A 111612-nucleotide genomic window follows, 5' to 3' on the forward strand; every position below is an offset into this window, starting at 1 on the left:
ACGGTGATGCCGAGCTGGCGCAACCAGCCGCGCGCGCTCTCGCCGTTTCGCCGGCCCACATGCAGCACGCCCGGCGTGGTGGCATCGGGGAACATGTTGGCGCCTCCGAAAATCTTGGCCTGGCACTGCTTGGCCTGCACGCCGACTGCCGCCAACTCACGCAGCATGAGCGTCAGCGCCTCTTCACCGTAGCGCGCGTCCAGCGCCTCCCCTGGGCTCGAGCCGCGATCGGCCAACAAGAAGTGCGACATCGCGCCGACCCGGCGCTGCGGCTCCCACAGCGTGATCGACACGCACGAGCCGAGCACCGTGCGCATGCGGCAGCTCGCATCGCCCACGGCGTATTCGCCGGGGTTGAGCAGCAGCTCGCGAATTGCGGATTTGAGCGGCATGGCGTCGCGCCCGCTCAAGGCTTGCGGTAGATCGACGGCGCCACGGTCAACAGCCCGGGGTTGATGTCGTTCAGGCTTTCCGAGTGGCCAATGCACAAGTGCCCGCCCGGCTTGAGCGTGGAGACGATGCGCGCCACCACCTGGCGCTTGGTCTCGCCGTTGAAATAGATCATCACGTTGCGCAAGAAGACCATGTCGAACGGCGCGAGCCTCGGCAGGTCGGTGTTGAGGTTGATCTGCGCAAAGCTCACGCGGCTTCGCAGCGCGCGGTCCACCAGCAAGGTGCCCTGCTGATCATCGATGCCGCGTAGGCAGAAGCGCTTCAGGTAGGCCGCAGGAACGTGGCGCGTACGCTCCATCGGGTAGTGGCCGGTGCGTGCGCGCTCCAGCACCCGGGTGCTGATGTCCGAGCCCATCACGTCCCACGGGCCATCGCCGAGAACGTCGGCCAGAACCATCGCCATGCTGTAAGCCTCTTCACCGCTCGAACTGGCCGCGCTCCAGATGCGAAAGGGCTGGTGCCTGGCCGCGTTGCGCTGCGCCACCTGGCGCAGCAGATCGAAGTGCTTGGGCTCGCGAAAGAAGTAGGTCTCGTTGGTGGTCAGCAGATCGACCGCCGTCTGCACCTCGCCAGGCGCGCTGCCGCTGCTCAGCAACCGGAAGTAGTCGTTGTAGCTGTTGACGTTGCAGACCTGCAGGCGCTTCGCGAGCCGGCCGGTGACCAGCGCTTTTTTGGCCGACGACAGCGTGATGCCCGCCGCGTCGAAGATGAAGCGCTGGAAATGTCCGAACTCGACGTCGCTGATCCCGTTCATGGATGCCCTGCTCTACTTCTATTCAAAAGCGCGAGAACTTGCTCTCGTCGATGCCGGCAGGGTTGAGCGCAAAGCCGTTGGAGTGCCCCGTCTCACCGCCTCTTCCATTGAGCTTGCGCGACACCACCGGCCTGCCAATTGCCGAGCCCGGCGCCGGCTTGCGCGCCGACACCTTGCCCTGCGGCGCGTTGACCGCCGCCAGCTTGAAGAAGCTCATGGTCTGCTGCAGCTGCTCGGCCTGGCTGCTCATCTCTTCAGCCGTGGCGGCCAGCTCTTCGGAGCTGCTCGCGTTCTGCTGTGTCGTTTCGCTTAGCTGGCTCACGGCCGTGTTGATCTGGCTCACACCCGAGCTTTGCTCTTCCGATGCGGCCGTGATCTCTTGCACCAGGTCCGAAGTCTTCTTGATGTTGGGCACCATCTGGTCGAGCAGGCGACCGGCCTTTTCGGCCAGCTCCACGCTGCTGCCTGCCACAGTGCCGATCTCTTGCGCGGCCACCTGGCTGCGCTCGGCCAGCTTGCGCACTTCGGCCGCCACCACCGCAAAGCCCTTGCCGTGTTCGCCGGCACGGGCCGCTTCGATCGCGGCGTTCAGTGCCAACAGATTGGTCTGGTAGGCGATGTCGTCAATGATGCCGATCTTCTGGGCGATCTGCTTCATCGCGGCCACCGTGGCGCGCACGGCTTCACCACCTTCTGCGGAGTCGCTCGCGGCCTTGGTGGCCATGCCGTCGGTGACCTTGGCGTTCTCGGTGTTCTGCGTGATCGAGGCCGTCATCTGTTCGATCGATGCGCTGGTCTCTTCAACGCCTGCGGCTTGTTCGCTGCTGGCTTGCGACAGCGCCTGCGCTGTCGCGCTCACTTCTTCAGACGCGCCGGCCAAAGCCTCGGCACCGGTGTTCACCTCGCCGACCACCTCGGACAGTTTGTCCACCATGGCGTTCACATAGGTCTGCATGTCGGCAAAGGTACCTTCGTAGCGCCCTTGCACCTTTCGGGTCAGGTCGCCCTCGGACATGGCGCCCATCACCTCGACCACGTCGACCACGCTGCGCAGGTTGCGGCGCACTTGCTCGATGGTGTCGTTGATGAAGGCCTTCTTGCCCGGCAGCTGTTGCAGCGGTGCCTCGAAGTTGCCGCGGCCGAACTCGGCCACCACGCCCATCGCCAGCTTCTTTACGCCGATGTGGGCCGTGACCATTTCATTGACGCCCGAAGCCATGGTGCGGAAGTCGCCTTCGAAACGCTGCGCATCGATCATCACGTCGATGTCGCCCTTGTCGTGCTCGTCCGACATGTGGTTCATCTCGGCGATCAAGCCCTTCAGGTTGCCGCGCACCTTCTCGATGGTGTCGTTGATGAAGGCCTTCTTGCCAGGCAATTGCTGCAGTGGCGCTTCGAAGTTGCCGCGGCCGAATTCGGCGATCACGCCCATCGCCAGTTTCTTGACCGCAATGTGCGCACCAACCATGCCGTTCACACCGGAGGCCATCGCGCGGAAGTCGCCCTCGAAGCGCTGGGTGTCGATCACCACATCGATGTCGCCCTTCTCGTGCTCGACCGACATGCGGTTCATCTCGGAGATCAGGCCCTTCAGGTTGCCACGCACCTTCTCGATGGTGTCGTTGATGAAGGCCTTCTTGCCCGGCAGCGGCTGCAGCGGCGCTTCGAAGTTGCCACGGCCGAATTCGGCGATCACGCCCATCGCCAGTTTCTTCACCGCGATGTGCGCGCCGACCATCGTGTTGATGCCGTTGGCCATGTCGCGGAAGTCGCCGTTGTAGCGCTGCGCGTCGATCACCACGTCGATGTCGCCACGTTCATGCTCGGCGCTCATTCGCGCCATGTCGGCACGCAGTGCCTGCACGGTGTCGAGCAACTTGTTGACGGCATCGGCTGACGGGCGCAGCGACATCGGAAGACTGTCGGCGCCAACGCGCAGCGACAGGTCTCCGTTGCTCGCGGCCGCCAGCACGCGCGTGAACTGCCGTTCAATGGTGTCGGCGAGTGCAGCTTCGTCTCGCTGTACTTGCCCGGTCGTTTTGATTGTTAGCATGACATGTCCCTGGGTGTTGTAGTGAACTCTGCAAAGAGTGATCCGGTGCGTGTCAGAAGCGCACGATGTGCGCTTCGTTGACCGCACCGGTGTTGCGTACGAAGCGCTATGCGGCGTGAGCAGCCTGCTCGGCAGCGCCTGCAGCGGCTTGAATCTCGTCGAGCGAGAGCACGTGGTTCACGTTGAGCAGGATCACGAACTTGCCGCGCACCTTGCCCATGCCCTGGATGAAGTCGGTGCGAATGCGCGCACCGAAAGCCGGTGCCGGCTCGATGTCGGTACCCGCGATGTCGAGCACTTCGTTCACGGCATCGACCACCACGCCGATCACCTGGCGCTCGGGTTCGCCATCGACCTCGGCTTCGACCTCCACGATCACGATGCAGGTGCGCTTGGTCACCTCGCTCGGCTTGCGGCCGAAGCGCACCAGCAGGTCCATCACCGGCACCACGGCACCGCGCAGGTTGATCACGCCGCGCACGCTGGCGGGCATCATCGGCACCTCGGTCAGGCTGTGGTATTCGATGATCTCCTTGATCGACAGGATGTTGATCGCGAAGGCTTCGCCGGCCAGCTGAAACGTGAGGTACTGCGCCGGCTCCAGCGCAGCAGCGGTTGGCAATGCAGCCACGGCCTGTGGGGCTCTGGTCTGAACAACGGCATTCATGTGGGACTCCTTCGATTCAGAATTTGGCGAACTGCGCTTCGTCGGGCGCATCGCCCGTCGCGAAGGCCATGCCGGGGTTCAAGCTGAAGCCACCGGAACGCGAAGACGTCTTGGGCTTGGTCGACTTGGTGAATTTCTGCGGCGCGGCGCGGCGCGGCTCACTCGTTGCGTGCGTCGCGACACGGTCGCCGGAGAGCTTGAAGAAGCCCATGGTCTGCTGCAGCTGCTCGGCCTGGCTGCTCATCTCTTCGGCCGTGGCCGCCAGCTCTTCGGATGACGAGGCGTTCTGCTGCGTCGTCTGGCTCAGCTGGCTCACCGCTGCGTTGATCTGGCCCACACCGGAGGATTGCTCTTCAGATGCGGCCGTGATCTCTTGAACCAGGTCCGAGGTCTTCTTGATGTTGGGCACCATCTGGTCGAGCAGCCTGCCAGCCTTTTCGGCCAGTTCCACGCTGCTGCCGGCCACGGTGCCGATCTCTTGCGCGGCCACCTGGCTGCGCTCGGCCAGCTTGCGCACTTCGGCCGCCACGACCGCGAAGCCCTTGCCGTGCTCGCCGGCACGGGCTGCTTCGATCGCTGCGTTCAGCGCCAGCAGGTTGGTCTGGTAGGCGATGTCGTCGATGATCCCGATCTTCTGGGCAATCTGCTTCATCGCTGCCACCGTGGCGCGTACCGCTTCACCACCTTCGGCGGAGTCGCTTGCGGCCTTGGTGGCCATGCCATCGGTGACCTTGGCGTTCTCGGTGTTCTGCGTGATCGAAGCCGTCATCTGCTCGATCGATGCGCTGGTCTCTTCGACGCCTGCGGCTTGTTCGCTCGACGCTTGCGACAGCGATTGCGCTGTGGCACTGACTTCTTCGGACGCACCGGCCAAAGCCTCGGCGCTGCCGTTCACCTCAGTCACCACCTGCGAGAGCTTGACGATGGTGGTGTTCACATGCGCCTTGATCTCGGCGAACTGGCCCTTGTAGTCGCCCGTGATGGACTGCGTCAGGTCGCCTTGCGCCACACCGCTGAGCACCGTGCCGACTTCGGCAATCACGCCCTTGAGCTGGCCCACCGTCTGCTTGACGGCGTACAGCATGCTCTCGTCATCGCCGGCCCGGGTGACGACGTCGACCGACAGGTCGCCCGCAGCCACGCTGGACAGCACCCGCGCCGCATAGTCGGGCTCGCCACCCAGTTGGCGGGTGATGACTCGGGTGATCCAGTAGCCGGCGCCAGCCGCGATGCCGAGCGCCAGGGCAACGAGCCCGAGCGTCGTGTTGCGTGCCGAGATGTACTGAGCGGCCGCCTCATTGCCGGCCGCCACCATCAGCTCGCCCTGGAAGTCGGAGAGTTCGTCCGTCTTCTGCGTGTAGTCGCGCAGCACAGGTTGCAGCTCGCCCAGCAGCAACTGGCCGGCTTCCTCGCGCTTGCCATTGGTCACCAGCGCAATCACACGGTCCTGTCCCGCCACGAACTTGACGCGGTTCTCCTTGATCTGCTTCAAAAGGACCATGCCTTTTTCGATCTTCACCAGCGCGTCCAGCTTCTCGATTCGCTCTCCGATGCTCTTGCGAGCTGCGTAGATGCGTTCGATGTCTTCCTTCGCGCGGCTCGCGTCGCCCGTGAGAATGGCATTGCGCATGTAGCGGCCGATGTTGTTCACCTCGACGCCCACCTCATTGGCAAGCACGACCTTGTTGTAGCGATCCTTCACGATCAGGTCGATGCTGTCGTTCATGCTCGACAAGCGCACCATGCCGAGCACAGCAACCACCAACAACAGCACGCTGACCAAGCCAAAACCCAGGCCCAGTCGCGTCGCCACCTTCATGTTCTTGAACATCTGAAACTCCAAACTGATTAAAAAGAAGGCGTCGGACTCGTGCACTTCGGCGGCAGGGACCAGCACCACCAGGTCGTCGATCGACCGTTGGATTTCTTAGAACTTGGCGAACTGCGCTTCGTCCGGCGCATCCGCCGTGGCGTACGCCATGCCGGGGTTCAGGCTGAAGCCGCCACTGGCGCGGCCAGAGGCCTTGGCGCGGGTTGGCTTGGCAGGCTTGTTCACCGCCGGGCGGCGCGGCGGCTCGCTCGACACCGCCACGTTGCCACCGGCCAGCTTGAAGAAGCTCATGGTCTGCTGCAGCTGCTCGGCCTGGCTGCTCATCTCTTCGGCCGTGGCCGCCAGCTCTTCGGAGGACGAGGCGTTCTGCTGCGTCGTCTGGCTCAGCTGGCTGACTGCTGCGTTGATCTGGCTGACGCCGGAAGACTGTTCTTCAGACGCGGCCGTGATCTCCTGCACCAGGTCCGAGGTCTTCTTGATGTTGGGCACCATCTGGTCCAGCAAGCGGCCAGCCTTCTCGGCCAGCTCCACGCTGCTGCCAGCCACGGCGCCGATCTCTTGGGCGGCCACCTGGCTGCGTTCTGCCAGCTTGCGCACTTCGGCCGCCACGACCGCGAAGCCCTTGCCGTGCTCGCCGGCACGGGCTGCTTCGATCGCTGCGTTCAGCGCCAGCAGGTTGGTCTGGTAGGCGATGTCGTCGATGATCCCGATCTTCTGCGCGATCTGCTTCATCGCGGCGACAGTGGCGCGCACGGCTTCACCACCTTCTGCGGAGTCGCTCGCGGCCTTGGTGGCCATGCCATCGGTGACCTTGGCGTTCTCGGTGTTCTGTGTGATCGAGGCCGTCATCTGCTCGATCGATGCGCTGGTCTCTTCGACACCGGCGGCTTGTTCGCTGCTGGCTTGCGACAGCGATTGAGCTGTGGCGCTCACTTCTTCGGATGCACCGGCCAGCGCCTCGGCGCCGCCGTTCACATCGGTCACCACCTGCGACAGCTTCGTGACCATGTTTTGCATGGCTTGCAGCAGCTGCGCGGTTTCGTCTTTCCCGGAGACCTCCAGCTTGACGGTCAAGTCACCGCTGGCCAGGCTGTCGGCAGCGGCCACGGCGCGCTCCAGCGGGCGGGTCACGCTGCGGCTGATGACAAAGCCCAACCCCACACCGAGAAGCACGCCGCCGACCATGGCGCCGATCATCAAGCTGCGGCTGTGCTCATAGAGCGCGGTGGAATCGTCCGACGCCTTCTTGGCCATGTCTTCCTTGAGCTTGGTGATGCCAGTGAGCGAGTCGTCGAGCACGTTGGCTTTCTGGCGCATGGAATCGAGGACTGCCACCAGGGTCTCGTCACGCTCTTGCAGCTTCTTTGCCGAGGCCAAGGTGATGACCTTCTGCAGCTCACGCTGGTATTCCTCCCATTGCGCGGCGAAGGTCACAAACGCCTGCTTGCCGCGCTCGGTGATGAAGAGAGGGCGGGCCTTCTCCATGTTCTCGAGTACGCCGGCAGACGACTTCACCATGTCGGCCTTGTGCTTCTCGCGCTCTTCCTGCGAGGTGGCCATGAGAAAGTTTCCGCGGGCCCGGCCGATGTAGATCAGGTTGATGTTGGCTTCCTTCACGTACGACAGGCCGAGCAGCTCGCGGTCGTACATGCGGTCGTTCATCTCGTCGAGCTGGGCGGCGTTGTTGATGCCGATCGCGCCGACGACCGCGCTGATGGCAGCCACGAGCAAGAAGCCCGCAATGAGCCGCACACCGATCTTGAAGTTCGAAAACATGGCTGGGTCTTTCAGGTAGAACGTGCAAGGGCCGATCAGGCCGGCTGAACCACGCCAGGGATCATCCCGGCGTGGGTGGGTGTGCCGGCACGCTGCATGAGCGCTGGCACGTCGAGAATGAGAGCAACTTCGCCGTTGCCGAGGATGCTGGAGCCACTGATGCCCTGCACTTGGCCGAACATCTTGGACAGTGGCTTGATCACGGTCTGCGCTTCGCCGAGCAGCGTGTCGACCGCGAGGCCGAACTTCTGGCCTGCGTGCTTGACGACCACGATGTTCGGGCGCGGGCTCACCGGGCCGGCGATGTCGAACAACTCGCGCAAGCGGATGAAAGGCAGCACCTCGCCGCGCAGGTCGATGTAGTCGTGGCCGGCTTCGGCCGAGAACTCCACGCACTCGTCGACCATGTCGAGCGGCACCACGAACACGGCCTTGCCGATGCCGATCTGGAAGCCGTTGATGATGGCCAGCGTGAGCGGCAACCGCACCGTGACGGTAGTGCCCTGCTCGGCGACGCTCGAAATGGCCACGCTGCCGCGCAGCGCGACGATGTTGCGCTTGACCACGTCCATGCCGACGCCGCGGCCCGACAGGTTGGTGACCTTCTCGGCCGTCGAGAAACCCGGCTCGAAGATCAGCCCGTAGATCTCTGAATCGCTCAGCACCTTGCCCGGCTCGGCGAGACCGCGCTCGACGGCCTTGGCAAGAATCTTCTCGCGGTTGAGGCCACCGCCGTCGTCGCCGACTTCGATAACGATGCTGCCGGAGTCGTGGTACGCGTTGAGCCGCACCGTGCCCGTGGGTGGCTTGCCGCGCTGTGCGCGCACGTCGGGTGAATCGATGCCGTGGTCGATCGCATTGCGGACCAGGTGCATCAGCGGGTCGCCGATTTTCTCGACCACGGTCTTGTCGAGCTCGGTGTCTTCACCGCTGACAACCAGGACGATGTCTTTGCCCAGTTCGCGCGAGACGTCGTGCACCACGCGCTGGAAGCGGCTGAAGGTGGCGCCGATCTTGACCATGCGCAACTGCAAGGCGCTGTCGCGAACCTCTTCAACCAGGGCCGAGAGCACCGAGTTGGCTTCCTGCAGTTCGACGTTGCGCGCCTTGCGGGCGATGAGGTTGGCGCCGGCCGTGGCGATGATGAGTTCGCCCACGAGATTGATCAGCCGGTCGAGCTTGTCGGCGTCGACGCGGACCGACTGGTTCTCCTGCGCCTTGACGTCCTTCACGCGTTTTTGCTTCTCGAGCGCGGCAGCCACCACCGGTGCGGCCACGCTGGCCTGCTCGACCAGCACCGCGCCGATCAAGGGTGCGGCCTGCTCGGGGCTGGTCTGCGCAACGGCCTGCACTTGCAGGGCAGACTGCAGCTCATGGGCCGTGACGATGCCGCAGCGCACCAGCATCTCGCCCAGGCGCGACGCTTCTTCGGGCAGGCTGTTGATGATGGCGATGTACTCGTCGATGCGGCTGTTGGGCGGCACGATGCGCAGCACGCAGTCGTCGAGCACGAAGTCGAACACGCCTTCGATGGCGGCCTTGTTGGCCTGGCTCTTGAAAGCGATCTCGAAGCCGAGGTAGCACGACTCGGGGTCCATCTCGGCCGCAGCGGGCAGGGCGTCGGGCAGTGTGACGATGCCGGTGATCGTGCCAAGCGTGCCGAGGTAGCGGATGAAGGACAGCGGGTCCATGCCATTGCGCAGCACGTCGCGGCCGAAGCGCACGGAGATGTGCCACAGGTCGGCGTCGCCAGAGGTGCTGGCAATGCGCTCGAATGCGGCGTCTTCGTCGGTGGCGACCAGTGCATGGCCGGGGGCAGGAGCCGCGGTTGGCGCGAGGTGCTTGCGCAACTGCACCAGCAGCGGCTCGCCACGTTGCGCGAGGGCGGCATCGAGATGGTCGGGGTCGGCCTCGACGGCATCGACCAAGGCGCGGATGTGGTCGCCGCATGACAGCAGCAGCGCGACCAGCTCGTCGTCGACCGGCACGCGGCCTTCGCGAACCTCATCGAGAACGCTCTCCACCACATGGGTGAAGGCCACCACCGGATCGAGGCCGAACAGGCCAGCCGATCCCTTGATGGTGTGAGCGGCGCGGAAGATCGCATTGACCGTCTCGGAGTCGCTCTCCTGGCTCAGGGTCAGCAGCGCCGACTCCATGTCGTCCAGCAGTTCGCGGCTTTCGACGAAGAATGTTTGCAGGGCCTGGTCGAGGTTCATGAAGGTGTTCCGGTTGAAGCCGCGCTGCTCAGGTTGAAGACACGACCAGCGGGTCGCCGAAGAAGGCAGCCAGGTCGAAGAGCTGGAACACTTCCAGCACGGCCGGGCTGTGGCCCACGAGGCGCAGCTCGCGCTTGGCGGCCTGTGCGGCACGCTTGGCCAGCATCAGCAGCTGCAGGCCCGCGGTGTCGATCTCGGTGATGGCCGACAGGTCGAGCTCGACCTTCGACTGAGCCTCGACGGCCTCGAGCAAGGTCTGCTTGAGTTCGAGTGCACGGTAGATCGTCATCTCGCCCTCGATGCGCAGGGCGTGCACGGCAGCAGCCGGCTTGCTTTTCTTGGCCATGGTTCAGCTCCGCAGGGTCAGGGTCAAGGCAGCACGAGCTTTTGCACGACGGCAAGCAGCTGGTCGGGCTTGAACGGCTTGACGACCCAGGCCTTGGCGCCGGCAGCCTGGCCCTGGCGCTTCTTTTCTTCTTGCGACTCGGTGGTCAGCATCACGATGGGCGTGAACTTGTAGGCCGGCATTTCTTTCACGGCCTTGACCATGCTGATGCCGTCCATGTTGGGCATGTTCACGTCGCTGATGATCAGGTGGACCTTCTGGCCCTTCAGCTTGGTGAGCGCGTCCTTGCCGTCAACGCCCTCGATCACCTCGTAGCCCGCTTGCCGCAGGGAAATGCCCACCACCTGCCGCACGGAGGCGGAGTCGTCGACGATCAGAATGCTTTTGGCCATGGTGTTCTCTCGTGTGCGTGATTCGTGTGCTTAAAAGAAGGTGATCTCTTCGTTCTTGGGTGCGGCGGCCGCCCCTCCACCGCCGTGCGTCTCGCGCTCTTCGGCCATGGCATAGGTCTTCTCGAGTTCGGCGAGCAGGGCGCGCGCGTCCACTGCCGCCAGCACGCCATCGCGCTCGTAGCCGATGCGGCTCTGCGCGAGCTGCTCGGGCAGCATGGCCATGTTCTGGCGCACATGCGTCATCACCTGGCTCACGCGGTCCTGGAACTGCAGTTGAACCAGCGCTTCGCCCACTTCGGCCTGGATGCCCAGGCTCTCGCGCTTGAGCACGTCGGCTGATTCGGAGAGTGCTTCGGTCACACCGCGAAAGCCATCGAGCACACCGGTGATGGATGCCTCGCAGCCGGTGATCGACGCCGCTTCACGCGTGGCCGAGGTCTCGGCGCTGCGGCGGGCGTTGGCAATCGCCTCGGCAACCAGTGCGACCTTGTCGGCCATGCGCTTGCCGGTTTCGCCCGACATCGCCGACAGCTTGCGAACCTCTTGCGCGAGCACGGAGAAGCCGCGGCCGGTTTCGCCGGCGTGGGCGGCTTCAATGGCGGCGTTGATCGCCAGCAGGTTGGTTTGCGCGGCGATGTTGGCCACCTCGGCCGCCATCTGCTGCAGTTCGTCGACGAAGTGGTGCAGGTTCAGCACTTCTTCGCGCATCAGGCCGTTGCTCGCCATGGCCTGGCGCAGTGAGTCGAGCACGGCATTGAGTTCGCGGCTGCTGTTCGAGAACACGGCCACGAGGCCCTGGTCCTGACCCTGCATCGAGCTGCCGGCCATGTCGGAGGCGCGCATGGCCTCGTCGAGCTTGTTGACGATGCCGGCGAAGCGCTCGCTCAGCGATGCGATGGCGGTTTCCATCTGCACGCGCGAGGTTTCGATGTGGCCGCTCCAGACGGGCAGCACGTCCTTGCCGACGCCTTCGGCGGCTAATAAATAGTCGGTGGTGGCGCGCTTCAGGCTGCGCTTGAGCGCGGCATGGCGGCGGTCGACCAGCACGCCCGCAGCCAACAGGCCCGCGGCAGCGACCCAGCTCCAGAGGCCACCGCCACTGGCTGCGCAGGTCGAGATCCCTCCGGCAGCACCCAGGGCGCTGCATTGCCAGGCGGCGAAATCCGGGCGCCAACGGCCGGTCCCTTGGGCAGGTGGCAGGCTCGCGTCGACGACTGAATTCATGGTGGATAAACCGGTGCTGAACATGGTCTGTTCTCTTCGGCAATGTTCCGCCGCCGGTTGAGCCACGAATCGCACGGTGTGAGCTGGTTTTGGGGCCCTTCTTTCGTTTCTTTGTAAGAGAGTGCATACATGCCTCCTCAAAAGACGTCAAAAGACGTGATGCGGCGCAGCAAGGTGACGCCGCACGTCAATCCAGCGCGATCCCTGCGAGGCGCAACTCACTCACACTGTTTCATCGAGGACAGAGATGGAGACATGGCAACGCAAGGAGCGCAGCAACGGCCGCCCAGGCGAGCTTCGTCAACGCGGTGCAAAAGACCACGTTCGACTGCTTCCGGATCTATCCAGCCGGCCGAGGACGGCCGGCGTGCCTCAACCGAGCTGGACGGCGCTGACGTCTGCCTGCTTCTGTGCGTCGATGGCCAGCAGCACGCGCTGCAAGGCGTCGACAGCCGCATCGACCTGCTCACGCTCGATCACCAGCGGCGGAGCCAAGCGCACCACGGTGTGATGCGTGTCCTTGGTGAGCACACCTTCGCCCATCAGGCGTTCGCAGACCTCGCGCGCGCTGGCGAACGACGGGTCGATCTGCACGCCAACCAGCAGGCCGCGGCCACGCACGTCGGTGATCGCAGGGTGCTTCAGGCCACGCAGCCGCGCCATCAGGTGCTCGCCCTGCTCGTGCGCGCGCTGCGAGAGCTGCTCGCTCTCCAGCAGCTCCAGCGCCGCACGGCCGACAGCGGCAGCCAGCGGGTTGCCGCCGAAGGTGCTGCCGTGGTCGCCCGGCGTGAACTGCGCCATCACGTCTTCGCGTGAGAGGAATGCGCTCACCGGCAGCAGGCCACCACCCAGCGCCTTGCCGAGCATCAGGCCGTCGGGCTTCACGCCTTCGAGGTCGCACGCCAGCAGCGCGCCGGTGCGGCCGAGGCCGGTCTGCACCTCGTCGCAGATCATCAGCACGTTGCGGCGCGTGCAGATCTCGCGCACTGCCTTCAGGTAGCCGGCCGGCGGCACCACGATGCCGGCCTCGCCCTGGATCGGCTCGACGATGAAGGCGGCGGTGTCGGGCGTGATGGCGGCTTCGAGTGCCTTCGCGTCGCCGAAAGGCACGGCCGAGAAGCCCGGCGCGAAGGGGCCGAAGCCGTCGCGGTACTGCGCTTCGGTCGAGAAGCCGACGATGGTGGTCGTGCGCCCGGCGAAGTTGCCTTCGGCCACGATGATGTGCGCGCGGCCCTCGGCCACGCCCTTGACCTTGTAGGCCCACTTGCGCGCGGCCTTGATCGCGGTCTCGACGGCTTCGGCTCCGCTGTTCATCGGCAGCGCACGCGCCATGCCGGTCAGGCGGCACAGCGTCTGCAGGAAGGCGCCGAGCTGGTCGGTGTGGAACGCGCGGCTGGTGACGGCGAGCTTCTGCGCCTGCTCGGTGAGCGCGTTCACCAGCACTGGGTGACTGTGGCCGAAGCTAACGGCCGAGTAGGCCGACATCATGTCGAGGTAGCGGCGCCCGCTGTCGTCGAACAGGTAAACGCCTGCGCCGCGGGTGAGCACCACTGGCAGCGGGTGGTAGTTGTGGGCGCCATGCAGCGCCTCGAGCTCGATGGGTGACTGGGCGGTGGCTTGTGCGCGTTGGCGCAGCGCAGCAGCGCGGGCGGCGGTGGTCATGGTTGTTTTCCTCTGAGCGACCCTGCCAGTCTAGGCAAGGGCGCACGAAATTTGTATTCCATTTCTTGCGCTTATAGACTGTGACTCACAAGATTCTTGTATTTGGAGTGGATATCTCGTGGAATCAAAGGAAATCGATGCCCTGGATCGCAAGATCCTCAACGCGTTGCAAGCTGATGGCCGGGCCAGCAACGTGGAGCTGTCGGCGCAGGTGCACCTGTCGGCGCCGCAATGCTTTCGCCGTGTACGCGCACTTGAAGAGCGCGGCGTGATCCGCGGCTACCGGGCCGAGGTGCAGCCGCAGTCGCTGGGCCTGGGTGTGATGGCGTATGTGAGCTTGAACATCGACGGCGGCCAGTTCGGCCGTGTGCGCGAAGTGGAGGCTGACATTCGCGCTTTCCCTCAAATTCTCGAGTGCCACACGGTCTCGGGCGACAGCGACTACCTGCTCAAGGTGGTGGCTCGCGACCTCAAGAGCCTGAGCCAGTTCCTGACCGACCGGTTGATGCAGGTGCCAGGCGTGGACGACGTGCGCTCGATGATCTGCATGGAGGAGATCAAGGCGCCGGCACCGTTGCCCGTCGATCTTTGAAAGTCCGCCAATCGCCCAATTGCGGCGATTAGCAATAGATTTGGTGATGACAAATAACTACATTGGGCTGGCCGACCACGAACCGCCAGCCCATGAATGCCCTTGCCCGACTTGATGCGCCGACGACCAACGACGAGTTAGCAGAGTCCGACCCCGCCGCGGCGGTCGACGACGGCCCCAACAAGCGCGACCTGATCGCCGGCCTGGAAAAGGGCCTGGCCGTGATCGAGGCCTTCGACCAGGACCGGCCGCGCCTGACGATCAGCGAAGTGGCAGCCCGCTGCAACCTGACCCGCGCCGCCGCACGCCGCTACCTCATCACGCTCGAGTACCTGGGCTACGTGAGCAGCGATCGCAAGATGTACTCGCTCAGCCCCAAGGTGCTGCGCCTCGGCCAGAGCTACATGCACTCGGCCCGCCTGCCGCGCATCGTGCAGCCCGAGCTGCACAAGCTGGCCTATGCGCTGAAAGAAGCCTCGTCGGCCGGGGTGCTCGACGGCGACGACGTGATCTGCATCGCCGCCACCGAGGCCGGACGCCTGGTGTCGTCGACGCTGCAGCCGGGCACCCGCGTGCCGGCCTATTGCACCGCCAACGGCCGCGTGCTGCTCAGCACCAAGACGCCCGAAGAGGTCGACGCGTGGCTTGCTCGGCAGACGCCGGAGCCGCGTACGCCGCACACCCTCACCGACAGCGACGAGCTGCGCGCCGAGATTGCGCGCGTGCGCTCGCAGGGCTATGCCACCGTCGACCAGGAGTTCGAGCTCGGCCTGCGGACCATCTCGGTGCCGCTGAAGAACTACCGCGGCGAGGTGCTGGCCGCCATGAACATCAGCGCACAGGCTTCGCGCGTGAGCCTCGAACAGCTCATCTCCGACTGCCTGCCGGCCCTGCTGCAGGCCCAGGCGCGTTTGCGCAGCACCCTCTGAAAGCCCCCATGACAACACGAGTTCAAGTCGCCATCATCGGTGCGGGCCCGTCCGGCCTGCTGCTCGGCGCACTGCTTCACCAAGCGGGGGTCGACGCCATCGTGATCGAGCAGCGCAGCGCCGATTACGTGCTCGGCCGCATCCGCGCCGGCGTGCTCGAACAGGGCACGGTCGACCTGATGGACCAGCTCGGCCTCGGCGCGCGCATGCATGCCGAAGGCCTTGTGCACGACGGCTTCAACCTCGGCTACCGCAACACGCAGCACCGCATCGACCTGCATGGGCTGAGCGGCGGCAAGCACGTCATGGTCTACGGCCAGACCGAAGTGACACGCGACCTGATGGACGCGCGCGCCTCGGCCGGCGCCAAGACGGTCTACGAAGCCGAGAACGTCCGCTTGCATGGCTTCGACAGCAACTCTCCACGCGTCACCTACGAGAAAGAAGGCGCCACGCACGAAGTGCAGTGCGACTACATCGCTGGCTGCGACGGCTACCACGGCGTCAGCCGCGCCAGCGTGCCGCCCGAGGCGATGCGCACCTATGAACGCGTCTACCCTTTCGGTTGGCTCGGCGTGCTGTCTGACACCAAGCCGGTGGCTCATGAGTTGATCTACTCCAACCACGAGCGCGGCTTCGCGCTGTGCAGCATGCGCTCCCTCACGCGCAGCCGCTACTACATCCAGTGCTCGCTCGACGACAAGGTGGAGAACTGGTCCGATCAGGCGTTCTGGGACGAATTGCGTTTGCGGCTCGCTCCCGAAGCGGCCGAGAGCATGGTCACCGGCCCGTCGATCGAGAAAAGCATTGCGCCACTGCGCAGCTTCGTTGCCGAGCCGATGCGCTTCGGCCGCCTGTTCCTCGCCGGCGATGCCGCTCACATCGTGCCGCCGACGGGAGCGAAGGGCCTGAACCTGGCGGCGTCTGATGTGCGGTATTTGTCACGCGGCTTGATCGAGTTCTATCGCGACAAGAGCTCCGCCGGCATCGATGCGTATTCAGATCGTTGCCTGCGCCGCGTGTGGAACGCGGTGCGGTTCTCGTGGTGGTTCACGTCGCTGATGCACAAGTTCCCCGATGGCGGGGCGTTCGGCCAGAAGATCCAGGAGGCCGAGATCGGCTACCTGCTCGGCTCCACCGCGGCATCGACCGCGCTGGCCGAGAACTACGTGGGCTTGCCGCTGGAAGTCTGATCCGGCCGACATGGCTGCCGGCGAAATGCAGCAGCCAGACCATGACAGATTCCCGCTCTATCGATGACCAAGTTGTGACGCCGATGTTTCGGCGTTCGGCGTGTGAGAAGTTCCCTCGTCAGGAATCGCGCGGTCCCCGGAAACTGTTCAGACCAAAACAGACCGACGGAGACAACGCCATGCTGAACATCCACACGTTCACGCAACGGATCGCACTGATCGGGCTTTGCGCCCTGGCCTCCGTGGGCCAGGCGTACGCCGCTGACGTTGCCGCTCCTGCGACCGTTCTCGTGGCGCCCTCCGCGGACCCGACACAGCGCATTCGAATCGGCGTGAATTGCCCGTTCACTGGCGGCTCCGCCGACATGGGTGTCAGCATGCGCGCGGCCTTGCGCCTGATCACCCGCGAGATCAACGGCGTGGGCGGCATCCTCGGTCGCCCAATCGAATTGGTGGAGATGGACGACCAGGCCAACCCCGAGGTCGGCAAGAAAGTGGCTGAAGAACTGGTGCGCAGCAACGTGTTGCTGACCATCGGCTACTGCAACTCGGGCGTGGCAGCGGCGTCGATCGACGTCTACCAGAACGCCAAGGTGCCGCTGATCATTCCCGTGGCCACCGGCACCATGCTGACCAATAAGTTCGCCGCCGGCCCGGGCCCGAACTACATCTTCCGCACTGCCGTGCCCGACGTGCAGCAGGTCGGTTTCATGGTCGACGAAATCCTCAAGCGCGGGCTGAACAAGGTGGCGATCCTGGCCGACAACAGCGGCTACGGCGAAGGCGGCCGCAAGGACGTCGAAGCCGAACTCGCGCGCCGCGACCTGAAGCCGGTGGCCGTGGAGCGTTTCGACGTGGGTGTGAAAGACCTCAAGGAAGCACTGCAGCGCGCACGTGCCGCCGGTGCGAACGTGATCTTCGCCTACACGGTGGGCCCGGAAAACGCGGTGATTTCGAAGAGCCGCGCCGAACTCAAATGGAACGTGCCGCATGTCGGACCCTGGACCGTGGGTTTCGGCAACCACCTGGCCGCCGCTGGCCCGGCTGCCGAAGGCGCCATGATGGCGGAGACCTTCATCCAGGAAGCGCCGCACAACGCCGATCGCAAGACCTTCATCCGCAACGTGAGCAAGGAAATCGGCAAGCCGCTCATCCCCTGCGCGATGTGTGCAGCGCAGGCGTATGACGCGATGCAGATCGCCATGCGCGTGATTGCCCAGGCGCGTGCCCACTCTCGCGCGGTCACGCCGGAATCGATCCGCAACGAGCTCGAAGCGCTGGAGCGCAACATCACCGGCGTGGTCACCTCGTACGAGCAACCCTTCTCATCCAAGGATCACGACGCCATCAGCCGCAACATGCTGGTGCTGGGTGTCGTGCGCAACGGCATCGTGCAATACGCCAATACTGAAGATGAGCAACGCGCAATGATCCTGCGGCGCAAGGAGAAGTAGGCCTCGTGCCGGAGCGCCGAGAGCTCAGGTGCCGCGATCAGCCGATCTACGCTGACGCAACGACCAGCGAGAAGTGCTCCACCACCGGTGGCGCCGCAAAGAACGGCCCCACGATCGCGCGCCACTGTGGGAACAGCGGCCCCTCGCGAAAGTCCACCGTGTGATTCTCGAGCGTTGCCCAGCGAATCATCAGCACATACCGCTCGGGCGACTCCATTCCCTTGCGCACGTCATAACCCAGAAAGCCCTTGGCCTGCGAGATCACGGTCTCGAGGCCGCGCTGGATGGCGGCGTCAAATTCGGCGTTCTTGCCTGGCGCGATGCGGATGTCGGCGATTTCGAGAATCATGGTGGGCCTTTGGTTGAAATCGGGTGTGAAAGCGGAAAAACCGCAGCCTACACGCCCAGCCAGCGGGCCAGCGCGCCAAGGTCTTGCGCGAGTTCGGCCGAGCTGCCATGGGCAACCACTCGGCCCTTTTCGAGCACCACGGCGCGGTCGGTGTGCGCAAGCACGGCGCGGTAGTTGCGGTCGACGATCAGCGTGCTGATGCCGGTTGCGCGGATCTCGCTCACCACGCGCCAGATCTCGGCCACGATCAGCGGGGCCAGGCCTTCGGTGGCTTCGTCGAGGATCAGCAAGCGCGGGTTGGTCATCAGTGCTCGGCCGATGGCGAGCATCTGCTGCTCGCCGCCCGAGAGCTGCTGGCCGCCATGTGCCAGGCGCTGCGACAGACGGGGGAACGTGGCCAGCACGCGGTCCAGCGTCCACACGCGCTGGCGGTCGACACCGGCGCGCGCCGCCATCACCAGGTTCTCGCGCACGCTCAGGTTGCCGAAGATGCCGCGGCCTTCGGGCACGTAGCCGATGCCGAGGCGCGACATGCGCTCGGGAGCCCAGCCGGTGACCTCGCGCCCATCCCACAGCACCTGGCCTTGCGTCGCGCGCACATAGCCCATCAGCGTGCGGATGAGCGTGGTCTTGCCCATGCCGTTGCGGCCGAGCAGGCCGAGCGCGGTGCCGGTGGCCAGCGTGAGGTCAACGCCGCGCAGCACGTGGCTGTCACCGTAGTGCGCGTTCAGTGCGGTGACGGCTAGCATCAGGCGGTCGGTCACAAGAACGCCTCGCCGAGGTAGGCCCGCAGCACTTCAGGGTGGGTGCGGATTCGGCCCGGCACGTCGCTCGCGATCACCTGGCCGTCGACCATCACGGTGATGCGGTCGGCCACGCGGAACACCGCGTCCATGTCGTGTTCGATCAGCAGCACCGCATGCGTGGGCTTCAGGCTTTGCAGCAAGGCCAGCATGCGCTCGGTTTCTTCGGCACCCATGCCGGCCAGCGGCTCGTCGAGCAGCAACACCTGCGGGCGCGTCGCCAGGCACATCGCCACTTCGAGCTGACGCTTCTGTCCATGGCTCAGCGTGCCGGCGATGCTTGAGGCCACGTCTGCTAGCCCGGTGGTGGCGAGAACCTCTTGCGCAGTCGCAAGGCTCTGGTCGCAACGAAGGGCGGGCTGCCACACATGCCATGGCCGCTGCAAGGCGGCTTGCGCGCTGAGCCGGCAGTTCTCGAGCACGCTGAACTCACCGAAGAGGGTGCTGCGCTGGTAGCTGCGGCCGATGCCCGCGCGGGCGCGTTGGTGCTGGGGCCACTGCGTCACGTCGTGCGCACCGAGCATCACGCGGCCCTCGTCGGTCGGCAGCTCACCCGACAGCAGGTTCACGAGCGTCGACTTGCCCGCGCCGTTGGTGCCGATCACTGCGTGCAGCTCACCGACGTGCAGGCTCAGCGACACCGCGTTCACGGCCGTGAGGCCGCCGAAGCGCCGCGTCAGCGCGGTGGCTTGCAAGGCGGGGGCGTCAGCCACGTGGCCTCCACAAGGACTTCAAGCCCATCAACCCACGCGGCAACGCAGCCACCAGCACGATGATGCTCAGGCCCAGGCTCAGCTGCCAATGCGGCGCGAGCGGGCCGACCAGGCTTTCGCTCGCGAAGAACTCCTTCAGCAGCGTGAACGCCACCGCACCAATCACCGCGCCGCGCAGGTGGCCGAGCCCGCCGAGGATCAGCATCAGCAGCACCGCGCCCGACTCGTGCCACGACAGCAGCTCCGGGTTCACCACACCGTCTTTCACGGCCAGCAGGCAGCCGGCCAACCCGGCGAGCGCGCCGGCGATCACGAAGGCCGCGAGCTTGTAGTGCTGCGTGCGGTAGCCGGCCGCGCGCATGCGCTGCTCGTTGACGCGGATGCCGGCCAGCGCATGGCCGAAGCGCGAGCGGGTGAGCATGGCGAGCAGTGCGTAGGTGGCCACCAGCACCGCCCACACCAGCAGGTACAGCTGCCTGCCTTCGGCCGGGTCGAGCAGCGTGGTGCTGCCGAGGCCGAGCACCGGCCGCACGTATAGATAGAGCCCGTCGCTGCCGCCAGCGAGCTTGGTGTCGTGGAAGACGAAGTAGGCCATCTGCGCGAAGGCCAGCGTCACCATGATGAAGTACACGCCCTGCGTGCGCAGGCTCAGCAGACCGACGGCGACGGCGTACAGCGCAGCGGCAACCATGGCCAATGGCATCAGCCAGAGCAGCGCATTGCCGCCGCTTTCCGGCGCGGCCAGCACGGTGACGTAGGCGCCGATGCCGAGGAATGCGGCGTGACCGAGGCTCACCAGTCCGGTGGTGCCAACGAGCAGTTCGAGACTCAAGGCGAACACCGCATAGACCATGATCTTCGCGACCAGGCCTTGCGCGTACGGCGACAGCACGCCTGGCAGGACCAGCAGCACCAACGCCGCGATCACCGGCACGAGCGAGGAAAACCGACGCCCGGCCATCAATACCCCCGCCTCATCAAACCCTGCGGCCGCCACACCAGCACCACCGCCATCAGCAGGTACACACCCACGCCGCTGTACTCGGCGAAGAACACCTTGCCGAAGGTATCAACGAAGCCCACCAGCAACGAAGCGATCAGCGCGCCGGTGATGGAGCCGATGCCGCCGATCACCACCACCACGAAGCAGATGATCAGCACGCTGCCACCCATGCCCGGGTACACGGACGACATGGGCGCGGCGATCATGCCGGCCAATGCCGCGAGGGCCACGCCGGCAGCAAACACGCCGCGGTACAACAGCTTGATGTTGATGCCCAGGCCGCGCACCATGTCGCGGTTGCTCGCACCGGCGCGCACCATCATGCCGAGCCGCGTGTGATTCACCAGCGCGTAGAGGCCGATGGCGATCACGAGGCAGGCGGCCGAAGCGAAGAGCCGGTACACCGGGTAGCTCATCAGCTCGCCGAGCGCGATGCTGCCGGCGAGCCATGCCGGCGCCTGCACGCCATGCACGTCGTTGCCGGCGAGCAGGCTGCGCAACTCTTCGAACACCAGGATCAGCGCATAGGTCATCAGCACCTGCTGCAGGTGCTCGCGCTGGTACAGGTAGCTGAAGAACAGCCACTCCAGCACGTAGCCGAAGACCGCAGCGAGCAGCACACCCACCACCAGCATGCCGAGGAAGTTGCCACCGAAGAAGGGTGCGAGGCCGAAGGCCATGTAGGCGCCCAGCATGTAGAAGCTGCCGTGCGCAAGGTTGATCACGCCCATGATCCCGAAGATCAGCGTGAGCCCGCTCGCCAGCAGGAACAGCAGCAGGCCGTACTGGACGGCGTTGAGGCACTGGACGAGAAAGGTGGCGAGATCCATGCGGGGTCAGCGGAGGAAGGAGCCCGCGGGCGCGGCGCGGGCAGCTTATCAGGCGACCGGCGTTTCGGGGCGCTGAATGCCGAGGGTTGTCTCTACTTGCTGCACCCGCTCGGTCAAGGGTCCATGCACGCGCAGCAAAGGCAGCTGGCGTTCGCCGATCTCGCGCAGGTACCACGCGTGCTGGTGCTCGCGGAATGCTTCGCCGCGCCGAGTGCCGTCCTGCACGAAAGGGAAGTCAGGCTCGCACAGCACGTTCAGGTGGTAGGGCCGGCGTGCGCGTTCGACCAGCTCGGGGTCGGCATGGCCGTACCCATCGAGCGCATAGAACAGCGTGGTCAGCGCCGAGGTGTCACAGAAGACGATGCTTGGTGCCGTGGCGGCGACCTCGGCCTCGCGCGCCTGCTGCACTTGCGCGATGTGCAGGAGGTCGGTCTCGAGCAGTTCGCCGCCGCGCTGCACCCACAGCTCGCGGCCGTACTCTGCGACCGGCACGGTGCCATGGCGCGCTGCCAGCGCGGCGGCGAGTGTGCTTTTGCCGGTGGATTCGCCGCCGAGAAAGCACACCCGCGGCACCCAATCGGCCCACACCGCGTCGGGCAAGAAGTGACGCAGGGACTCGGGCGACTGGCGAATGCGGGTCGCACTCACCGGCACTGCCTGACGTGATGGGTCGACCAGCACGGGCGTGATCGCATGGCCCAGGCGCGCTGCCAGCACGTCGGCACATGGCTGCACATAGGGCTCGCTCGCGAACATGGCATCGGGCGAGCGCTGCAGCACCTCGGCGAGCAGCCACGCGAGGAAGTGCTGCTGCGTCGCATCGTCGCTCGCGTCCGGCGGCAACGTGCGTGAGGCCAGGCCGCGATCGGTGCAGGCCTGGGCGAGCGCGGCATCGTCGAGCACCACGCACTCGTGCTGCGAGCAGCACGCCGCAAGCCAGCGCCTGCGTGACGCGGCATCGCAGTTCGCCGGCTCCGGCTGGCACCAGCTGACGATCAACAGCCGTTCGCAATGCGCGGCCGCGTGCCCGATCAGGTGCAGATGGCCCGCGTGCAGCGGCGCGAACTTGCCGACCACCAGCCCCAGCTGGAACGTGCGACTCATGCTGCGGCCAAGGCAAGCCGCTGGCGCTGCCAATGCCACCACCCGTACCACGCGTTGCACCAGTAGACCGTGTACAGACAAGCGGTGAGCGTCAACCCGCGCGAGGCGAACAAGGGCACCGAGAGCGTGTTGACCAGCAGCCAGGTGGGCCAGGTTTCCAGCCGGCGCTGCATCAGCAGCAGCTGTGCCACCACGCTGAAGGCGAGCACGGCCGAGTCGACGAACGGGGCGTAGGCATCGGTCCAGTGCTTCAGCAGGCTGCCGTAGGCGAAGGTGACGCCGAGGGCTGCGAGCCCCAGCACCGCCAGCGTGCCAGTGCTCGTGCGCTGCACGGCTGCAGGCTCACCGCTCGCGCCGGCGCGCCAGTGCCGCCAGCCCCACAAGCTGGTCACGATGAAGAAGAGCTGCAGCGTGGCGTCGGCATACAGCTGCGTCTGCATGAAGAGCACACCGAACAGCAGGCAGCCGACGATGCCCGTCCACCAGGTGTGCAGGCTGTTGCGCGCGGCGAGCGCGATCGAGATGGTGGCGGCGATGTTGGCGCCGATTTCGAGTGGCGTCATGGGCAGAGGTCAGAGGTGTATTGGCGCACCTTGTCGCCCACCGGCAAGGGCTCAATGTGAAGCTGGATGCCGTCGCCGAGCAGCGCCTTCAGCGCCGAATCCAGCCCTGGCGCCAACGTGGCCAGCGGCTCGGCCGCATCGACCTTCAGCACGAAGGAGGCATCGGCGCGCTGGTGCAGGCTGAAGCGCGTCAGCGCGAAAGCCGCCAGTGCGTGCGTGGCCTCGATGTTGTTGAGCCACTGGCCGCTCGCGCTGCGAAAGCGCACCGGCGCACGGCCTTCCAGCTCGCGCAGCACCAGGCCGTGCGGCGTGGCGGCCATCTGCGCAAAGTCTCCGGTGCGGTAGCGCAGCAGTGGCAGCCAGGGGTTGAAGCCGCCGGTGACCGTGATCTCTCCGCGCTGCCCCGGCGGCAAGGCACGCCCGTCGTCGTCGACGATCTCCACCAGCAACCGCGACTGCAGCAAGGCAAAGCCGCCGAGTGCGGGCACGAACACCCCCACCGGCCCCACCTCGTTCAGTGAGTAGAGATCGGCAACCGGGCAGCCGAACGCGTGCTCAAGCTCCGTGCGCAAGGCCGGGGCCAGCGCCATCGAGGTCGACATCAGCGCCCGCGGCCGGTGCCGCATGCCCACGCGCAGCAGCTCGGCCAGCGACACCGGGTCCCCCGAGATCAGCTCGGGCGCCAGCGCATCGAGGTACCGCGCGCGGTCGTCGACATGCCTCCATTCATCGGGATACAGGTTGAGCTTGGCCAGCCCGCAATCGCCTTGCAGCGGATTCACCGACACGTAAGTGAAGCAGCGCTGCTGAAACCCGGCGAGCACGATGCCGACCTGACCACTGCCCGCACGCGGTGCAATGCCGAAATGGGCAAGTGCGCGCCGGTGGTGGGCGTAGTAGTCGCAGGCCACACGCGGATGCGAGGGCACGCGCAGCGGGTGGCCGGTGGTGCCGCTGGTGGAGAAGCAGATCAGCTCGTCCAGCGGCAAATCGAGCGGCATGTGCGCCGCCAATGCGCTGACGAGCGCATGCCGGTCCATGGTCGGAATGTCGTCGAGCGAGCCGGGTTGCACGGGCAGCGGCGTGCGTGCATGAGCCGGCACATCGCGCCGGCATCGATCGACAAACCGCGTCACCCAGGCAGGCAGCGGCGCGCCAGGCACCCAGCGCGGCAGCGGCCGGTGCGCGATGAGCGCATGGCGTGCACGTGCCTGCCAACGCTGCGCCAAGCTCACGCGATGGCCGCTGTGGTTGCGATAGCGAGGTGCCTGCGGGTGCTCGCGCATCCAGCGCAGCAAGGCACGCGCTTGCGGCGACAAGCCCGGCAGGCGGGCCGTGTCGAACAGCGGGTCGGATGTGATTGCGGGGGTGGCCACCGTGCGCTCAATCACGCGTGTCTCAATCACGCGTGTATTTGTCGGCCGCTTCCTGCGCCTCGTCGCTGGCCAGGCGCTGCTGCAGCGCGGCTTCGCGCTCAGGCGCTGCGGCGGTTTCAGGCACGGGGGGTGGCGTTGGCCTGGGCGTGGCGAAGTGCTTGCACAGGCCCACGATCAACAGCGGAGCGGCCACCACCAGCAGCGCGTCGTTGAGCAGCAGCACCGCGGTCGTGCCGCCCAGCGCGCGCAGCCCGAGCAAGACCCACAGCATGAACGAGACGCCAAACCCGGCAAGGAACAGCAGCATCGCCATCGGCTTCGAACCACCCACCCCGTAAGCCCACACGATGCACATCGGCGGCAAGAGCAGCACCACCCACCACGGCATGTCCAGATTCTGCGCATGGCGTGCTGCAAGCAGCGCCACGGCGGCCAGGCCGAAGCCGCAGGCCAGCGCGAGCGCACTGCGCCAGGCATGCGGCAGGTCGGACCGTGCGGCACCGCTCGCCGCCACGAGTGCGGCTGCAGGCAGCAGCAACCAGGCCAGCGCCCAATGCAGCTGGCCGACAAGGTCGGGGATGTCCAGTCTCAGCCTCCCGCCAGGTGAGCGGCGCGCGGGCGGCTGATGCGAGAGGCAATTGGCGCGGGCGTGTCGACAGTGCTCATGAGGTCTCCTTGGGCCTGTCGAGCACTTTACCTGCGTGGGTTCACGAACTCCGGTACGTCCCGGTCACGGGCGAACCCGGTGGCGTGTCAGCTGTCTGCGCTTTTGCGCCGGCGCGCGACAGCCACCAGCAGCGGAATGCCCGCACCGAACAGCAAGAGCGTGGACGGCTCCGGAACGGCGGGCACTGCGCCGAAGTACAGGTTGTCGACAAGCGCGCTGGTGCGGGTTCCGTAGGCATTGGCGAAGGTCAGCCTCGAGATGCCGCCGGCAAAAGTCAGCGGGATGTAGCGGTTCGCCTCGTACGGCATCACGGACGACGAGCCGCCATCGGCCGAGCCATCGGGAAAGACGCCGCCCGTGCGGCCGGACCCGACCAGCGTGTTGCCGTTCCACGCCTCCACATACGACTCGGTGCCGGCCGATGGCGAGCTGAGGTTGAGGCTGACGTAGCGCGGCAAGGTGTCGGTGAACGAGATCGTGCCGAAGATGTCGGTGATCAGGTACTGGTTCCCCGCATCGTTCCGATCCAGGTATGCCCCCTGCATCGTCACGCCCAACGACGCGTACTGGTTGGTGACCGGCAAGTCGCTCCACGAGTCGTGCGGCGTCCAGGGCAACTCATTGAAGGTCAACAGGGTGGCCTGTGCCTGTTGCCCGGCGAGGGCCAGCACCGCAACCGCTGCGGCAGATTGAAGCGAGCGGGCGAAAAGGGCGGTCAGCATGGGGAGCCTCCTTTGATGCTTTACGCCCGATGCAGCAAACGGTGTTCCGAGCAGACCGTTTGCCTCGCCGCAGCTGCACGTCGCCCGGCGGCCAGCCGTTTCCACCCGCGGTCCAGCGAAGTCCATGGCACATCAAAGGTAGGGCTGCGTCAAGCATGCTGCAAAGCTTTCAATGAGCAGCCGTGTCGCTTGCCGGGTGTGGCGGCACGCTGCTGACACAACGCTGTCAGCAGTCGCCTCGTACGCTTTGCGCGAAAAGGAGCCCAACATGGAGCAGGAAACCAGAATCAACGAGAACAAGGCGCTGTATTCGCAGTGGGTACGCATGTGGAATGGCGAACTCGAACTCTGCGATCACATCATCGGAGACGAATTCGTCGTGCACCTGACTGCGGATTGCCCGCAGCCCCACGTCGAGATCAGGGACGCGGGCGCCGTGCGCGCCTGGGTCGGCGCCAGGCGGTCGCACATCGACGCAATGGCCTATGACGTGAAGGAGGCGCCTTCGGTCAGCGCCACCACCGTCATGGCCTACTGGCGCGCCACAACGGGCCCGGGCCGAACGCCCCATCGCGCGGAGAGCGATGTCGCCAAAGTTGGGGTCGACGTTCTTCGCATTGCCAACGGCAAGTTCGTCGAGTGCTGGACGGCGAACATCAGCGCGAGGGCTTCAGCGGCCTGAGGGCGAGGCCAGCGGCATGACTCCGGCCGCGGTGGCGAACTCGCGAACTCGAGCCGTGACCGACCCTGAGCGCGGTTAGAACTGGGCGAGCAAACCTTGGGCAGGTGCGCCATCGGGTTGGGCGTGCCAGTCCAAGACGTTGCCGTTGGCGCACCCGACTCCGTCAGTGAACGAGGCGAGCACATTCAACGCCGTCGCGATGCTGCGCTTGTAGCAGCTGCCAAGGCTGTCCGAGTAGCTGACCGCTTGCGTTCCCTGCTGGCCAACGAGCTGGGTCGCGCCGCCCGTCGTGCTGAAGATGAGGCCCGATTTGGAGTTGACGGCATTCTCGAAGGAACTGCTGAACACGGTGTGGCCATCACGCTGTCGCGCAACGACGTCGGTGAAGTCCATCGCGATGGTGCTGTTCTGCGTGTTGGCGTCACCGTCGTAGACGTAGCTCAGGTTGAGCGGGTAGCTGAGCGAGAAGTTGTCGATCGTCTTGCTGCTGCCGTTCGTGGTCGTCACGGTCACGGCCGCGGTGGAGGTCTGGGCCACCGACTGCGCATACAGCGCGCCCACGATCGAGAAAGTCTGCTGGTTGCTGAACGCCAGGTCCTGCTGCACGGTGGTGGTCACACGCCCTTTCGACGTATCGACATAGCCCGTGATCGCGTAGCTGCGTGCGGCAGTCACTCCCAGCGGCCCGCTGGCGCTGCCGTCCGCGGCGATGGCGACGTTGTTGGTCGTGACCGGGGCAGTCAACGCGGCCGTCGTCAGCGTGTTGCTGCTGACACTGCCGGAGGTCGTGACGCTGCCGGAGTCGCGGTAGACGAGCAGGTTGCCGAGGACGGCGAAGTGATCTTGCGCACCTTCGACGGAGATCGCGACCGTGTGTGGCGTGCCGTCGCTCAAGGCGCCCGCGAACGGCGTGAGATCGATGCGCGAGGGAATGAAATCGAGTGTCTCGGCACCCGGTGTCGGACGCCAGAGCCCGGGGTCGATGCCGCCGGTATAAACGCGCGGAACCACGGGAGCCAGCCCGGCCGGCTGGCCGTCGATCGCGACCAGCACCTCGCGGAAGCTGCTGCCGCCACAGCTTTGCAGCGCCGCGGACAAATCGCTCGGGACGCAGGTCTGCCAGAACTCGTCGCCGCCCTGGCTCTCTGCGTGCACGTCGAGATAGAGGCGGACGATGTTCGTCGGCAAGGTCAACACGCGTTGCAAGGTGTCGGTGGAGGTCGCGAGACTCGCCGGGTCGCCGTTCGTCAGGTCGCCTGCGAACGGAATCACGGTGTCGGCCACGCGGGCCGTGGCGTCGTCAGCCGGGGTCGCTGGCGGATAGAACACCAGCTTCGCCGAGCCCTGCAACACGCCGGTGTAAGTGCTGTCGACAACGGTGTCGAGCCTGACGTAGCCGGTGGCCGCCGCGGTCAGTGCATTCGCATACTCGGTCAGATCACGCTCGACATGCCAACCCGGTGCCACCTTCGCGGAAGGCTCTTGCGTGGTGCCGAAATAGAGATTGACGCCACCGATCGAGATCAGCGCCGTGCGGTCGAACTGGCGGCCCGCGTTGACCGAGAAATCTGCCTCCAACACCACCTTCGCGAACTTGCCGCCGCAAGCGCCCGAACCGGGATAGGCAAACGCATGTGCATCGAATCCGCTGTACGACATGCCGCTGTATAGCTGGACCGTGCAGGGTGAGGTGGTCGGCCGTGGCAGTGGCGCGTCGGCCACCACCACGCCCGCCGCACTGGCTTGCGGGGCGAATGCCGCGACCGGCGCGAGCGCGCCAGGAGCCGCGGCTTGCGGTTCATCGTCGCCGCACCCGCTGATGAACAGTGTGGCGGCGCAGAGCGCGAATGCGAGAGGAGTGATGAGTGCTTTCGGCAGGGGACGGACTTGGCGATTCGGCATGAGGTGCGTGCTTGAGATGGTTGGAAGAAACACTGAACGGGAGCTTGCAAATGGACGGCGCAAAGAGCATGCCAATGTCGACGCTCAACGCCACAACCACGGCTGCCACGCTTCAGGTTGAGATCAGGGACGCAAACGCCATGCGCTTGGGTCGACGCCAAGCGGTCGCACGTTGACGCGATGACCTATGACGTGAAGGCCGAGGGCATCGCCATGCTCAGCACGGCACGACCGTCACCTTCGGCCAGCGCTCGGCATATCGCTTCTGCGACACGCGCTGCCGGTAGGTGTCGACGCTGACCCGCGTGGGGTTGCGTCGGACGACGACGGCGAACAGATCGTCCAGGCCGTGCGGCGCGATGACGTCGATCGAACCGTCGGCCAGCAGCGTGAGTCCGACCGAGGTGGCGAACTCGGGCCAAGAGGCCGCGGCATCGCGCAGTGATGCGAGCGGCTCGACCGGGTGGCCGTAGTAGCCCTCGAACCATTGGTGGACTGCCGCCTGGTTGGTGACTTCCCAAGGCACGCCAGGAAGCCCTTGGCTCAGCCGCGCCTGAAGCTCGGCATCTCGCTTCGGCGAAAGATCTGCCGCATCAAAGTACGCCACGTCGACATCGGCCAACGCCGATGGCGTCTCGAACCCATGCAGCTGATCCCACACCAGATTGCGCACGGCCCCTGCGCCGATGCACCATGACGACAGGCTCATCTCTCGCACCACACAGAGCGCCGGCATGAACCACGCCGACTCGCGCACGATGGCGACGAGGCGTTCGCGAAGCGCGGCCTGCGGCAGAAGCACGCCGTTCAGGCGCCGTAAGCCGCCAGGAACACCTTCACCGCGCGGTCGACCATCTGCTTGACCTGCTGGCGCGTGGGTGGCCCGCTCACGCCCATCAAGAGGCGGTGCGCGGTCTCGGCGTGCAGCAAAGCGGAGAGGTGCATCGCCGCCACGGCGGCGTCTCCGTCCTTGATCCGGCCGGCGTCCATTTCGCCCTGCAGGAAGGACGCAATGAACTCCTCGCCGCGCTTCGGTCCCAGCTCGAAGAAATGGCGGCCGATGTCGGATTGGCCGGATTGCGCCACCGCCAATCGGTAGGCGCCGGTGGCCTCCGGCGTGCAGATGAACGCGAGGAATTTCTCGCCGAAGCAGCGCAGCATCCGCGGCAGGTCGTCGCTGCCCGGCACCAGCTCGTCGAAGGCCGGGCCCAGGTGGCGCATCCCCATGTGGATGGTGGCTTCCAGGAACAGCTGCTGCTTCGATGCGAAGTAGCCATAGAGCGTGACTTTCGAGCCGCCCATGCGCGCGGCGATCTCGTCCATGGACGCCCGCTCGAAGCCCATTTCCTGGAACACCTGCGACGCCATCTCGAGGATCGCCTCGCGCTTTGCTTCTGTTTTGACTCGCACGTCAATGCCTTTATTTCTGAACTCGCAAGTTCAGTATTGCTTGACACCAATGGTACGTCAAACCTTATACTGAACTCATCGGTATGTTTATTAAAGGAATTTCCGCATGTCTTCGAACCACCCCCTGACCGCCGGTACCGTGATGCTGGCCCTCGTATCGGCACTGCTCACGGCGTGCGGAGCCCCTCCGGGCGGCCCGCCGCCCCAGTTGTCGGGCCCGCCGCAAGTTGGCGTGCTGGTGGTGCAGCCGCAGCGCCTCGCGCTCAGCACCGAACTACCGGGCCGCACCGTGCCGTACCAGATCGCCGAAGTGCGCCCGCAGGTGACCGGCCTGATCCAGACGCGCAACTTCCAGGAAGGCAGCCTCGTGAAGGCCGGCCAGCCGCTGTACCAGATCGACGCGGCGAGTTACCAGGCCAGCTACGACAGCGCGCGTGCCACGCTCGCCAAGAACGAAGCCAACCTGTGCTCGACGCGCCTCAAGTCACAGCGCTACAGCGAGCTGGTCGAGATCAAGGCCGTCAGCCAGCAAGACCAGGACGACGCATCGGCCGCGCTGCAGCAGGGCGAGGCCGATGTGGCCGGCGCCAAGGCCGCGCTGGAGAGCGCACGCATCAACCTCGCCTTCACGCGCGTCGTGTCGCCGATCTCGGGGCGCATCGGCAAGTCGTCGGTCACGCCGGGCGCGCTGGTCACGGCGAACCAGGCCACGCTGCTCTCGACGGTGCAGCAGCTGGACCCGATCTATGTGGACGTCACCCAATCGAGCAGCTCGGTGCTGCGGCTCAAGCACGCCCTGGCGCGTGGCGACCTGAAAGGCGGCGGCGCCAACTCTGCCGTCGTCAAACTGCTGCTCGAAGACGGCAGCACCTACCCGCTCGCCGGCAAGCTGCAGTTCTCCGACGTGACGGTCGACCAGGGCACCGGCGCGATCACCTTGCGCGTGGTGTTCCCCAACCCGAACGCCGACCTGCTGCCTGGCATGTACGTGCGTGCCGTGGTCGAAGAGGGCGTGAACGAGCAGGCCCTGCTGGTGCCGCAGCCGGCCGTCAGCCGCGATGCCACCGGCAAGCCGATGGCCTTCGTGGTCAGCGCCGACGGCAAGCTCGAGCCGCGGTCCATCACCACCGAGCGCGCCATCGGCGACCATTGGCTGGTGTCGACCGGTCTCAAGGCCGGTGACCGCCTCGTCGTCGAAGGGCAGCAGAAGGCAAGGCCGGGCCAGCCCGTCAACGCCGTGGCACTGCCGGCACCCGTCGCGCCAGCCAGCGCCCCTGCCCCGCGCATGGCCGCCGCGAACTGACACGGCCGGAGATCATCACCATGGCTCGCTTTTTCATCGACCGCCCGATCTTTGCCTGGGTCCTCGCCATCATCGTGATGCTGGCGGGTGTGATGGCCATCAAGATTCTGCCGATCGCGCAATACCCGTCGATCGCCCCACCGGCCATCGCCATCTCGGCCAACTACCCCGGTGCGTCGGCCAAGACGCTGGAAGACACCGTCACCCAGGTCATCGAGCAGAAGATGAAGGGCCTGAACCAGCTGGCCTACATGGCCTCGACCAGTGAGTCCACGGGCAGCGTGACCATCACGCTCACCTTCGAGAACGGCACCGACCCCGACACCGCCCAGGTGCAAGTGCAGAACAAGCTCGCGCTCGCCACGCCACTGCTGCCGCAAGAAGTGCAGCAACAAGGCGTGCAGGTCACGAAGTCGGCGAACAACTTCCTGAACGTGCTGGCCTTCGTGTCGCAAGACGGCAAGCTGAGCGCGTCCGACCTCTCCGACTACGTGGCGGCCAATGTGCAGGAAGCGATCAGCCGCGTCGAAGGCGTGGGCGACACGACCTTGTTCGGCTCGCAGTACGCGATGCGCATCTGGCTCGACCCGAGCAAGCTCAACAGCTTCAAGCTCACGCCGCTCGACGTGAAGAACGCGATCCAGGCGCAGAACGCCCAGGTCTCGGCGGGCCAGCTCGGCGGCCTGCCCTCCGTGCAGAGCCAGCAGCTCAACGCCACCATCACCGCACAGACGCGGCTGAAGACGGCGCCCGAGTTCGAAGCCATCCTGCTGCGCACGCAGGCCGACGGCTCGGCCGTGCGCTTGCGCGACGTGGCCCGCATCGAGCTCGGCAGCGAGAGCTACGCGCTGCAGAGCCGCTTCAACGGCAAGCCGGCTGCGGGCCTTGCGATCAAGCTCGCCACCGGCGCCAATGCGCTCGACACCGTGCGCGGCATCGACGCCAAGCTCGACGAGCTTCGCAAGTTCTTCCCGACTGGCGTGGAGGTGATCAAGCCCTACGACACCACGCCTTTCGTGCGCATCTCGATCGAAGAGGTGGTGAAGACGCTGATCGAAGCCGTCGTGCTGGTGTTCGTCGTGATGTACCTCTTCCTGCAGAACTTCCGCGCCACGCTGATCCCGACGATCGCGGTGCCGGTGGTGCTGCTGGGCACCTTCGGCGTGCTGGCCGCCTTCGGCTATTCGCTCAACACGCTGACGATGCTGGCGATGGTGCTGGCGATCGGCCTGCTGGTCGACGATGCCATCGTGGTGGTCGAGAACGTGGAGCGCGTGATGAGCGAAGAGGGGCTGTCGCCGCTAGAGGCCACGCGCAAGTCGATGGGCCAGATCACCGGTGCACTGGTGGGCGTGGCCCTGGTGCTCGCCGCGGTGTTCGTGCCGATGGCCTTCTTCGGTGGCTCGACCGGCGTGATCTACCGCCAGTTCACGGTGACCATCGTCTCGGCGATGACGCTGTCGGTGCTGGTCGCCTTTGTCCTCACGCCCGCCCTGTGCGCCACGCTGCTCAAGCCGGTGGCAAAGGGACACGCGCTGGCCACGACCGGCTTCTTCGGCGCGTTCAACCGCTTCTTCGATCGCAGCAACCGCGGCTACCAGGGCGTGGTGCGGCACATGATCGGCCGCGGCTGGCGCTACATGGCCGGCTACGCGGTGCTCACGCTGGTGGTCGGCTTCGTGTTCACGAAGGTCCCCGCCGGTTTCCTGCCCGACGAAGACCAGGGCTCGCTGTTCACGCTGGTTCAGCTGCCGCCCGGTGCCACGCAAGACCGCACGCTGAAAGTGCTCGAGCAGGTGGAGCATCACTTTCTGGTCGACCAGAAGGATGCGGTCGATTCGATCTTCACCGTGGCCGGTTTCAGCTTCGCCGGCAGCGGCCAGAACAGCGGCTTCGCCTTCGTCAAGCTCAAGCCGTGGAGCGAACGCACGCGGCCCGAGCTGAAGGCTGCGGCCGTTGCCAACAACGCCATCAAGCACTTCCTGTCGCTGCGCGACGCGACGGTGTTCGCCTTCGCGCCGCCGGCCGTGTCCGAACTCGGCAACGCGAGCGGCTTCGACCTGATGCTGCAAGACCGCGCCAACCTCGGCCACGAAGCCCTCATGCAGGCGCGCAATCAGCTGCTGGGTGCGCTGATGAAGGAACCCGGCCTGGTGGCAGTGCGGCCCAACGGCATGGAAGACGCGCCCGAGTTCCGGCTCGAGATCGACGAGCACAAGGCCGGCGCCTTGGGCCTGACCATGGCCGACGTCAACAACACCTTCTCGGCCGCCTGGGGCAGCAGCTACGTCAACGACTTCATCGACAACGGGCGTGTGAAGAAGGTGTTCCTGCAGGCCGATGCGCCTTTCCGCATGCTGCCCAGCGACATCGACCACTGGTTCGTGCGCAACGCCAGCGGCGCGATGGTGCCGTTCAGCGCGTTCGCGCAGGCCGGCTGGTCTTCGGGCTCCCCACGGCTGGAGCGCTACAACGGCGTGCCCTCGGTCGAGATCATGGGCATGGCATTGCCGGGCACCTTGTCCAGCGGGCAGGCGCTCGACCTGGTGGAGCGCCACGCCGCCGAACTGCCACCCGGCATCGGCTACGAGTGGACCGGCATCTCGCGCCAGGAGCGCGCGGCCGGCAGCCAGGCGATGCTGCTGTATGCGGCGTCGCTGCTGGTGGTCTTCTTGTGCCTGGCCGCGCTGTACGAGAGCTGGTCGATCCCGCTGTCGGTGATCCTCGTGGTGCCGCTGGGCGTGCTGGGCACGCTGGTCGCCGCGGTGCTCACGTGGAAGATGAACGACGTCTACTTCCAGGTGGGTTTGCTGACGACCATCGGCCTCGCATCGAAGAACGCGATCCTGATCGTGGAGTTCGCGAAAGACCTGGTCGCGCAAGGCGTGGGCCTGGTGGAGGCGGCGATCACCGCGGCGCGCATGCGGCTGCGCCCGATCCTGATGACCTCGCTCGCGTTCATTCTGGGCGTGCTGCCGCTGATGCTCGGCAAGGGCGCCGGTGCCGGTGCGCAGAACGCGCTGGGCACGGCCGTGGTCGGCGGCATGGTCTCGGGCACGGTGCTGGCGATCTTCTTCGTGCCGCTGTTCTTCGTGATCGTGCGCCGCCTGTTCGACAAGCGGCCGAAAGCCGCAACGGCGCCAACGCAGCCACACACCGACACCCCTTTGCTGGAAGGACACTGAGATGAACCGCTTCACCCGCATCACCCTGGCCAGCGTGGCCGCCTGCGCCGCACTCGGCGGCTGCAGCCTGATGCCGACTTATGAGCGGCCTGCGTTGCCGGTACCCACCGCCTACCCCGCGCCTGCGCCGGCATCCGCTGCAGAAGCCACCGTCGGCACCATCGAAGCGGCCGACATCGGCTGGCGTGAGTTCTTCGCCGACGACCGGCTGCGCCAGGTCATGGCGCTCGCACTGGCCAACAACCGCGACCTGCGCGTGGCAGCACTCAACATCGAGAAGGCGCGAGCGCAGTACCGCGTGCAAGACGCTGGCTTCTATCCCACCGTCAGCGCCACCGGCAGCCAGAGCGCCACCCGCACCGCCGACAACCTGCGCACGCCGGGCAGCCCCGAGATCAGCCGCCAGTACAGCGCGGGCGTGGGCATCAGCGCCTACGAGGTCGACCTCTTCGGCCGCGTGCGCAGCCTGAGCGCGCAATCGCTCGAGCAGTTCCTGTCGACCGAGCAGGCGCGGCGCAGCACGCACATCAGCCTGGTGGCCGAGGTGGCGAACGCCTACCTGACATTGGGAGCGGATGAGGAGCGGCTGGCCCTCGCGCGCGACACGCTGACGAGCCAGAGCGAGTCGTACCGGCTCAGCCAGCGCAGCTTCGAGGTCGGCGTCACGACGGCGCTGGCCTTGCGGCAGGCGCAGACGAGCGTCGACACGGCGCGCGTGGACGTGGCGCGCTACACCGCCCAGGCGGCGCAAGACCGCAATGCGCTGGTGCTGCTCGTCGGCTCGACCGTGCCGGCCGAGCTGCTGCCCACCAACCTGGCCGACTCGCTGAACGCGCTGCCCGACCTGCCGAGCGGTCTGCCCTCGTCGCTGCTGCAACGCCGGCCCGACATCCTCGAGGCCGAGCACCTGCTGAAGGCGGCCAACGCCAACATCGGCGCGGCACGCGCGGCCTTCTACCCACGCATCAGCCTGACTGCCTCGGCCGGCTCGTCGAGCACCGATTTGTCGGGTCTGTTCCAGGGCGGCTCGGGCACCTGGAGCTTCTTGCCGCAGGTCTCGTTGCCGATCTTCGATGGCGGTGCAAACCGCGCCAATCTCGACGTCGCGAAGATCAATCGCGACATCAACGTGGCCCAATACGAGAAGTCCATTCAGACTGCATTCAGAGAGGTGTCCGACGCGTTGGCCCAGCGCAACACGGTCGGCGACCAGCTCGAAGCACAGCAGTCGCTAGTCAACGCGACGGCCGAGAGCGATCGGCTGTCGCGCGCGAGGTTCTCACGCGGCGTCGACAGCTACCTCACGGTGCTGGATTCGCAGCGCTCGCTCTACAGCGCGCAGCAGAACCTGATCGGCACGCGGCTGTCGCGCGTATCGAACCTTGTCACTCTGTACAAGGTGCTCGGCGGGGGGTGGTCGGAGGAGCGAACGAGCAGCAGCGCGGCAGCCGAGAAGTCAGGGGGTTGAGCTTGCGCGCTCGGCGCTTGGGCCGCTGACGGCAGCGGCTCACGCGCGTCGGCTACGCCATCGACTCAGCCCGCCACATGCGCATCAATGCACGCGCAAGCGAAGAGCGCGGCAACGCCGGCCGCCTCGTCCGAAAGACGTCATTGTTTGGTCATGACTCGGTTTGGAGCCCATTGCTGTAATCCCTGTGCATTGCACAACTTCAGCTTGGAACACATGAACTTCGGAACTATCAAGACGGGTCGCGGCCGCCGCTCGGGCGCAATCCTCGTCATCGCGATGGCACTGGCTGCCGGCGCATTCGCGGAGGGCACCCGTCAAAGCCCGATCAACATCAACAAGCGAGATGTCGTCGAGGCACATCATGGCCCGAAGATCACCGCGACGTATCTGTCCAACGCCACCTTGACCGTGGTGAACACCTTCAACCCGAACCGCACGCCCTTGGTCGAGAAGGAGTGGTCCACGCTCAGGGCTACCCCCGCGGGCTCTTCGTACGTGATGGTCGGGAACCAGCAATACGACCTGCTGCAGTTCCACTTCCACACGCCATCGGAGCACAAGGTCAACGGCAAAAGTGCGCCGATGGAAGTCCACTTCGTGCATCTGAAGACCGGCGCCCTGCCCTGCGACCCGGACGCCCTTCTGGTCATCGGCGCGATGATCCAGCAGGACTCCGTGACGCACAAAGAGCTGAGCAAGATCTTCAACGCCCAGAACCTGCCGCAAGACTCCACCCAGCCTGCGGTGACCATCACCAACTTCGACCTCAACAAGGTCCTGCCGAAGCTGGATGACTCCTACCGCTACGCCGGCTCGCTGACCGCTCCATCGACGTTCACCAACTGCACCGCGCAAGGCGGGTCCATCGACGACCAGCTCAGCGCCGACATCTTCCCGGAGAACGTGCAATGGGTGGTCCTGACGAAGAAGATCGAAATGTCCAAGGCGCAGATCAAGACCTTCAGGAGCCTCTTCGAAGAAGGCAATTCGCGCGAGACGCAGCCACTCAACGGCCGCACGATCTACCGCGTTCAACATTGAGCCCCTCCCTGCGGTGATCTCGAGCCCGCTCGAGAAGCCGTAGCGGACAGGAGACACGGTCCCGATCGGGGCCGTGCTTTGCGAAGGCCCGAAGCCTTCGCCACCCCAGAGGTCCTTGCACCTCGCTCCCCGGCAGCAACTCCGCATTCGCGGATGACGGCGCCGCAGGTCGAGCCCCCTTGAATCGAGAACAGTGGCATGGCGTTTGCACGCCTGCACGCGTGCCGTTCACCCACGCACCGCTTTTGTCCCCAAGCGACCATCACCCCACTGTTCATCGAAAGGAACACCCATGAACCGCAACGACGTGACCGAAATGATCATCGAGGCCAAGGTCAGCAAAGGCATCAAGTGGGATGACGTGGCCAAGCAGGTCGGGCTCAGCAAGGAATGGGTCACGGCCGGTTGCCTCGGGCAGATGACCTTCGACGCCCAGCAGGCGCAGGTGATCGCCGAGACCTTCGGCCTGCCGGCAGAGGCTGAGAAGTGGCTGCAGGTGGTGCCCTACAAAGGCTCGCTGCCCACCAGCGTGCCGACCGACCCGCTGATCTACCGCTTCTACGAGCTCGTGAGCGTGTACGGCAGCACCTTCAAGGCGCTGATCCACGAGGAGTTCGGCGACGGCATCATGAGCGCGATCGATTTCAAGATGGACCTGCAGCGCGAGCCCGACCCGAAGGGGGATCGGGTCAGCATCACGATGTCGGGCAAGTTCCTGCCGTACAAGACCTACTGAGGGCCACGCAGGGCGTCAGACGCGCGGCGAAACACCCCCGCGGCAACGGATGATCGGGGGACCGGGTACAACCCGGTCTCGACCACCGAACGCTTCCCACGATGAAACCCCTGCTGCTGATCACCACTCTCTTGTCCGAGACCAGCCTCGCGCGCATCCGCGAGGCCTTCGAGGTGCTGTACGCGCCCAAGCCGCCGCTGAAGGCCGAGTTCATCCAGTCGCATGGCGCACAGATCCGCGGCGTGCTCACCATCGGCCCAATCGGCTTCAGCGCGGCCGACATGGATGCGCTGCCCGAGCTGACGATCGTCTGCGCGCTGGGCGCCGGCTACGAGAACATCGATGTGGCCCATGCGCGCACGCGCGGCATCGTCGTCGCGAATGGCGCCGGCACGAACGACGACTGCGTGGCCGACCATGCCTTCGCGCTGCTGCTCGCCGTGGTGCGCGGCATCCCGACGGCCGACGCGGCGTGCCGCCAGGGCGTGTGGCGCGACCGCCTGCCCTTGCGCCCCAACTTCTCGCACAAGCGGCTGGGCATCCTCGGCCTGGGCACCATCGGCGCCAAGCTCGCGCAGCGCGGCCAGGGCTTCGACCTGGCCATCGGTTATCACAACCGCAAGCCGAAGGCCGACGTGGCTCACGCCTACTTCGACTCGCCGGTGGCGCTCGCCGAATGGGCCGACTACCTCGTGGTCGCCACGCCCGGCGGCGCGGCCACGCGCTACCTGGTCGACGCGCGCGTGCTGCAAGCCCTGGGGCCGCGGGGCGTGCTGGTGAACATCGCGCGCGGCAGCGTGGTCGACACGCTGGCCCTCGCCGACGCGCTGCGCGAGGGCCGCGTGGGCGGTGCGGGCCTCGACGTCTACGAGAGCGAGCCCGAGCCGCCGAGCGTGCTGTTCGATCTGCCCAACGTGGTGCTCACGCCGCACGTGGCCGGCAGCTCGCCCGAAGCCATTGCGGCCTCGGTTGATCGCTTCATCGAGAACGCGACGCGGCACTTCGCCGGGCAGGCACCTGTGTCGCCTGTGTAGGCAGGCTCGCTATGCGTGCCGCTGCACCAGCCGGCCCTTGATGTACTTCCACACATCGAGCTCGGGCGGGCGGTGCGGGTACCAGTCGCGGCGCGACTCCCAGTCGAAGAACCGGCGCAGGCAGGCGACCATCGCGGCGTCGGCTGCATAGGTCTCGTTGACGTTGGGTTCGTCGCCGTAGTCGGAGCGCACGAACACGCGCCCGTTGAAGAAGAGGTGCGTGCCGCCTTCCTTGTTGGCGGTGAAGAAGCCCATGCCGGCGCGCAAGGCATCGAGCACTTCTTTCTGCAGCGCGGCGATCGGGGCCGGGTCTTCGACCGCGTTCGCCATCACTTCCTCGAGCGCCAGGCTTTCACGGCGGCATTGGTCGTAGAGCGCGGATGACGCACGCGACCAGGCAACGTCCGGCGAGGCAATGAACAGCTTCGCACTCCAGAAGGCCATGGTCCGCTCGGCCGCCCTCAGGTGCTCTGCTTCGCTGGCCCATTTCTTGGGCGTGCTGCGCTTCACCTGCAGCGAGTACAGCTTGCGCGAATCGATCACGGCCTCGAAGCGCAGGCACACCTCGCGCGGTGTGCCGCTGCCATCGGAGCAGCCGCAGTAGCTGAGTTGCCGTGCGTCGCTCTGGTCGCGCTGCAACAGCGTCGCGGTGATCTTCTCGACGACGGATTTCACCGCGATGGGGTGGCCGTCGTGCCAGAAATAGACTTGGCGCTGGTCGACCCAGTCGCCGCTGAAGCTCGCCGGTTCGACGAGCTTGTTGAAGAGTTTCTTGATGATCACCACACGGGCTCCGGAACGGGCTGTTGGCCCCTCCAGGCAGTGTGCGGTTCGCGCGTTTCGTTCGTGCTTCAAGCCGCAAGCACCTTGTTTCATGCGTTCCGGCGCGCTCAGTGGTGTGCGGCCCGTCGGTAATCGCTGGGCGGCACGCCGAGGTGCGCGCGGAACACGCGGCTGAAATGCGCCATGTTCGAAAAACCGAAGCCGAGCGCAATCTCGGTGATGGAGCGGTGGTCGTTGCGGCGGTCGTCGAAGCTGCGGCGGCAGGCCTCCAGCCGCCGACGCAGGATGTAGCCGGCCACGCCGTCGGGCTCGTCGGCGAAGGCGTTGTAGAGGTGGCGCCGGCTGCAGTTGAGCGCCTGCGCAATGCCGTCGACCGAGAGGGCCGCATCGCCGATGTGCTCGCCCACGTGCTGCTTGATGCGCTCGCGCAGCGCCTCGCGCTGCGTCACCGCGGTGCCGGTGCCGGCCAGGTCAAGCAGCGAGAGGTGCACGAACTGCGTGATCGCATCGCCCACGCCGTGTGCGGCTTCGTCCGACATGCCCGGCAACTCGCGGTAGGCCGAGCGCATGGTCTCGAGCGCGACGCGCGCCACGCCGCCGCTGGCGCCCAGGCGCCGCGCCATCAGCGGGCCGATCTGCAGGCCGCGCTCGACAAGCCGCTCCTTGGGCAGCATCACGATCAGGTGATCCACCTGCACCGGGTTGGCCACGGCGTAGCTGTCGGTCGTGTCGTAGATGCTCCACTGCTCTGGCATGACCCAGGCCGCGCGGCCCTTTTGCTGCACGCTCGCGCAGCCCGACCACGGCGCCACGATCTTCAGGTAGCTGGCCTCGGAGGCACGCGCCAGCGACGGCGAGCGCAGCACGCGGTGGCGGTTGGCCTCGAGCCGCGTCAGCACCACGTCGCCGGCATGCAGGGTGGCCATGCGCCCGCCGAATTCGGTGTCGCCGTAGAGGTCGGAACTCAGCCCGCAGAAAAGGCGGTTGATCCAGTCCGACCAGAAGCCCGGGCGGTCCGATGCCGACACCTCGTCGGTGCTCATCACGCTGGCTGGCATGCCCATGGGGTTGTGTCGGTTGGACGGGGGGACAGAACTGCCAAGCGTAGCGGCTGTAGCGCCCTCCCTCAACGCCGTGTGGTGATGGCAGGCCCCGCGCGAGGGTATTTCCCGAGCCGCCGTGCACGGATCGGCAAGCGCTTCTGCATGGCCGGCAAAGCAGCGGCGCCCGGCGCGGTCTACCGTGGGGTGTGATGTCTGAAGTGAAGGAGAACGCCATGTCCGATCTGTCCATGCTCATCAACGGCCTTGCCGCCACGGCCCGCGAGGGCGCCACCTTCGAGCGCCGCAACCCGCTCGACGGCAGCGTCGCCACGCGTGCACCCGCTGCCAGTGAGACCGATGCGGTGGCCGCCGTCGAATCCGCCGCGGCGGCGTTCAAGACCTGGAGCCAGACAGGCCCCACCGAGCGCCGGATGCTGCTGCTGAAGGCTGCTGATGTGCTGGAGGCCAAGACGCCGCAGTTCATCGAGGCCGTGGCAGCCGAGACAGGTGCCACCGGCATGTGGGCCGGCTTCAACGTGCACCTGGCCGCCGGCATGATCCGCGAGGCCGCATCGCTCACCACGCAGATCAGCGGCGAAGTGATTCCCTCCGACGTGCCCGGCTCGCTGGCCATGGGCATCCGGCAGCCGGCCGGGGTGGTGGTGGGCATCGCGCCGTGGAATGCGCCGGTGATTCTCGCCACACGGGCCATCGCCGTGCCGCTGGCCTGCGGCAACACCGTGGTGCTGAAGGGCAGCGAGAACTGCCCGCGCACGCACCAGCTCATCGCCGAGGCCTTCCACGAAGCCGGCTTTCCGCGGGGCGTGCTGAACTACATCACCAACGCACCGGCCGATGCAGGCCGCGTGGTCGAAGCCATGGTGGCGCACCCTGCCGTGCGGCGCGTCAACTTCACCGGCTCCACCCGCGTGGGCAAACTCATCGCGATGACCTGCGCCAAGTACCTGAAGCCGGTGGTGCTCGAGCTCGGCGGCAAGGCGCCGCTGGTGGTGCTGGACGACGCGGATCTCGACGACGCGGTGAACGCCGCAGCCTTCGGCGCCTTTGCCAACTCGGGGCAGATCTGCATGTCGACCGAACGCATCATCGTCGACAAGAAGATCGCCGACGACTTCGTGGCCCGCTTCGCCAAGAAGGCCAAGAGCCTGCCGCTCGGCGACCCGCGCAAGCCCGAGCCCGTGGTGCTGGGCTCGGTGATCAGCATGGGCACGGTGGAGCATTGCAACGCGCTGATCGACGACGCGCTGGCCCAGGGCGCGAAGCTGGTGTGCGGCGGCAAGGCTGAGAACACGCTGATGCCGGCCACGCTGCTCGACCACGTCACACCGGCCATGCGCATCTACCGCGAAGAAACCTTCGGCCCGGTGAAATGCATCGTGCGTGTGGACGGTGTCGATGCTGCAGTCGACTGCGCCAACGACAACGAGTACGGCCTCTCATCGGCTGTCTTCGGCCGCGACATCGCCCGCGCGATGAACGTGGCGCGCCGCATCGAGAGCGGCATCTGCCACGTCAACGGACCCACCGTGCATGACGAAGCGCAAATGCCTTTCGGCGGCGTGAAGGGCAGCGGCATCGGCCGCTTCGGCGGCAAGGCGGGCATTGCCGAGTTCACCGAGCTGCGCTGGATCACGGTGCAGACGACGCCGCGGCACTATCCGTTCTGAGGCCCTGCGGGAGGCTGGCTTACAGGCCGAAGCGGTCAACGCCTGCCTGCTCCGACACCGCCTGCGCCAGATCGCCCGGCGTGTAGCCGAAGGTCCGCCGGAACCAGCGGGTGAAATGCGCCTGGTCGGAGAAGCCACACTCGGCCGCCACGGCAGCAACGGGTTCGCCGCTGATCACCATGTGCTTTGCTCGATGCAGGCGCACGGCGCGCAGGTAGTCTGCTGGCGCCATGCCGAGCCATTGCGTCAGCACGCGGTGAAGTCGTTCACGGCTGATGGCGCAGCGGCGCGCGAGGCCTGACACGGTCGGCTCGCCGGCCAGCACGGCAGACTGCACGCGCCCGAGCAGCGCACGCACGGCATCGCTCGGAAGGGGATCGCTGCCGACATCGGCACCGGGTTGCAACGCCGTGGCCAGCGACGGTATGGCCCGCAGCAACCAGGCCTGCACATCGTCCGGCGAGTTCAGGTCGCGCGACTGGTTGGCCAGCACGGGCGCCGGCACCCAACCGCTGCGCGCAGGCAGGGTGAGGCCCACCTGTTCCAACCAAGCAGTCGGAACGTAGAGCATCGTCACGAGCACCGCGCCGCTGTGGGCCGTAGCGGTCAACGCGCCGGTGTGGACGACGCCGGGCGCGATGGCGATGAGGTCTCCGCTTCGAGCATGGAACGGGCGGCCCGCCACGCTGCAGCGGCACTCGCCCTGCACGATGGCGCCGAAAGACCATTCCTCGTGCCAGTGCGGAGCCCACTCCTGCCCATGCTGCTGGTGTCGCACCTGCTCAAGGTCGAACAGGCGCAGGCGCCGCACTTCGGATCGGTTCAGCGCCACAGCGGCAGGCTTCCTGTCAGGCGATTGACCCACCGCTTGGGTCCGCTGAAACCGATGCCCAGCATGTCCTCGGTGACGTGCACCGACAGGCCGTGGCGATGCCAGTAGTCACCGCATTCGTGCATCGCCTGTGCGTAGGCGGGAAAGAGCGACACGCTGCTGTCTTCCACAGGGGGCCCATCGGCGAGTTGTTGCACCAGGGCGCTGATTGTGGCGGGCTCGGCACGCAAGACGGCGATCGGCAAATGGGACGACGCAGCCGTCTTCAAGCCCGCAGCATCGACCAGCGGACGCCCGGCCCAGCTGGGGCGCGAACCCGCGAGCCCGGCGGCAATGCACGCAGTGATGTTGGCCGCAGCGCCTGGCGCCAGTCCCGCAGCCAACACGATCGCGACCTTGTCCGGCACCGAGAGGGGTTGAGGCTCAGGCATCGCGCACTCCGGTGACGGTGATGCCCAGCCAGCCCGCACTGGCATCTTCTGCGACCACATCGCCCAGCACGCCGATGTCTTCCTCGGGGTGCGCGGTCAGGCGCACAGACGCCGAGGCCTCGTGCCAATCGCCACCCACGCGCTGGCCGATGTCGGGCTTCACCAGCACCGGGTTCGGTAACTGCTGCGGCTGCCGCAGGTCAGGCCAACCGACCGCACCGATCGTCGGGTGGGCCAGGAAGCCGAGGGGCCGGCCTGGGCGACCCGTGAGACGGGCCTCGACCTCAAACACACGCCGGTCTTTCACAGCCAGGCTGGCACCCAGCCGGCTGCCCGCACGCAATGGCGCTGCGGCCGGGTGTTCAAGGGGCAGGCTGCGGGTGAGCCATGTGCTGCCCATCTTCTTGGGCCAGCCCTGAAGCAGCCCGCGCAGCAGAGAGGTGTCCTGGTCGACCCAGATGGCGGGGCAGTACATGCAGCGGCTGCCGTCCGGGCGTTCGATCTCGAGCACCACGATGGTCTCGCGGTACTGGGCCAGCACCGGGTCCAGCAGCTCGTGGCCGTCGGTGCAGGCCTGCCAGTCGGCGAAGTGGACACAGCCCGTGCCGACAGGCTTGCCAGCCTCCGGCGGCACCAGGGGCACTGCAGCGGCAGCGTCGAATCGAAACGCGATGTTCAGCAACCAGCCCGCGTAGTGCCAGGGCGGTGGACGAACCAGCGCGGAGCGCCCAGTGATGGTGAACGGCGCGGTGAAGCTTTGATGAGGCCAGACAGGAGAGGCAATGGAGTTCATGCCGTCCATGATGCGGAGCACGAGGCGCCATGCCTAGAACGGATGTGAACCTTCGGGGCTCCTGGTTGAGCGAAGCCGGGAACGCCTGGCCGACACGTGACATCCAAGCTCTATTCACCTCAACTCTGCCGAGGCAGGCCATGGAACCCACCCCCCGCACCGCCGACACGCCCGCGGTGCCGCTCGACGACATGGCCCTCGCCCGCCGTGTCGCAGCCGGCGACCGCAGCGCCTTCGATGCCTTGATGCGCATCAACAACCGGCGGCTCTACCGCCTCGCACGCGCCACCATGCGCAATGACGCCGAGGCCGAAGAGGCGCTGCAAGAGGCTTACATCGCGGCCTACCGCGGCATGGCCGGCTTTCGGGGTGAATCGACGCTTGCCACCTGGCTCTCGCGCATGGTGCTCAACGAGTGCCTGGGGCGACTGCGCAAGGGCGCGCGACGGCAGAACGTGATCCCGATGGTGACGAGCGACGAGATGGACGGCATCCACGCCAACGAAGAAGAGGTGCCCGACAAGGTGCTGGTGCGCAGCGAGATGCGCGCGCTGATCGAACGCAAGCTCGGCGAACTGCCGGAAGACTTTCGCCTCGTCTTCGTGCTGCGCTCGGTGGAAGAGCTGAGCGTGGAAGAAACCGCCGACAGCCTGGGCATCGAGCCGGCCACGGTGCGCAGCCGCCATTTCCGGGCGCGCAGCCTGCTGCGCGAATCGCTGGCGCGCGAGATCGACGTCGCCGAGCGCGACCTGTTCGATTTCGGCGGTGCACGCTGCGATCGCACCGTCGCGGCCGTGAACGCCCGGCTCCGAGCGTAGGCGGGAACGCCGGGGCGCCCCGTGTCATCTGTGTCGGCATCACGGCACAGCAGGAGACGGGCGATGAACACGATCAAGCTGGGAATTGGAATTGGGCACGCCATGGTGGGCGTGCTTGCCGCATTGGCGAGCGGGTGCGGCGGCAACGACGATGACGACCACCGGGACCTGATCGCCGAAGGCAAGCAGGTCTTTCGCTACGACACCTTCGGCGACGAAGCGAAGTGGACCGACACCTTGCGCATGCACGAGGTCATCGCCGCCGCGGTCGACCCGACCACGGCCTTGTCGGTGGGCCTGAGGGTCGATGCCGACGCGCTGCCGCAATCGGTGAAGGACGGCATTGCCGCCGGCACGGTCGACCTCAAAAGCCCGGCCACCACGCTCGCCTTGCTCAAGCTCGACGCCGTCGTCGGGCTCAAGGGCAAGGTCAGCACACAGAATGGTGCCGACACGCTGGAGCGGGTGGGTGTCACCTGCGCGCTGTGCCACTCCACGGTCGACAACTCCTTCGCGCCCGGCATCGGCAAGCGCCTGGACGGTTGGCCGAACCGCGACCTGAACGTGGGCGCCATCATTGCGCTGTCACCCGCCGTGAGCAGCAGCGAGAAGGCGCTGCTCAACGGCTGGGTCCCCGGCAGGTACGACCCGCGCCACAACATCGACGGCCTGAACAAGCCGGTGGTGATCCCGCCGGCGTACGGGCTGGCGGGCATCGGCAAGATCACCTTCACCGGCGACGGCAATGAGATCGCCTACTGGAACCGTTATGTCGCCGTGACGCAGATGGGCGGCCTCGGCACGTTTGCCGACCCGCGCCTGCCATTGAGCGTGACCAACGGCGCGGTCGATCGGGTCAGCGACAAGCTGCCCGCGCTGCAGGCCTACCAGCTGTCGCTCGCTGCACCGGCCGCACCCGCGGGCAGCTTCGACACCAGCGCCGCCGCGCGTGGCAAGCTGGTGTTCGAAGGCAAGGGGCAGTGCGCCACCTGCCACACCGGCTCGCTCTTCACCGACGCCAACGCCGTGCTGCATCCGCCTGCGGATTCAGTGGTGGAACCGGAGACACCGAGCTACGCGTCGCGCTCCGCCACGAAGATGTATCGCAGCACGCCGCTCAAGGGCCTGTGGCAGCACGCGCCCTACTTCCATGATGGCTCGGCGGCCACGCTGGAAGACGTCGTCACCACCTACAACACCAAGCGCGGGCTCGGCTTGTCGTCACAGGAGATCGCGGATCTGGCGCAGTACCTCAAGTCGCTGTGAGGCCCGACGGCCTGGCTACTTCTTCCTCTGCGGGTAGATCGTCTCGCCCCGCTTGAGCATGTCGACGAAGGCTTCGATCTTCTTCTGACGACCGGCCGCGGTCTTCATGTTGTGGACGCGGAAGGCAAGCGCGAAGCGGTTCTGCGCCGTGAGGGTGGCCAGCATCTTCCTGGCCTTCGGCTCGGCATCGATGGCGGCCTGCAGGTCGTCAGGGATCTTCATCTCCTTGCCGCTGCCGTAGGCGCGGTCCCAGCGGCCGTCGGCCTTGGCTGCTTCCACTTCCTCGAGCCCGTGTTCGGTCATCCGGCCTTCTTCGATCAGCCGGGCCACGTTGGCGACGTTGATCTTGCTCCACACGCTCTTGCCGCGACGCCGGGTGTAACGCTGCAGATAGCTCGTCTCATCAAGGCCCTTTCGCAGCCCATCGATCCAACCCCAGCAGAGCACGACGTCGATGGCTTGTTTCGGCGTGATCGAGGCGAGCCCTGAACCCACCTTGTGAATCTTGATCCAGACCTCGTCTTCCTTGTCGTGGTGCTGGGCGAGCCAGTCGTAGAAGCTTTGTTCATCGGCGAATTCGCGAACACGTTGGGGGTCGACGGCGACGGGTCCTGTGGGCATGGCTCTCCCTTTTGTGCATTGCAGCGGCGCCTACCGTGGCAGCCGGTCTGGACAGATGTCGAAGTGGATCATCTCCGACTCGCCGCGATCTTGCCCTCACGGGCTTCGCGTCGTCGGTGCACAAGAGCGAGCGGCACGGTCACTTCGGACCGGCCGCTCTGGGAGCCAAGCAGATGCTGCTGAGCAAGCGGAGCGGTGGGCGATTCGTCGGCGTCAGGCAGTCGCCAAAACTTTCGGCAGTTCGGTCGAAATCCGGTCAACCCGGCAGGGTGGTTCCAGACGAAGGCGACAGCACGTCGTCGTGCACATTGCCATCGCCTCGCGACGAAGCCACACCGCCGAAGGCGCTTCCCGGTGATGTCTGGCGCAGGCGCTCCACCCCTTGGGGCAGATCCGCGTCGAGCATCTGCCGTCCGCTCGACGCGCTGGTGCCTCCCGTTGAACTGCCGGAAAGCGTGCCACCGGCACCGGCTTCTTCAAGGCGCTGCCCCATCTTCCTCAGGTAGCGGTTCGCCGCATAAGCGGCAATGAGGATCAGGACCCAGGTCTTCATTCCCATGTGAAATCTCCATCCGGTTGAGCGAGCCGGCCCCATGCCATCTCGCAGCAGGATCACTGGGCAATCCGTGGGCCGATGCGACTCGATTTTTCAGCGAGAGAAAGCGGCGGAAACCACGCTTGATCGCGGCATCGCAGTACCCGGCTACGGCCGAACATCCCGCGCGATGACGAACAAATTCCATGCGCCAGCGCCGCGTGCAGGCGCGACTTTCCACCGGCTCGCGGCCAGCTGGCGTTCCCTCACCCGTGGCCCGGGCCGCATGGCGAAGGCGCTGCTGCTGTGGCTGACGGCGAGCGTGCTGTTCGCTTGCGGAGGCGGTGGCAGCGACCACCCGGCTATGTCACAAGACACACCGTTCGAGCAACAGGCGTCGATCGGAAGAGGCACCTTGCTGCAGAGCACCTGGAGCGCCTACCCGCGCCTGGTGCGGCTGGCGCATCAGGCCGACGCTGCGCGCAACGGCCGCATCGTCGCCAGCCTCACCGAGAACGCCGGCAGCATCTGGCAGGCCGGCTTTCATGCCAGCCAGGACGATGGCGTGAGCTTCACCCGCGTCGGCACCCTGCGCGACAGCGAGTTCGCCAAGGGCCTGTGCTGCGGCAGCGTGTTCGAGATGCCGCAAACCGTGGGCACGCTGCAGGCCGGCACGCTGCTGTTTTCTGCATCCATCGGCCTCGACGCTGTCGGTGCCCTGATGGAGCAACGCATCTACCGCAGCGACGACGCAGGTGCCACTTTCACCCGCATCGAGGGGGCCGCTTGCGGCCGTTCGTCGGTGGCACGCATCCCCGGTGCAGTCGGCTCCGGCGTGTGGGAACCGGAGTTCTTCATCGCCGCCAACGGTTCGCTCGCCTGCATCTTTTCAGACGAAACCGACCCAGGCCATTCGCAGGTGCTCAAGCTCACGACCACCAGCGACGGCAGCTCCTGGAGCACACCGCGGGTGATCGTCGCCGGCCCCTCGGCCAGCGACCGCCCCGGCATGGCCGGCGTGCGCCGGCTGCCGAACGGCCGATACGCCATGAGCTTCGAGACCTGCAGCGTCGCGCACCTGGATTGCTCGGTGCGGCTCAAGCTGTCGAACGACGGGCTCGACTGGGGCGCCCTCGGCACCCTGGGCACGCGGCCGCAAACCGCAGCGGGGCAGTACTTTCGCCACACGCCGACGCTGGCCTGGCTGCCCACGCCGGGCGAAGCGAACGGCACCCTGGTGCTGATCGGCCAGATCGTCGGCAACGGCGCGCAAGGCGTCGACGCGGCCAACAACGGCCGCGTGCTGTTCGTGAACACCACCGCCGACGGCAGCGGACCCTGGCGCATGGTCTCCGCACCGATCGCGCTGCCCAGCCCACCCAGCACGTCGAACTGGTGCCAGAACTACAGCACGCCGCTGCTGCCCTCGGTGGACGGACACAGCGTCCTGCTGATGCAGACCGATAGCACGCTGGATGGCGGCTGCAATGCGCGCTACGGGCGGGGCGTGCTTGCTGACTGAAACAGAGCGATAGGCGAGCCCTCCGCTAGTCGCCAAACCCCAAGAGGCCAAGCATCAGCGTTGGCTTGGCAACGAACGCGGCACCCAAACCGCCCAGCAGAACGGCGAGCACCTGAATCAGTGGCCCGGTGATGTAGCCGGTTGGCTCGCGGCCTTCCCAGCCGTACGGAAGGCGCTTTGCCGACAGAAGGATGTAGGCCTGCGCAATGACCAGCACGCCAGCGGCTCGCGCTCCTGCGCGCTCGCCTGCGAATGCGAATGTGGCCATCACCAGAGCGAAGCCAAGGTACTTGCCGATTCGCCACCAGCCGGGTTCCGACGATTCGGTGTCGTGATCCATCAAGATGCCTGACTTGTTTTCGCCGTAGACACGGCGGTCGGGTCGCCGAGGGACCTGTTCAGCGCGCTCGCCTCTCTGGCCAGGAGAACGACGGTGCCTTGGTCCAACGATGTCTCACGTGTGAGTTCAAGCGTCGCCATCTCGTACTTGCCGCCCGCCTTCAAGCGGGGCTCGATGTGACGCAGGCGCTGGCCGCGCCAGAAGCCGAACAGAACCCGTTGAGCTTCGGCCCGAATGAGGAGCACGGGGCCATTCGCGAAGTAAACGAGATGGCCCCATTTCAGCCGCTCTTCCAGCTCGGGAGCGGCCTTGAGGACGGTGGATCGAAGAGCCGCTGCGTAGCTGCGCTGCCATCCGGCCAGGCAGTCGATGTACTCGTCGGGCGAGGCAGCTGGGGTCAGAATCATCTTCACGCGAACACTCCTGTTCCTGGTGACGGGTGAGGATCGCAGAAGTAGACGGCGATGTGAAGCCGCTCGGCGCGTGCGTGTGGAGCCGTCTTTCGACGAGCACCCTGCTATTTGCGAGGCACCTTGCCTGCATCCTTTTCAAGTGCACCGAAGGTCGCGTCGACCAGCGCATCAGCGAAGCCATAGGACGTGCGCGCCTTTTCGGCTCGATCTTGGTCGGCCTTGTTGCGGTAGACACGGCTCGTCTCCGAATTCCCGGCCTTCTGCCACATGTCCGCTACTCGATCGTTCTCTTTGGCCTGGGCTTCAATCCGCGACTGAGCGGGGTTTTCGCTAGACACGGAGGCGCAAGCGGCCAGTGAGAAAACAAGTGCAGATATGAGAATGCATTTCATGATGTTCCGTCTTTCATTGGGACGCTCATCGGCATCACGGCTTACGCAGACAGCGTTGGCCCTCCGTCCGCCGCATCGTACTTCCTGGAAGCGCCAAAACGCACCAGGGTCGTTGGTCGGCATAACTCAAATTGCACGTGGATATAGCAACCCGCATTCACGGGATGCCACACACCCCCTAGGATGCTTTCTAGGGATGTCCGCCACCTCAGCGCGAGCAAACACTGGCTTCCTCGTCAACGCATTAACGATCGAGTGTTGACGAATCGCTCGGGGCCGAACGGGTCACCGCGACGGGAGAGTGCTCGTGCTCTTCTCGCCGGCCCGGGAACTTGCAGTCAACCGATTTGCGCAATGCGGTAAGCCGCGTTGACGGATCAGCTCGTCCGTCAGTTTCAACCTCGTGCGGCCACACGTCGATCGCAACACGCCAGGAGTCGCAATGAGCCAGCACCATGCGCGAGAGCGCTTCTTCGTCGTCGGCGAGGGAATGACCTCCATCGCAGCCAACGGAAAGACAGTCGTCACACCACCGTCCGCCGTCGAAGAGACGCGGAGCTTTCGTTTCTCTCGCCTCATCAACGGGCTGCACGGTGAGCCGAACAGCATCAACCTGCTGGCCAAGCTGGCCGTGTCGATGACGGCGGGTGGCGGCAAGGTCAGCACCACCATCCCGGCCGGGTTCACCTACCTCGGCCAGTTTCTCGACCACGATTTGACGCTCGACATCACCACCCTCAACCCGGCACACGCGGTGACGGTGGAGCAGCTCGTCACCGGCCGCACGCCGATCCTCGACCTCGATTCGCTGTACGGCATGGGGCCGGTCGAAACGCCCGAGTTCTACGACGGCCCGACGAAGCTCAAGCGCGGCAAGCCGGCGCCCACCGGCAACCCGGGGGCGGAGCAGGAAGGCTTCGACCTGCCGCGCATGCTGGCCGATGGCGGCGTCGAGCTCAAGGACCAGCGCAAGGCGCGCATTCCCGATCGCCGCAACGACGAGAACCTCGCGGTGGCGCAGATCCACGCGGCCTTCATCCGCTTCCACAACGCGGTGGTGGACGACCTCGCCGCGCAAGGCGTGCCGAGTGCCGGCCTGTTCGAGAAAGCGCGCGAGACCGTCGTCAAGCACTACCAATGGATGGTCTTGCACGACTACCTGGCGACCGTGCTCGACATCGACGTGCTCGCCGATGTGCTGGAAAACGGCCGCCGGTATTTCGAGCACGACGCGACCGACCCGCACGCGACCATGCCGGTCGAGTTCTCGGGCGCGTGCTTCCGCCTCGGGCACTCGATGGTTCGCGAGAGCTATGAGTGGAACAAGATCTTCGGCATCTCGGACGACCCCGCCAAATCGGGCCACCTGTTCCGGCTCTTCCGCTTCTCCGGAACCAGCGGCACACTCAGCCCGACCACGGCAGCCCCCGGGAGTGCAGAAGACCTGGCCGACCTCGAAGCCCGCGGCGGCACCTTCACTGCGCTGCCCAGCGTGTGGGTGGCCGACTGGCGCCGCATGTTCGACCTCACCACCACCGGTGTGGCCGGGCTCGAAGCGCCACCCGGCAAGTTCAACCACGCGATGGCCATCGACACGCACATGGTCGACCCACTGAAGATGCTGCCGACCGGCAGCTTCGACGGCATCGTTCCTGACCTCGAACTCAAGCGCAACCTCGCGTTCCGCAACCTCGCGCGCGGCCGCATGCTGTTTCTCGCGTCCGGCCAGCAGCTGGCCAAGGCCTTCGGGGTAGAGGCCCTGAGCGCCGCGCAGATCATGGAAGGCAACGGCGGCGCCACCTTCGACCCGGGGCTCAACATGGCGCAGAACCAGGCCGAGCTGACCAGCAACACGCCGCTGTGGTTCTACATACTCCGCGAGGCCGAGTTCAACCACAACCGCCTGGGCAAGGTCGGCTCGCGCGTGGTGGCCGAGACCTTCCATCGCGCGATCGAAGCCAGCCGCTACTCGGTGCTGCGCGACCCGGCCTTCAAGCCTTCGCTCGGCCCGGGCGCGGCAACTGGGCGCTTCTCGATGGCCGACCTGCTGGTCTACGCCTTCAGGTCCGACCCGAAGCTCTTGAACCCGCTGGGCTGAGGCTCAGGTGATGGACAAGGCCGCATGCGCATGGGGCGCTTGCGGCCGGCCTCTTTCCACGATCTTTCCACGATTTCCTGGGGTCGTCCTTTGCCTTTCTTGACCCGAGCAAACGCGAACAATTATCATTAAGCCATCGCGAAGGAGTGTTCCCCCCCGCCAGCCACGCCTCTCAGCTTCGACACCGTGTCGCACAGCAGATGACCAGCCAGTGCGACTCCGCGCGTCGACCCACACGAGGCGACCCATGGCGCAATTCCGCGGCCCGAAGGCCCAGCACACCCCCCGATTCCAGCGCACGCTGACCACACTTGCGGTGTTGGCGCTGCCCTCCTTGGCGCATGCACAACAAGCCGAGACGCCACCGGAGGCGAGCGGCAGCGGCATCGTGCTCGAGGCGATCCAGGTCACGGGCAACTGGCTCGGCAGCGGCCTGCAGAACAGCGTGAAAAGCTTCCCCGGCGCACGCACGGTCATCAAGAAGGACGAGATCGAAGCCACCGGCGCCACCAGCATCGACGAGGTGATGCGCCGCATCCCCGGCGTGCAGGCCACCGAGAACTCCGGCACCGCCGGCAGCCTGATCTCGCTGAACATCGGCGTGCGCGGGTTGACCGGCCGCTACACGCCGCGCTCCACCGTTTTGCTCGACGGCGTGCCGCTCGCGGTCGCGCCGTACGGCCAGCCGCAGCTCTCGTTCGCACCGATCAGCCTGAACAACATCGAATCGATCGACGTGGTGCGCAGTGGTGGCGCGGTGCGCTACGGTCCGCAGAACGTCGGCGGCGTCATCAACTTCAAGACGCGCTCGGTGCCGACCACCTCCGGCCTCTCGGGCGACGTGACCGTGCGCCAGACCGAGTACGCCGAAGGCGGCGGCGACAACACCCAGTACAGCGCCTTCCTCGGCACGCAGCTCGAGAGCGGCCTCGGCCTTGCATTGCTGTACTCGGGCATGTCCGGCAGCGACTGGCGCGCCGGCAGCGACGACCGGTTCGACGACCTCGCGCTGAAAGCCCGCTACGACCTCACGGCCAGCTCCGAGCTGTACGGCAAGGTCGCGTACTACAACGCCAAGTCGCGCACGCCGGGCGGCCTCAAGGTCGATCAGTACAACGCCGATCCCTTCCAGAACACGCGCCCCAACGACTACTGGAGCGGTGATCGCAAGAGCCTCGAGTTCGGCTACGTCAACGCGATCTCGGCGGCACAGGAGTTCGAGGTCCGCACCTACTACACCGACAGCAGCCGCGAAAGCTCGCTGGGCAACGGCGTACAGGTCACGTTCCAGCCGCGCAACTACACCGTTCTCGGCATCGAGCCGCGGTACACCCAACGCGTCGCGTTCGGCCCGAGCACGCACGACGTGACAGTCGGCTACCGCTACATCCGCGAGCGGGGCGACGACAACTCCTACAGCCGGACGACCGCCACCGGTGTTGTCGGCACGACGACGAGCTTCGACAACGCGACCGACGCGCATGCCGTCTATGTGGACGACCGCATCGCGATCGGCGCATGGCGCATCACGCCGGGTGTGCGCTTCGAGCACATCGAGTCCACGCGCGACAACCTTGCTGCCGGGCAAAGCTACGAGACACGCAACAACAAGGCACTTCCCTCGATCAGCATTGCCTACCTGCTGACGCCGGCGCTCACCGTCTTCACGAACTACACCACCTCGTTCGGCCCGGTGCAGAACCTGCAGCTCAACTCGCAGACGCAGGGGAACCCGCTGAAGCCTGAAGTCGCGAAGACCACCGAACTCGGCGCGCGCTGGGCCGACGAGCGGCTGAAGGCCGAGTTCACGCTCTTCCAGATCCGCTTCGACAACCAGATCCAGCAGGTGGCAGGCGTCACACCGGTCCTGTTCCAGAATGTTGGCGAGACCAAGCACGACGGCGTCGAGACCGCGGTGGACTACAGCTTCAGCAAGGCCGGCCCGCTCGCCGGACTGAACGTGTTTGCCAACTACAGCTACACGCGTGCGATCCAGAAGTCGGAGGCGAATGCGGGGCGTGACCTGCCCTTCTACTCGCGCAACGTCGACACGATCGGTGCGCGCTACCAGGTCGGCGATTGGGGCTTCAATCTCAACAGCACGCACCAGACCGGCCAGTTCTCTGACAACGCGAACACACAGGCCGAGAACGCGGACGCCGGCGTCGGCCGCATTCCCGGCTTCCGCCTGTGGAACGCGCAGGTCAGCTGGAAGATACCTGGGACGAAGTCGGTCGACGTCCTGGTCGGTGTCAACAACATTGCCGACAAGCGCTACTACACGCGCAACGTCGACAACAACCTCGGCCGCATGGTCGGCCCGCCCCGCACGGCTTACGTGCAGGGCCGGTTGGCTTTCTGACCGTGCGCCGGTTCTCGGCTGAGTCCGCATGACGCGCCTGCGTTCGCTCTGGCTTTGGCTGCACCGCTGGGTCGCTCTCAGCGTGGGCTGGTTGCTCGCGCTGGTGGGCCTCGCGGGGGCGGTGCTGGTCGTCGCGCAGCCGCTGGACCGCTGGGGTCATCCGGACCTCTTCCGTTCGGGCCCCAGCGCTTCCGCCAACGCGGTGACCGCGCCGCTCGAACCCGTTCGCCAGCGGCTCGTGTCCGAGCTCGGTGCCGACACCACACTGACCTTCCGCCCGCCGCGCGAGCCCGGCGACACGCTGTGGGTGCTGGTTCGCGGCAAGTGGAGCGGCACGGTGTACCTCGATCCGGCCACCGGCCGCGAGCAGGGGCGGCGTGCTGAAGACGAGGGTTTCGTCAACGTGCTGTTCAAGTTGCACAGTTCGCTGCTGCTGCAAGACACCGGCAAGGCGATCCTCGCGTGCATCGCGCTCGCTTACCTGACCCTGCTCATCACCGGGCTCGTGCTGTGGTGGCCGCGGCGTTGGCCTCCGTCGTTGCGCATTCAGCTGAGCAAAGGCCTCGGGCGCGGGTTGTTCGACTTGCACCGCATCCTGGGTGCGGTGATGGGCCTCGTGATCGCCGTGTCGGTTGCGAGCGGCGCGTACATGGCTTGGCGGCCGCTGAACGATTTCGTGACCTTCCTGGCCGGTGCCAAGAGCCTCAAGCCGCCGACGCTGTCGAACGTCGTCGCTGCACCGGACACGGCCCCCGAACTCGACGCACTGGTCGCGCTGGCCCAGGCGAGATTTCCCAACGACGCGATCGGCTACATCCAGGTGCCCGGGCAAGCCAACCGGCCGCTGCGCGTGCGCATGCGCCTCGCCGATGACCCGCACCCCAACGGCCTCACCTCCGTCTGGCTGCATCCCCGCACCGGCGCGGTGTTGCGCGTCGACCGCTGGAACGAACTCGACGCCGGTGCCCGCGCGGTGTCGGTCGTCTACCCGCTGCACACCGGCGTGCTCGGCGGCGGCTGGCTGGAACCGGTGATTTTTCTGAGCGGGCTCACGCTCGCAACCCTCGGCTTCACCGGGATCTGGCTGTGGTGGAAGCGGCGCCGCCTTCGTCGCGGCCGCGCCAGAAAGGTCTAAGGTTTCGCCCTAAGCCGCGGCACCGAGTTCCGGTTGCCGCGGCATGTTCTGCCAGAGCTTTCGTTCAGAAGAAGCCTAGGGCGCTCGGCGAGTAGCTCACCAGCAGGTTCTTCGTCTGCTGGTAGTGGTCGAGCATGGCCTTGTGCGTCTCACGGCCGATGCCCGATTCCTTGTAGCCGCCGAAGGCCGCATGCGCCGGGTAGGCGTGGTAGCAGTTCGTCCACACGCGGCCCGCCTGGATCGCGCGGCCCATGCGGTAGGCGCGGCTGCCGTCGCGTGTCCACACGCCGGCGCCCAGGCCGTAGGGTGTGTCGTTGGCGATAGCCAGGGCTTCGGCTTCGTCCTTGAAGGTGGCCACGGCCAGCACCGGGCCAAAGATCTCTTCGCGGAACACGCGCATGCTGTTGTTGCCCTTGAAGAGCGTGGGCTGCACGTAGTAGCCGCCGGACAATTCGCCACCGAGCTGGTTGCGCCCGCCGCCGATCAGCACCTTGGCGCCCTCCTGCTTGCCGACTTCGAGGTAGGACATGATCTTGTCCATCTGCATCGCCGAGGCCTGCGCGCCCATCATCGTGTCGGTGTCCAGCGGACTGCCTTGCTTGATGGCGGCCACGCGCTTGAGGGCGCGTTCGATGAACTTGTCGTAGATCGATTCCTGGATCAGCGCGCGGCTCGGGCAGGTGCAGACCTCACCCTGGTTGAAGGCGAACAGCACGAGGCCTTCGATGGCCTTGTCGAGGAAGGCGTCGTCTTGCGCCATCACGTCGTCGAAGAAGACGTTCGGGCTCTTGCCGCCGAGTTCCAGCGTGGCCGGGATCAGGTTGCTCGCCGCCGCCTGAGCGATGACACGACCAGTGGCGGTGGAGCCGGTGAAGGCGATCTTGGCGATGCGCTTGGAAGTCGCCAGTGGCATGCCGGCTTCCTTGCCGTAGCCGTTGACGATGTTCAGCACGCCGGGCGGCAGCAGGTCGGCAATCAGCTCCATCAGCACGAGGATGCTCACCGGCGTCGACTCGGCCGGCTTCAACACCACGCAATTGCCAGCGCCGAGCGCAGGCGCGACCTTCCACGCTGCCATCAGGATCGGGAAGTTCCACGGAATGATCTGGCCGACCACGCCCAGGGGCTCGTGGAAGTGATAGGCCACAGTGTTGTCGTCGATCTGGCTCAGGGCGCCTTCCTGCGCGCGCAGGCAACCGGCGAAGTAGCGGAAGTGGTCGGCCGCCAGCGGGATGTCGGCGTTCAGCGTTTCGCGGATTGGCTTGCCGTTGTCCACCGTTTCCGCATAGGCCAGCAGCTCCAGGTTCTGCTCGATGCGGTCGGCGATCTTCAGCAGCACGTTGGCGCGCTCTGCGGCGTTGGTGGCACCCCATTTGGCCGCGGCGGCATGCGCGGCGTCGAGCGCGAGGTCGATGTCTTCGGCGGTGGAGCGCGCGGCGCGCGTGTAGACCTTGCCGCTGATGGGGGTGATGACGTCGAAGTACTGGCCCTTCACCGGCTTCACGAAGCGGCCGTTGATGAAGTTGTCGTACTCGGGCTTGAAGGCGAGCTTGGCCTCGGGGGTGTTGGGGCTGGCGTAGAGCATGTCTGTCTCCTTGGGGGTCGGTCAATGAATGGCGGCCATGCGAATCCATTGCCGCATGTGTCCGGGGCAAGCTCTTCGCATCGCGCGTGCCAGCCGCGGATCAACGGCAAATGCCTGATCTGGCGCAAGAAACCCGCCCACCCGGCAGAAGACACTTGTGCCATTGGGGCGTCGCGGTACAGGCCTGTCACGAAACGGGACACTGCAGCATTCGGATTGCGCTGAACCGCTGGCGCGATGGCTCCTCGCTGTTACCGTGACACGGTCGTCGCAACGCCAACGGACACCCTTCCACAGAGCTCGAACAGGGCCGACAAGGAGACAAGGCATGACTGCAAACGTCCCTGCCACGCGCACGCCGCCCGGGCGGCTGCGCGAAGCGCGTCGCCAGCTGCTGGAGGCCGGCGACCTGGCCATCGGCCTGCTCGAACCCGAGCTGCAAGCCAGCTGGCGGCGCAGCCGCGAGTTCGGCCTCGCGCCCGATGGCCGCACTCCGGGGGCGCCGCATGCGTCGGGGCCGCAGCTGGCGCGTGCGCTGGAGCACCGGCGCACGCTGGTTTCGCATGCGCGGCCGGTGATGGAATTTCTGAGCGAGCAGATCCGCGACAGCGACAGCATGGTCATCCTCGCCGACCCGCAAGGCATGCTGCTGCACTCGCTGGGCGACACCGACTTCGCCGACAAGGCGGCGCGCGTCGCGCTGCGGCCCGGCGCCATCTGGCACGAGCAATGGCGCGGCACCAACGCCATCGGCACCGCGCTGGCCGCCAGCGCCGCGGTCGTCGTGCACGGCGGAGAGCACTACCTGCAACGCAATGCCTTCCTCACCTGCGCCGCCGCGCCGATTGCCGACCCGGCCGGCAAGCTGCTCGGCGTGATCGACATCTCGGGCGACCACCGCGGCTACCACCCGCACACGCTGAGCCTGGTGCGCTCGGCCGCCTGCATGATCGAGCACCAACTCTTCGAGGCGCAGCACAGCGGCGCCATGCGTTTGCGCCTGCACGCGCGGCCCGAAGGCATCGGCACCGTCACCGAAGGCCTGCTGGCCTTGTCGGAAGACGGCTGGGTCATCGGCGCGAACTCGGTCGCGCTGGCGATGCTCGGCCTGCGGCGCGAGGCCATCGGCACGCTGGCGCTCGAGCGCGTGCTGTCGGTCGGGCTGAACGCGCTGCTGGGCAGCAACCGCTCCGCCAAGCTGCCGACCGCCGTGCAGCGCAACGACGGCAGCGCGCTCTGGGTTCGTGTGGACACCGGCCGCGCCTACGTGTGCGCCAGCGGCGCGCCGAGCGCCACCGTGCGGGCCAAGCCGGCCGTCAGCGATGCGCTGGCGGCGCTGGACACCGGTGACGGCGCCATGCAAGCCGTGATCGGCCGTGCGCGGCGCGTCATCGACAAGCCCATTGCCCTGCTGCTGCAAGGCGAGTCGGGTGTCGGCAAAGAGCTGTTCGCACGCGCCTGCCACGCCAGCGGCCCGCGGCGCGAGAAGCCTTTCATCGCCGTCAACTGCGCGGCGCTGCCCGAGACGTTGATCGAGGCCGAGCTGTTCGGCTACCGGCCCGGCGCCTTCACCGGCGCGAGCCGCGACGGCGCGCCGGGGCGCCTGCGAGAGGCGCATGGCGGCACGCTCTTCCTCGACGAGATCGGCGACATGCCGCTGGCCATGCAGGCCCGGCTGCTGCGTGTGCTGCAGGAGCGCCAGGTCACGCCGCTGGGCGGCGGCAAGCCGGTGGCGGTGGACTTCCAGCTGATCTGCGCCACGCACCGCAAGCTGCGCGAGGAAGTCGATGCGCGGCGCTTCCGCGAAGACCTGTTCTACCGCATCAACGGCCTCGCGCTGTCGTTGCCGCCGCTGCGCGAGCGCAGCGACTTGAGCTCGCTCGTGGCCACGATGCTGCGCGAGCTGGCACCGGGGCGCGAGATGCAGCTCGCGCCCGACATCGCCACCGCGTTCGCCGGCTTTCAGTGGCCCGGCAACCTGCGCCAGCTGAGCAATGTGCTGCGCACCGCCTGCGCGCTCGTGGGCGATGACGAGAGCCTGATCGAATGGGCCCACCTGCCCGATGACGTGGCCGAAGAGTTGGTGGTGCATCCGGCAACCCACGCCGTGCCGGAGGGCGACACCAACCTGCGCCAGCAGGCCGGCCGCTGCATTCTCGAGGCCGTGCGCGCGAGCAACGGCAACATGTCGGAAGCGGCGCGCCGCCTGGGCATCAGCCGCAACACGCTCTACCGCAAGCTGCGCGAGCTGGAGCAGGCTTAACGCGTTCTTGGCGTTCAGCCCAAAGGCTCGATCTCAGACCGGCACGGCAACGGGCGTGCTGCGGCGTGCCCTCGCGGCCCGCGCCCACCAGCCGTCGAAGGCGTGCAGCGCCACCGCGTTGACCAGCGGTTCGACCACCGCCATGGCGCCTGCGATCGCGATGCTCCCGGTCATCAGCCAGACCACCGCGACGGCGTTGCCGAAGTGGATCATCGCGAACAGCGCCGTCTTGCGCAGCGCCGGCTCGTCGCCATACCGTCGGCTCCACCACGAATCGAACACCGCATGGGCGACAGTGTTCAGCGCCGGCTCGATCATCGAGATCAGTCCGGCCAGCACGAGGCTGCCGGTGAAGAGGTAGCCGAGCGAGACGGCAATCGCAAGGTGCACGACGGCAAAACTGCCGCTCTTTCCGATGTGGCCGAGGTGGTGAATTCTCATGAAGCGATTGTCCGGATTGCCCGCTTCGCCGGCCATTCGCCTCTGCCAATCGCTGGGATAGCGACTGCCGGTGGCGAAGGGTTCAGGCTGGAGGTCAGGCTGGGAATTCGGGGAACTTAGGGGGTTGACACCGTGGCCCTGCCGACTAGACTTTGAACACTCGTTTAAAACACTTGGTGAACATGGCCTCGACCTCGGCTCCCGCTCGCCCACGATCCGCCAGCTCGAATCTGCACGACGGCGATGCGACGCAAACCCGCGAGCGCATCCTCGATGCAACCTTCCGCCGCCTGGTGTCCGAGGGCTATGCCGCGCTCAGCGTGCGTGAGATCGGCAAGGACGCGGGTGTGAACCACGCGCTCATCAACTACCACTTCCGCAGCAAGGACCAGCTCGTCATCGAAGTGCTCGACGCAGTGAACCAGCGGCTGCTGTCGCGCCAGTCATCGATGTACGAAAGCAGCGGCGGCTTCGCGCAGAAGTGGGCCAGTGCGCGGCTCTTCTACGAGGACGACCTCGCCTCGGGCTTCGTGCGCCTGCAGGCCGAGCTGTGGGCGGCCAGCCTCTCCAACCCCGGCCTGCGCGAGAAGTTCGTGCCGCGCCTGATGCAATGGAAGAAGCTCGTGCTGGGCGCCGTGCGCGAGGCGCTCACCGCGCTGGAGGCCGACGGCACCAAGCTGCCGTCGCCGTTCACGGCCGAGGTCATCGCGTGCTGGATCTCCGAGTTCTGGCTCGGCATGGAGTTCGCCGACCTGCTGGGCGTGAAGGAAGAGGAAGGCTCGCACCGCGCCGCGCTCGATGCCGTGCAATGGCTGCTTGAATGGCTGGACGCCAAAGCAGCCAAGACGCCCGCGCCTGCTGCCGTTGCCGCACCCACAGCAGCCACCCGAAGGAGCCGCCGGTGAACGCGCCGCACAACCCCCTGCCCGAGCGATTCGACCGCATCGCCGGCCCCTTGCCCGAACCGGGCTCGGTGCCGAAGGCCGATGCCTCGCCCTACGGCACGCTGCAGCCCGCGCAGCAAGGCTTCGTCGACCGAGACGGCGTGAAGATCTGGTACGCCGTGTGGGGCCACAGCGGCCCGTGGATCGCTTTTGCGCCGCCTTTGCAGATCGTGCACAGCCAGATGCTCAAGGGGGCGGTGCCCTACCTCGCCGAGCACTTTCGCGTGATCACCGTCGACGGCCGCGGCAACGGCCGCTCTGGCCGGCCGACGGGGCAGGCCGCCTACAGCATCGACCACTTCTACGCCGACTTCGTGGCCGTGCTCGATGCCATCGGCACCGAGCGCGTGGCCCTGGTCGGCATCTCGGCCGGCGCGATGACCGTGCTGCGGCTCGCGGCAGAGCAGCCGCAGCGCATCACGCACGTCATCACGGCCGGCGGCTTTGCCGACTCGCTGCCGAGCGACGAAAAACTCGCACGGCGCCTGAAGATGGAAGGCGAGCTGCTGAGCCGCGACTGGCCCGCCTACGTCGACTGGTTCATGGGCACCATCTTCAGCGAACCGCATTCGACCAAGCCATATGAAGACGGCGTGCGTTACGCCTGGGCGACTGACGCCGAATGGCTGGGCTGGTGCCGCAACGCCTGGGTGGGCAACGACGTGCGCGAACTTGCAAGCCGCGTCAGCTGCCCCACGCTCGTGATCCATGGTGACGCCGACGGACGCGTTCCCCATGCCAAGGGCATCGACATCCATGCGCTGGTGCCCGGTTCGAAGATGCTCACCATCGCCGGTGGCGGCCATGTGACGGCGGCACGCGACCCGGTGACATTCAACCAGGCCGTGCGCGACTTCATCAGCGGCGCGCCTCGCGAGCGAACCTGGGTACGCGCGATGAAACGCCCACGCCGGGCGCTGTTCATCTGCAGCCCGATCGGCCTCGGGCACGCGCAGCGAGACCTGGCCATCGCACGGGAGCTGCGCAAGCTGCAGCCGGACCTGGCGATCGACTGGTTCACCGTCGACCCGGCCGCGCGCTACCTCGAGCGCGAGGGCGAACGCCTGCATCCGATCACGCAGCGCCTGGCCAACGAGAGCCGCCACTTCGAGCAGGTGGCCGCCGCGGGTGATGAGCACGACCTGTCGGCCTTCTTCGCGCTGCGCACGATGGACGAGATCATGACGCGCAACTTCATGACCTTCGTCGACCTGATGGACGCCGAGCACTACGACATCGTGATCGGCGACGAAGCCTGGGACGTGGACTACCACTACCACGAGAACCCCGAGCTCAAGCGCCAGCCCTATGTCTTCCTCACCGACTTCGTCGGCTGCCTGCCGATGGAAGAAGGCAACGAGCGCGAAGCCGCGCTGTGCGCCGACCGCAATGCCGACGACATCGAGCACATCGCCCGCTACCCCTACCTGCGCGATGCCGCCATCTTCGTCGGCAACCGCGAAGACGTGACCGAGCAGACCTTCGGCCCCGGCCTGCCGCGCATCCGCGACTGGACCGATCGCAACTTCTGCTACTGCGGCTACTGCCTGCCCTTCGACCCGCGCACGCTGGCCGACACCGAGCGCCTGCGCGCACAGCACGGCTACCGCAGCGACGAGAAGATCGCCATCGCCGCCGTCGGCGGCACGGCCACCGGCCGGCACCTGCTGCAGCGCATTGCGGCGGCGTTCCCGCGCATGAAGCGCGAGATGCCCGAACTGCGCCTGATCATGGTGACCGGCCCGCGCCTGTCGACCGACGAGTTCAAGCCGCAACCGGGGCTCGAGCTGCGGCCCTACGTGCACAACCTGTACGAGCACCTGGCGTGCTGCGACCTGGCACTGGTGCAGGGGGGGTTGTCGACCACGATGGAACTTGTCGCTACGCGCCGTCCTTTCCTGAGCTTCCCGCTGCAACGCCACTTCGAACAGTGTGTGCACGTGCGCAACCGGCTGGCCAACTACGCCGCCGATCGCTCGATGGACTATGCGGCGGCGCTCGACCCCGAGCACCTGGCCCAGCGCGCGCTGGCCGCGATGCATGAGCCGGTGCGCTACCGGCCCGTGGAGACCGACGGCGCAGCGCGTGCGGCAATGCGCATCGCGCAAGTGCTGGAGAACCGGGCGTGGGCGCGATGACACCGCCTACCCACACCTTCGCGCCGGCCCATCACGCGATGGAGCTCTGGCGCGTCTGCCGCCCGCCGCGGATGCCGCCGGGTGGCGAAGTGCCGTAGCGCGCGCCGGTACTGCGACCTTTTCCCACTGACCTGTTCGGCCCGCCAAGCGCGGCCCGGGTGCACTCGACCTGTCGTTTCGATGCGGGGCGCAGGTCCGACTCGTCCTCAACCTTTTGATTCCGGGAGATCGATATGTCATTCCTCGCTGCCCTCTACGGACTGGTGGTCTACGTCTTCTTCCTCGCCACCTTTGTCTACGCCATCGGCTTCGTCGGCAACCTGCCGCTGCTGCCCAAGACCATCGACAGCGGCGCCACCGCGCCGCTCGTGGAAATACTCGCCGTCAACCTCGGGCTGCTCAGCCTCTTCGCCGTTCAGCACAGCGTGATGGCACGGCGCGGCTTCAAACGCTGGTGGACGAAGGTGATTCCCGAATCGGTGGAACGCAGCACCTTTGTCCTCGCGGCAACAGCTGTGCTCGCCTTGCTGCTGTGGCAATGGCGGCCCCTGGCCGAGCCGGTGGTGTGGTCGGTCACCGACCCCATCGGTCGCCTCGTCCTGCAGGCCGTGTTCTGGATCGGCTGGGGCGTGCTGCTGACCAGCACCTTCCTCATCAACCACTTCGAGCTCTTCGGCCTGCGGCAGGTGTGGGCGAACCTGCGCGGCCAGGCGCTGCCGGCGCCGGTGTTTCACACGCCACTCTTCTACCGCCACGTGCGGCACCCGATCTACCTCGGCTTCGTGCTCGGCTTCTGGGCCACGCCGCAAATGACCGCCGGCCACCTGCTGTTCGCCGCGGCCAGCACGGGCTACATCCTGATCGGCATCTGGTTCGAGGAGCGTGACCTCGTCGCGCAGTTCGGCCAGCGCTACGAGGTGTACCGCCGGCAGGTCGGCATGCTGGTGCCCAAGCTCGGCTCACGCAACCGCAAAGGGCCCGCGCAGTCTTGAAAGCGATGGTGGAGAAACAGCTCAGCCGGGCGCTTCGTTGACGTGCTGTCCGCCCGGCTCGCGGTAGCGAAAGGTGCCCATGGCGCGGGCGACGACCCGGCCATCGGCGTCGGCCACGTCGGCCTCGCAGAAGCACACCGATCGCCCGCCGCCGGTGGCGCGGCCGGTGGCAGTGAGCCGGCCCGTCGCCGGGCTCATGAAGGCGACTTGGATGTCGATGGTCACGACCTCTCGGGCGAAGTCGATGCGGCTCAGCGCGGCGTTGGCCATCGCGTTGTCGAGCAGCGTCATCACCACGCCGCCATGGCCGCCGCCGTGGTTGTTCATCAGCTCGGGCAGCAGGTCGACCACCACCACGGCCACGCCGTCGGCCGCGCTTTCACGCCGTGCGCCCAGCCACGCGAGAAAGGGAATGTGGCGCTCGGCAAGCGCGGCCGGAATGGCGGCGTCGTTCATTCCGGCTTGAACCCGCTCTCGTCGAGCATGGTCTTCTCCTTCACCAGCTGCGCCTCGGCATAGCTGCGATACGCCGGCCCCGAGCGGTAGTTCGGGGCCATGTCGAACTCCTCCAGCATGCGCTTGTAGTCGGGGTCGTCCATCGCCTTCTTGAAGGCCGAGTGCAGGCGCGCAGCGACGGCGGGGTCGAGGTTCTTCGGCGCGACGAGCCCGATCGGCGACTCGATGACGAAGTCGTGGCCCAGCTCTTTCATCGTGGGCACCTGCTGCCAGCGCTTCAGGCGCTGCTCGGTGAAGGTGGCCAGCACACGCACCTTGCCGGAGACAGCCATCGGCCCGAACCCGGGGTCGCCGTAGACGTCGAGGTGGTGGCCGAGCAGCGCCTGGAAGGCTTCGCTGCCACCCTTGTACGGAATCATGTTGAAGCGCACGCCGACCGACTTGGCGAGCCGCTCGGCATAGATTCGGTTGACGCTGATCGCGCCGACGTTGCCCCAGCTGATGAGGCCCGGCCGCGCCTTCGCATCGGCCAGCAGCTCGGCCAACGTCTGCCACTTCGCATCGGCCGCGACGCTGATGCCGGTGGACAGGTCGGCGAGGCCGAGCAGGTAGGTGAAATCTTTCAGCGGGTCCCACGGCGTCTTCATCAGCAGCGGCTGGCGGATCACCGAGTTGTGCATCACGGCGATGGTGTGGCCGTCGCTCTCGGTCATCGTCGCGAGGCTCGCGGTGCCGGTGACACCGCCGCCACCTGGCTTGTGCATCAGCACGATGGGCTGGCCGAGGTCCTGACTCGCGGCATTGCTCAGCGCGCGCAGGATGGGGTCGAACGACCCACCAGGCGGGAATGGCAGCACCAGCGTGATGGGCTTGCTCGGGAAGGTGTTGGCGCGCGCCGAGCGTGCGGCCGTCAGCCCGACCGCCGCCGCGGCGGCACCGAACAGATGGCCGATCGCGGTGCGCCGGTGGATGCCCGAACGCCGGGTCATGCCAGTGTTTCTTTTGTCATTGATCTTCATGTTTGTCTCCTTCTTTTTTCAACGGTGCGGCAGGTAGCGGAACGAACCCATGGCCCGCGCGACCAGGTGGCCGCCTTCATCGGTCACGCTGGCTTCGCACGAGGCCACGGCGTCGTCGACGGCGAGCACGAGCCCGTTGGCGGTGAGCCGGCCCTGGCCCGGGCGGATGAAGGTGCTGTTCATCGACAGCGTCACGGCCGTCATCTCGAAGTCGACTTTCGACACGGCGGCGCTGGCCATCGCCACGTCGAGCAGCGTCGCGACGATGCCGCCGTGCATCGCGCCGATCACGTTCTCGAACTCGGGCCGCGAATCGATAACGAAGCGTGCGCGGCCGGCTTCGGAGAACTCGCGCTGCATGCCGAGCAGGCGTGTGAAAGGCACACCCGCGAAAGCATTCCGGCGATCCGTGACACCGGCCTCCGTCGTCATCCCGCGCCCTTCCGCGCCTGGGCTCGCAGCTGCGTCTTCAACACCTTGCCGGCAGCCGACAGCGGCAGCGCCGCCACGAACTCGATGCTCCGCGGGCACTTGTAGCCGGCGAGCTGGCGCCGGCACCAGGCCGTGAGTTCGTCGCGCAGCGCCGGGCCATCGCTCGCCACGTGACCGGCGCGCAGCACGATGACCGCGTGCACCGCCTCGCCCCAGCGCTCGTCGGGGATGCCGATCACCGCGGCGTCGGCCACGGCCGCATGGCTGCGCAGCGCGGCCTCCACCTCCGCGGGGTACACGTTCTCGCCGCCGGAGATCACCATGTCCTTCAGCCGGTCGGCGATGCGCAGGTAGCCCTCGTCGTCCATGCGGCCGCCGTCACCGGTGTGGAACCAACCGCCGCGCAACGCCTGTGCGCTGGTGTCGGGCTGGCCCCAGTAGCCGCGCGTGACCATCGGCCCGCGCACGATGATCTCGCCCACCGTGCCGCGCGGCACGTCGCGGCCCTGCTCGTCGACGATGCGGATCTCGGCGCCCAGCCCGGCGCGGCCCACCGACGCGAGCCGGCCGTTTTCACGCCCTTGCGGCGTGTGGTTCTCCGGCAGGTTGATGCACACCGCACCTGCGGTCTCGGTGAGCCCGTAGGCCTGGAAGAACTCCGCACGCGGCCACGCGGCGAGCGCACGGTCGAGCAGATCGGGCGGCATCGGTGCGGCACCGAAGGCGATGCGCGTCAGGCTCTGCACGCGCACCGCGTCGAACGACGGCTCGTCGAGCAGCGACTGCAGCATGCTCGGCACGACGACGATGTCGCTGATGCCATGGCGGCCGATCGCCTCAAGCACCAGCGCCGCGCGGAACTGCGGCATCGTGATGCAGCTGCCGCCGACGATGCTTTGCCCGATCAGCCGACCGAGCCCCGCGACGTGGAACAGCGGCGCCACCAGCAGCGTGACACTGTCGGGCGAGTTGTTCAGCTCCGCGCCACGCACCATCGCCGCACACCAGAAATTGGCATGCGACAGCATCACGCCCTTGGCGCGGCCGGTCGTGCCACCGGTGTAGAGGATGGCGGCCAGCGCGTCGCCACCGGTGCGCGTGTCATCGAGCGGCTCACAGTCTTGCGCTTGCGCGGCCAGCGCTTCGGTGGGCAGCACGGCACAGATGTCGTGCAGCTCTGCGGCCACACCCGCGAAGATGGTGTCCACCAGCAGCAACCGGGCGCCGCAGTCACCGAGCGCATGGCGCAGCTCCGCCGCGCTCCAGCGCACATTGAGCGGGCACGCCACCGCGCCCAGCCACCAGCAGGCGAAGAGCTGCACGATGAGTGAATCGTTGTTCGGCGACAGCATCGCGACACGGTCGCCGGCACCCACGCCGCGAGCCTGCAGCGCCGCAGCGTGGCAGGCGATGCCCGACACGAGGCGCTCGAAGCTGTGCTCGCGCTGAGCGTCGGCCGCCACGTGGCGCAGCGCTACCTTGGCGGGGTGGCGCTGCAGCGCGCGGTGAAGCGATTGCGTGAGGTACATCGTCAGGCCTCTCGACGCGTGGCTTCCCATGCCGAGCTGAAGTCGCGCGGGCCCGACAGCGAGATGCCACCGTCCACCGGCAGCACGACGCCGGTGATGTAGGCACCGAGTGGCGAACTCAACACCATCGCGATGCCGGCGATGTCGTCCACGCTGCCGTAGCGGCGCAGCGGCACGCGCTCCGTCATGCGCGCACGCTCGGCGTCGGTGGGCGCGAGCCGCCGCATGCCCTCGGTGCCGTCGATCGGCCCCGGCACGATCGAGTTGACGCGGATGCCGTCACCGCCCCACTCCATGGCCAGCGTGCGCGTCAGCATGTCGGCGCCGGCCTTGGCCGCGCACACGTGCGCCTGGTACGGCGTCGGCACGAAGGCCTGCGAGGCGGAGATGCTGATGACCGACGCGCCCGGCTTGCGCAGGTACTCGTGGGCGCCGCGCATCACGTTGAAGTTGCCGAGCAGGTCGATGTCGACCACCGTCTTGAATCCGTTGGCCGACATGCCAAGCACCGGCGCAAGAAAGTTGCCCGCCGCGCCAGAGACCAGCACGTCGATGGGGCCGAAGCGCGCGTGCGCCTGCTTGAGTGCGTCGGCCACCGCGGCAGCGTCGCGCACGTCGGCGCTGTAGCCCTCGGCCGCGCCACCGTGGCGGCGCAGCTGCTCCAGGGCCCCGTCGATGCGCTGCTGCGATCTGCTGAGGATGGCCACCGAAGCACCATGCCGCGCGAACGCATCGGCGATGCCGAGGTTGATGCCGCTGCTGCCGCCGGCGATGAACACCGCCTTGCCGGAGAAATTGAAGGCGCTGCTCATCGCTGTGCTTCCTTAATCATGCCGCGCGCGATCACGATCTGCTGGATCTGGCTCGTGCCTTCGTAGATGCGGAACAGGCGCACGTCTCGGTAGTAGCGCTCGATGCCGTTGTCGGCCACGTAGCCGGCACCGCCGTGGATCTGCACCGCGCGGTCGGCCACGCGGCCCACCATCTCGGAGGCGTAATACTTGCAGCACGCGGCCTCGGTGCTCACGTCTTCGCCGGCATCGCGCCGGCGTGCCGCGTCGATCACCATCGTGCGCGCCGCATAGAGCTCGGTGCGGCTGTCGGCCAGCATCGCCTGCACGAGTTGGAACTCGGCGATCGGCTGGCCGAACTGCTTGCGCTCCATTGCGTAGCGCAGCGTGTCGCGCAGCAGCCGTTCGGCCACGCCGACGCACACCGCGGCGATGTGGATGCGGCCCTTCTCGAGCACTTTCATCGCCGTCTTGAAACCCCGACCCTCGACGCCACCGATCACGTTGGCAGCCGGCACGCGCACGCCGTCGAAGATCACGTCGCAGGTGTGGGCGCCTTTCTGGCCCATCTTGCGGTCGACCTTGCCGAGCGAAATTCCCGGCGTCTTCGCATCGACGATGAAGGCGGTGACGCCGGCGGCCCCCTTCTGCTCGGGGTCGGTGCGCGCCATCAGCGTGAACATGCCGGCCTCGGGCGCGTTGGTGATGAAGCGCTTGCTGCCGTCGATCACGTAGTGGTCGCCGTCGCGCTTGGCACGCGTGCGGATGGAGGCGGCGTCGGAGCCCGATTCGGGCTCGGTCAGCGCGAACGAGGCGATCAGCTCGCCGCTCGCGAGCCGCGGCAGCCAGCGGTCCTTCTGCTCGGGCGTGCCATCCATCAGGATGCCCTGCGAGCCGATGCCCACCGTGGTGCCGATCAGCGAGCGGAAGGCCGGTGCCGTCTGGCACAGCTCGATCATCACCAGCGACTCTTCCTCCATCGTGAGGCCCAGGCCGCCGTACGACTCGGGGATGGTCAGGCCGAAGAGGCCCATGGTCTTCATGTCGCTCACGATGTCGGCCGGGATCGTGTCGGTCTCGGCGACGATGTCTTCGGCCGGCGCCAGGCGCTCGCGCACGAAGCGGCGCACGGTGTCGAGCAAGGCGGTGAGTATTTCGGGGTCGCGGATCATGGCGTGGCTCCCGGCGGTGTCAGACCGGGTCCCAGGTGAAGACGTCCGACGAGCGGTCGAGCCCGTAGAACGACCCCTTCAGCGCCGGCAGGGCGTGCTGCGCCACCGTCTCGGGCGTCCAGCCTTCACCGCGGTGCACCGAGCGGATAGGCCGCGGCTGGCTCATCAGGAAGATCTCGTTGTTGCGCACCGCGAAGACCTGGCCAGTGGCATCCGTCCCGGCATCGGCGAGCAGCGCCACCGCGAGCGGCGCGATCTTGGCCGGCGTCATCTGCTTCATGCGGTCGACGCGTGCCTTCTCGGCCTCGGTCTCCACCGGGATCGAGCCGATCATGCGGCTCCAGGCAAACGGCGCGATGCAGTTGGAGCGCACCTTGAATTTCTGCATGTCGAGCGCAATCGATTTCGACAGCGCCATGATCCCGAGCTTGGCCGCCGAGTAGTTGGCCTGGCCGAAGTTGCCGATGAGGCCCGAGGTCGACGTCATGTGCACGAACGCGCCCGACTCCTGCTCCTTGAAGTGGTTGGCCGCCGCCCGGCTCACGAAGTAGCTGCCGTACAGGTGCACCTTGATGACGGAGTCGAACTCCTCCACGCTCATCTTGTGGAAGAAGCGGTCGCGCAGGATGCCGGCGTTGTTGACCACGCCATCGAGGCCGCCGAAGCTGTCGAGTGCCGTCGTGACGATGCGCTGCGCCGCGTTGGCATCGGCCACGCTGTCGGTGTTGGCCACCGCCTCACCGCCGGCCGCGCGGATCTCGTCGACCACGCGCTGCGCCGGGCCCACGTCGTGGCCCTCGCCGGTCATCGAGGCGCCGACGTCGTTGACCACCACCTTCGCGCCTTCACGTGCCAGCGCCAGCGCGATGTCGCGCCCGATGCCACCACCCGCGCCGGTCACGATCGCGACCTTGCCTTCCATCATCTTGCTCATGTCTCACTCCTGTTTTGTCGGCCACCGAAAAGGGGCCGGTTGCTTGTCGAGAAAACGCGCCACCGCCGTCTGGTGCGGGGCGCTGCCGAAGCACAGGGCCTGTGCGTCGGCCTCCAGTTCGAGCATCGTGTGCAGGTCGGCCGGCGCTGCGGCAAGCGCGCGCTTGACCAGGCTCACTGCCATGGGCGAGGCGTGCACAAAGCTCGCCGCCAGCGCCTGCGCACGCTGCAGCAGGCCATCGGCCGGCACGATCTCGAAGACGATGCCCAGGGCCTTCGCTTCGTCGGCCGACAGCTCGCGCGCCGACAGCATCAGCTCCTTGGCGCGCTGCACGCCGACGATGCGTGGCAACGTGTAGAAGGCGCCGAAGTCGGGCACCAGGCCGACGCGCATGAACGACAGGCAGAAGCGCGCCTGTGGCGACGCGACGATAAAGTCGGCCGCCAGCGCGAGGCTGAAGCCAGCGCCGAAGGCCGGGCCGTCGACCGCGGCCACGACCGGTCGGTCCAGCATCAGCAGCGGCGCGAGCCAGGCATGGGCCTGCTTCATGCGCTGGCGCCAGCCCTCGTTGTCGAGCCCGGCCGACTGGATGTTGCGCAAGTCGCCGCCGCCGCAGAAGGCGCCGCCGGCACCGGTCAGCACCACCGCGCGCACGCTGCGGTCGGCGGCGATGTCGTGCACGCACAGCGAGAGTTGGTCGCGCAGCACTTCGTCGATCGCGTTCTTGCGCGCCGGCCGGTTCAGCGTGACGGTGGCAACACCGCCCACCTTCTCAAAGAGGACTGCATCCATCAGGCGCTCTCCTGTCTCTGTTCCTGTTCCTGTTCTTGCTCCTGCAGCTCGCGCCACAGGACCTTGCCGGTGCTCGACTTCGGCAGGCTGTCCACAAAGCGCACGGCACGCGGCGCCTTGTAGACCGCCATCACCTCGCGGCACCACGCGATCAGTTCTTCGCTGCTCAGCGAGGCGCCGGGCTTCAGCACGACGAGCGCCTTCACCGCCTCGCCCTGCCGCACATCGCGCGTGGCGATCACGCAGGCCTCTTGCACGGCGGGGTGGTCGTACAGCTTGTTCTCCACCTCGGCCGGCCATACCTTGTAGCCGGACACATTGATCATTCGCTTCAACCGGTCCTTCATGAAGAAGTAGCCGTCTTCGTCGACGACGGCAAGGTCGCCGGTGCGCAGGAAAAGCCTGCCGTCGATCTCGACGAAGGCCTGCGCGCTCGCCTGCGGCTGGTTCCAGTAGCCCGCCATCACCTGCGGCCCGTGGGTCACGATCTCGCCCACCTCGCCGGGCGGCAGGGGCTGCAGCGTCTCGGGGTCGACGATGCGCGAGTCGACACCCGGGCCGGGCACGCCGAGCGAGCCGCGCTTGTTGCGATGCAGCGGGTTGGCCTGCAGGAACGACGCCGTCTCCGTCATGCCATAACCCTCGTGGTAGACGATGCCGAAGCGGGTGCCCATGGTGTCGGCGATGGCATCGGGCATGGCGGCGCTGCCGCCGTGCACGAGCTTCAGGCTCGCCACCTTCTCTGGCGTGACGGCCGGGTTGCCGAAGAAGTCGATCAGCATCGCGGGCGGCGCGGCCCAGGTGGTCACGCGGTGGCGTTCGATCAGGCCGAGCGCGGCATCGCGGTCCCAGCGCGGCAACATCACGATGGTGGCGCCCAGCATCAGCGGCAGGTGCATGCCGTTCTGCATGCCGAGCGCATGGAACAGCGGCGCGATGCCGAGGAACACCGCGTCGCCGGACTGGCCACGCCACGCCGCCGCCGCGCGGTTGGCGGCCTGCACGCTGGCATGGGTGTGCATGCAGCCCTTGGGGCGGCCGGTGGTACCCGACGTGTAGGGAAGCACGGCCAGGTCGTGCGGCGCCGCGCGGTGCGGCAGCGCCTGCGCGCCGGTGGCGAGCGCCTCGTGCCAGCGCGTGAAGCGGGCGTCGTCGAGCGGCGAGCGCGCCTGCGTGACCCACGATGGGACCGGCATGTCGCCGGGGGTCGTCAGCGCGTCGGCATAGGTGATCACCACGGCGCGGCGCAACAGGCCGCGACGCACCACCGGCTGCAACCGGTCGAGCAGCTCCTGCGCGACCAGCGCGACGCTGGCGCCGCTGTCTTCGACGAGGTGGGTCACTTCGTCGGCTGTCCACATCGCGTTCACCGGCACCACCACCGCATCGGCACGCAGCACCGCATAGCTGGCGACGACGAACTGCGGGCAGTTCTGGCTGAACAGCAGCACGCGGTCGCGCGGCTTCACCTGCGCCACGTGCTGCAGCCAGCCGGCGAGCGCCTCGGCCTGCCGGGCGAGCTCGCCGTAGCTGAGCACGCTGTCGTAGAAGACGACGGCCGGCTTGTCGGGGTGGCGCTCGGCCGAGGCCGCGAGGCAATCCCAGAGGCTGCGGTCGGCCGGCGGCAAGGCCTTCGGCACGCCGGGTGGCCAGTGGGCGTGGTGCGCTTGGTGGGTCGACAAGCTCATACCTGTCGCTCCATCGATCGGGCGATGAGTTCCTTCATCACCTCGTTGGCCCCGCCCAGGATGCGCAGCACGCGTGCATCGGCATACAGGCGGGCGATGGGGTACTCCGTCATGTAGCCGTAGCCGCCGTGCAGCTGCAGGCACTCGTCGATGATGCGGCACAGCTTGTCGGTGGCAGACCACTTGGCCATCGCCGCGGTGGGCACGTCGAGCGTGCCGTCGAGCTGGCGCACGATGCAGGCGTCGACGAAGGCCTGCGTGATGGTCGCGTCGGTCTGGCATTCGGCCAGCTTGAAGCGGGTGTTCTGCATCGCGAGCAGCGGCTTGCCGAAGACCTGGCGCTGCGCCACATAGGCGAGCGTCTCGTCGATCGCCCTTTGCATCATCCCCACCGCGCCGATCGCGATCAACAGCCGCTCGCGCGCCAGCTGCTGCATCAGCTGCCGAAAGCCCAGGCCTTCTTCGTCGCCGAGCAGGTTCTCGGCCGGCACGCGCACGCCGTCGAAGAACAGCTCGGCGGTGTCTTGCCCGTGCTGGCCGATCTTCTCGAGCAAGGCCCCGCGGCGGAAGCCCGGCAGGTCGGCCGTCTCGACCATCAGCAGCGACACGCCCTTGGCGCCGCGCGCCGGGTCGGTCTTGACGACGACACACACCAGGTCGGCGTGGTGGCCGTTGGTGATGAAGGTCTTGGCGCCGGCGATCACGTAGTCGTTGCCGTCTCGCACGGCGCTCGTGCGCACGGCCTGCAGGTCGCTGCCGGCGCCGGGCTCGCTCATCGCGATGGCGGCCACGAGCTCGCCGGTGGCCATCTTCGGCAGCCAGCGCAGCTTCTGCGCCTCGCTGCCGTAGGCGAGCAGGTAGTGCGCGACGATGCCGCTGTGCACGTTGATGCTGAAGCTGTTGACGAGCGCACGGCCCTGCTCGTAGGCCACCACGGCCTCGTGCGCGAAGCTGCCGCCTGCGCCACCGTAAGCCTCGGGGATGCTGGTGCACAGCAGGCCCATCTCGCCGGCCTGGCGCCACACACTGCGGTCGGCCAGGTGCTGGCGGCGCCAGCGCTCTTCGAGCGGCGCGAACTCGCGCTCGAAGACCTTGCGCACGGTGTCGCGGAACTGCACGACGTCTTCGGTCATCCAACCGGCTGTCATGCGAGCTCCACCACCGCTTCGCCGGTCAGCTTGACGATGCCGCTCTGATCGGTGGCGCTGAGCGCGAGCCGCACTTGCCGGTCCGCGAGCTTCTCCGCCACGATGCCGCTGCAGGTGATGCGGTCGCCGACATGCGTGATCGCGACGAAGCGTGTGTCCAAGGCACGGATCGAACGCTGCGGCACCCAGCCGGTCACCAACCGCGCGAGATAGGCCATGCCCAGCATGCCGTGTGCGAACACGTCGTCGAGCCCGGCGCTGCGCGCAAAGTCGATGTCGACGTGGATGGGGTTGTGGTCGCCCGAGGCGCCGCAGTACAGCGCGAGCGTGAGGCGGCTGATCGGGTCGGTCGGCAAGGGTGGCAGCTCGGTGCCGACCCTCACCTCGTCGTAGCGAAGCAGTTCAGCCATTTCGCACCACCGTCACGCAGGTCAGTTCGGCCACCAGTGTGCCGTTCTGGTTGGTGACCCGTGTCTCGCGCCGCACGAACTCCAGCGCGCCGCCCTTCTTGTCGTAGATGTCGGCAATGCGCGGCTCGTAGCGGAGCTTGTCGCCCGCATGCGCTGGCGCGTGATAGCGAAAACGTTGCTCGCCATGCAGCAGACGGCGGTAGTCGATGCCGAGCAGCTCGCGCATCGCTGCCGGGTTGGGCTGCTCCATCTCGAGGCAGAAGAAGAAGGTCGGCGGCACCGGCAGGCCAGGGTGGCCGGCGTCGCGCGCTGCGCCTTCGTCGATGTAGACCGGGTCGCCGTTCCCGGTCGCCTTGGCGAAGAAGCGCAAGCGCCCGGCTTCGACCGGCACGATAAACGTCGGCAACTGATGCCCGATGTGGCGGCGATCGATCATTGAACTTTCTCGTACAAGGTGACGACGCAAGCGCCGCCGAGCCCCAGGTTGTGCTGCAGCGCGAGCCGTGCGCCTTCGACCTGCCGCTGGTCCGCATCGCCGCGCAGTTGCCACACCAGCTCAGTGCATTGCGCCAGGCCAGTCGCACCGAGCGGATGGCCCTTGGACAGCAGGCCGCCCGACGGATTGGTGACGACGCGACCGCCATAGGTGTTGTCGCCGTCGACGATGAACTTCTCGGCCGTGCCTTCGGGCGTCAGGCCGAGCGCCTCGTACGAGATCAGCTCGTTGGCGGTGAAGCAGTCGTGCAGCTCGACCACGTCGAGTGCCTCGGGACCGATACCGGCCGCCTCGTAGACCTGCGTCGCCGCGGCCCGCGTCATGTCGTAGCCGACGACTTTGCGCATGTCGGCGCCGTCGAAGGTGCTCGGCGTGTCGGTCGTCATCGCCTGCGCCGCGATGCGCACGCGCATGTCCAGCCCGTGGCGGCGCGCGAACTCTTCGGAGCAGACGATGGCCGCGGCGGCGCCGCAGGTCGGCGGGCAGCACTGCAGGCGCGTCAGCGGGTCGAACACCATCGGTGCGGCGAGCACCTCGTCGAGCGTGACGGTGTTGCGGAACACCGCGAACGGGTTGCGTGCGGCGTGCTGGCGGGCCTTGACGGAGATGCGCGCGAAGGTGTCGCGGCGAATGCCGTGTTCCTTGATGTAGTCGCGGCCGGCACCGCCGAAGAACTGCGACGCGCGCGGCGCCTTGTCGTCCCACTCTTGCAGCCGCGACATCGTCTCGGCGAAGCGCGCCACCGGCGAAGGGCGGTCGTCGTAGGCGCCCTTCAATGCGCCGGGCTGCATCTGCTCGAAACCCAGCGCCAGCGCGCATTCGACCATGCCGCTCTCGACCGCCTGGCGTGCGAGAAACAAGGCGCTCGACCCGGTCGCGCAGTTGTTGTTGACGTTGAAGACGGGGATGCCGGTCAGGCCCACGCCATAGACCGCTGCCTGGCCGGCGGTGGAGTCGCCGTACACATAGCCGACGTAGGCCTGCTCCACGAGCCGGTAGTCGACACCTGCGTCCTGCAACGCGGCGTTGGCGGCGCGCGCACCCATCACGGTGTACGGGTCGCTCGCACCCGGTTTGGTGAAAGGGATCATTCCGACCCCGACGACATGGACATTGCGCTTCACGATGACTCCTGTTGCATGGGCCTCAGGATGCGACTGCGCGCGCGCTGCGGCAATGACCATCGCCACCAAATCGATTGGCGCAAAGTTTCAGCGCTGGCTCAGCGCTGCGTCAGCGCCTGGTCACCGATGGCGGTGCCGGTACTCGCCGGGGGCGACGCCGGCCCATTTCTTGAACGCGCGGTGAAAGGTGCTCGCCTCCGAGAAGCCGAGCTGGTCGGCGATGTCGAGCAGCGTCATGTCGGGGCGCGCCAGGTACTCGATGGCCGCGTCGCGGCGCAGGTTGTCCTTCAATGACTGAAAGCCCTGGCCCTCTTCGCGCAGGCGGCGGCGCAGGGTCTGCGGCGTCATGCCGAGCACGCGGCCCACCTCGTCCAGCGAAGGCATCTCGCCGCGCAGGTGACTGCGCAGCAAGCGGCGGATGCGCTCGGTCACGCTGGTCTTGTCGCGGTACTTCACCAGCAGGTTGGCGGGGGCCAGTTGAAGGAACTCGCGCAGGCTCTGCGTGTTTTGCACCATCGGCAGCTGCAGCCAGCGGGCGTCGAACGACAGGCCGAAGTGCGGCTGCCCGTAGCGCACCTTGGCCTGGAACACGCGAGCGGTTTCGGTCACGTTCGGCGGCGGCGGGCCGCGGTAGTCGACACCCAGCAGCGGAATGCGCCGCGCCGCCAGCCACGACGACAGGCCGAAGGTGAAGAACATGAAGGTGCGCTCGGCGTACAGCAGCGAGGGCTCGGCAGGCAACGGCGTCACCACGCGGACGGTGGCCAGCCCGTCGGCCACGACGAGCCTTGCAATGAAGTCCGGCAGCTCGCCGTGGAAATAGCGGAAGCCCACACGCATGGCTTCGGCCAGGGTCGGCGTGTGGATCAGCAGCCGGCAGCATTGCGCAAAGCTGCCGAGCGGCAGCGGCTGGCTGCACAGGCCCCAGAACTCGTCGCGCAGGGCCCGCTGCACGACGCGCAACAGCCGCGCGTATTGCTCTTGCGAGACGCGCGCCAGCGGCGCCTCCATCAACGCGGCCGAGATGCCGGCGCGCTCCAGCAGCGGTGCAGTGGCCACACCGCGCCGCTCGGCGCCTTGCAGCACCTGCTCGACATGGTGGATCGCGATGGTGTGGTGGGTCACGCGCCCATGCTACGCCGCGCGCGCTGCACCACTCTCCAGCCAGGCGGCAATCGCCTCGTCGGTGCAACCGACCTCGCGCAACAGCTCGACCGTGTGCTCTCCGGGTTGCGGTGCATGGCGGCGCAGCTCGAAGCCATAGCGCGACATCTTCACCGGGCACGCGACCTGCGTCACCGGGCCGACGGTCGGGTGCACGCTGTCGATCACCATGCCGCGCGCCATGAAGTGCGGGTCGGACAACGCTTCTTCGAGCGTGTGCACGGGCGAGACGCAGCAGTCGGCATTCGCGAAGCGTGGCTCCCAGTGCGAGAGTGGCTTCGCGCCGAAGTGGGCCGCGAGTTCAGCGCGCACACGGGCTTCGATGGCAGCGTCACCGCTGCGGTGCAGCGGGCCGAGATCGGCGCGCCCGATCACCTCGCACAGCGTGACCCAGAACTTGCGCTCCAGCGCGCCGACGGCCAGAAAGCGCTCGTCGGCCGTGCGGTACACCGCGTAGCACGCGAGGCTGCCGGTGAGCGTGTCGCCGCCCGCGCGGCGCGTGCTGCCGTGCGTGGCCAAGGTGGCCAACGGCATCACCGCATGCGCGAGTGCGCCGTCGGCCATCGCGATATCGATGTGGCGGCCCTGGTCCGTGCGCGCAGCGTCGAACAGCGCGGCGAGGATGCCCATGGCGGCCGTGAGAGCACCGCCCATCAGGTCGGCGATCGGCAGGTTCGAGAGCGCCAGCGTGTCTGCGTCGATGCCGACCTGGTCGGCCACGCCGGCATGGCCGCAGTAGTTGAGGTCGTGGCCCGGCCGGTCGCGGTAGGGGCCGCTCTGGCCGTAGCCGGTGAGGCTGCAGTAGACGATGCGTGGGTTGACAGCCGCCACCTCGTCGTAGCCCAGGCCGAGCCGCACCATCGCGCCGGGGCGAAAGCCTTCCACCACCACGTCGGCGGTGCGTGCGAGCTGCAGGAAGGCCTCGGCACCTTCGGGTCGTTTCAGGTCGAGCTGCAGGCCGCGCTTGTTGCGGTTGACGATGGCGCGCAAGGGCGGCGGCGCGTAGTCGCCGGCACCGGTGTCCTCGATCTTCACGACGTCGGCGCCCAGGTCGGCCAGGTGCATCGTGCACACCGGGCCGGGCACCAGGCGCGTGAGGTCGAGCACGCGCACGCCGTGCAGCGGCGGTTGATTCGCGCCCATGCTCAAACCCATGCTCACTCCAGCCGGATGTTGGTGTCCTTGATGATGCGGGCGTACACCGCCGCGTCGGACTTGACGACGCGCGCAAACGAATCGCCCGTCAGCTCGCCCGGCGTCATGCCCAGCGCTTCGATCCGTGCCACCACGTCGGGCAGGTGCAGGATGCGGCTCACCTCGGTGCTGAACTTGGCCGTGATGGGCGCCGGCACGCCGCTCGGCATGAAGAGCCCGAACCAGCCGATCGGCTCGAAGGAATGAAACCCGAGCTCGGCGAAGGTCGGCACGTTGGGCAGCGCCTTGTTGCGTTGCGCGCCGGTCACCGCCAGTGGCTTCAGGAACTCGAGGTGCGGCCGGGCGGTGGCCATGTCGATGAACGCCGACGTGAGCTGCCCGCCGCGCAGGTCTTGCAGCAGCGGCGCGGCGCCCTTGTACGGCACATGCGCCAGGTCCGTGCCGGCTTGCAGGTTCAAGAGCGACCCCTGGATGTGCGACGAAGTGCCCGTGCCGTACGAGCCGTAGTTGTACTTGCCCGGGTTGGCCTTCACCAGCGCCACGAACTCCTTCACCGAAGCGGCCGGCGACGACGGCGGCACGAACAAGACCGAGTTCGTCGTTGCCACCTGCACCAGCGGCTGCAGGTCCTTCAGCGCGTCGTACGGCAGGTTGGGCATCAGCGCCGGCACCTGCACGATCGCCGTGATGCCGAGCAGCACCGTCTGGCCGTCGCGCGGCGACTTGGCCACCATGTCGTTGCCGATGGTGCCGGAGGCGCCGGGCTTGTTCTCCACCACCACCGTCTGTTTCCACGACTCCTGCAGCTTGGTGGCGATGAGGCGCGCCAGCGTGTCGGTGGCTCCGCCCGCGGGGTACGGCACGATGATGCGCAGCGGCTGGCTCGGGTAGCTGGCCGCGCCTTGCGCCAGGGCGCTGCCGGTCGCAAACATCGCCAGCACGACCGCGAGCGCACGCCGGGTGAACGAGGGTTTCATGCTTGTCTCCTTCTGTAATTTGCACCCATTGGAAGCGGCGGGTTGGGCCATCGCAATGGCGTGTCGGCGCAACGCCATTGGCCGAAACGATCAGACCAGAGCGGCGACACGCCATCCGCTCACATTGAGCGGATGGCGATAGAACTTGATCGGCTGCGAGCGGCGGCCATTCCGCCCGACGCAGACACTGGCATTGCTCCCTCCAACCCCATACAGAACCCATCCAGGACCCAACAGGACCCGACATGCCCAAGACATTCTTCATGGCGAGCGCATCGCTCGCGCTCTCTCTCGCCTGCGCCGCCGCGCACAGCCAGGACTTCAAGGTGGTCAGTAACAGCGTGGTTGACGGCCGCTTCGCATCGGCGCAGTACGCCAACGTCTTCGGTTGCACCGGCAAGAACGTGTCACCGCACATCGCGTGGCAAGGCGCACCGCAAGGCACCAAGAGCTTCGTCGTGACGGTGTACGACCCCGACGCGCCCACCGGCTCCGGCTGGTGGCACTGGGTGACCGCCAACATTCCGGCCAGCGTGACCGAGCTGAAGGAAGGCGCCGGCAGCACGGCAGGCGGCATGCCCGCGGGCGCACTCGCGGTGCGCGGCGACACCGGCCTGCCGGGCTTCACCGGACCCTGCCCGCCGACGGGCGAGGTGCACCGCTACGTCATCACCGTCAACGCGCTGAAGGTCGACAAGCTCGATCTGCCGGCGCAGGCCACGCCTGCGATGCTGGGCTTCATGACGCTGAGCGCCTCGCTCGGCAAGGCGCAGATGACGGTGCTGGGCAGCCGCTGAGGCACGGCTCAACCATCGGGTCACGCAGCATGGGCGCGTACAGTTCCGACCCTGCCTTGCATGCGTGCGTGAGGCAGGGGCGCGAGAGGCTGAACATGACACAAGCGAGTGAATCCGACGAACCCTCCGTCGCTGACGGCCACGGGCCGCGCATCGTCGTGCGCCCTGGCGTCGGCGCGGCGGCTGGCGTGCTGCAGCAGCAGGCCTTGGAGTTCAAGCGCCTGTTCATCGAGAACCCGGTGCTGATCTTTGTCGAGCGTGGCCTGAAGACCATTCGCTGGCCCGGCGGCGAATGCGTCATCCCGCCCGGGCAGGCAATCGCCCTCGCGGGAGGACAGTCGCTCGACGTCACCAACAAGCCGGAAGCCGACGGAAGCTACCGCGCCCACTGGCTGGTGTGGGACGACACTTTGCTTGCCGCGCATGCCGACGCGCACCCGCACCTGGCAGTCATCCGGAACGCGTTGCCGATCACGCCTGGCTCGGACGAATTCGCTGCCGCATTCCACCGTGCCACCCAGGCGGTGGAAGACGCCGCGCTGCCGACCGCCGTCGCGCGCCATCGCCTGGGCGAACTGCTGCAGTGGATCGGCACCTTCGGCAGCCGCTTGGAGCAGGTCCAGGCGCTGATGCTGTCGATCCAGGTCCGGCGCCTGATCGGGCAAGACATGGCGCGCGACTGGAGCGCCAACGCGGTGGCGTCGGCCTTCGCGATGAGCGAAGCCACGCTGCGCCGCAAGCTCGCCGACGAAGGCACCAGCCTGAGCACCATCCTGGTCGACGCGCGCATGTCTTTCGCGTTGACGCTGCTGCAGTCGACGGCGCAACCCGTCACGCAGATCGCGCTCGCGGTCGGCTACCAGACGCCCTCGCAATTCGCAGTGCGCTTTCGCGACCGGTTCGGCTTCGTGCCGACCGCCGTTCGCGGCCATCGGCGGGCGGCGCCGGATGCGAGCGCGCTGGGCATGCCTGTCACGTCCTGAGGGGCGACACCGCCGGCGCGGGCCTTCAGAATGCCGGCATGCCCCTTCACCTCGACTCCACCGAGCCCGATGGGTTGTCGCAAGCCCGCGCGGGCGACTCCTCCGCTTTCGATCGCCTCGTCGTACCCCACCGCGGGCCGCTGCATGCCCATTGCTACCGCATGCTCGGCTCGCCCCACGATGCGGACGATGCCTTGCAGGAAACCTTGCTCGCCGCATGGCGCGGCCTGCCCTCGTTCGAGGGCCGCAGTGCGCTCGGCACCTGGCTCTACCAGATCAGCACCAACGTCTGCCTGCGGCTGATCTCGCAGCGGCCGCGCCGCATCGAGTCGCCGGACTACGGTCCGGCCTTCCAGAGCACCGGCGACCTGGGCGAGATGGTGGCCGGGCCGGTGTGGCTGGAGCCGCTGTCCGACAACGAAGGCCACACACACGGGTCTCACGAAGATCCGGCATCAGCACTCGCCCGGCGCGAAAGCGTGGCGCTGGCTTTCGTCGCGGCGCTGCAGCACCTGCCCGGCACGCAGCGCGCGGTGCTGTTGCTGCGCGACGTGCTCGAATACTCCGCCAACGAAACCGCCGACATGCTGGGCACGTCCACGGCCTCGGTGAACAGCGCGCTGCAACGCGCACAGAAGACGGTGAAAGACAAGCTGCCTGCTGTCTCGCAAGCCTCGGAGTTGCAGGCGCTTGGGCAGGACGGCCTCGCCCGCCTGCTCGGCACGTTCGTGAGGGCCTGGGAAAGCCGCGACATCGACGCGCTGGTGCGCCTGTTCACCGAAGACGCCCGCTTCACCATGCCGCCGCTGCCGTCGTGGTTCGATGGGCTCGCCGGCGTGCGCATGTTCATCGTCGAGCGGGTGTTCGCCACGCCGTGGCGCCTGCTGCCGCTGCACGCCAATGGGCAGGTGGGCTTCGCCTGTTACCTGAAGGCGGACGGGGATGACCGGTTCCGTCTGGGCGGCATCACGCTGCTGAGCCTGCGGCAGGGCCGCATCAACGGCCTGCACAGCTTTCTCGACCCGGCAGTGCACCGGCGTTTCGGACTGGCGGAAGAAATTTTCTGATCTGGTGCCAAAAGACCGATGAGTTTGGGCCGCGCCCTGTCTCTAAAGAAATGACACGGCGCCGGATGTCCCGGCCCGTGGCTCACTTCAACAAAGGCGACCCTCTCATGGCCAAGCTCATCGTCAGCAACCTCGTGTCCCTGGACGGCTTCTGCGCCGGCCCCGGTGGCGACCTCAGCGGCCTGCCGATGGGCCCGGCATTCGACGACTACAACGTCGCACTGCTGCGCAACGCCGGCACGCTGGTGTTCGGGCACACCACGTTCTCGATGTTCAGCGCCTTCTGGCCGCAGGTGGAGCGTGACGCCACGGCCGGCCCGGTGCTGCGCGAGATCGCCACGCTCACCGGTGCGATGGGCAAGTTGGTGGTCAGCGACACGCTCGAACTGGACAGCTCCAAACCCTGGGGCGACGCGCAGGTGGTGGGCCGGGCCGAGTCGCGTGCACGCATCGCGCAGCTCAAAGCCGGCAGCGGGCCTGACCTGCTGATGTTCGGCGGGCGCATGGTGGCGAACGACCTGTTGGCGCACGGGCTGGTCGACGAGCTGCACCTGCTGGTGGGCAACGTGGTGCTGGGTGACGGCGTGCGTGCGATCGAGCCCGGCTCGACCACACCGGTGAGGCTGCTGGACCATCGCCGCCTCGAGGGTTCGGACATCGTGGCGCTGCGCTACGCCTGCGGCGCAGCGCGATAGCGCCAGCACTCGCGCGGCGTTCACGAATAAGTCCAGCGGAGCACCCAGGCCGCGTAAGCCTTTCGCCGCGCAGGCCCAAGGCGGCGTCCCGCAAAATCGGACGCATGGCCAAACGCAGTCTCGCCAGCATGTGGGCGAAATCCTTCGAACGCAGCCTGACCGCATGGACACGCGAGAGCCTTCGCCAAGGCAGCAAGCAGATGGGCCGGGCCGTCAAGGCCACCACGAAGGCGGCTGTCGCGAAACGCAAGCCGCCGCCCGGCCCCGGCGACTGGGTGCCCGGCGTGGCCATGGGCCTCAACGGCATGCTGCGCTTTCGGCTGTATCGCCCGCCCGGCATCGGCTTCGCCGAGCGCTTGCCATTGATGGTGATGCTGCACGGCTGCGGGCAAGACGCGAAGGGCTTCGCCGTAAGCACCCGCATGAACCGCCTGGCCGCGCGCGAGCGCTTTCTGGTGCTCTACCCCGAGCAGGACCGCGTGGCCAACCCGCACGGCTGCTGGAACTGGTTCGACACGCGCAACGGCCGTGCATACAGCGAAGCCGCGCTCATCCTCAAAGCCATCGACCAGGTGTGCCTCTTCTACCCGGCCGACACCTCGCGCGTGGCGGTGCTCGGCCTCTCGGCCGGCGCCAGCATGGCCGCGCTGCTCGCCACGCGTTACCCGACACGCTTCAAGGCGGTGGTCATGCACTCGGGCGTGCCGCCAGGCGCCGCCGATTCCACCGCGAGTGCCATGCGCGCGATGCACGGGCGCCGTGCGCTGCCAGCGCTGTCGGCCGCACATGCCTTGCCGCCCTTGATGCTGATCCACGGCGAACACGACAGCGTGGTCTCGTCGCGCAACGCGCAGCTGAGCGCGAGCCTCTGGGCCGAGGCGGCCGGCGCGCAGGCGAGCGAGCCGCGCCGCGTGCAGCGCGGCCAGCGCCACGGCATGACCATCACCGACTACAAGCGCCGCGGCGGCCAGCCGGTGGCCCGGTTGGTGGAGGTCGACAGCCTGGGCCACGCCTGGAGCGGCGGCGCGCCCAGCAAGCCCTACAGCGACAGCCGCGGGCCGGATGCGTCGAAGATGGCGTGGTCGTTTGTGGTCAGCCAGTTCAAGCGCGAGCCGAATGTCGAGGCCACTGCCGTCACACGGGGCTGGCCCCCGCGCGCTGCGTAGCCGTGCGCTGCGCGGACAGATCGTCGCTCGATGGAAGGGCTAACCGGCTGGTGGGCCCTTGAGCTCGACGATATTGCCTTCAGGGTCGGTGAGATAGACAGAGGGACCTTCTCCCTCGGGTCCATAGCGCATCTCGACTGAGCCCATATCGATGCCGAACGACTCAAGATGCCTGCGAATATCGGCTTCGTCGAATGGCTCGACCCGCAAACAGAAGTGATCGAGATTTCGGCCCTCCCGCCCAGGGGCGACGCCACCCGCCTTGCCAAGTTTCCCTTCGACAGGCACCAGATCGATGATGGATCGGCCAGCGCGCAGCTGAATGAGGCCGATCTTGTCCTGCCGCCGTTCCACGGCGCAACCAAGCGCGTCGCAGTAGATGCGAAGCATGGCTTCGAGGTCGACCACGCGCAGAACAAGATGATCAATTTCGCGGATCTGGATCATGTGATTCGTACTGAAGCTGATTAACGTTGAATTCAGCGGCCACCTAATGCGGTCGGCTGGAATGGTGGGTTGGGCGACTCATGGCCTGAACGGGTGATCCTCGAGAACGCGCCGATGTTTTTCCTTGAGCCTTTCACCCCACGAAGGGTTCATGCCTTCCATCAGACGTTCTTGATACGGAAACCAAACGGACCTCCCGTCTATCCCGGGCAATCGGTTCCGGAGCTCGTACCGCGTGGCCATGTGCTGGGTCACACCTTCAAACAGAAGGTAGAGAACCTCGTCCGCAGAGAGATCTTTGATTCTCTCGAACTCAGATCCACGTTCGGTGACCACGAATTGAAACTTGCCAGCCGCCACTTCAATGTGAGGCGATCCGTCGTGCTGCGGGGTCGTGCAGAAGACCTTGAAGTGAGGCTCAACGTCCAAGCCGGCCGCAAGGGTTTGGAACTTCTCGGCGAGCTCAGCGAGGGATGCAAGGTCGCTCATGGCTCTGTCACCCAAGGTTTGAGATGAGATCCGACGCAAGGGCGCAGCCTTTGTGACGCCCTCTCGATGGAAGGTCAAGCGGCCGGCTTCGCATGCCACTGGCTGAACGGGTGCGCAGCCAAACTTGAGTTGAAGTACCGAGGGTCATGGGTGACCTCTTCTCCGAGCCACTCGGGCCTGGCGAAGACCTGATCTTCTGATTGCAGTTCAATCTCCGCGATGACGAGGCCGGCATTTTCACCAAGGAACTCATCCACTTCCCAGGTGGCTCCTTCGAGCACGATGACTCTGCGAATCTTCTCAACGATCGGCCCATCACTGAGCTTCAAGAGTTGCTCGCCATCAGCAGCAGGTACTTCGTATTCGAACTCTGCCCGCGAAGCGCCCACGGAGATACCTTTGATGGTCAGAAACGCTTGCTCTCCCGCAAGCCGTACCCTGACGGTTCGCTCCTTGTCGCGATTCAGATAACCCTGACTGAAGCGAACTCCGGGCGCTTGGCGCCACGTCATTCCGACAACCAGAAACTTGCGCTCGATCTCAATGCCCATGTGGCTTTCCAGGACGCTAACGTTTGAAACGGGAGGCGTCTCCCGGCTTGCCGAGTGACGCCCTCTCGATGGAAGGGTTCGGCGTCATGCGCGAATATTGGCGACAGTGGCTTGCATCAGCGCGACAACCTTGTACTCGTCACCTTGTCCAGCGAACGCCCTGACCTCACCGGTGCAGACCGTCAAAAGCTTCCCTGCGTTCTTCACCTTTCCGATGGCCAAAAAGCGTTCCCCGATGGCCGGCCTCACTAGGTTGATCTTGAACTCCGCCGTGACCACGTCGCATTCCGCCGGCGCCTTTGTCAGCGCAGCGTAGCCGCAGGCGCTGTCGAGGATGCTTGTAATTGCGCCTGCGTGGATGTAGCCACGCTGCTGCGTCAGCGCCGCCAGGAACGGCAAGCTGATGTGAACCTCACCATCTGCGACATGCACCAGTTGCGCACCCAAGGTCTTCATCAGCCCTTGCGCGTCGAAGCTGTTCGAAACGCGTTGGTGTAAATCACTCATGAGGTAGCTGTCGATGGTTGGGTTGATGGCGCCTAACGATGAGGGGAAACAACGGCGGCTGTCCGCGAGCAAACGCACGAACTGAGACACGCGCCGTTGGTTTATCCTCGATTGAAGGGCACCGCCAACGGATGCCTGTGAACTGCACAGACGTAGAGAGCCTCGGCGTTCGTTGCGGCTAGTGACGGAGGATGCCAAGGAACAAGAACAGCGTAAACCAGAGAAGCTGCAAGTAGCAGAGCAGATTAATTAACTGAAGACGATGAACCCACTTAGGGCCGCGATAGACCCGCATAGCGAGTGCGATGAGAAGTGGCGGTCCGAGAAGAGAGATGGCAGAGAGCAACACACCCGTAACGGGTGACAAAGGAGGCCTGCTGATACTGAGGAATCCAAAAATGGTCAGTCCGGCTAGAAGCACGCCATGCAAGGAGCCAAGCACCACTTCTTTAACGGGCGCGGACTTCGGAGCTGCGAAGAAGTAGACCAGACTGACCCAGCCGGATGCCAGAGGAATTAAGAAGAGAAGAGGCATAGCGCCCACGGTTTTTCCAGATGCCTACCGTTTGACAGGAACTGCGGACTGGGGCTGGCAAAGCCAGCCGGAGGACCAGAACGTCAGCTCCATGGAATGGTTAAAGCGCATTCGCGGCCTGCCTAAGACCAAGTCTTGCTGCCAGAGCCTCAACAAGATGCCTATCAGCTCGACGCTTTGTGATCCTGCTGTAGGCAAGGATGCCCGCGATCGCAAGAACGAGCGCTGCACCTAACTGGACCACGGAATCTGGATACGGCTTGAGCGAAAGACCAAAGACGACGAAATAGAAGGCCACAAACAGCGGGAAGAATATTGCCGAGCCGACCATCACGTCTTTGTATGTGGGGGCGGCGATCTCTCCTGTCTTGGTGTTTACCCAACCAACGAGGGTCTTCCAGTTCCCACTCTCCCTGAGAAGGGCAACCACAGATGTTCCGGCTTCAACCTCAGGCCATCCGGGCACTGCAACATACGCGCGATAGCGGCCGTTCAGCATAAAGCTGAAGTCAGTGAATCTTGGGATAGTGGAAGTGGCTCTGTGCCTGTGGACATGATCCACTTCCTCAAAATCGACATGCACTTCTTCCATGCACTCTAACGCTTTACATGAGGGGCAAATGAAAATGGGAGAAGCCCATGTGAAGCGGCCCATTCGATAGAAATTTAGACAACATCGCGTTGGAAGCGCTCAGTCGATGAACTTCCAAGTGTCCGCTCCATCGAAATGGCGTACCTGAACAGCCTCTTGGAGGCGTGGATCAAAGTTGTTGAGATTGACACCGTGCTTGCTGCCTGGCTCAGGGACAAGTGGCTCCCAGTGCGTGACACACCCGCAGGTTTTGCAACGCACAGTGCGTAGCGTCTTGTCGCCCCAAGCGTACTCGGCCGTATTCTCCGGGTGTCCATCTATCCGAACCGTCCCGAACTCGTAGTACGCCCAGAGTCCGCCAAGTCGACGGCAGAGCGAACAATTGCACTTGGTGGCCTTCTCCGGCGCTGAGGGCAGGGTGAGACGAACTGCACCGCAGTGACATGAACCTTGCAGTAGTTGTTCTTCCGTCATGGTGAACTCGCTCTGGTTTCTTGTAGCGCTAACGCGCGCCGAGGTTAGGCGACGCGCTCAAGCGCTGCCACTGGGTAAATTTGCACAGAGCCCGGATGCGCTTCGGACTCGACGGCATAGCCTTCTGGCGTCAGCTGTGTGCTGTACCAGCCGACGATACGGCCCTGCCACGCGGCGCCAGACTTTTTACGAACGCGGTCTCCCAGCGCAAACGTCGCAGGAAATGGCGGTTGGATCATGTGATCGTGGGATGCACCGACGGCGACGCTACTCTGTTCCATATTCAACCTTTCGTTAAAGCCGCTCGACTCGCGGACTGACGCTGACGCGCAAGTAGACGCCTCCGTTGCGGGCTAACCGTTTGACATGAGCTGCGGCCGAGGGGCGTAGCCCGTTGGACGTCTGCCCCATAGAGAGATTAGGCGTCGCCATGGGTGCTTGCCTGCTTGCGTTGCCGGTCGTAGCTCACGGTGAGTATTTCCCACGCGTGGCCATCTGGCTCACTCCAGTACACAAGGTTGCCGCCAAACGCGGTATTCACCTTGTAGTCGTCCTGACCGAGGGGCATGCTCCTGAATGGGATGCCGACCGCACGAATGCGAGCGAGGATCGCGTCAAACTCCTCCTGCGTCACGCGAAAGCAGTAGTGCTGCTTCGGGACAGGCTCGACCCATTGGTCGAAGTCGATTGTCAATCCGTCATTGACGAACACGGGTGAGAACGGGCCCACAGATCCCTGCTCTGCCCAGGGTACGCCGAGCAACTCTGCCAGTAGCCGTGCCGCGGCAACCCTGTCTTTTGCGGGAACGATCAGATGGTCGAGGTGCGCTGCCATGTCATGCCGTCCTTTGGATTCTCGAACTTGAGCTGCGTGTTTGCGTGGCTCTGATACTCATGCACGAACCAACTCAAGCTTTATCCATGGCTGCCAGCCAGACTTGCTTCCTTTGAGCTCCCAAAGCCCCGTAAGGCGCTTTCTCTGAACGTCGAAGCTGCCCTTGAAGCGGACTGTCTCTCCACTGATGCTCCAGCGCCGCCCGTTGAGGGAGACAACAAAAGCTTCAGTCGATCCTTGATCGTCGAAGGATCTGGCGAAATACTGCTTCTTCGAAGAGTCGAACCCCATCACTTCCATGGATCGTGTTGGCTTGCTGTCAAAGCGCGCGTCGACATCGTGCACGATGAATTGCTGGCCTGGCAACCACCGATAGGTGTCTGTGGCAGACAAGGCTCCAGCGGGACTTGCTTCTGTTTCAAGTACCTCGCCAGTAGTGTTCCATGTGCCAATGAAAACTTCGAACTTGGACATTCGGTTTGCTGGCATGGCTGCTCCGTTTGCGCGATCTTCTCTTGCGGTGCCTAACAAGAAATAGAGAACCTAAAAGTCGCTTTATAAAGCGACTTTATTCGCTTCGCGCAGACGCGACTCACCTTGGTCAGCGCAACACCGTCGCCATCACGGACAGGGCGTTCAAGCTCCGCACGGCATCGTGCACGGTCGCGCAGGGGACCACCACGGTCTCGGCGTCTTCACGCTGCACGCTGGGCCAGAGGGCGAACACGTCCGCCAGTGCGGGGCTCTGGCATTGCACGCGCAGCGTGGGTGGCGTTGCGGGCAGCCGCCAGGGCGTGCATGCGCGTGGCTCTGGTGACGCAAGGGCTTGCACGGCGTCGCGCGCAGCGGCTTCGATGAGCTCGCAGGCCGCGGCGGGCGAGAGGGACCGGCCGCTGCGCGCACCATCGGACCACTTCACGACCGTGCACGAGGCGTTCGGCAACAGCGAGTGCACTTCGGCGGCCATCACGTCGCAGCCGCTGGCCATCAGCACGGGCACGCCGAACTCGCCAGCCAGCGCCGCGTAGAGGCCCACCTCACCCAGCTCCAGGCCGCCCAGCCACACGCGTGAGAACGCAAAGCTGTTGGTCGTGTGTGCCAGCACGCCGCGGCTCTTGGCGCGCGAATGCCAGCCGATCATCAGCACGCCGTCAACGCCCTGGTCGACGCCGGCCATCATGCCGAGCTGGCGCGGCTTGCCCTGGATCAGCTGCGCACGCGCGTCGAGCTCGTCGGCCAGCAGGTTGCCGAAGTGGCCGTGCGAATCGTTGACCAGCACCGCACCTGCGCCGCCCGCGAAGGCACCGCGCACCGCAGCGTCGGCCTCCTTCGTCATCCAGCGGCGCGCACGCTCGTAGTCACCGTTACCGGCCTGCGTCTGCTCGGGGCGCCACACGCCCGCCACGCCTTCGATGTCCACTGCTACCAGGACCGTTGGTGCCTTCGTCGTCATGGTTCGTCCTCGTCGTTCAGCAGGGCCCGCCAGTCGGGGGCCAGGTCGGTCAATGCGTGGCGCTTGCGGCCGTCGCGGCCGCTCACGGAAGCGGCGGCGAACAGCGCATGCAGGACGGCCTGCTCGGTCGCCTCGGCCGCGGCCTGGAAGAAGCCGTCGAGCGCGGCCTCGTGCAGCAACGCGACGGCCTGCATCGGCTCGTCTGCCTGCTGCGGCACACGCCACGCGGTGGAGAACGCGAGTGCGATGTCCCCGCTGCCATGCCCATAGTCGGAGCCGGTGCGCGCCAGCCCAGCCGCCGCGCGGCGGGCCACGCGGGTCAGCTGGCGCGCATCGAGCGGCGCATCGGTGGCCAGCAGCACGATGATCGAGCCGCGCTCCGGGCCATGCTCTGAGGCGAGTCGCGCTTGCAGTTGCGCACCGATGCGCCGACCGGCGACCGTCAGCGCCTCGGGGCGGCCCTGGTTCGCGAGCACCAGCGCGCCGAGCACAAAGTCCACCCCTTGCCACGACACGCGGCGCGACGCACTGCCGATGCCGCCCTTCAGTCCGTGGCACGACATGCCGCGCCCTGCGCCCACGCTGCCCTGCTCGAAACGGCCGTGCTGGGCGGCACGCGCAGCAGCCAACGCTTGCGCAACATGCGATTCCTGCAGCGACATCTCGCGCGCATCGTTCAGCCAACCGTCGTTGCACTCGAACACCAGTGGGTTCAGCGTCGGCAGGCTGCGCGCCAGCTCGGCGTTCTGCGCCAGCGCATCGCGCACAAGCGCCGTGGATGCGGTACCGACCGCGAGCGTGCTGACCAGTGCGATCGGCGACTCGATCGTGCCGAGCTCCTGTACCTGCATCAGCCCCGCGCTCTTGCCGAAGCCGTTGATCACCGCGAGCCCCGCCGGCAGCTTGTGCAGAAAGAGGTTGCCAGGCTGCGGCAGCAGCACGGTGGCGCCGGTCTGCGTGGCACCCTGGTCGAGCGTGTAGTGGCCGACCGACACGCCCGGCACGTCGGCGATCGCGTCGAGCGCGCCGCTGGGCAGCACGCCCACGCGTGGAGCACCGAGCGCGGTCAGCTCCATCAGTACTTGTCCAGCTTCGGGTCCAGTGCGTCGCGCAGTCCATCACCCAGCAGGTTGAAGGCGAGCACGGTGACGAAGATCGCGAGGCTAGGGAACAGCGCGATGTGCGGCGCGTTCAGCATGTCGGCGCGCGCCTCGTTGAGCATCGCGCCCCATTCGGGTGTCGGCGGCTGTGCGCCCAGGCCGAGGAACGAGAGGCTGGCCGCGGTGATGATCGAGGTGCCGATGCGCATCGTGAGGTACACCACCACCGAGGCCACGGTGCCGGGCAGCAGGTGGCGCAGCATGATGACCGCGTCGGAGGCACCGATCGAGCGCACCGCCTCGATGTAGGTCTGGTGCTTGAGCGACAGCACGTTGCCGCGCACCAGCCGCGCGAAGGCTGGCACGCTGAACACCGCCACCGCCAGGATCACGTTGACCATGCCGTTGCCGAGGATCGCCACGATGCCGATGGCCAGCAGGATGCCGGGGAAGGCGAAGAGCACGTCGGCCATGCGCATCACGATGCGGTCCCACCAGCCCTGGTAGTAGCCGGCGAGCAGGCCCAGCAGCGTGCCCACCACGGCGCCCACCGCCACCGAGATGAAGCCGGCTGCCAGCGAGATACGAGCGCCCATCAGGATGCGGCTGAAGATGTCGCGCCCGAGCGAGTCGACGCCGAACCAGTGCTTGGCCGACGGCGGCGAGTTCAGCGCGTCGTAGTCGAAGAAGTTCTCGGCGTCGAAGGGCACGATCCACGGCGCGAGCGCAGCGACGAGCACCAGCAGCAGCACGAAGCCGCCCGCCACCAGCGCAACGCGCTGGCGCTTGAACTTGCGCCAGAACTCGGCCGACGGCGTGCGCACGTTGCTCGGCACGGGCTCGGTGACAGAAGGGGTCGTGTTCAATGGAAGCGGATGGTCGGGTTGATGACGGCGTACAGCACGTCCACCACCAGGTTGATGAGGATGAATTCGAGCGAGAACAGCAGCACCAGCGCCTGGATGACGGGATAGTCGCGCATCTCCACCGCGTCGACCAGCAGCCGCCCCATGCCGGGCCAGTTGAACACCACCTCGACGACGATCGAGCCGCCGAGCAAGAAACCGAACTGCAGGCCCATCATCGTGACCACCGGGATCAGCGCATTGCGCAGCCCGTGCTTGAAGATGACCGACCCTTCGCCCGCGCCCTTGGCCCGCGCGGTGCGCACGTAGTCTTCTTTCAGGATGTCGATGAACGAGCTGCGCGTGAAGCGCGCCATCACCGCGGCCACGGCGGCACCCAGCGTCAGCGACGGCAGGATGTAGTGGCGCCAGCTGTCGGCACCGATGGTAGGCAGCCAGCCCAGCTGCACCGAGAAGAGCTGCATCAGCACCATGCCGAGCGCGAACGACGGAAACGAGATGCCCGACACCGCCAGCGACATGCCGATGCGGTCGGGCCAGCGGTTGCGCCAGACAGCCGAGATGATGCCCAGCACCAAGCCTAGCGCCACCGACCAGCCCATCGCGGCGAGCGTCAGCCAGAAGGTCGGGCCGAAGCGCTCGGCGATCTCGGTCGACACCGGCCGCTTGCTGCGGATCGACAGGCCGAAGTCGCCCTGCAGCGCATGACCGAAGAAGCGCACGAACTGCTGCGGCAGCGGCAGGTCGAGCCCGAGATCGCGCCGCACGAGTTCGACCGTCTCGGGGCCTGCGTCGACGCCCGCCGCCAGCCGCGCCGGGTCGCCCGGCAGCAGGTGCACGAAGGCGAACACCAGCACTGCGACGATCAGCAGCGTGGGCAGCAGACCGAGCAGGCGCTTCAGCAGGTATACAGCCATGCTCAGCCGATCACTTCAGTTCCACTTCGTCGAAGTTGAAGCTGCCGTCCGGGATCACGTAGAACCCAGCCAGGTTGCGCGCGCGCACCGACACCAGCCGCTCGGTCACCAGGAAGGCCCAGGGCGCGTCTTTCCAGATCTGCTTCTGTGCTTCGGTGTAGAGCTTCGCCTTCTCGGCCTTGTCGGTCGTCACCAGCGCCTTGGCGATCGCGTTGTCGACGACCGCGTTCTTGTAGTACGCGGTGTTGAAGAGCTTGGGCGGGAACGACTCCGAGGCCAGCAGCGGGCGCAGTGCCCAGTCGGCTTCACCGGTCGATGACGACCAGCCAACGTAGTAGATGCGCACTGGCGCGGTGGCCGGGTCTTGCGCGCTCTCGACGCGCTCCACGCGTTGGCCGGCTTCGAGCGCCTGCACCTGCAGCTTGATGCCCACCTGGGCCAGCTGCTGTTGCACGAACTGGATCACCTTCTGCGCCGTCGTGTGGTTGTAGGCCGACCACAGCGTCGACTCGAAGCCATTCGGGTAGCCGGCCTCCTTCAGTAGCTCTTTCGCCTTGGCCGGGTTGTAGGGCCATGGTCCGAGCTTGGCCGCGTGCTCCACGCCCTGCGGCAGCACGCCTTCGGCCGGCATCGCGAAACCGGAGAACGCCACCTTGATCAGCGCGTCCTTGTTGATCGCGTAGTTGATCGCCTCGCGCACCTTCGGGTTGTCGAAGGGCTTCTGCTGCGTGTTGAACGACAGGTAGCGCTGGATGATCGAAGGCGAGGCCGTCACTTCCAGGCTCGGCTTCTTGCCCAATGTCTCGACGGCCTCGGGCGGCACCGGGTACGCGAAGTGCGCTTCATTGGTCTGCATCACCGCAGCGCGCGTGTTGTTGTCGACCACCGGGCGCCAGGTGATGCTGTCGACCTTCGGGTAGCCCTTCTTCCAGTAGCCCTCGAACTTCTCGACCTTCAGGTAATCGGTGGCCTTCCACTCGACGAACTTGAACGGGCCCGTGCCCACCGGGTGCTGTGCAATGCCTTTGCTGCCGTACTGCGTGAGCGCGGCCGGCGAGATGATCACGCCCGAGGGATGGGCCAGCGTGTTGATGAAGGGCGAGAACGGCTCCTTCAGCGTGAAGCGCACCGTGCTCGCATCGACCGCCTCGGTCTTGGCGATGTTCTTGTAGAGGTTGTAGCGCTTGAGCTTGTTGTCGGGGTTGGTGACGCGGTCGAAGGTGGCCTTCACCGCCTCGGCGTTGAAGGGCGTGTTGTCGTGGAACTTGATGCCGGTCTTGAGCTTGACGGTGTAGACCAGGCCGTCCTTGCTGGCGGTATAGCTCTCGGCCAGCACCGGCACCATCTTCATGTCCTTGTCGAAGCCGTACAGGCCCTGGTAGAACGACTTGGCGACGGCCTGAGACAGCGTGTCGTTGGCGTCGTAGGGGTCGGTGGTGGTGAAGGTGGATGCCACCGCCACGGTGATGTCCTTGGCAGCATGAGCAGCGAAAGCAGCGCCCATGGCCGCAAAGGCTATGGCGAGATGAGAGAGGCGTTGTCGGTTCATCAATGTTCTCCTTGCTGGAACGTCTAAGGTGTCTGGGTTCGGATGTTCGTGTACGGCATATCGTCTTCGAAATCAGTAGGCCCCGCCGACCGGATGGCGGGCCACGAAGTGCCCCGGCGCCACCTGCTGCAGCGGCGCCACGGTGGGCAAATCGCCGATCGCGCGCACGGGGCTCGCGATCTCGTCGGACAGCAGCTCGCGCTTGCGACGGCGCGTCGGGTCGGCCACCGGCACGGCCGACATCAACCGGCGCGTGTACGCATGCTGCGGATTCTCGAACACCGCGCGGCGCGGGCCGATCTCGACGATCTGGCCCAGGTACATCACCGCCACGCGGTGGCTGATGCGCTCGACCACCGCCATGTCGTGCGAGATGAAGAGGTAGGCCATGCCGAACTCCTGCTGCAAATCAAGCAGCAGGTTGACGATCTGCGCGCGGATCGACACGTCGAGCGCCGACACCGCCTCGTCGGCGATCACCACCTTCGGGTTCAGCGCAAGCGCACGCGCGATCGCGATGCGTTGCCGTTGGCCGCCCGAGAACTCGTGCGGGTAGCGGTGCGCCGCCTCGGGCGGCAGGCCCACCTTGGCCAGCAGCCAGCGCACACGCTCCTCGGCCTCGGCGCGCGGCATCAGCTTGTGGATCAGCAGCGGCTCCATGACGCCATAGCCCACGGTGAGGCGCGGGTCGAGCGAGGCATACGGGTCCTGGAAGACGAACTGGATGTCGCGGCGCAAGGCCTGCAGCGCGGCACCGTGCAGCGGCGCGATGTCGCGCCCCGCCACCTCGACGCGGCCGGCGAGCGGCGCGACCAGGCGCGCCAGCGAGCGGCCGGTCGTCGACTTGCCGCAACCCGATTCGCCCACCAGCGCCAGCGTCTCGCCGGCCTTCAGCTCGAAGCTGATCTGCTCGACCGCATGCACCTGCCGCTTCACTCGGCCGAACACGCCGCTGTGCAGCGGAAAACGCGTGACGAGGCCCTGCACAGTCAACACCGGCGCGAGGTCGTCGCGCACGCTGTCGGGCATGGTGACGGCGCCTTCTTGCGCATCCCCTGGCAAGGCGAAACGGGCCGGCAGCTCCTGGCCCGTCATCGCGCCGAGCTGTGGCACGGCGGCCAGCAGCGCCTGCGTGTAGGGCTCGCGCGGCTGGGCAAAGAGCGCACGGCACTCGCCCTCCTCGACCTTGTCGCCCCGGCGCATCACCAGCACGCGGTCGGCGATCTCGGCCACCACGCCCATGTCGTGGGTGATGAAGATCACGCCCATCGACAGCTCGTGCTGCAGCTGCTGGATCAGCGCGAGGATCTGCGCCTGGATGGTCACGTCGAGCGCGGTGGTCGGCTCGTCGGCGATCAGCAGCGTGGGCCGGCAGGCCAACGCCATCGCGATCATCACGCGCTGGCGCATGCCGCCCGAGAGCTGATGCGGGTGGCGGCCCAGCACCTCGCGCGCCTCGGGGATGCGCACCAGGTCGAACAGGCGCAGCGCCTCGGCCATCGCCTGCCGCTGCGACTGGCCCTGGTGCAGCTGGATCGATTCGGCCACCTGCTGCCCGACAGTGAAGACCGGGTTCAGGGAGGTCATCGGCTCCTGGAACACCATGGCGAGATCGGCACCGCGCAGCGCGCGCATGCGGCGCGAATCGGCCTGCGCCAGATCGACACGCTCGCCGTCGCGGCGGGTGAGCCACATCTCGCCGCTGTCGATGCGGCCGCCGCCGTGCTCGACCAGGCGCATCAGCGCCAGCGACGAGACCGACTTGCCCGAGCCCGACTCGCCAACGATGGCGAGCGTTTCACCGGCGTCGACATGGAAGTCGAGCGCGCGCACCGCCTGCAGGCGGCCGGCTTCGACGCCGAAGCTGACGCTCAGGTTGCGCACGTCGAGCACGCGGCGTGTCATGACGACCCCTCGACCGGCGGGTACGCCGTTCGATCCCCCGAGGGGATGCGGACCTGCTTGGGAGCGGCCCGGCGCTCGGTCCGCCTCGGTATCGTGCATCTCATGCTTGCGGCCCCAGCTCATCGGCATAGATGGCAGACACCGGCGTCTCGCCGACGCGCGCCCAGCCACGGTACATGCCTTCGGTGTTGAACGGCAGCGTGACGTGGCCGTGCGCATCCACCGCGATCAGCCCGCCGCGCCCACCGAGCGGCGGCAGCTTGTCCATCACCACGTGGCGAGCCGCTTCCTGCAACGGCAGGCCGGCGTACTCGATCAACGCCGACACATCGTGCCCCGCCAGTGCCCGGATGAAGGCCTCGCCGACACCGGTGCACGACACCGCCACCGTGCGGTCATTCGCATAACAACCGGCGCCCACCAGCGGCGAATCGCCGACGCGGCCCGGGCGCTTGTTGGTCATGCCGCCGGTGGAGGTGGCAGCGGCCAGGTGGCCGTGCGCGTCGAGTGCCACGGCACCGACGGTGCCGAACTTGTCGCGCTCGTCAAGCGGGGTTGCATGGCTTGAGCTGACAGCGATTCGCGCAGCGTCGTGATCCAGGGCCGAGCCGCCGGTGGCCTGCATGGCATGCAGTTGTGCCAGCCGCTCGGGCGTGCCGAACCAGTCGGGCGCGACGATCTCGCAGCCGCGACCCGCCGCAAAGCGCTCGGCGCCCGGCCCGATCAACAGCACGGGGCCGGCGGCATCGAGCACGGCGCGGGCCGCGAGCACCGGATTGCGCAGCGTGCGTACGCCGGCCACTGCGCCGGCGGCGAGGTCACTGCCGCGCATCACGCAGGCATCGAGCTCATGCTGCGCATCGGCGGTGTAGACGGCGCCGCGGCCGGCGTTGAATAAGGGGCATTCCTCGAGCTGGCGCACCGCCTCGGTGACGACGTCGAGCGCGTTCGCACCGTCGGCGAGCAGCGCCTGTGCACTGCGCAGAATGTCGTCGAGCGCGGCGCGATATCGGGCCTGCTGCTCGGCCGAGATCGCCGACCGCGAGAGCGTGCCGGCCCCGCCGTGGATCGCGATCACGGCTCGTGCTGTGTGCGTTTGGTTCGTGCTCATGCAATGTTCCTGCGGCGCGGGCTCGGCGTTTGCCTGGGCGCCCGTCGTTTGCCAGCCGGTGCCGGGCTGCTGCTGCGGTCGACCTGCAACCAGGGCAGCACGCCGTGCGCCATCTGCTCGGCGCGCTGCACGGCGCCTTCGGTTCGGTGCGCGAGCGCGGCGACCAGCGCCTCGAGCAGGGCGAGCACCGTGGCGTTCGAGGTCGACGCGATCTGCCGGTTGACGTGTGCATAGAGCGTGACGTCGGCCAGCGGCACCAGCGGCGAGGTAGGTTCGTCGGTCAAAGCCAGCACCTTCACGCCGCGCTCTTGTGCGAGCCGGGTCAGCACGATGGTGTCTTCGACGTAGCGCGGGAACGCCAGCGCGATGAGCAGGTCACGAGGCCCGCGCTTGACCAGCTGCCGCGCGGCGTGCGACGGCCCGCCCGCTTGCGCGAGACTGCCGACCCGCGGGCAGTAGGGCTCCAGCTCGTGCTGCAACAAGCCCGCGAGGTAGGCGCTGCTGCCCCAGCCGAGCGTCAAGACCTGGTCGGCCTGCGAGATCAGTTTGACGGCCTGCTCGCACGGCTGGCGCTGCAAGGCCTGCACCGTGCGCTCGAGGTTGACGAGCGACTCCTGCATCGACGCGGCCATGGCCTGCTGTGTGCTGGCGGTTTTCTGCAGGTTGCTGCGCAGGCTTTCGACCGGCGCCAGAATGGCCTCGAAGCCGCGCGCCAGCTCGGCCCGGAACTGCGGGTAGCCGGCAAAGCCCATCGCGCGAGCAAAGCGGTTGGCGGTGGCGATGGACACCGACACTTCGCCGGCGAACTCATCGATGTTGAGCGTGGCCGCCCGAAACGGATGCGCGAGCACCGCCTGCCCCATGCGCGTCAACGCCGCCGGCATCGCAGGGATGCGGGCAGCGACTTGCTGGAGTACCGGCAGCCCGGCAAAGCGGCCGGCCCAACCGTCAGAGGGCGGAGCGATCATGAAAACAAGGTTCCAATCAGTTTCGCAGAATGTAAAGCAATTTACAGGCCAAAAGGGTTGGTGCAAAGCCGAGGTCGCCAAGCACAGCGGCTGACTTACGAGCCATCCTTGAACAGCGCCCGCTGCAGTGCCGCGATGACCGCCTCGACGGGCCTGCGCGACTGCGTCCGTGTGAACAGATGCATCTCGTAAAGCGGGAGTGTCTCGCGCAAACGAAGCGGCACGAATTGCCCCTTCGGCGCACTGTCAAGCAAGGCGGGGTGCGGCAGCACGCCCAGCAAGTCGGTGTGGGCCATCAGGTGCAGAAGGCTTGCGAAATCGGGGCACGAGGCGGCCACGCGCGGCGGCCTCATCCGGCGGATGGCGAAGGCCTCCCGCAGCACGTGCACCGGCCCGCTCACGCTCGGCCCCACGATGGCCCAGGAGGCAGCCTGCAGCTCGACCAGCGATTGCGCCTTGGCAAGAGGGTGGCTGCGGCGGGCATAAGCCAGCGGCGTGATCTGGTACAGCGGCTGGCACGTCAAGCCGGCCGCGCGATGGCCACGAGGCAGCGGTGAGATCACCAGGTCGAGTTCGCCGCCTTGCAAGCCGGCCAGCATGCGCCCTTCATCGGCGCTGGACAGGTCCAGGCGCCTGCGCGGATGCCCTTCGCACCAGCCGGCATGCAAGGCCGGGCCGCACACCAGGGCGGCCGATGGCGTCACGCCGACGCGCAGCGTGTCGCGATGGACAGCGGTGGCCTTCTTCGCCGCAATGGCATCAATGCGCTCGGCGAGGTCCACGCTTTTCTGCGCCGCGTGCAACGCCGCTTCGGTGGGCAGCAGCCTGCGCCCGGAGGCCATGAACAGAGGCGTGTCGAACTGCCGCTGGAGCTGCTTCATGCCGTGGCTGATCGCAGGCTGCGACACGCCGCCGGCCTGCGCAGCCGCGGCGAAGCTACCGTGCTCAATCACCAGGCGGAGGTAGTGCAGATAGCGCAGATTCATAAACGATGCTGATGGATTGATGGCCATTCTGACTTGTGGGCAGTCGCGGGGTCTGGAACGATTCGATCCCATCAACCCCAAGAAGCCTCAAGGAGCCACGAATGAGTCAACGTCAACTCGACACGGTGCGCACCTACCTGCAGCACCTGCACGCAAGCCACACCGCCGGACTGATTGCCACCTTCGAGGACGACGGCGTCGTGCACTCCCCGTTTCTGGGCACGATGACGGCGCGAGATTTCTTTCCGAAGCTGGCGCAGGCATCGAGCCAGAGCGTGATCACGCTGATCGACCTGTTCGCCTCGGTGCAGCCTGCGGACGATGCCGTGCGCGTGGCAGCCTACTTCCGCTACGACTGGACGCTGAGCGACGGCCGGCTGGTCAACTTCACCTGCGTCGACGTGTTCGGCTTCCGGCCGGGCGGCGACCGCATCGCCAGCATGCACATCGTCTACGACACGCATCCGCTGCGCGAACAAGTGGGCGACAAGTACGCGCCGAACCCTGTCTCGCTCCCCGTCACGCCGCCGGTCTCGAACCCCTGAACAAACCCACCAGCAGCTCGCGCATCCACGCGAGCGCCGGGTCGGCATCGAAGCGCCGGCTCCAGTGCAGCGAGACGGTGAAGTTGCGCAGCGGCAAGCGCGGTTCGACCAGCGTGTAGCCGCCACCGGCGGCAAAGCCGGCGGCAATCTCCTTCGGCATCACCGCGCCGAGGTCGGTGCTGCGCACGATGGCCGGCAGCGCGAGGAAGTGCGCGGCCGTCAACCGCAGCCGGTCTTCCAGACGCAGCAGCTGCAGGATGCGCAGCGTCTCGGCATGCGAGCGCACGGCCACGTACTCCAGCTTGGCGAGCTGCTTGAGGCCGATCGCGCGGGTGGTCTTGTCGAACACCGGGTGTCCGCTGCGCAGCAGCACGACGTAGCAGTCGTGCAGCAACTCCACGTGCTGCGTGTCGTGCACCGATGGCAAGAAGCCGATGGCGAAATCGAGCCGCCCGCTGTCGAGCGCAGCCGAGATGTCGCCGTGCGGCAGCGGCGAGCTCTGCACGCGCACGCCGGGTGCGTTGCGGTGCAAGGCGGCCATCAGCGCGGGCAGAAAGCGGGCCTCGCCGATGTCACTCAGGTGAAAGCGAAAGATCTTCTGCGACGACGCAGGGTCGAACTGCTCGGCCTCGCTGAGCGCGGCTTCCACCGTGCTGATGGCGGTGCGCACCGCCTGCGCCAGGCGGTCAGCCTTCGGCGTGGGCGACACGCCGCCGGCCGCACGAATGAAGAGCGCATCTTTCAGCAGCAGGCGCAGCCGTGTGAGGGCCTGGCTGGTGGCCGGCTGCGACAAGGCCAGCACCTCGGCCGCACGGCTCACATTGCGCGTGCGGTAGACCGCATCGAACACGCGCAGCAGGTTCATGTCGAGGTCGTTGATATGCATGGCGTGGATATGACTTAGACGGTCTATCGCATTGCTGGATGAGCGGCCGATCGTAATACTGGCCTTGCTGCCCACGCCACCCACGCCACGGAGACACGTTCTTGCCAACAACCCCATCCCCTGCCACCACCGTGCGCGACGCGGTGCTCGATTTGCTGCGCCGCTTCGGCATGACCTCGATCTTCGGCAACCCCGGCTCGACCGAGCTGCCGCTGTTCCGCGACTTCCCGGCGGACTTTCGCTACGTGCTCGGCCTGCAGGAGGCCGTGGTGGTGGGCATGGCCGACGGTCACGCGCAGGCGACACGCAACGCCGCGTTCGTGAACCTGCACTCGGCGGCCGGCGTGGGCCACGCGATGGGCAACATCTTCACCGCGCACAAGAACCGCACGCCGCTGGTCATTACCGCGGGGCAGCAGGCGCGCTCCATCCTGCCCTTCGATCCCTTCCTGTTCTCGAACCAGGCGACCGAGCTGCCCAAGCCGTATGTGAAGTGGAGCTGCGAGCCGGCGCGCGCCGAAGACGTGCCGCTGGCCATTGCTCGCGCGTACTACATCGCGATGCAGGAGCCGCGTGGCCCGGTGTTCGTGTCGGTGCCGGCCGACGACTGGGACCAGCCCGCACCGCTCGTAGCCGAGCGCGTGGTGAGCGCGCAGGCACGGCCCGACTCGGCGGTGCTGGAGCTGATCGGCGCGGCGCTCGATGCAAGCCAGCGCCCGGCCTTCGTGATCGGTGCCGCAGTCGACCGCAGCGGCGCGTGGAACGAGGCGGTGCAGCTCGCCGAGCGCCACAACGCGCGCGTGTTCGTGGCGCCGATGTCGGGCCGATGCGGCTTCCCGGAAGACCACCGCCTGTTCGCCGGCTTCCTGCCGGCGATGCGCGAGAAGATCGTGCAAGCCCTCGCCGGCCATGATGTGGTGTTCGCCATCGGCGCGCCGGCCTTCACCTACCACGTCGAAGGCACGGGGCCGCACCTGCCGGCGGGTGCCGCGCTGTGCCAGTTGATCGAAGACCCGGCCATCGCCGCGTGGGCGCCCGAGGGCACGGCGGCGGTCGGCAGCATCCGCCTCGGCCTGCTCGATCTGCTTGCGCGGCCGGCACCGCCTGCGCGCCCGTCACCACCACTGCGCAGCAAGGCGCCGCGAGTGGAACCGCCGGTGAACGGCGAGCGCATGTCGGTCGCCTATGTGTTGCAGACACTGGCCGAGCTGCGCGATGCCGAGAGCATCGTGGTCGAAGAAGCGCCGAGCGCGCGCTCGGTGATGCAGGCCTACCTGCCCTTCACGCGCAGCGAAACCTTCTACACCATGTGCAGCGGTGGCCTGGGGCACAGCATGCCGGCCGCCGTGGGCATCGCGCTCGCCAAGCCACAGGCCAAGGTGATCGGCCTGATTGGCGACGGCTCGGCCATGTATTCGATCCAGGCGCTGTGGAGCGCCGCGCAGCTGAAGCTGCCCATCACCTTCGTCATCCTGAAGAACCGGCGCTACGCCGCGCTGCAGGACTTCGCCTCCGTGTTCGGCTATGCGCCGGGCGCCGCGGTGGAAGGCACCGAGTTGCCCGACATCGACTTCGTGTCTCTTGCGCGCGGCCAGGGTTGCGACGGCGTGCATGTGGAGCAGGCCGAGGGCTTGCGCGATGCGCTGGAGGCGGCGCTGCGATCACCCAAGCCGGTGCTGGTGGAGGTGGAGGTGGCGTGACCCTGCGAACACCTCCGCAGCATTGAGATAAAGATCAAAACAAGGAGACAAGCATGACCCTCGACAACACCAGGCGCCGCATCGGCCTCGCCCTGCTCTCCAGCCTGCTGCTCACCGCCCCCGCCTGGGCGCAGCCGAGCTGGCCCGCCAAGCCCATCCGCCTGGTCGTGAACTTCGCGCCCGGCGGCGCCGCCGACGTGATGGCACGCGCGCTCGGGCCGCAGCTTTCGCAGGCGCTGCAGCAGCCGGTCATCATCGACAACAAGCCGGGTGCCGGCGGCAACCTCGGCTCCGGCGAAGTGGCGAAGTCGCCGAACGACGGCTACACGCTGCTGATGAGCTCGGGCGGTGCGATCACCATCAACCCGCTGATCTACAGCAACATGGGCTTCAACCCCGAGAAAGACCTGGTGTCGATAGCCGCGGTGTCACGGGTGCTGGTGTTCCTGGAAGCCAACCCGTCGCTGCCGGTGACCAACGTGCAGGAGTTCATCGCCTACGCGCGCGCCAACCCGGGCAAGCTGAGCTTCGGCTCGCCGGGGCAAGGCAGCTCGCCACACCTCGCCGGAGAGATGCTCAAGCGCATGGCGAAGATCGATGCGACTCACGTTCCGTACAAGGGCGCCGGCCCCGCGCTCACCGACGTGCTGGGCGGCCAGCTGCAGTTCTGGTTCGATCCGGGCCCCGGCCTCAAGCATGTGAAGGACGGCAAGCTCAAGCTCCTGGCTGTGGGCAGCAGCAAGCGCTCGCCGATGTTCCCCGAGGTGCCCACGCTCGCCGAGGCAGGCTTGGCCAGCTTCGATGCCGACTCGCTGTTCGGCATCTACGCACCCGCCGGCACGCCGCCCGCGGTGGTGACGCGCCTGCACGCCGAGATCAACAAGGCGCTGCAGGTAGCGGCCGTGACCGACGCCATCAAGCTGCTGGGCGCCGAGCCCGCGCCGATGAGCCGCGAGGAATTCCTCGAGCGCCACGTGAGGGAACGTGAGCGCTTCGGCGGGCTGGTGAAGGACCTCGGGCTGAAGGTCGACTGAGCCGACTGCCTAGAGTTTGCAGCCGCGCGCCGGGTCGGCCAGTGCCTTGGCGGCCACGCCGCGCGATTCGTTGTACTTGCCTTTCACTTCGCGCACGTAGATGTCCTGCACCGGGTTGCCGGCGGCAGAGAGGGTGAACTTGCCGCGCGGGCTGTCGACGCTGGTCTTGCGCATCGCGGCGGTGAGCGCGTCTCGCTGCGCCAGGTCGCCCTTCACGGCATTGAGGCCGGCGGCAAGGATCTGCGCGGCGTCGTAGCCCTGCACGGCGTACACGTCCGCATTGGTCTTGTAGGTCAGCGCGAAGCTCTTGCGGAAGGCGTTGTTGCGCGGCGTGTCGAGGTTGTCGGCGTAGTGCAGCGCAGTCAAGATGCCTTGCGCGCTGTCGCCCTGCGCCTCGAGCGTGCCATCGGTCAGGAAGCCCGAGGCCACGAGCGGCACGGTCTTGTTGAGGCCAGCGGCCGCGTAGTCCTTGACGAACTTCACCGCGCCGCCGCCCGCGAAGAACGCGAACACCACGTCCGGTTTCTGCGAGGCGATCTCGGTCAGCAGGGCCTGGAACTCGACGTTCGGGAACGGCAGCGTCAGGTCCTTCAGCACCTTGCCGCCGCCCTTCTCGAAGGCTTCGGCAAAGCCCTTCACCGTCTCGCCGCCTGCGGCGTAGTTCCAGGTGATGGTCATCGCGCGCTTGTAGCCCTTCTGCGAGGCGACCACGCCGGCGGCATAACCCGGTTGCCAGTTGGTGAACGAACTGCGCACGATGTTCGGCGCGCACAGCGGGCCGGTGATCGCATCGGCGCCGGCGTTGGGCACGATCAGCAGCGTGTTGTTCTCTTTCGCGGCGCGTGCCATCGCGAGGGCCACGCCGCTGTGCACCGTGCCCACCAGCACGTCGACCTGGTCACGCTTGATCAGCTTGTTGACGTTGTCGGTGGCCTTGGATGGTTCGGACTCGTCGTCGACCTTGAAGTACTGCAACTCGCGCCCGCCCAGCTTGCCGCCCTGCTCCTGCACGTAGAGCTTGAAGCCGTTCTCGATCATGTTGCCCAAGCTGGCGTAGGTGCCGGTGTAGGGCAGCATGAAGCCGACCTTGATCGGCGGCTTCTGCTGGGCGTGGGCGGTGAGGCCGAGCGCGCAGAGAGCGGCGACCAGCGTGGCTTTGAGACGGATTGACATGAGGAGGCTCCGGTGGCGGCCGATGCGGCGCGCGTGCATGAGGCAGTTTGCCAGCCGATGCCTGCGCTGCACCCCCGGGTTGTCACCGTGCCCGCTTCGGCCCGAGCCTCTCCAGCACGAAGTCGACGAAGCGCTGCAGCTTGGGCCGCGGGTGGCGGTCGGGCAGGTACAGCAGGTGTGCCTCGCGCGCGGGAGGTGCGTGCTTGGGCAGCACGCGCAGCAGGCGCTTGGCGGCCAGGTCGTCGGCGAGCAGCATGTCGGACTGCATCAGGATGCCGGCGCCCGCCAGCGCAGCCTGGCGCAGCGCCTCGCCGTTGTTGATCTGCAGCCGCCCTTTCACCGCCGCGCGTTCCTCGCCGGCGGGGCCAACCAGGCGCCAGCGGTCCTTGTGCACCCAATGCGCGAAGCCGAGGCACTCGTGCTTCGCCAGATCGGCGGGCGTGCGCGGCGTGCCGTGCTGGCGCAGGTAAGCGGGCGATGCGCACAGCAGCATGCGCAGCGGCGCGAGCGGCCTTGCGACAAACCCGGAGTCGGGCAAGGGACCGGAGCGCAGCGCCACGTCGAAGCCTTCGTCGACGAGGTCGACCACGCGGTCATGCAGCGCCAGCTCCACGCTGACCTGCGGGCACAGCGCCATGAACTCGCCAAGCAAGGGAGCCAGGCCGTGCGTGCCCAGCACCACCGGCGCGGTCACACGCAGCAGGCCGCGCGGCTCGGCCAGCAACTCGGTGGCAGAAGCCTCGGCAGCGTCGAAGTCGGCCAGCAGGCCTTTGCTGCGCTCGAGGTAGATGCGGCCGACTTCCGTGAGGCTTTGCCGCCGCGTCGTGCGGTGGAGCAGGCGTGCGCCCAGGCGCGACTCGATCTCCTGCACGTGTTTGGCCGCCATCGTCGGCGAGATGTCGAGCGCCTTCGCAGCGGCGGCAAAGCTGCCCAGTTCTGCCACCCGCACGAAGGCCCGCATGCTGTCGATCTTGTCCACGATTCCACACCAACGGTTTCGAATCAAACCACCATAGCAGGGTTTATCAACCGGCTTGGCGCCCGCACAGTGAACGCACCCTCACTCAGACGTTCGCACCATGAAGCCGATGTTCCTTCGCCACCTGCTGCGCCTTGCGCTGGTGTTCGCACCACTCGTCGCGGCGGCGCAAGACGATCTCCGTCTCTACACCTTCGATTGCGGCCACGCGCATTTCGACGACATCGGCGTCGCATCGGACACCGGTGAGCTCGACGGCCACCCGGCCGAGCTGGCCGACCCGTGCTTTCTGGTCAAGCATCCCAAGGGCTGGCTGCTGTGGGACGCCGGCCTGCCGCCAGGCGAGCCCACGCAGTTGCCCGGCTTCCGCATCACACCCGCGCCGCCATTGCCGCAGCAGTTGCAGGTGCTCGGCATCACGCCCGCTGACGTGAACTTCATCGCCTTCTCGCACCTGCACTTCGACCATGTCGGCAACGCCAACCAGTTCGCGCAATCGACCTGGCTCCTCGACCGCAGCGAGTTCGCGTGGGCGAAGGCCGAGCCGGCGCACGTGAGCATGCAGCCGCAGTGGTTCAGCGCCTCGGCGCAGGCCAAGGTGCAGTGGATCGATGGCGACCACGATGTCTTCGGCGACGGCCGCGTGCGCATCCTCCATGCGCCCGGTCACACGCCTGGCAGCGCAGTGCTCCTGTTGCGGCTGCGCAAGACAGGCGCGGTGCTGTTGTCGGGCGACCTCTATCTGTCGGACGATGCGCGCCGCAGGCAGCTCGTGCCCACAATCAACGCGAGCCGGGCCGACACGCTGGCGTCGATGGCGCGCATCGAGCGCATCGCGAAGAACCTGCATGCCCGCGTGATCGTGCAGCACGACCCGGCGGGGTTCGCGAAGCTGCCGCAGGCGCCGGCTTTCCTGGATTGACCCGCTTGCTGACGCGGCAGAACTGAGGCGGCAAGAAAAAAGGCCCGCACAGTGCGCGGGCCACTCCATCACTCACCATCACTCACACGGTCACAGAACCCGTGTCACTTGCAGCTGAAGCTGGCTGCCGCCTCGACGTCGCCACTGCCGTTGTAGCGGGCCACCTGTGGATACGGGCACAGCGGGCGGGTCCGGCTGGCAGACCAGCCGGCTGGCAGATCGGCATTGACGGCGACTGCATTGCCGGCACCGCGCGCCGTGGCGACCACGGCTTCGGGCACCTGGCCTTGCTCGACCCAGGCGACCAGCGGCGTGAGCATGTCGAACTGGTCGGTGGCCGGGCCACCAGCGCAGTGGGCCATGCCGGGCACGCGGTAGAAGCGCGCGAAGTTGCTCGCGTCGCCGCTGTTGGCCGCGGCAAGCCCGGTGTACCAGGCCTTGGTGTCGTCCACCGAGAAGATCGGGTCGGCGACGCCGTGATAGACCATCACCTTCGCGCCGCGGTTCTTCAGCGTGGCCAGGTTGGTCGGGTTGGGCGGCGTCATGAAGCTCATGGCCGATTCGGTGTAAGTCGCATCCGTCGCGGTGATCCAGCCGAGTGCCGTGTCGATGTTCATGCCGAGCGCGAAGGCCGGGCCGTTGAAGCCGGCCACCGGCTCGGGGGGCACCTTCCAGATCTGGCCCACGCCGCCGGTGTCGAGCGCCACCGGTGCAATGAACTCCCAGAACGGGATGCCGCTGCTCGCCACACCCGGGTCGTACGGGAAGCTCGCGTAGAACGAGGTGCCGGTGCTCGTGGTCGCGCCGGTGAAGATCGGCTCGATCGCGGTTTTCTGCGCCGCCGACAGGCAGGTGCCGTCGCGTGCGCCGGTGCAGGTGGGCACGTCGGTCTTGAAGTTGAACGCAGTGCGGCAGGCTTCGACGTCTTGCACCAGGCCGTCGGTGCTGCCGTCCAGTGCGTCGCACTTGGCGAGCACCGCGGTCGCGACGGTGGCGCGCTCGGCCGGCGTGAACGCGGTCGATAGGTCGGCCGGGTCGGTAGCCACCGTGGCGTAGCGCTGGGCGCCGAAGATGTTGGCAATGGCCGCCTTGGGCAGGTTGTAGCCCGGGGCACCGGCGAGGTAGCCGTCGTACTGGTCGGCGATGCGGGCCATGGCCACCATGGTGTGGCGCCCGCCGTTCGAGCAGCCGCCGATGTACGAGCGGTCGGGGGCCTTGCCGTAGGCCGTCTGGATCACGCTCTTGGCCATCGGCGTCAGCTTCTGCACGGCCTGGTAGCCATAGTCGAGGCGGGCCTGCGGGTCGATGCCGAAGTTGGGGCCGAGCGAGCCGCTGTGGCCGGCGTCGGAGCTGATCACCGCGAAGCCTTGTGCCAGTGCGTTCGTCAGCCCGGGGCCGCCGTTCACGCCGCCGGTGGCGGTGACGACATTGCCGTCGATGCCGCCGTTGGCTTGGTAGAAGAAGCGACCGTTCCAGTTCAGCGGCAAACGCATCTCGAAGCCGATGGCGTAGTTGTTGCCGTCGGTGCCGACGCGCGGGAACATCGAGCCGATGACCTGGCAGTGCTCGGCCACGGGCTGGCCGCCGACCGTCAAGGTGCCGGCGGGCACATCGGTCGTCGCGGTGATGGTGGTGTTGGCCAGCGTCGTCAATTTGGCGGCCAGGCCGGCGCAGGTGCCGGACAGAGCGGCCGGCGTGGCCGCGCTCAGGCGAGGCAGGGCGGGCGTGACCGGCGCGTCGTCATCGTTGCCGCCACAGGCGCTGACGATCAGCAGCGCCGGCAGCGACGCAAGAGCGAGCACGTGCCCGCGCTGAGTGTTCCATTTCATCTGGCTGTCTCCTTGTGTTGGACTGACTGGTGGCGGTTCTGGTGGGTGAGCACGACCGCCTTAATAGTTAATGTAGTGAATCAGTTTTGCGGAATAAATCGGGTAATCCCTCTGTACCGGCGCCTGCCGGATCATTCAGTCGATTCACTTGTTTGACCGGCACCGACAGGAGCATTCGGCGTGCCGCGACGCGCGACAATCGCGCCATGAGTGCACACCCAGACGACCAGACACCTCTTGCCCGGCTCAACGAGGCCGGCATGCACCACATCGTGGGCTACCAGCTCGCGCAGGCCGCGATCACCACGCTCCAGGTCTTCACCGAGCGGGTCGGCGAACCCTTCGAGCTGCGGCCGGTCGAGTTCACGATGCTGAGCCTGATCCACGAAAACCCGGACGTGTCGGCGCGCCAGCTCGCTCGCGCGCTGGCGGTAACGCCACCAAACATCACGGTGTGGATCGATCGGCTGGAGAAACGCGGGCTGGTCAAGCGCGAGCGCAGCAGCACCGATGCTCGGGCCCAGCACATTCGTGCCACGACGGCGGGCGCCGCGCTGGCGCGCAAGTCGGTCAACCGGCTGCTGGAAGGCGAGAGCGAGGCGCTCTCAACCCTCAGCGCCGCCGAGCGCGCGATGCTGGTGGAGCTGCTGCACAAGGTGGCGCGCTGCCGCAAGCGGGCTTGATGCGCTGATGAAACGCGGAGCTGTTGACGCGCCGGTGCGCGTCCACAGCAGACTCCAAGAGTCTCAGGCGAGCGGCTTGTCCATCGCCTCGGCGAGCCCACCCCACCGTGCCGAGAACAGCCGCGGGTCCATCGGCTTCAGGTTCTTCACGATGGGCTGAAAGTCCATGTGCGCCAGCACGTCGCGTTCGAGGTCGACGCCGGGGGCGATCTCCGTCAGCTCCAGGCCTTGCTCGCCGAGCGTGAACACCGCGCGCTCGGTGATGAACATCACGTGCTGTTTTCGCCGCACCGATTCGCGGCCGTTGAAGGTGATCTGCTCGACCTGGGCGATGAACTTCTTCACCGCGCCTTCCTTGACGATCTTGAGCGTGCCGTTGCCCACCTCGAGCTCCAGCCCGTCGGCCGTGAAGGTGCCGCAGAACACCAGCTTCTTCGCGCTCTGCGTGATGTTGACGAAGCCGCCGCAGCCCACCGGCCGGCCGCTGAACTTGCTGACGTTCACGTTGCCGTGCAGGTCGGCCTGCGCGAGGCCGAGGCAGCTCACGTCGATGCCACCGCCGTCGTAGAAGTTGAACTGCAGCGGCTGCTCGATGATCGATTCGGCGTTGAGCGAGAGCCCGAAGTCGCCTCCCATCTGCGGCACGCCGCCGTTCACGCCGCTCTCGACGCTGAGTTCGAACGCGTCGGCCAGGCCTTCTTCGTTCGCCACCGCGGACACACCGGCCGGCACGCCGATACCCAGGTTGACCACCGCGCCGCGGGCCAACTCGGCCGCCGCGCGGCGCGCGATCACCTTGCGCGCATCAAGCGCCATCGGCGGCAGCGCATTCACCGGCACGCGGATGTCGCCGTTCAGCGCCGGGTTGTACTGCGTGGTGATGGTCTGCATGTGGTTCTCGGGCTTGCCGATCACCAGGTGGTCGACCACCAGCCCGGGAATCTTCACCGACTTGGGGTGCAACGAGCCGGTCTTCACGATGCGCTCGACCTGCGCGATCACGATGCCGCCGCAGGCCTTCACGGCCTGGGCGATCGAGAGCGTCTCCAGCAGCACGCCTTCCTTGTCGAGCGAGAGGTTGCCCTTCTCGTCAGCCAGCGTGCCGCGGATCAACGCCACGTCGAACTTCGGCGACGGGTAGAACAGCCACTCTTCACCAGCGAACTCAACCACCTTCACCAGGTCTTCGGTGGTGGCGGAGTTCATCTTGCCGCCTTCTAGGCGCGGGTCGATGTAGGTGCCGAGACCCACCTTGGTCAGCAGGCCGGGCGTGCGCGAGGCCACGTACTTCGGCAGGTTGGCGAGCGAGCCCTGCGGGAAGTTGTAGGCCTCGATGGCGCCGCTCATGATCATCTTCATGAGGTTGGCGCCGCCCTGCCCATAGTGGCCGCCCACCACGCGCTTGATGAGCCCGGGGTGCGCGAAGTGCACCATGCCGCCGTCCTTGCCGTTGCCTATGGCACCCGACGCGTAGAAGCTCAGGTTGCGCGGCCGCCCGCTCTCCAGGAAAGAGACCTCGATGGCCTTCGCGATCTCTTCGGCGAAACCCATCATCGCGAGCCCGCCGAGGTAGACCGTCGAACCGTCAGGGATCAGGCCGGCCACGGCCTTGGCGTCTATCAGTTTGCTCATGGGGGTCTCGGGTGTCGTGGCAGGTAAGTGATTATGTTATTGAACTAAATAGCCGAAGCGCCCAGGGGTAAACACTTAGGCATTTCCATGGGTCTTCACTTGCCGCGCCCAGCGCTCGGCTTTTATGATGGCGACCACAAAGTAGTTGTCCAACTTAACTAATTACACAAAGCGCCGCCATGAGCATTGAATTCCGACCCGCCTCTGGCCTGCTGGCGTCGCTCGATCTGTTGCAGATCACCCAGGCCGGTGCCGTGGTGCACGTGCGCCTGTCTCGCCCGGCCAAGCGCAACGCGATCTCCGACACGCTGATTCAGCAGCTTCACACCGCCTTCGTCAATCTGCCGAGCGACGCGCGGGTGGCCATCGTCAGCGGCCAGGGCGACCACTTTTGCGCCGGCCTCGATCTGTCGGAACTGGTCGACCGCGACGTGGGCGAAGGCGTGCTGCACTCACGCATGTGGCATGCGGCATTCGATGCGATCCAGTTCGGCCCGGTGCCGGTGGTGACCGTGCTGCACGGGGCGGTGGTTGGTGGCGGGCTGGAGCTCGCGTCGACCGCGCACATCCGCGTGGCCGAGAGCTCGGCCTATTTCGGCCTGCCCGAAGGCCAGCGCGGGCTCTTCGTCGGCGGCGGCGGCTCGGCCCGCATTCCGCGCCTGATGGGCGTGGCGCGCATGGCCGACATGATGCTCACCGGCCGCGTGTACGACGCGCAAGAGGGCCTGGCCGCCGGCCTCGTTCAGTACGTCGTGCCTGAAGGTGAAGGCTTCGCCAAGGCCTTCGAGCTGGCCAAGAAGATCGCGCAGAACGCGCCGTTGTCGAACTACGCCGTCACCCATGCGCTGCCGCGCATTGCCGACCAGTCGCAGTCCGAAGGCCTGTTCACCGAATCGCTGATGGCCGCCGTGGCTGAAAGCACGCCCGACGCGAAGGACCGGCTGCGCGCCTTCCTGGAAAAGCGGGCGGGCAAGGTGGTGAAGCAATGAGCCAGCCACGGTACCGGCATGCCGCGGTTGGCGGCTGTGTGGACGCCTCGATCGAGCGCCGCCCCGATGGCTCGAGCGTGCTGCGT

At 66.7% G+C, this 111612-nt stretch carries 109 protein-coding genes (2 of these 109 only partly in view); 34 read left to right on the forward strand and 75 right to left on the reverse strand.

Annotated features, from left to right (window positions below; genetic code table 11):
• The 11 genes from AC1DYS_RS27830 to rocD all read right to left on the reverse strand — a co-directional run.
• On the reverse strand, positions 1-392 hold the 5' portion of the coding sequence (locus tag AC1DYS_RS27830) for a chemotaxis protein CheD (RefSeq protein ID WP_477904786.1). It extends 121 nt beyond the left edge of the window; 392 of the gene's 513 nt are visible here — the first part of the coding sequence; its start codon is at positions 390-392; the stop codon falls past the left edge of the window.
• Positions 393-406: 14 nt separating this feature from the next.
• The gene (locus AC1DYS_RS27835) at positions 407-1207 is read right to left on the reverse strand and encodes a CheR family methyltransferase (RefSeq protein ID WP_477904787.1); all 801 of its coding nucleotides are present in this window, start codon (positions 1205-1207) and stop codon (positions 407-409) included.
• Positions 1208-1229: 22 nt separating this feature from the next.
• Positions 1230-3347 (reverse strand): methyl-accepting chemotaxis protein, encoded by a 2118-nt coding sequence (locus AC1DYS_RS27840; protein ID WP_477904788.1) that lies wholly within the window; start codon positions 3345-3347, stop codon positions 1230-1232.
• A 19-nt stretch (positions 3348-3366) separates the two neighbouring features.
• Positions 3367-3927, reverse strand: coding sequence for a chemotaxis protein CheW (locus AC1DYS_RS27845; protein ID WP_477904789.1), 561 nt, complete (start codon positions 3925-3927; stop codon positions 3367-3369).
• A gap of 16 nt (positions 3928-3943) precedes the next feature.
• Complete coding sequence (locus AC1DYS_RS27850) at positions 3944-5758, reverse strand: methyl-accepting chemotaxis protein (RefSeq protein WP_477904790.1); 1815 nt, start codon at positions 5756-5758, stop codon at positions 3944-3946.
• Between the two features lie 96 nt (positions 5759-5854).
• Positions 5855-7534 carry a methyl-accepting chemotaxis protein gene (locus tag AC1DYS_RS27855; protein ID WP_477904791.1) on the reverse strand — a complete coding sequence of 560 codons (1680 nt, stop codon included), beginning with the start codon at positions 7532-7534 and terminating at the stop codon, positions 5855-5857.
• 35 nt (positions 7535-7569) lie between these two features.
• Positions 7570-9753, reverse strand: coding sequence for a chemotaxis protein CheA (locus tag AC1DYS_RS27860; protein ID WP_477904792.1), 2184 nt, complete (start codon positions 9751-9753; stop codon positions 7570-7572).
• Between the two features lie 28 nt (positions 9754-9781).
• Positions 9782-10099 (reverse strand): STAS domain-containing protein, encoded by a 318-nt coding sequence (locus AC1DYS_RS27865; RefSeq protein ID WP_477904793.1) that lies wholly within the window; start codon positions 10097-10099, stop codon positions 9782-9784.
• Between the two features lie 23 nt (positions 10100-10122).
• Positions 10123-10491, reverse strand: a complete 369-nt coding sequence (locus tag AC1DYS_RS27870; RefSeq protein WP_477904794.1) for a response regulator — start codon at positions 10489-10491, stop codon at positions 10123-10125.
• A 30-nt stretch (positions 10492-10521) separates the two neighbouring features.
• Complete coding sequence (locus AC1DYS_RS27875; RefSeq protein ID WP_477904795.1) at positions 10522-11715, reverse strand: methyl-accepting chemotaxis protein; 1194 nt, start codon at positions 11713-11715, stop codon at positions 10522-10524.
• Between the two features lie 372 nt (positions 11716-12087).
• On the reverse strand, positions 12088-13377 hold the full coding sequence (gene rocD, locus AC1DYS_RS27880) for an ornithine--oxo-acid transaminase (protein ID WP_477904796.1): 1290 nt from the start codon (positions 13375-13377) through the stop codon (positions 12088-12090).
• 118 nt (positions 13378-13495) lie between these two features.
• Here rocD and AC1DYS_RS27885 point away from each other — a divergent pair, with 118 nt between their 5' ends.
• The 4 genes from AC1DYS_RS27885 (at position 13496) to AC1DYS_RS27900 (ending at position 17545) form a co-directional block, all read left to right on the forward strand.
• Positions 13496-13969: an Lrp/AsnC family transcriptional regulator gene (locus AC1DYS_RS27885; protein ID WP_477904797.1), complete on the forward strand. Its 474-nt coding sequence runs from the start codon at positions 13496-13498 to the stop codon at positions 13967-13969.
• A 92-nt stretch (positions 13970-14061) separates the two neighbouring features.
• Complete coding sequence (locus AC1DYS_RS27890; protein ID WP_477904798.1) at positions 14062-14898, forward strand: IclR family transcriptional regulator domain-containing protein; 837 nt, start codon at positions 14062-14064, stop codon at positions 14896-14898.
• A gap of 8 nt (positions 14899-14906) precedes the next feature.
• Positions 14907-16091, forward strand: coding sequence for a 4-hydroxybenzoate 3-monooxygenase (gene pobA, locus AC1DYS_RS27895; RefSeq protein WP_477904799.1), 1185 nt, complete (start codon positions 14907-14909; stop codon positions 16089-16091).
• Positions 16092-16270: 179 nt separating this feature from the next.
• Positions 16271-17545 carry an ABC transporter substrate-binding protein gene (locus AC1DYS_RS27900; protein ID WP_477904800.1) on the forward strand — a complete coding sequence of 425 codons (1275 nt, stop codon included), beginning with the start codon at positions 16271-16273 and terminating at the stop codon, positions 17543-17545.
• 46 nt (positions 17546-17591) lie between these two features.
• Here the strand turns inward: AC1DYS_RS27900 and AC1DYS_RS27905 are convergent, their stop codons facing one another.
• The 10 genes from AC1DYS_RS27905 to AC1DYS_RS27950 form a co-directional block, all read right to left on the reverse strand.
• Positions 17592-17894 carry an antibiotic biosynthesis monooxygenase family protein gene (locus AC1DYS_RS27905; protein ID WP_477904801.1) on the reverse strand — a complete coding sequence of 101 codons (303 nt, stop codon included), beginning with the start codon at positions 17892-17894 and terminating at the stop codon, positions 17592-17594.
• A gap of 47 nt (positions 17895-17941) precedes the next feature.
• Positions 17942-18643 (reverse strand): ABC transporter ATP-binding protein, encoded by a 702-nt coding sequence (locus AC1DYS_RS27910; protein ID WP_477904896.1) that lies wholly within the window; start codon positions 18641-18643, stop codon positions 17942-17944.
• Between the two features lie 11 nt (positions 18644-18654).
• Positions 18655-19410 carry an ABC transporter ATP-binding protein gene (locus AC1DYS_RS27915; RefSeq protein WP_477904802.1) on the reverse strand — a complete coding sequence of 252 codons (756 nt, stop codon included), beginning with the start codon at positions 19408-19410 and terminating at the stop codon, positions 18655-18657.
• Complete coding sequence (locus AC1DYS_RS27920; protein WP_477904803.1) at positions 19403-20371, reverse strand: branched-chain amino acid ABC transporter permease; 969 nt, start codon at positions 20369-20371, stop codon at positions 19403-19405. Before AC1DYS_RS27920 ends, AC1DYS_RS27915 begins: the two co-directional genes overlap by 8 nt.
• Positions 20371-21243 carry a branched-chain amino acid ABC transporter permease gene (locus AC1DYS_RS27925; protein ID WP_477904804.1) on the reverse strand — a complete coding sequence of 291 codons (873 nt, stop codon included), beginning with the start codon at positions 21241-21243 and terminating at the stop codon, positions 20371-20373. The genes AC1DYS_RS27920 and AC1DYS_RS27925 overlap by 1 nt, the downstream gene beginning before the upstream one ends.
• Positions 21244-21291: 48 nt before the next feature.
• A complete protein-coding gene (locus AC1DYS_RS27930; protein ID WP_477904805.1) occupies positions 21292-22347 on the reverse strand; it encodes an AAA family ATPase in 1056 nt (351 codons plus the stop codon).
• Positions 22344-22910, reverse strand: a complete 567-nt coding sequence (pnuC, locus tag AC1DYS_RS27935) for a nicotinamide riboside transporter PnuC (RefSeq protein ID WP_477904806.1) — start codon at positions 22908-22910, stop codon at positions 22344-22346. The genes AC1DYS_RS27930 and pnuC overlap by 4 nt, the downstream gene beginning before the upstream one ends.
• The gene (locus tag AC1DYS_RS27940) at positions 22907-24286 is read right to left on the reverse strand and encodes an AMP-binding protein (RefSeq protein WP_477904807.1); all 1380 of its coding nucleotides are present in this window, start codon (positions 24284-24286) and stop codon (positions 22907-22909) included. Before AC1DYS_RS27940 ends, pnuC begins: the two co-directional genes overlap by 4 nt.
• A gap of 22 nt (positions 24287-24308) precedes the next feature.
• Positions 24309-24824 (reverse strand): hypothetical protein, encoded by a 516-nt coding sequence (locus AC1DYS_RS27945; RefSeq protein WP_477904808.1) that lies wholly within the window; start codon positions 24822-24824, stop codon positions 24309-24311.
• Between the two features lie 215 nt (positions 24825-25039).
• Entirely contained in the window at positions 25040-25675 is a 636-nt protein-coding gene (locus tag AC1DYS_RS27950; protein ID WP_477904809.1) for a PEP-CTERM sorting domain-containing protein, read from the reverse strand.
• A gap of 268 nt (positions 25676-25943) precedes the next feature.
• On the opposite strand from AC1DYS_RS27950, the gene AC1DYS_RS27955 reads away from it, so the two are divergent.
• Positions 25944-26357, forward strand: a complete 414-nt coding sequence (locus AC1DYS_RS27955; RefSeq protein ID WP_477904810.1) for a nuclear transport factor 2 family protein — start codon at positions 25944-25946, stop codon at positions 26355-26357.
• Between the two features lie 75 nt (positions 26358-26432).
• On the opposite strand, the gene AC1DYS_RS27960 is transcribed toward AC1DYS_RS27955, so the two are convergent.
• From AC1DYS_RS27960 to AC1DYS_RS27970, 3 genes are all read right to left on the reverse strand, one after another.
• Positions 26433-28259: a peptide-N4-asparagine amidase gene (locus AC1DYS_RS27960; RefSeq protein ID WP_477904811.1), complete on the reverse strand. Its 1827-nt coding sequence runs from the start codon at positions 28257-28259 to the stop codon at positions 26433-26435.
• Positions 28260-28476: 217 nt separating this feature from the next.
• Entirely contained in the window at positions 28477-28995 is a 519-nt protein-coding gene (locus AC1DYS_RS27965) for a nucleotidyltransferase family protein (RefSeq protein WP_477904897.1), read from the reverse strand.
• Positions 28996-29066: 71 nt separating this feature from the next.
• Positions 29067-29669: a TetR/AcrR family transcriptional regulator gene (locus tag AC1DYS_RS27970; RefSeq protein WP_477904812.1), complete on the reverse strand. Its 603-nt coding sequence runs from the start codon at positions 29667-29669 to the stop codon at positions 29067-29069.
• Between the two features lie 106 nt (positions 29670-29775).
• On the opposite strand from AC1DYS_RS27970, the gene AC1DYS_RS27975 reads away from it, so the two are divergent.
• The 6 genes from AC1DYS_RS27975 (at position 29776) to AC1DYS_RS28000 (ending at position 38439) form a co-directional block, all read left to right on the forward strand.
• A complete protein-coding gene (locus tag AC1DYS_RS27975) occupies positions 29776-30972 on the forward strand; it encodes an efflux RND transporter periplasmic adaptor subunit (RefSeq protein WP_477904813.1) in 1197 nt (398 codons plus the stop codon).
• Positions 30973-30992: 20 nt separating this feature from the next.
• On the forward strand, positions 30993-34157 hold the full coding sequence (locus AC1DYS_RS27980) for an efflux RND transporter permease subunit (protein ID WP_477904814.1): 3165 nt from the start codon (positions 30993-30995) through the stop codon (positions 34155-34157).
• A 1-nt stretch (position 34158) separates the two neighbouring features.
• A complete protein-coding gene (gene adeC / locus AC1DYS_RS27985) occupies positions 34159-35625 on the forward strand; it encodes an AdeC/AdeK/OprM family multidrug efflux complex outer membrane factor (RefSeq protein WP_477904815.1) in 1467 nt (488 codons plus the stop codon).
• 216 nt (positions 35626-35841) lie between these two features.
• On the forward strand, positions 35842-36669 hold the full coding sequence (locus AC1DYS_RS27990) for a carbonic anhydrase family protein (protein ID WP_477904816.1): 828 nt from the start codon (positions 35842-35844) through the stop codon (positions 36667-36669).
• A gap of 292 nt (positions 36670-36961) precedes the next feature.
• A complete protein-coding gene (gene cynS / locus AC1DYS_RS27995; RefSeq protein WP_477904817.1) occupies positions 36962-37405 on the forward strand; it encodes a cyanase in 444 nt (147 codons plus the stop codon).
• A gap of 101 nt (positions 37406-37506) precedes the next feature.
• Positions 37507-38439: a 2-hydroxyacid dehydrogenase gene (locus AC1DYS_RS28000; protein ID WP_477904818.1), complete on the forward strand. Its 933-nt coding sequence runs from the start codon at positions 37507-37509 to the stop codon at positions 38437-38439.
• Positions 38440-38448: 9 nt separating this feature from the next.
• Here AC1DYS_RS28000 and AC1DYS_RS28005 read toward each other — a convergent pair whose 3' ends face one another.
• Together AC1DYS_RS28005 and AC1DYS_RS28010 are read right to left on the reverse strand one after the other, a co-directional pair.
• Positions 38449-39222, reverse strand: coding sequence for a hypothetical protein (locus AC1DYS_RS28005; protein ID WP_477904819.1), 774 nt, complete (start codon positions 39220-39222; stop codon positions 38449-38451).
• Between the two features lie 107 nt (positions 39223-39329).
• Positions 39330-40286, reverse strand: coding sequence for an AraC-like ligand-binding domain-containing protein (locus tag AC1DYS_RS28010; RefSeq protein WP_477904820.1), 957 nt, complete (start codon positions 40284-40286; stop codon positions 39330-39332).
• Between the two features lie 212 nt (positions 40287-40498).
• On the opposite strand from AC1DYS_RS28010, the gene AC1DYS_RS28015 reads away from it, so the two are divergent.
• Positions 40499-41953 carry an aldehyde dehydrogenase gene (locus tag AC1DYS_RS28015; RefSeq protein WP_477904821.1) on the forward strand — a complete coding sequence of 485 codons (1455 nt, stop codon included), beginning with the start codon at positions 40499-40501 and terminating at the stop codon, positions 41951-41953.
• 19 nt (positions 41954-41972) lie between these two features.
• Here the strand turns inward: AC1DYS_RS28015 and AC1DYS_RS28020 are convergent, their stop codons facing one another.
• From AC1DYS_RS28020 to AC1DYS_RS28030, 3 genes are read right to left on the reverse strand one after another with little or no spacing between them, the layout of a single operon-like run.
• Entirely contained in the window at positions 41973-42785 is an 813-nt protein-coding gene (locus AC1DYS_RS28020) for a helix-turn-helix transcriptional regulator (RefSeq protein WP_477904822.1), read from the reverse strand.
• Entirely contained in the window at positions 42776-43216 is a 441-nt protein-coding gene (locus AC1DYS_RS28025; protein ID WP_477904823.1) for a DUF2000 domain-containing protein, read from the reverse strand. Before AC1DYS_RS28025 ends, AC1DYS_RS28020 begins: the two co-directional genes overlap by 10 nt.
• A complete protein-coding gene (locus AC1DYS_RS28030; protein ID WP_477904824.1) occupies positions 43209-44009 on the reverse strand; it encodes an acetoacetate decarboxylase family protein in 801 nt (266 codons plus the stop codon). The genes AC1DYS_RS28025 and AC1DYS_RS28030 overlap by 8 nt, the downstream gene beginning before the upstream one ends.
• Before the next feature lie 140 nt (positions 44010-44149).
• Here AC1DYS_RS28030 and AC1DYS_RS28035 point away from each other — a divergent pair, with 140 nt between their 5' ends.
• Both AC1DYS_RS28035 and AC1DYS_RS28040 read left to right on the forward strand, forming a co-directional pair.
• Complete coding sequence (locus AC1DYS_RS28035; RefSeq protein ID WP_477904825.1) at positions 44150-44827, forward strand: RNA polymerase sigma factor; 678 nt, start codon at positions 44150-44152, stop codon at positions 44825-44827.
• A 63-nt stretch (positions 44828-44890) separates the two neighbouring features.
• Complete coding sequence (locus AC1DYS_RS28040; protein ID WP_477904826.1) at positions 44891-46093, forward strand: c-type cytochrome; 1203 nt, start codon at positions 44891-44893, stop codon at positions 46091-46093.
• Between the two features lie 15 nt (positions 46094-46108).
• Here the strand turns inward: AC1DYS_RS28040 and AC1DYS_RS28045 are convergent, their stop codons facing one another.
• Together AC1DYS_RS28045 and AC1DYS_RS28050 are read right to left on the reverse strand one after the other, a co-directional pair.
• A complete protein-coding gene (locus tag AC1DYS_RS28045; RefSeq protein WP_477904827.1) occupies positions 46109-46714 on the reverse strand; it encodes a YdeI/OmpD-associated family protein in 606 nt (201 codons plus the stop codon).
• 256 nt (positions 46715-46970) lie between these two features.
• The gene (locus AC1DYS_RS28050) at positions 46971-47273 is read right to left on the reverse strand and encodes a hypothetical protein (protein WP_477904828.1); all 303 of its coding nucleotides are present in this window, start codon (positions 47271-47273) and stop codon (positions 46971-46973) included.
• A gap of 166 nt (positions 47274-47439) precedes the next feature.
• Between AC1DYS_RS28050 and AC1DYS_RS28055 the strand changes: the two genes are divergently transcribed.
• Positions 47440-48771, forward strand: a complete 1332-nt coding sequence (locus tag AC1DYS_RS28055; RefSeq protein ID WP_477904829.1) for a hypothetical protein — start codon at positions 47440-47442, stop codon at positions 48769-48771.
• Between the two features lie 25 nt (positions 48772-48796).
• On the opposite strand, the gene AC1DYS_RS28060 is transcribed toward AC1DYS_RS28055, so the two are convergent.
• The 3 genes from AC1DYS_RS28060 to AC1DYS_RS28070 form a co-directional block, all read right to left on the reverse strand.
• A complete protein-coding gene (locus tag AC1DYS_RS28060; protein WP_477904830.1) occupies positions 48797-49111 on the reverse strand; it encodes a hypothetical protein in 315 nt (104 codons plus the stop codon).
• A complete protein-coding gene (locus tag AC1DYS_RS28065; protein ID WP_477904898.1) occupies positions 49111-49518 on the reverse strand; it encodes a DUF1801 domain-containing protein in 408 nt (135 codons plus the stop codon). Before AC1DYS_RS28065 ends, AC1DYS_RS28060 begins: the two co-directional genes overlap by 1 nt.
• A gap of 110 nt (positions 49519-49628) precedes the next feature.
• Positions 49629-49916: a hypothetical protein gene (locus AC1DYS_RS28070; protein ID WP_477904831.1), complete on the reverse strand. Its 288-nt coding sequence runs from the start codon at positions 49914-49916 to the stop codon at positions 49629-49631.
• A 442-nt stretch (positions 49917-50358) separates the two neighbouring features.
• Between AC1DYS_RS28070 and AC1DYS_RS28075 the strand changes: the two genes are divergently transcribed.
• The 3 genes from AC1DYS_RS28075 (at position 50359) to AC1DYS_RS28085 (ending at position 55511) form a co-directional block, all read left to right on the forward strand.
• Complete coding sequence (locus tag AC1DYS_RS28075; protein WP_477904832.1) at positions 50359-52014, forward strand: peroxidase family protein; 1656 nt, start codon at positions 50359-50361, stop codon at positions 52012-52014.
• A 247-nt stretch (positions 52015-52261) separates the two neighbouring features.
• Positions 52262-54376, forward strand: a complete 2115-nt coding sequence (locus tag AC1DYS_RS28080) for a TonB-dependent receptor family protein (protein WP_477904833.1) — start codon at positions 52262-52264, stop codon at positions 54374-54376.
• A 28-nt stretch (positions 54377-54404) separates the two neighbouring features.
• Positions 54405-55511, forward strand: a complete 1107-nt coding sequence (locus AC1DYS_RS28085) for a PepSY-associated TM helix domain-containing protein (protein ID WP_477904834.1) — start codon at positions 54405-54407, stop codon at positions 55509-55511.
• Between the two features lie 64 nt (positions 55512-55575).
• Here the strand turns inward: AC1DYS_RS28085 and exaC are convergent, their stop codons facing one another.
• The gene (exaC, locus tag AC1DYS_RS28090; protein WP_477904835.1) at positions 55576-57096 is read right to left on the reverse strand and encodes an acetaldehyde dehydrogenase ExaC; all 1521 of its coding nucleotides are present in this window, start codon (positions 57094-57096) and stop codon (positions 55576-55578) included.
• 328 nt (positions 57097-57424) lie between these two features.
• On the opposite strand from exaC, the gene AC1DYS_RS28095 reads away from it, so the two are divergent.
• A complete protein-coding gene (locus AC1DYS_RS28095; RefSeq protein WP_477904836.1) occupies positions 57425-59359 on the forward strand; it encodes a sigma-54-dependent Fis family transcriptional regulator in 1935 nt (644 codons plus the stop codon).
• 33 nt (positions 59360-59392) lie between these two features.
• Here AC1DYS_RS28095 and AC1DYS_RS28100 read toward each other — a convergent pair whose 3' ends face one another.
• Positions 59393-59800: a DUF2061 domain-containing protein gene (locus tag AC1DYS_RS28100; protein ID WP_477904837.1), complete on the reverse strand. Its 408-nt coding sequence runs from the start codon at positions 59798-59800 to the stop codon at positions 59393-59395.
• A 182-nt stretch (positions 59801-59982) separates the two neighbouring features.
• Between AC1DYS_RS28100 and AC1DYS_RS28105 the strand changes: the two genes are divergently transcribed.
• The 3 genes from AC1DYS_RS28105 (at position 59983) to mddA (ending at position 63874) form a co-directional block, all read left to right on the forward strand.
• Complete coding sequence (locus AC1DYS_RS28105) at positions 59983-60705, forward strand: TetR/AcrR family transcriptional regulator (RefSeq protein ID WP_477904838.1); 723 nt, start codon at positions 59983-59985, stop codon at positions 60703-60705.
• Positions 60702-62882, forward strand: a complete 2181-nt coding sequence (locus AC1DYS_RS28110) for an alpha/beta hydrolase (protein WP_477904839.1) — start codon at positions 60702-60704, stop codon at positions 62880-62882. The genes AC1DYS_RS28105 and AC1DYS_RS28110 overlap by 4 nt, the downstream gene beginning before the upstream one ends.
• Before the next feature lie 233 nt (positions 62883-63115).
• Entirely contained in the window at positions 63116-63874 is a 759-nt protein-coding gene (gene mddA, locus AC1DYS_RS28115; protein WP_477904840.1) for a methanethiol S-methyltransferase, read from the forward strand.
• A 21-nt stretch (positions 63875-63895) separates the two neighbouring features.
• Here mddA and AC1DYS_RS28120 read toward each other — a convergent pair whose 3' ends face one another.
• The 16 genes from AC1DYS_RS28120 to AC1DYS_RS28195 form a co-directional block, all read right to left on the reverse strand.
• Positions 63896-64330: a PaaI family thioesterase gene (locus tag AC1DYS_RS28120; RefSeq protein WP_477904841.1), complete on the reverse strand. Its 435-nt coding sequence runs from the start codon at positions 64328-64330 to the stop codon at positions 63896-63898.
• Complete coding sequence (locus AC1DYS_RS28125; RefSeq protein ID WP_477904842.1) at positions 64327-65349, reverse strand: tripartite tricarboxylate transporter substrate binding protein; 1023 nt, start codon at positions 65347-65349, stop codon at positions 64327-64329. The genes AC1DYS_RS28120 and AC1DYS_RS28125 overlap by 4 nt, the downstream gene beginning before the upstream one ends.
• Before the next feature lie 18 nt (positions 65350-65367).
• Complete coding sequence (locus AC1DYS_RS28130; RefSeq protein ID WP_477904843.1) at positions 65368-65733, reverse strand: PaaI family thioesterase; 366 nt, start codon at positions 65731-65733, stop codon at positions 65368-65370.
• Between the two features lie 44 nt (positions 65734-65777).
• Entirely contained in the window at positions 65778-67310 is a 1533-nt protein-coding gene (locus tag AC1DYS_RS28135) for a class I adenylate-forming enzyme family protein (protein WP_477904844.1), read from the reverse strand.
• A gap of 2 nt (positions 67311-67312) precedes the next feature.
• On the reverse strand, positions 67313-68122 hold the full coding sequence (locus tag AC1DYS_RS28140) for an SDR family oxidoreductase (RefSeq protein WP_477904845.1): 810 nt from the start codon (positions 68120-68122) through the stop codon (positions 67313-67315).
• Positions 68119-69273 carry an acyl-CoA dehydrogenase family protein gene (locus AC1DYS_RS28145; protein WP_477904846.1) on the reverse strand — a complete coding sequence of 385 codons (1155 nt, stop codon included), beginning with the start codon at positions 69271-69273 and terminating at the stop codon, positions 68119-68121. The genes AC1DYS_RS28140 and AC1DYS_RS28145 overlap by 4 nt, the downstream gene beginning before the upstream one ends.
• A 19-nt stretch (positions 69274-69292) precedes the next feature.
• Positions 69293-70198, reverse strand: coding sequence for an SDR family NAD(P)-dependent oxidoreductase (locus tag AC1DYS_RS28150; protein ID WP_477904899.1), 906 nt, complete (start codon positions 70196-70198; stop codon positions 69293-69295).
• A 12-nt stretch (positions 70199-70210) separates the two neighbouring features.
• The gene (locus AC1DYS_RS28155) at positions 70211-70999 is read right to left on the reverse strand and encodes an enoyl-CoA hydratase/isomerase family protein (RefSeq protein ID WP_477904847.1); all 789 of its coding nucleotides are present in this window, start codon (positions 70997-70999) and stop codon (positions 70211-70213) included.
• The gene (locus AC1DYS_RS28160; RefSeq protein ID WP_477904848.1) at positions 70999-72687 is read right to left on the reverse strand and encodes a long-chain-fatty-acid--CoA ligase; all 1689 of its coding nucleotides are present in this window, start codon (positions 72685-72687) and stop codon (positions 70999-71001) included. The genes AC1DYS_RS28155 and AC1DYS_RS28160 overlap by 1 nt, the downstream gene beginning before the upstream one ends.
• Positions 72684-73835 carry an acyl-CoA dehydrogenase family protein gene (locus AC1DYS_RS28165; protein ID WP_477904849.1) on the reverse strand — a complete coding sequence of 384 codons (1152 nt, stop codon included), beginning with the start codon at positions 73833-73835 and terminating at the stop codon, positions 72684-72686. The genes AC1DYS_RS28160 and AC1DYS_RS28165 overlap by 4 nt, the downstream gene beginning before the upstream one ends.
• Positions 73832-74245 (reverse strand): MaoC family dehydratase, encoded by a 414-nt coding sequence (locus AC1DYS_RS28170; protein WP_477904850.1) that lies wholly within the window; start codon positions 74243-74245, stop codon positions 73832-73834. The genes AC1DYS_RS28165 and AC1DYS_RS28170 overlap by 4 nt, the downstream gene beginning before the upstream one ends.
• The gene (locus AC1DYS_RS28175; protein ID WP_477904851.1) at positions 74238-74681 is read right to left on the reverse strand and encodes a MaoC family dehydratase N-terminal domain-containing protein; all 444 of its coding nucleotides are present in this window, start codon (positions 74679-74681) and stop codon (positions 74238-74240) included. The genes AC1DYS_RS28170 and AC1DYS_RS28175 overlap by 8 nt, the downstream gene beginning before the upstream one ends.
• Positions 74678-75865, reverse strand: coding sequence for a lipid-transfer protein (locus tag AC1DYS_RS28180; RefSeq protein WP_477904852.1), 1188 nt, complete (start codon positions 75863-75865; stop codon positions 74678-74680). The genes AC1DYS_RS28175 and AC1DYS_RS28180 overlap by 4 nt, the downstream gene beginning before the upstream one ends.
• A gap of 120 nt (positions 75866-75985) precedes the next feature.
• Positions 75986-76990, reverse strand: coding sequence for an AraC family transcriptional regulator (locus AC1DYS_RS28185; RefSeq protein ID WP_047497830.1), 1005 nt, complete (start codon positions 76988-76990; stop codon positions 75986-75988).
• Positions 76991-76999: 9 nt separating this feature from the next.
• A complete protein-coding gene (locus AC1DYS_RS28190) occupies positions 77000-78184 on the reverse strand; it encodes a CaiB/BaiF CoA transferase family protein (RefSeq protein WP_477904853.1) in 1185 nt (394 codons plus the stop codon).
• A gap of 2 nt (positions 78185-78186) precedes the next feature.
• The gene (locus tag AC1DYS_RS28195) at positions 78187-79161 is read right to left on the reverse strand and encodes a Bug family tripartite tricarboxylate transporter substrate binding protein (protein WP_477904854.1); all 975 of its coding nucleotides are present in this window, start codon (positions 79159-79161) and stop codon (positions 78187-78189) included.
• Between the two features lie 245 nt (positions 79162-79406).
• On the opposite strand from AC1DYS_RS28195, the gene AC1DYS_RS28200 reads away from it, so the two are divergent.
• From AC1DYS_RS28200 to AC1DYS_RS28220, 5 genes are all read left to right on the forward strand, one after another.
• A complete protein-coding gene (locus tag AC1DYS_RS28200; RefSeq protein WP_477904855.1) occupies positions 79407-79958 on the forward strand; it encodes a YbhB/YbcL family Raf kinase inhibitor-like protein in 552 nt (183 codons plus the stop codon).
• Positions 79959-80053: 95 nt separating this feature from the next.
• On the forward strand, positions 80054-80941 hold the full coding sequence (locus AC1DYS_RS28205) for a helix-turn-helix transcriptional regulator (protein WP_477904856.1): 888 nt from the start codon (positions 80054-80056) through the stop codon (positions 80939-80941).
• A gap of 38 nt (positions 80942-80979) precedes the next feature.
• Entirely contained in the window at positions 80980-82008 is a 1029-nt protein-coding gene (locus tag AC1DYS_RS28210) for an RNA polymerase subunit sigma-70 (protein ID WP_477904857.1), read from the forward strand.
• A 107-nt stretch (positions 82009-82115) separates the two neighbouring features.
• Positions 82116-82703 carry a dihydrofolate reductase family protein gene (locus AC1DYS_RS28215; RefSeq protein WP_477904858.1) on the forward strand — a complete coding sequence of 196 codons (588 nt, stop codon included), beginning with the start codon at positions 82116-82118 and terminating at the stop codon, positions 82701-82703.
• A 104-nt stretch (positions 82704-82807) separates the two neighbouring features.
• Positions 82808-83869, forward strand: coding sequence for an extracellular catalytic domain type 1 short-chain-length polyhydroxyalkanoate depolymerase (locus AC1DYS_RS28220; RefSeq protein WP_477904859.1), 1062 nt, complete (start codon positions 82808-82810; stop codon positions 83867-83869).
• A gap of 39 nt (positions 83870-83908) precedes the next feature.
• Here AC1DYS_RS28220 and AC1DYS_RS28225 read toward each other — a convergent pair whose 3' ends face one another.
• The 18 genes from AC1DYS_RS28225 to AC1DYS_RS28310 form a co-directional block, all read right to left on the reverse strand.
• Positions 83909-84316 (reverse strand): VOC family protein, encoded by a 408-nt coding sequence (locus AC1DYS_RS28225; RefSeq protein ID WP_477904860.1) that lies wholly within the window; start codon positions 84314-84316, stop codon positions 83909-83911.
• Positions 84317-84394: 78 nt separating this feature from the next.
• Positions 84395-84805 carry an Imm63 family immunity protein gene (locus AC1DYS_RS28230; RefSeq protein ID WP_477904861.1) on the reverse strand — a complete coding sequence of 137 codons (411 nt, stop codon included), beginning with the start codon at positions 84803-84805 and terminating at the stop codon, positions 84395-84397.
• Between the two features lie 74 nt (positions 84806-84879).
• Entirely contained in the window at positions 84880-85356 is a 477-nt protein-coding gene (locus AC1DYS_RS28235) for a CYTH domain-containing protein (RefSeq protein WP_477904862.1), read from the reverse strand.
• A gap of 84 nt (positions 85357-85440) precedes the next feature.
• Positions 85441-85863, reverse strand: coding sequence for a PaaI family thioesterase (locus AC1DYS_RS28240; protein WP_477904900.1), 423 nt, complete (start codon positions 85861-85863; stop codon positions 85441-85443).
• A gap of 635 nt (positions 85864-86498) precedes the next feature.
• Complete coding sequence (locus AC1DYS_RS28245) at positions 86499-86990, reverse strand: hypothetical protein (protein WP_477904863.1); 492 nt, start codon at positions 86988-86990, stop codon at positions 86499-86501.
• A gap of 99 nt (positions 86991-87089) precedes the next feature.
• The gene (locus AC1DYS_RS28250; protein WP_477904864.1) at positions 87090-87464 is read right to left on the reverse strand and encodes a GFA family protein; all 375 of its coding nucleotides are present in this window, start codon (positions 87462-87464) and stop codon (positions 87090-87092) included.
• A gap of 44 nt (positions 87465-87508) precedes the next feature.
• Positions 87509-87745 carry a trimethoprim-resistant dihydrofolate reductase DfrB gene (dfrB, locus tag AC1DYS_RS28255; RefSeq protein ID WP_477904865.1) on the reverse strand — a complete coding sequence of 79 codons (237 nt, stop codon included), beginning with the start codon at positions 87743-87745 and terminating at the stop codon, positions 87509-87511.
• A 137-nt stretch (positions 87746-87882) separates the two neighbouring features.
• Complete coding sequence (locus AC1DYS_RS28260) at positions 87883-88299, reverse strand: VOC family protein (protein WP_477904866.1); 417 nt, start codon at positions 88297-88299, stop codon at positions 87883-87885.
• 57 nt (positions 88300-88356) lie between these two features.
• The gene (locus AC1DYS_RS28265) at positions 88357-88773 is read right to left on the reverse strand and encodes a DUF1579 family protein (RefSeq protein ID WP_477904867.1); all 417 of its coding nucleotides are present in this window, start codon (positions 88771-88773) and stop codon (positions 88357-88359) included.
• A 127-nt stretch (positions 88774-88900) separates the two neighbouring features.
• The gene (locus tag AC1DYS_RS28270) at positions 88901-89752 is read right to left on the reverse strand and encodes a M55 family metallopeptidase (protein WP_477904868.1); all 852 of its coding nucleotides are present in this window, start codon (positions 89750-89752) and stop codon (positions 88901-88903) included.
• The gene (locus AC1DYS_RS28275; RefSeq protein WP_477904869.1) at positions 89749-90828 is read right to left on the reverse strand and encodes a P1 family peptidase; all 1080 of its coding nucleotides are present in this window, start codon (positions 90826-90828) and stop codon (positions 89749-89751) included. Before AC1DYS_RS28275 ends, AC1DYS_RS28270 begins: the two co-directional genes overlap by 4 nt.
• On the reverse strand, positions 90828-91718 hold the full coding sequence (gsiD, locus tag AC1DYS_RS28280; RefSeq protein ID WP_477904870.1) for a glutathione ABC transporter permease GsiD: 891 nt from the start codon (positions 91716-91718) through the stop codon (positions 90828-90830). Before gsiD ends, AC1DYS_RS28275 begins: the two co-directional genes overlap by 1 nt.
• Positions 91715-92635, reverse strand: a complete 921-nt coding sequence (gene gsiC, locus AC1DYS_RS28285; RefSeq protein ID WP_477904871.1) for a glutathione ABC transporter permease GsiC — start codon at positions 92633-92635, stop codon at positions 91715-91717. Before gsiC ends, gsiD begins: the two co-directional genes overlap by 4 nt.
• A 10-nt stretch (positions 92636-92645) precedes the next feature.
• Positions 92646-94184 (reverse strand): glutathione ABC transporter substrate-binding protein GsiB, encoded by a 1539-nt coding sequence (gene gsiB / locus AC1DYS_RS28290; protein WP_477904872.1) that lies wholly within the window; start codon positions 94182-94184, stop codon positions 92646-92648.
• Between the two features lie 72 nt (positions 94185-94256).
• The gene (locus AC1DYS_RS28295; protein ID WP_477904873.1) at positions 94257-96089 is read right to left on the reverse strand and encodes a dipeptide ABC transporter ATP-binding protein; all 1833 of its coding nucleotides are present in this window, start codon (positions 96087-96089) and stop codon (positions 94257-94259) included.
• A 100-nt stretch (positions 96090-96189) separates the two neighbouring features.
• The gene (locus AC1DYS_RS28300) at positions 96190-97200 is read right to left on the reverse strand and encodes an isoaspartyl peptidase/L-asparaginase family protein (protein WP_477904874.1); all 1011 of its coding nucleotides are present in this window, start codon (positions 97198-97200) and stop codon (positions 96190-96192) included.
• Positions 97197-98168 carry a MurR/RpiR family transcriptional regulator gene (locus AC1DYS_RS28305; protein ID WP_477904875.1) on the reverse strand — a complete coding sequence of 324 codons (972 nt, stop codon included), beginning with the start codon at positions 98166-98168 and terminating at the stop codon, positions 97197-97199. Before AC1DYS_RS28305 ends, AC1DYS_RS28300 begins: the two co-directional genes overlap by 4 nt.
• A gap of 95 nt (positions 98169-98263) precedes the next feature.
• Positions 98264-99154 (reverse strand): LysR family transcriptional regulator, encoded by an 891-nt coding sequence (locus AC1DYS_RS28310; RefSeq protein WP_477904876.1) that lies wholly within the window; start codon positions 99152-99154, stop codon positions 98264-98266.
• A gap of 101 nt (positions 99155-99255) precedes the next feature.
• Here AC1DYS_RS28310 and AC1DYS_RS28315 point away from each other — a divergent pair, with 101 nt between their 5' ends.
• Positions 99256-99699, forward strand: a complete 444-nt coding sequence (locus tag AC1DYS_RS28315) for a nuclear transport factor 2 family protein (RefSeq protein ID WP_477904877.1) — start codon at positions 99256-99258, stop codon at positions 99697-99699.
• Here AC1DYS_RS28315 and AC1DYS_RS28320 read toward each other — a convergent pair.
• Positions 99674-100585: a LysR family transcriptional regulator gene (locus tag AC1DYS_RS28320; RefSeq protein WP_477904878.1), complete on the reverse strand. Its 912-nt coding sequence runs from the start codon at positions 100583-100585 to the stop codon at positions 99674-99676. The two genes, AC1DYS_RS28315 and AC1DYS_RS28320, sit on opposite strands and share 26 nt — an antisense overlap.
• Positions 100586-100686: 101 nt before the next feature.
• Here AC1DYS_RS28320 and mdlC point away from each other — a divergent pair, with 101 nt between their 5' ends.
• Positions 100687-102285, forward strand: a complete 1599-nt coding sequence (mdlC, locus tag AC1DYS_RS28325; RefSeq protein ID WP_477904879.1) for a benzoylformate decarboxylase — start codon at positions 100687-100689, stop codon at positions 102283-102285.
• Between the two features lie 53 nt (positions 102286-102338).
• A complete protein-coding gene (locus AC1DYS_RS28330; RefSeq protein ID WP_477904880.1) occupies positions 102339-103319 on the forward strand; it encodes a Bug family tripartite tricarboxylate transporter substrate binding protein in 981 nt (326 codons plus the stop codon).
• Between the two features lie 9 nt (positions 103320-103328).
• Here AC1DYS_RS28330 and AC1DYS_RS28335 read toward each other — a convergent pair whose 3' ends face one another.
• Entirely contained in the window at positions 103329-104492 is a 1164-nt protein-coding gene (locus AC1DYS_RS28335) for an ABC transporter substrate-binding protein (protein ID WP_047498598.1), read from the reverse strand.
• A gap of 82 nt (positions 104493-104574) precedes the next feature.
• On the reverse strand, positions 104575-105471 hold the full coding sequence (locus AC1DYS_RS28340; RefSeq protein WP_477904881.1) for a LysR family transcriptional regulator: 897 nt from the start codon (positions 105469-105471) through the stop codon (positions 104575-104577).
• Between the two features lie 100 nt (positions 105472-105571).
• Between AC1DYS_RS28340 and AC1DYS_RS28345 the strand changes: the two genes are divergently transcribed.
• The gene (locus AC1DYS_RS28345; RefSeq protein WP_477904882.1) at positions 105572-106393 is read left to right on the forward strand and encodes an N-acyl homoserine lactonase family protein; all 822 of its coding nucleotides are present in this window, start codon (positions 105572-105574) and stop codon (positions 106391-106393) included.
• Positions 106394-106497: 104 nt separating this feature from the next.
• Here the strand turns inward: AC1DYS_RS28345 and AC1DYS_RS28350 are convergent, their stop codons facing one another.
• Positions 106498-108222, reverse strand: a complete 1725-nt coding sequence (locus tag AC1DYS_RS28350) for a tannase/feruloyl esterase family alpha/beta hydrolase (RefSeq protein WP_477904883.1) — start codon at positions 108220-108222, stop codon at positions 106498-106500.
• 206 nt (positions 108223-108428) lie between these two features.
• On the opposite strand from AC1DYS_RS28350, the gene AC1DYS_RS28355 reads away from it, so the two are divergent.
• Positions 108429-108905 (forward strand): MarR family winged helix-turn-helix transcriptional regulator, encoded by a 477-nt coding sequence (locus tag AC1DYS_RS28355; RefSeq protein WP_477904884.1) that lies wholly within the window; start codon positions 108429-108431, stop codon positions 108903-108905.
• 63 nt (positions 108906-108968) lie between these two features.
• Here the strand turns inward: AC1DYS_RS28355 and AC1DYS_RS28360 are convergent, their stop codons facing one another.
• A complete protein-coding gene (locus tag AC1DYS_RS28360) occupies positions 108969-110537 on the reverse strand; it encodes an acyl CoA:acetate/3-ketoacid CoA transferase (protein WP_477904885.1) in 1569 nt (522 codons plus the stop codon).
• Positions 110538-110716: 179 nt separating this feature from the next.
• Between AC1DYS_RS28360 and AC1DYS_RS28365 the strand changes: the two genes are divergently transcribed.
• Complete coding sequence (locus AC1DYS_RS28365) at positions 110717-111526, forward strand: crotonase/enoyl-CoA hydratase family protein (RefSeq protein WP_477904886.1); 810 nt, start codon at positions 110717-110719, stop codon at positions 111524-111526.
• A protein-coding gene (locus AC1DYS_RS28370; RefSeq protein WP_477904887.1) for a feruloyl-CoA synthase crosses the window boundary here: on the forward strand, positions 111523-111612 show its start. It continues 1779 nt past the right edge of the window; 90 of the gene's 1869 nt are visible here — the first part of the coding sequence; its start codon is at positions 111523-111525; the stop codon falls past the right edge of the window. Before AC1DYS_RS28365 ends, AC1DYS_RS28370 begins: the two co-directional genes overlap by 4 nt.

The organism is Rhizobacter sp. P2_G4 (assembly GCF_056403575.1).

What these genes read in the sequence shown, in the direction of transcription:
- AC1DYS_RS27835 (WP_477904787.1), bottom strand. Translation starts at nt 1,207, where the DNA reads ATGAACGGGATCAGCGACGTCGAGTTCGGACATTTCCAGCGCTTCATC.
- AC1DYS_RS27845 (WP_477904789.1), bottom strand. Translation starts at nt 3,927, where the DNA reads ATGAATGCCGTTGTTCAGACCAGAGCCCCACAGGCCGTGGCTGCATTG.
- AC1DYS_RS27850 (WP_477904790.1), bottom strand. Translation starts at nt 5,758, where the DNA reads ATGTTCAAGAACATGAAGGTGGCGACGCGACTGGGCCTGGGTTTTGGC.
- AC1DYS_RS27855 (WP_477904791.1), bottom strand. Translation starts at nt 7,534, where the DNA reads ATGTTTTCGAACTTCAAGATCGGTGTGCGGCTCATTGCGGGCTTCTTG.
- AC1DYS_RS27860 (WP_477904792.1), bottom strand. Translation starts at nt 9,753, where the DNA reads ATGAACCTCGACCAGGCCCTGCAAACATTCTTCGTCGAAAGCCGCGAA.
- AC1DYS_RS27865 (WP_477904793.1), bottom strand. Translation starts at nt 10,099, where the DNA reads ATGGCCAAGAAAAGCAAGCCGGCTGCTGCCGTGCACGCCCTGCGCATC.
- AC1DYS_RS27870 (WP_477904794.1), bottom strand. Translation starts at nt 10,491, where the DNA reads ATGGCCAAAAGCATTCTGATCGTCGACGACTCCGCCTCCGTGCGGCAG.
- AC1DYS_RS27875 (WP_477904795.1), bottom strand. Translation starts at nt 11,715, where the DNA reads ATGAATTCAGTCGTCGACGCGAGCCTGCCACCTGCCCAAGGGACCGGC.
- rocD (WP_477904796.1), bottom strand. Translation starts at nt 13,377, where the DNA reads ATGACCACCGCCGCCCGCGCTGCTGCGCTGCGCCAACGCGCACAAGCC.
- AC1DYS_RS27890 (WP_477904798.1), top strand. Translation starts at nt 14,062, where the DNA reads ATGAATGCCCTTGCCCGACTTGATGCGCCGACGACCAACGACGAGTTA.
- pobA (WP_477904799.1), top strand. Translation starts at nt 14,907, where the DNA reads ATGACAACACGAGTTCAAGTCGCCATCATCGGTGCGGGCCCGTCCGGC.
- AC1DYS_RS27900 (WP_477904800.1), top strand. Translation starts at nt 16,271, where the DNA reads ATGCTGAACATCCACACGTTCACGCAACGGATCGCACTGATCGGGCTT.
- AC1DYS_RS27905 (WP_477904801.1), bottom strand. Translation starts at nt 17,894, where the DNA reads ATGATTCTCGAAATCGCCGACATCCGCATCGCGCCAGGCAAGAACGCC.
- AC1DYS_RS27910 (WP_477904896.1), bottom strand. Translation starts at nt 18,643, where the DNA reads ATGCTAGCCGTCACCGCACTGAACGCGCACTACGGTGACAGCCACGTG.
- AC1DYS_RS27920 (WP_477904803.1), bottom strand. Translation starts at nt 20,371, where the DNA reads ATGGCCGGGCGTCGGTTTTCCTCGCTCGTGCCGGTGATCGCGGCGTTG.
- AC1DYS_RS27925 (WP_477904804.1), bottom strand. Translation starts at nt 21,243, where the DNA reads ATGGATCTCGCCACCTTTCTCGTCCAGTGCCTCAACGCCGTCCAGTAC.
- AC1DYS_RS27930 (WP_477904805.1), bottom strand. Translation starts at nt 22,347, where the DNA reads ATGAGTCGCACGTTCCAGCTGGGGCTGGTGGTCGGCAAGTTCGCGCCG.
- pnuC (WP_477904806.1), bottom strand. Translation starts at nt 22,910, where the DNA reads ATGACGCCACTCGAAATCGGCGCCAACATCGCCGCCACCATCTCGATC.
- AC1DYS_RS27950 (WP_477904809.1), bottom strand. Translation starts at nt 25,675, where the DNA reads ATGCTGACCGCCCTTTTCGCCCGCTCGCTTCAATCTGCCGCAGCGGTT.
- AC1DYS_RS27955 (WP_477904810.1), top strand. Translation starts at nt 25,944, where the DNA reads ATGGAGCAGGAAACCAGAATCAACGAGAACAAGGCGCTGTATTCGCAG.
- AC1DYS_RS27960 (WP_477904811.1), bottom strand. Translation starts at nt 28,259, where the DNA reads ATGCCGAATCGCCAAGTCCGTCCCCTGCCGAAAGCACTCATCACTCCT.
- AC1DYS_RS27965 (WP_477904897.1), bottom strand. Translation starts at nt 28,995, where the DNA reads ATGCCGGCGCTCTGTGTGGTGCGAGAGATGAGCCTGTCGTCATGGTGC.
- AC1DYS_RS27975 (WP_477904813.1), top strand. Translation starts at nt 29,776, where the DNA reads ATGTCTTCGAACCACCCCCTGACCGCCGGTACCGTGATGCTGGCCCTC.
- AC1DYS_RS27980 (WP_477904814.1), top strand. Translation starts at nt 30,993, where the DNA reads ATGGCTCGCTTTTTCATCGACCGCCCGATCTTTGCCTGGGTCCTCGCC.
- adeC (WP_477904815.1), top strand. Translation starts at nt 34,159, where the DNA reads ATGAACCGCTTCACCCGCATCACCCTGGCCAGCGTGGCCGCCTGCGCC.
- AC1DYS_RS27990 (WP_477904816.1), top strand. Translation starts at nt 35,842, where the DNA reads ATGAACTTCGGAACTATCAAGACGGGTCGCGGCCGCCGCTCGGGCGCA.
- cynS (WP_477904817.1), top strand. Translation starts at nt 36,962, where the DNA reads ATGAACCGCAACGACGTGACCGAAATGATCATCGAGGCCAAGGTCAGC.
- AC1DYS_RS28000 (WP_477904818.1), top strand. Translation starts at nt 37,507, where the DNA reads ATGAAACCCCTGCTGCTGATCACCACTCTCTTGTCCGAGACCAGCCTC.
- AC1DYS_RS28010 (WP_477904820.1), bottom strand. Translation starts at nt 40,286, where the DNA reads ATGGGCATGCCAGCCAGCGTGATGAGCACCGACGAGGTGTCGGCATCG.
- AC1DYS_RS28015 (WP_477904821.1), top strand. Translation starts at nt 40,499, where the DNA reads ATGTCCGATCTGTCCATGCTCATCAACGGCCTTGCCGCCACGGCCCGC.
- AC1DYS_RS28025 (WP_477904823.1), bottom strand. Translation starts at nt 43,216, where the DNA reads ATGCCTGAGCCTCAACCCCTCTCGGTGCCGGACAAGGTCGCGATCGTG.
- AC1DYS_RS28030 (WP_477904824.1), bottom strand. Translation starts at nt 44,009, where the DNA reads ATGAACTCCATTGCCTCTCCTGTCTGGCCTCATCAAAGCTTCACCGCG.
- AC1DYS_RS28035 (WP_477904825.1), top strand. Translation starts at nt 44,150, where the DNA reads ATGGAACCCACCCCCCGCACCGCCGACACGCCCGCGGTGCCGCTCGAC.
- AC1DYS_RS28040 (WP_477904826.1), top strand. Translation starts at nt 44,891, where the DNA reads ATGAACACGATCAAGCTGGGAATTGGAATTGGGCACGCCATGGTGGGC.
- AC1DYS_RS28045 (WP_477904827.1), bottom strand. Translation starts at nt 46,714, where the DNA reads ATGCCCACAGGACCCGTCGCCGTCGACCCCCAACGTGTTCGCGAATTC.
- AC1DYS_RS28050 (WP_477904828.1), bottom strand. Translation starts at nt 47,273, where the DNA reads ATGGGAATGAAGACCTGGGTCCTGATCCTCATTGCCGCTTATGCGGCG.
- AC1DYS_RS28055 (WP_477904829.1), top strand. Translation starts at nt 47,440, where the DNA reads ATGACGAACAAATTCCATGCGCCAGCGCCGCGTGCAGGCGCGACTTTC.
- AC1DYS_RS28060 (WP_477904830.1), bottom strand. Translation starts at nt 49,111, where the DNA reads ATGGATCACGACACCGAATCGTCGGAACCCGGCTGGTGGCGAATCGGC.
- AC1DYS_RS28065 (WP_477904898.1), bottom strand. Translation starts at nt 49,518, where the DNA reads ATGATTCTGACCCCAGCTGCCTCGCCCGACGAGTACATCGACTGCCTG.
- AC1DYS_RS28070 (WP_477904831.1), bottom strand. Translation starts at nt 49,916, where the DNA reads ATGAAATGCATTCTCATATCTGCACTTGTTTTCTCACTGGCCGCTTGC.
- AC1DYS_RS28075 (WP_477904832.1), top strand. Translation starts at nt 50,359, where the DNA reads ATGAGCCAGCACCATGCGCGAGAGCGCTTCTTCGTCGTCGGCGAGGGA.
- AC1DYS_RS28080 (WP_477904833.1), top strand. Translation starts at nt 52,262, where the DNA reads ATGGCGCAATTCCGCGGCCCGAAGGCCCAGCACACCCCCCGATTCCAG.
- AC1DYS_RS28085 (WP_477904834.1), top strand. Translation starts at nt 54,405, where the DNA reads ATGACGCGCCTGCGTTCGCTCTGGCTTTGGCTGCACCGCTGGGTCGCT.
- exaC (WP_477904835.1), bottom strand. Translation starts at nt 57,096, where the DNA reads ATGCTCTACGCCAGCCCCAACACCCCCGAGGCCAAGCTCGCCTTCAAG.
- AC1DYS_RS28095 (WP_477904836.1), top strand. Translation starts at nt 57,425, where the DNA reads ATGACTGCAAACGTCCCTGCCACGCGCACGCCGCCCGGGCGGCTGCGC.
- AC1DYS_RS28100 (WP_477904837.1), bottom strand. Translation starts at nt 59,800, where the DNA reads ATGAGAATTCACCACCTCGGCCACATCGGAAAGAGCGGCAGTTTTGCC.
- AC1DYS_RS28105 (WP_477904838.1), top strand. Translation starts at nt 59,983, where the DNA reads ATGGCCTCGACCTCGGCTCCCGCTCGCCCACGATCCGCCAGCTCGAAT.
- mddA (WP_477904840.1), top strand. Translation starts at nt 63,116, where the DNA reads ATGTCATTCCTCGCTGCCCTCTACGGACTGGTGGTCTACGTCTTCTTC.
- AC1DYS_RS28120 (WP_477904841.1), bottom strand. Translation starts at nt 64,330, where the DNA reads ATGAACGACGCCGCCATTCCGGCCGCGCTTGCCGAGCGCCACATTCCC.
- AC1DYS_RS28125 (WP_477904842.1), bottom strand. Translation starts at nt 65,349, where the DNA reads ATGAAGATCAATGACAAAAGAAACACTGGCATGACCCGGCGTTCGGGC.
- AC1DYS_RS28135 (WP_477904844.1), bottom strand. Translation starts at nt 67,310, where the DNA reads ATGTACCTCACGCAATCGCTTCACCGCGCGCTGCAGCGCCACCCCGCC.
- AC1DYS_RS28140 (WP_477904845.1), bottom strand. Translation starts at nt 68,122, where the DNA reads ATGAGCAGCGCCTTCAATTTCTCCGGCAAGGCGGTGTTCATCGCCGGC.
- AC1DYS_RS28145 (WP_477904846.1), bottom strand. Translation starts at nt 69,273, where the DNA reads ATGATCCGCGACCCCGAAATACTCACCGCCTTGCTCGACACCGTGCGC.
- AC1DYS_RS28150 (WP_477904899.1), bottom strand. Translation starts at nt 70,198, where the DNA reads ATGATGGAAGGCAAGGTCGCGATCGTGACCGGCGCGGGTGGTGGCATC.
- AC1DYS_RS28155 (WP_477904847.1), bottom strand. Translation starts at nt 70,999, where the DNA reads ATGGATGCAGTCCTCTTTGAGAAGGTGGGCGGTGTTGCCACCGTCACG.
- AC1DYS_RS28160 (WP_477904848.1), bottom strand. Translation starts at nt 72,687, where the DNA reads ATGAGCTTGTCGACCCACCAAGCGCACCACGCCCACTGGCCACCCGGC.
- AC1DYS_RS28165 (WP_477904849.1), bottom strand. Translation starts at nt 73,835, where the DNA reads ATGACAGCCGGTTGGATGACCGAAGACGTCGTGCAGTTCCGCGACACC.
- AC1DYS_RS28170 (WP_477904850.1), bottom strand. Translation starts at nt 74,245, where the DNA reads ATGGCTGAACTGCTTCGCTACGACGAGGTGAGGGTCGGCACCGAGCTG.
- AC1DYS_RS28175 (WP_477904851.1), bottom strand. Translation starts at nt 74,681, where the DNA reads ATGATCGATCGCCGCCACATCGGGCATCAGTTGCCGACGTTTATCGTG.
- AC1DYS_RS28190 (WP_477904853.1), bottom strand. Translation starts at nt 78,184, where the DNA reads ATGGGTTTGAGCATGGGCGCGAATCAACCGCCGCTGCACGGCGTGCGC.
- AC1DYS_RS28195 (WP_477904854.1), bottom strand. Translation starts at nt 79,161, where the DNA reads ATGAAACCCTCGTTCACCCGGCGTGCGCTCGCGGTCGTGCTGGCGATG.
- AC1DYS_RS28200 (WP_477904855.1), top strand. Translation starts at nt 79,407, where the DNA reads ATGCCCAAGACATTCTTCATGGCGAGCGCATCGCTCGCGCTCTCTCTC.
- AC1DYS_RS28205 (WP_477904856.1), top strand. Translation starts at nt 80,054, where the DNA reads ATGACACAAGCGAGTGAATCCGACGAACCCTCCGTCGCTGACGGCCAC.
- AC1DYS_RS28210 (WP_477904857.1), top strand. Translation starts at nt 80,980, where the DNA reads ATGCCCCTTCACCTCGACTCCACCGAGCCCGATGGGTTGTCGCAAGCC.
- AC1DYS_RS28215 (WP_477904858.1), top strand. Translation starts at nt 82,116, where the DNA reads ATGGCCAAGCTCATCGTCAGCAACCTCGTGTCCCTGGACGGCTTCTGC.
- AC1DYS_RS28220 (WP_477904859.1), top strand. Translation starts at nt 82,808, where the DNA reads ATGGCCAAACGCAGTCTCGCCAGCATGTGGGCGAAATCCTTCGAACGC.
- AC1DYS_RS28225 (WP_477904860.1), bottom strand. Translation starts at nt 84,316, where the DNA reads ATGATCCAGATCCGCGAAATTGATCATCTTGTTCTGCGCGTGGTCGAC.
- AC1DYS_RS28230 (WP_477904861.1), bottom strand. Translation starts at nt 84,805, where the DNA reads ATGAGCGACCTTGCATCCCTCGCTGAGCTCGCCGAGAAGTTCCAAACC.
- AC1DYS_RS28235 (WP_477904862.1), bottom strand. Translation starts at nt 85,356, where the DNA reads ATGGGCATTGAGATCGAGCGCAAGTTTCTGGTTGTCGGAATGACGTGG.
- AC1DYS_RS28240 (WP_477904900.1), bottom strand. Translation starts at nt 85,863, where the DNA reads ATGAGTGATTTACACCAACGCGTTTCGAACAGCTTCGACGCGCAAGGG.
- AC1DYS_RS28245 (WP_477904863.1), bottom strand. Translation starts at nt 86,990, where the DNA reads ATGGAAGAAGTGCATGTCGATTTTGAGGAAGTGGATCATGTCCACAGG.
- AC1DYS_RS28250 (WP_477904864.1), bottom strand. Translation starts at nt 87,464, where the DNA reads ATGACGGAAGAACAACTACTGCAAGGTTCATGTCACTGCGGTGCAGTT.
- dfrB (WP_477904865.1), bottom strand. Translation starts at nt 87,745, where the DNA reads ATGGAACAGAGTAGCGTCGCCGTCGGTGCATCCCACGATCACATGATC.
- AC1DYS_RS28260 (WP_477904866.1), bottom strand. Translation starts at nt 88,299, where the DNA reads ATGGCAGCGCACCTCGACCATCTGATCGTTCCCGCAAAAGACAGGGTT.
- AC1DYS_RS28265 (WP_477904867.1), bottom strand. Translation starts at nt 88,773, where the DNA reads ATGTCCAAGTTCGAAGTTTTCATTGGCACATGGAACACTACTGGCGAG.
- AC1DYS_RS28270 (WP_477904868.1), bottom strand. Translation starts at nt 89,752, where the DNA reads ATGACGACGAAGGCACCAACGGTCCTGGTAGCAGTGGACATCGAAGGC.
- AC1DYS_RS28275 (WP_477904869.1), bottom strand. Translation starts at nt 90,828, where the DNA reads ATGGAGCTGACCGCGCTCGGTGCTCCACGCGTGGGCGTGCTGCCCAGC.
- gsiC (WP_477904871.1), bottom strand. Translation starts at nt 92,635, where the DNA reads ATGGCTGTATACCTGCTGAAGCGCCTGCTCGGTCTGCTGCCCACGCTG.
- gsiB (WP_477904872.1), bottom strand. Translation starts at nt 94,184, where the DNA reads ATGAACCGACAACGCCTCTCTCATCTCGCCATAGCCTTTGCGGCCATG.
- AC1DYS_RS28295 (WP_477904873.1), bottom strand. Translation starts at nt 96,089, where the DNA reads ATGACACGCCGCGTGCTCGACGTGCGCAACCTGAGCGTCAGCTTCGGC.
- AC1DYS_RS28300 (WP_477904874.1), bottom strand. Translation starts at nt 97,200, where the DNA reads ATGAGCACGAACCAAACGCACACAGCACGAGCCGTGATCGCGATCCAC.
- AC1DYS_RS28305 (WP_477904875.1), bottom strand. Translation starts at nt 98,168, where the DNA reads ATGATCGCTCCGCCCTCTGACGGTTGGGCCGGCCGCTTTGCCGGGCTG.
- AC1DYS_RS28310 (WP_477904876.1), bottom strand. Translation starts at nt 99,154, where the DNA reads ATGAATCTGCGCTATCTGCACTACCTCCGCCTGGTGATTGAGCACGGT.
- AC1DYS_RS28315 (WP_477904877.1), top strand. Translation starts at nt 99,256, where the DNA reads ATGAGTCAACGTCAACTCGACACGGTGCGCACCTACCTGCAGCACCTG.
- AC1DYS_RS28320 (WP_477904878.1), bottom strand. Translation starts at nt 100,585, where the DNA reads ATGCATATCAACGACCTCGACATGAACCTGCTGCGCGTGTTCGATGCG.
- AC1DYS_RS28330 (WP_477904880.1), top strand. Translation starts at nt 102,339, where the DNA reads ATGACCCTCGACAACACCAGGCGCCGCATCGGCCTCGCCCTGCTCTCC.
- AC1DYS_RS28335 (WP_047498598.1), bottom strand. Translation starts at nt 104,492, where the DNA reads ATGTCAATCCGTCTCAAAGCCACGCTGGTCGCCGCTCTCTGCGCGCTC.
- AC1DYS_RS28345 (WP_477904882.1), top strand. Translation starts at nt 105,572, where the DNA reads ATGAAGCCGATGTTCCTTCGCCACCTGCTGCGCCTTGCGCTGGTGTTC.
- AC1DYS_RS28350 (WP_477904883.1), bottom strand. Translation starts at nt 108,222, where the DNA reads ATGAAATGGAACACTCAGCGCGGGCACGTGCTCGCTCTTGCGTCGCTG.
- AC1DYS_RS28355 (WP_477904884.1), top strand. Translation starts at nt 108,429, where the DNA reads ATGAGTGCACACCCAGACGACCAGACACCTCTTGCCCGGCTCAACGAG.
- AC1DYS_RS28360 (WP_477904885.1), bottom strand. Translation starts at nt 110,537, where the DNA reads ATGAGCAAACTGATAGACGCCAAGGCCGTGGCCGGCCTGATCCCTGAC.
- AC1DYS_RS28365 (WP_477904886.1), top strand. Translation starts at nt 110,717, where the DNA reads ATGAGCATTGAATTCCGACCCGCCTCTGGCCTGCTGGCGTCGCTCGAT.